Raw genomic sequence first — 115,343 nt, 5'->3', positions numbered from 1 at the left:
CGGCGCCGAACTGACGGTCGTCAGCGACCAGGGCCCGGCCGTCTCGAAGTCCATCTCGGGCCTGACCACGGAGGGCGCTCTCGGCCTCCTCTTCGCGGTCATCGTGATCCTGGTCTTCCTCGCGTCGATCCGCTCGACCCTCGTCACGGCGGTCTCGATCCCGCTGTCGGTGGTCCTCGCGCTGATCGTCCTGTGGACCCGCGACCTCTCCCTGAACATGCTCACCCTCGGCGCGCTGACCATCGCGATCGGCCGTGTCGTCGACGACTCCATCGTCGTCCTGGAGAACATCAAGCGGCACCTGGGCTACGGCGAGGAGCGTCAGGAGGCGATCCTCAAGGCGGTCCGCGAGGTCGCGGGCGCGGTCACCTCCTCGACCCTCACGACGGTCGCGGTCTTCCTGCCCATCGGCCTGGTCGGCGGCATGGTGGGCGAGCTGTTCGGCTCGTTCAGCCTCACGGTGACGGCGGCGCTCCTCGCGTCCCTGCTCGTCTCGCTCACGGTCGTACCGGTCCTGTCCTACTGGTTCCTGCGCCCGCCGAAGGCGGCCCGCGGCGTCGACCCGGAGGAGGCCCGCCGCGCGGCCGAGGAGAAGGAGGCCCGCTCCTGGCTGCAACGGATCTACGTCCCCGTGCTCCGCTTCGCGACCCGCCGCCGCCTCACCAGCGTGCTCATCGCGATCGTGGTCCTGGTCGGCACGTTCGGCATGGCGCCGATGCTGAAGACGAACTTCTTCGACCAGGGCGAGCAGGAAGTCCTGTCCATCAAGCAGGAGTTGAAGCCCGGCACCAGCCTGGCCGCGACCGACGCCTCCGCGCGGAAGATCGAGAAGGTGCTCCAGGGCATCGACGAGGTCAAGGACTACCAGGTCACCATCGGCAGCTCCGGCTTCATGGCGGCCTTCGGCGGCGGCACGGACACCAACCAGGCCTCGTACCAGGTGACGCTGAAGGACAAGGCGTCGTACGAGGACACGCAGAAGCGCATCGAGCGCGAGCTGGGCAAGCTCTCCGGACTCGGTACGACGACGATCGCGGCCGGTGACGGCTTCGGCAGCCAGGACCTGAGCGTGGTCGTGAAGGCCGCCGACGGCAGCGTCCTCGACCGGGCGGCCGAGCAGGTCCGCGACGCGGTGGCCGGGCTCGACGACGTCACGGACGTCACCAGCGACCTGTCGACGTCGGTCCCGCGGATCTCGGTGAAGGCCAACTCCAAGGCCGCGGCGGCCGGTTTCGACGACACGACGCTCGGCGCCGCCGTCGCGCAGGCGGTGCGCGGCACGACCAGCGGCAAGGCGATCCTCGACGACACCGAGCGCGACGTCGTCGTGAAGTCGGCGAAGCCCGCCACGACGATGGACGAGCTGAAGAAGCTGCCGATGGGGCCGCGCGGCCTCACGCTCGGCGACATCGCCACGGTGAAGCTGGCCGACGGGCCCGTCTCGATGACCCGGATCGACGGCGCCCGCGCGGCGACGATCACGGCGAAGCCGACCGGTGACAACACGGGCGCGGTCAGCGCCGACCTCCAGTCGAAGATCGACAAGCTGGATCTGCCGAAGGGCGCCACGGCGACCATCGGTGGTGTCACCTCCGACCAGGACGACGCCTTCAAGAACCTGGGCCTGGCGATGCTCGCGGCGATCGCGATCGTCTTCCTGCTCCTGGTCGCGACGTTCCGCTCGCTGGCCCAGCCGCTGATCCTGCTGGTGTCCATCCCGTTCGCGGCGACCGGCGCGATCGGCCTGCTGATCGCGACGGGCACCCCGATGGGCGTCCCGGCGATGATCGGCATGCTGATGCTCATCGGCATCGTGGTCACGAACGCGATCGTCCTGATCGACCTGATCAACCAGTACCGGTCCCAGGGCCTCGGCGTGGTCGAGGCGGTCGTCGAGGGCGGCCGCCACCGGCTGCGCCCGATCCTGATGACGGCGCTCGCGACGATCTTCGCCCTGCTCCCGATGGCGCTCGGCGTCACCGGCGAGGGCGGCTTCATCGCGCAGCCGCTCGCGGTGGTCGTGATCGGCGGCCTGATCACGTCGACGCTGCTGACCCTGCTCCTCGTCCCGACGCTCTACGCGATGCTGGAGCTCCGCAAGGAGAAGCGGGCGACGAAGCGGGCGGCCAAGCGGGAGAAGAAGGCGGGCGTGCCGTCGCCCGCCGACTCCCCGGAGTCGGAGCCCGCGAAGGTCTGACACCCGGCGCTGCACGAGGCGCCCGCCACGACGTGCGTCGGCCCGGCAGCGATCGCTGCCGGGCCGACGCACGTCGCGGGCCGCCGCCCGTCACCGGGCTACGGAAGCGCCAGCATCCGCTCGAGCGCCAGCTTCGCGAACTGCTCGGTCTCGCGGTCGACCTCGATCCGGTTCACGAGCTGCCCGTCCGCCAGGGACTCCAGGGTCCACACCAGGTGCGGCAGGTCGATCCGGTTCATGGTCGAGCAGAAGCAGACCGTCTTGTCGAGGAAGACGATCTCCTTGCCCTCGGGAGCGAAGCGGTTGGCCAGCCGGCGCACCAGGTTCAGCTCGGTCCCGATGGCCCACTTCGACCCGGCGGGCGCGGCCTCCAGGGCCTTGATGATGTACTCCGTCGACCCGACGTAGTCCGCCGCGGCGACGACCTCGTGCTTGCACTCGGGGTGGACGAGGACGTTGACGCCGGGGATGCGCGCCCGTACGTCCTCCACCGACTCCAGCGAGAAGCGCCCGTGCACGGAGCAGTGCCCGCGCCACAGGATCATCTTCGCGGCCCGCAGCTGCTCGACGGTCAGGCCGCCGTTCGGCTTGTGCGGGTTGTAGACGACGCAGTCGTCGAGCGACATGCCGAGATCACGCACCGCGGTGTTGCGCCCGAGGTGCTGGTCCGGCAGGAAGAGCACCTTGGTCGCACCGGGCTCGCCCTGCTCGAACGCCCAGTTCAGGGCCCGCTCGGCGTTCGACGACGTACAGATCGTGCCGCCGTGCTTGCCGGTGAAGGCCTTGATGTCGGCGGAGGAGTTCATGTACGAGACGGGCACGACGGACTCGGCGATGCCGGCCTCGGTCAGCACGTCCCAGCACTCTGCGACCTGCTCGGCGGTCGCCATGTCGGCCATCGAGCAGCCGGCGGCGAGGTCGGGCAGCACGACCTTCTGCTCGTCACCGGTGAGGATGTCCGCGGACTCCGCCATGAAGTGCACGCCGCAGAAGACGATGTACTCGGCCTCGGGCCTGGCGGCCGCGTCGCGCGCGAGCTTGAAGGAGTCGCCGGTGACGTCGGCGAACTGGATGACCTCGTCGCGCTGGTAGTGGTGCCCGAGCACGAACACCTTGTCGCCGAGCTTCTCCTTGGCCGCGCGGGCCCGCTCCACGAGGTCGGGGTCGGAGGGCGACGGCAGGTCGCCGGGGCAGTCCACGCCGCGCTCGCTCGTCGCGTCGGCCTCGCGGCCGAGCAGGAGCAGCGCCAGCGGCGTAGGCGAAACATCCAGGTCAACGGGGGCCTGGGGGGTCTGGGCCGTGGTCACGTCACGCACCCTTTCTGATCAACAGAACGACTTCTCGTCGAAATGACACTATCTATCATACGTGGTTCACGTCAGTTTGACGACACTCATGTCGTCGATGTGACGCAATCCGCCTCACCTTCTCCCTCCGGGCCCCGTGCCCCGTCCGCCGGGGGTGTGCGAGCATGAAAGGAAGAAGTGCGAAACCCTTGGCGGATCCGGAATGGATCCGGGCCTTTGCCGGTTGCAATGGTCGGCAAGCAGTCTCCGTACAACCCGGGAGAGATGTAGATGTCCGTATCGGACGAGACCACCACCGTCAGCGACGGCATCATCCTGAGCGACGCCGCCGCGGCCAAGGTCAAGGCTCTGCTCGACCAGGAAGGCCGTGACGACCTGGCCCTGCGTGTGGCTGTTCAGCCGGGTGGCTGCTCCGGCCTGCGCTACCAGCTCTTCTTCGACGAGCGCTCGCTCGACGGCGATGTCGTCAAGGACTTCGGCGGCGTCAAGGTCGTCACCGACCGTATGTCCGCCCCGTACCTGGGCGGCGCCTCCGTCGACTTCGTCGACACCATCGAGAAGCAGGGCTTCACGATCGACAACCCGAACGCGACGGGTTCCTGCGCCTGCGGCGACTCGTTCAGCTAGACACCACGGAAGCCCGTGCGGGCCGCCCCTCAGGGGCGGCCCGCACGGGCTTCCGCTTGTTCCGCGGCGGGGGCTCAGCCCCGCGGCGCCGTCTCCACCCCGCCCGGCCGGTTCTTCTGCGCCGCGGGCACCTCGTGCCCGTCCGCGTCCACGACCTTCCGCTCACCCAGCGGCGCGTCCAGGGTGACCGGCAGCGTGTAGAACTTCGCCAGCTCGATGCAGACGGTCCCCTTCTTCTCGGTCGACGTCACCGTCACCGTCACCCGGCCCCCGGACTCGTCCGCCCGCGCCGCGTACGTCGCGCACACGCCCCCGGTGAAGTGCAGGGTCAGCGTCCTGCCGCTGCCGCTGTACCCCTCCACCCGCACCTCGCGCGTCCGCGTCCCCGGGTCGCCGGCCGACGTGCTCGGCCGCGGGCTCGGCTGCGTCGGCGGCTCGTCACCCGGCGCCGCACTCGACGGCGCCACCAGGTACTTCGGGTCGACCGCCGGATGCGTCACCGTGAACACGGAGTCCGCCCCGGTCGGCTTCACCTCGAACAGCCACGCCGGTACGAGCGCCTGCCGCCCCTGCGTGTAGTACGCGGCGAGCCCGAACGTGGCCTTGTCCACGGTCACCGTGGAGGACGCCGGCGGCCGCGGTGACGACGGGGTGCAGCCGTTGCCCTGGGTCCGCTCCCCGTCCAGCGGCACCGCACTCGCGCAGTCGCCGGCGGAGACGCCGCGGTCACCGCTCGCCGCGCTGTTCAGCTGCCCGATCGTCTCCTTCGCCCCGACCACCGGATAGACGTCACTCTTGACCGGGGCCTTCAACTGCCCACTGCCACCGGTCACTTGACCGTCGGGGCCGACCTGGATGCCCGTGGACCAGCCGTACGTCGGCAGGCCGCCCACCTTCGGGTCGGCGTTCACCACCCGGGTGGCACCCATGAGCTGGTCCGTGTCGAGCTTCGCGTCGTCCTGCCCGAGAGCCTTGAGGATCGGCGCCGCCGCCTTCTTCGCGACGGCCGCGCTCACCGCGTCGTCCTCGCTCCCGCTGCCCACCGGCGCGTCCGGACACTTCGCCACACCGGTGCACTTGTCGCCGGACGACGGTGCGAGACGGGAGTACGTCCAGGTCCCCGGCGCCTTCCGGTTCACCTGCAACGAAGGGCCCGAGCCGTCCTGCGCCGGGTCCAACCGCCAGGCCCCGTCCCGCAGCCGGGGCGTGCCCTCGACCCCGAGCGCCTCGGCGAGCGCGCTGACCTCGGCCGCGCCGACCTGGCCCTCGGGCCGGTAGACGGGCGCCTCGTCCGGGCCGTCGGGCAGGTCGCCACCCGCCCTGTAGCGCGTGCCGTTGGGGTCGGGCTCGCCGGGCGCGATGCCGTTCGTCGTGCCGGGGCCGCCGCCCTCGCCGTACCCGTCCAGGGCCAGCGGTGGGGAGTGCCGCCGTCGCCGGGGCCGCTCGCCCGGCCCGCTCCTCCGCCGGACGCGGTCGTCGCCAGGTACGCGCCGCCGCCACCGGCGAGAAGGACAGCCGCGGCGACCAAAGCGATCGCCGGCGTGCGCCGTCGCCCGTGCCGATCCCGCGTCCGCTGTTCGGTGCTCACTGCATCGCTCCTTCGCCTGCCGCGTCGTATCCCGCATCCCCTTGATGAAGGACAACTGAAGGGGACAGCGATGGGACGTGGCAGGGGAGCGCACGGTTCCCTCCCGGGCGCCGGGAGTTCTCGCGGAGGGCGCCCACGCGGCGCGAACGCCCTCCGCGGTGGGCCGCTCAGTCGCCGAAGTCGGCCATCGCGTCGATGAGGCGGGCGGAGGAGGCCGGCACGACGACCCCGTGGATCCGCGCGGAGAGCGGCCCAGCGGGCACCGGAACCACCCGCTCCAGCTCCCAGGGCGCCCGGGGGGTCACCCAGTGCGGCACCATCCGTGCGCAGTCGCCGCGCAGTGCGGCCAGCCCGTCCTGGGTCATGAAGGACACGTCGTAGGTCATGACGGCACCGTAGGCACGAGATCCGGTACGAAAAAAGCCCTACTATCGGGTAGTTTCCGCACTTCAGGCCAGACGCCCTGACCGGGTAGCGTGAAGCGTCAATCCCTCCCGTCTCCACCCCGCCCTTGTCATGGGCGCTTCGCGCGCCCTTCCGTCTCTCGCAGGAAGCGTGCTCACGCCGTGCGAATCGCAGTCACCGGCTCCATCGCCACCGACCATCTGATGACCTTCCCCGGCCGTTTCGCCGACCAGCTCGTCGCCGACCAGCTGCACACGGTCTCCCTCTCCTTCCTCGTCGACAACCTCGACGTGCGCCGGGGAGGCGTCGGCGCCAACATCGCCTTCGGCATGGGCCAGCTCGGCACGGGCCCGATCCTCGTCGGCTCCGCCGGCTTCGACTTCGACGAGTACCGCGCCTGGCTGGACCGCCACGGCGTGGACACGGAGTCCGTCCGTATCTCCGAGACGCTGCACACCGCCCGCTTCGTGTGCACGACGGACGCCGACCACAACCAGATCGGCTCCTTCTACACGGGCGCGATGAGCGAGGCCCGGCTCATCGAGCTGAAGACCGTCGCCGACCGCGTGGGCGGTCTCGACCTGGTCCTCATCGGCGCGGACGACCCCGAGGGGATGCTCCGCCACACGGAGGAGTGCCGCAGCCGCTCCATCCCGTTCGCCGCCGACTTCTCGCAGCAGATCGCGCGCATGGACGGCGAAGAGATCCGCACGCTCCTCGACGGCGCCACGTACCTCTTCTCGAACGAGTACGAGAAGGGCCTCATCGAGTCGAAGACCGGCTGGTCCGACGCCGAGATCCTGGCCAAGGTCGGCCACCGCGTCACCACGCTCGGCTCGCGCGGCGTCCGCATCGAGCGCGTCGGCGACGACCCGGTCGAGGTCGGCTGCCCGGAGGAGAAGGCCAAGGTCGACCCGACCGGCGTCGGCGACGCGTTCCGCGCGGGCTTCCTGTCCGGCCTGTCCTGGGGTGTCTCCCTGGAGCGCGCGGCGCAGGTCGGCTGCATGCTCGCCACGCTGGTCATCGAGACCCTGGGCACCCAGGAGTACGAGCTGCGCCGCGCGTCGTTCATGGACCGCTTCCGCAAGGCGTACGGCGACGAGGCCTCGGTCGAGGTCGAGGCCCACCTCGCCGCGTAAGCGCCGCGCGAACCACTCGCGCAAGACCGCGGTCGCGGCCGCCCCTCGACCGGGCGGCCGCGACCGCGGTCTCTTCCGTACGACGCCTGCGAACGCCCCGGCCTTCCGTACGCGCTACACGAGCCGGCGCACCACATAGGAGGCGCCGCCCCGAGGGCGCGGCTCGGCGCCCACGTACTCCTGGCCCTGTGTGAAGCACCACGCCGGGATGTCCACGGCGGCGACCTCGTCATCGGCGACGACGCTGACCGTGCCGCCCACCCGCACCCGCCCGATCGCCTTGGCGAGCTCGATGACGGGCAGCGGGCAGCTCAGCCCCAGCGCGTCGACGGTCACCGACTCGGCCGCCCCCGCGGCGGACGTGACCGGCGCCCCCAGCTTCTCCCGCACCTCCCGCACGACCCCGGGCAGCACGTCCAGGAACCGCTCGACCTCCCCGGCCTCGGTCCCCGGCGGCAGCGAGACCCGTACGTTCCCCTCGCTCACGACCCCCATCGCGCGCAGCACATGGCTGGGCGTCAGTGTGCTGCTGGTGCATGACGATCCGGACGAAACGGAAAAACCAGAACGATCCAGTCCGTGCAGCACGCTCTCCCCGTCGACGTACAGGCACGAGAACGTCACCAGGTGCGGCAGCCGTCGCTCCGGATCTCCGACGACCTCCACGTCCGGCACGAGCTCCGGCACCCGGACCCGGATCCGCTCCGTCAACTCCCGCAGCCGCGCCGCCTCCCCGGCGGCCTCGGCGCGCACGGCCCGCAACGACGCGGCGGCGGCCACGATCCCCGGAATGTTCTCGAACCCGGCGGCCCGCCCCGACTCCCGCTCGTCGGCGGGCCCTTGAGCCGCGAAGCGCACACCCTTCCGTACGACGAGGATGCCGACCCCCGCGGGGCCGCCCCATTTATGGGCGCTCCCGGTGAGCAGCGACCAGTCGCCCTCGACCGGACCCCAGGCCAGCGACTGTGCCGCGTCAACCAGGAGCGGCACACCCGCCTCCCGGCACAGGTGAGCGACTTCGGCGACCGGCTGCACCGTGCCGACCTCGTGGTTGGCGGACTGCAGACAGGCCAGCGCGGTGTCGGACCGCAGCGCGTCGGCGTACGCGGCGACCGCCACGCGGCCCTCCCGCCCGACGCCCACCTCGGTCACCGAACCGCCGTCGCTCTCGTGGGCCGCCGCCGAATGGAGCACTGCCGAGTGCTCCACCGCGGACACCACCACGTGCCGTCCGACACGCCGACGTCCCGCGAGCGCGCCGGCCATGCCGTCGTGGAGCGCGCGCGTCCCCGAGGAGGTGAACACGAGCTCGTCCGCGCGGCACCCCACGGCCTCCGCGGCCGCCTCCCGGGCGGCGTCCAGGAGCAGCCGGGCCCGCCGCCCCTCGCGGTAGAGCCGGGAGGGATCGGCCCAGCCTTCATCAAGGGAGGCCTGGAGAGCCTGCCGGGCGACGGGATGGAGCGGAGCGGACGATGCCGCGTCGAAATAGGCCACGGCCCCACGCTAGAACCCCGGTCGCCGGGAGCCCCGCCAGGGTCGTGGCGAACGGCGCGAGCGGCCCCGAAAGGCCCGTACCCGCCCAACGGGACAAAGCGCCCGCCCCGAAGTGCTCCGACCCCCCGTCAGAAAGCCGCAAACGCAGGCCGATCCCACCCTTCGGAGTGACCCGCGGCGCGTTAGGCACCCTCCCCGCGCGACCCCAAATAGCGTCCAGTAGGGTTTGGTCCGCATAAACATCCAAACCCCTGCCCGTGTGCCAGGGCGGCGAGCGACCAGCGAGACGGCCGTAGCCAACCAGCGCGGGCGAGACTCTCGGGAAGGCGCTACGTGAGTCCCAACGGCTCCGACCGCTCGTCGCGGCGCCCGATGCGGCGGAAGCTGCCGCAGGTGCTGACTGCGGGCCTGATCCTGGTTACCGCTACCGGTTGCACATACAAGGACTTCCCTCGTCTTGGTATGCCCACCCCGGTGACGGAAGAGGCCCCACGGATCCTCTCCCTCTGGCAGGGCTCGTGGGCGGCAGCGCTCGCCACGGGCGTCCTTGTCTGGGGCCTGATCCTGTGGAGCGTCATCTTCCACCGGCGTAGCCGCACCAAGATCGAGGTTCCGACGCAGACGCGGTACAACATGCCGCTCGAGGCGCTGTACACGGTGGTGCCTCTCATCATCGTGTCGGTCCTCTTCTACTTCACCGCGCGCGACGAGTCGAAGCTTCTGAAGCTCGACGACAAGCCCGCGCACACCATCAACGTGGTCGGCTACCAGTGGAGCTGGGGCTTCAACTACGTCGAGAACGTGCCGGGTGTCGACGGTGACGCCAAGACCTCCAAGGAGCTCTCGGCGATTCCGAAGCGCTTCAAGGAAGACTTCCCGGCGAACGCCGGTGGTGTCTACGAGGTCGGTACCCCTGGCGAGCGGAACCCGCAGACCAACAACCCCGGCCCGACCCTCTGGCTCCCCAAGGGCGAGAAGGTCCGCTTCGTCCTCACTTCGCGTGACGTCATCCACTCCTTCTGGGTGGTGCCGTTCCTCATGAAGCAGGACGTCATTCCGGGCCACACCAACTCCTTCGAGGTGACCCCCAACAAGGAGGGGACCTTCCTGGGCAAGTGCGCCGAGCTCTGCGGCGTCGACCACTCCCGGATGCTGTTCAACGTGAAGGTCGTCTCTCCGGAGAAGTACGAGCAGCACCTCAAGGACCTCGCCAAGAAGGGGCAGACCGGTTACGTCCCGGCTGGCATCGCCCAGACGGACCACGAGAAGGACCGGGAGACGAAGAACCTGTGAGCATCCTCAACGAACCCCAGGGTGCCGCCGCGGCTGACGACTCGTACGAGAACGAGCTGCCGGTCCGGCCCAAGAGCCCCGGCGCGACGGTGATCAAGTGGCTGACCACCACTGACCACAAGACGATCGGCACGCTGTACCTGGTCACGTCGTTCGCGTTCTTCTGCATCGGCGGCGTCATGGCGCTCTTCATGCGCGCCGAACTGGCCCGTCCCGGCACGCAGATCATGTCGAACGAGCAGTTCAACCAGGCGTTCACGATGCACGGCACGATCATGCTGCTGATGTTCGCGACGCCGCTGTTCGCGGGCTTCGCGAACTGGATCATGCCGCTGCAGATCGGCGCCCCCGACGTCGCGTTCCCGCGACTGAACATGTTCGCCTACTGGCTGTACCTGTTCGGCTCGCTGATCGCGGTGGGTGGCTTCCTCACCCCGCAGGGCGCCGCCGACTTCGGTTGGTTCGCCTACAGCCCGCTGTCGGACGCCGTCCGCTCGCCGGGCATCGGCGCCGACATGTGGATCATGGGTCTGGCCTTCTCCGGCTTCGGCACGATCCTCGGCTCGGTCAACTTCATCACCACCATCATCTGCATGCGCGCTCCCGGCATGACGATGTTCCGCATGCCGATCTTCGTGTGGAACGTGCTGCTGACCGGTGTGCTGGTCCTGCTGGCCTTCCCGGTCCTCGCGGCCGCGCTGTTCGCCCTGGAGGCGGACCGCAAGTTCGGTGCCCACGTGTTCGACGCCGCCAACGGCGGCGCGTTGCTGTGGCAACACCTCTTCTGGTTCTTCGGACACCCAGAGGTGTACATCATCGCCCTGCCGTTCTTCGGAATCATTTCCGAAGTGATCCCGGTGTTCTCGAGAAAGCCGATGTTCGGCTACTCGGGCCTCATCGGGGCGACGATCGCCATCGCCGGTCTCTCCGTGACCGTGTGGGCGCACCACATGTACGTGACCGGTGGCGTGCTCCTGCCGTTCTTCTCCTTCATGACGTTCCTGATCGCCGTGCCAACAGGCGTGAAGTTCTTCAACTGGATCGGAACGATGTGGAAGGGCTCGTTGTCCTTCGAGACACCGATGCTCTGGGCGGTCGGCTTCCTGATCACCTTCACCTTCGGTGGTCTGACCGGCGTCATCCTGGCGGCCCCGCCGCTGGACTTCCACGTGTCGGACTCGTACTTCGTGGTGGCGCACTTCCACTACGTGATCTTCGGTACGGTCGTCTTCGCGATGTTCTCCGGATTCCACTTCTGGTGGCCGAAGTTCACCGGCAAGATGCTCGACGAGCGCCTCGGCAAGATCACGTTCTGGACGCTGTTCGTGGGCTTCCACGGCACGTTCCTGGTGCAGCACTGGCTGGGCGTCGAGGGCATGCCGCGTCGTTACGCGGACTACCTCGCGGCCGACGGCTTCACCGCGCTGAACACGATCTCGACGATCTCGTCCTTCCTGCTCGGTCTGTCGATCCTGCCGTTCTTCTACAACGTCTGGAAGACCGCCAAGTACGGCAAGAAGATCGAGGTCGACGACCCGTGGGGCTACGGCCGTTCGCTCGAGTGGGCGACGTCCTGCCCGCCGCCGCGGCACAACTTCCTCACCCTGCCGCGCATTCGCTCCGAATCGCCGGCGTTCGATCTGCATCACCCTGAGATCGCGGCCCTGGACCAGCTGGAGAACTCCGGCCACGGCTCCAAGGCGCTCGCTGGCGGCAAGGAGGCCGGCAAGTGAAGGTCCAAGGCAAGATGTTCATCTGGCTGAGCCTCTTCGTCCTGATCATGGCCGGTGTCTACGGCGTGTGGTCGAAGGAGCCGGCCGGTACGACGGCGCTCTTCCTGGCGTTCGGTCTCTGCATCATGATCGGCTACTACCTGGCCTTCACGGCCCGGCGTGTCGACACCGGTGCGCAGGACAACAAGGAGGCCGACGTCGCGGACGACGCCGGCGAGATCGGGTTCTTCAGCCCGCACTCCTGGCAGCCGCTCTCCCTGGCCGTCGGTGGCGCGCTCGCCTTCATGGGCGTCGTCTTCGGCTGGTGGCTGCTGTACTTCTCGGCCCCCGTGATCCTGTTCGGCCTGTGGGGCTGGGTCTTCGAGTACTACCGCGGCGAGAACCAGAACCAGTAGCACCACCTGGTTCCCGAACTCCCGTCCCCGAAGGGCCCGGACACTCCGTGAGGAGCGTCCGGGCCCTTCGGCGTGCCCCGCGACATGCCCCGTGCGGCTCACTCGCCGCGCTGGACGTGACGAACCTTCATACGGTGTGTTCATGAACCACTCACCGCGCATCCGTACGGTTCTCGGCTGCACGCTGCTGGTGGCCGCACTCGGTGCGGGCGTCACGGCCTGCGGCAGCTCGGGCCACCCGCTCTCCGCCAAGCCGTACGACGCGGCGAGCCAGATCACCTTCAGCGGGCCCGTGGGAGCCAAGAAGGCGGATCCGGACAAGCCCCTGGAAGTCACCGCGCAGGGCGACGAAGGGCGCATCACCGACGTCACCGCCACGGACGCCATGGGGCGCTACGTCGCGGGCGAACTCGCCGCCGACGGCCGGAGATGGCACAGCACCGCCCCGCTGGCCGCAGACGCCCACTACACGGTCCACGTCAGCACCGAGGACGAGGACGGCGCGCCCGGCCGCAAGGTCCTCACCTTCGACACCGGCAAGGCCGGCAAGGAGAAGGCGCTCAAGGTCACGTTCGGCCCCGAGGGCGGCAAGTACGGCGTCGGACAGCCCATCACGGCCCAGCTCAACAAGCCCGTCAAGGACAAGAAGGCCCGCGCCATCGTGGAGCGCGCCCTGAAGGTCGACTCGCAGCCCGCGGCGGACGGCGGCTCCTGGCACTGGGTCGACAGCAAGGAACTGCACTACCGCCCGAAGGAGTACTGGCCCGCCCACGCGACCATCACGGCCCGCAGCAACCTGGAGGGCATCAAGGTCGCCGACCGGCTCTGGGGCGGCCGCTCCAAGCCGCTGACCATCACCACGGGCGACAAGCTCGTGGCGGTCACCGACGCCGGATCGCACTGGATGACGGTCTACCGCAACGGCGAGGAGATCAACTCCATCCCGGTCACCACCGGCAAGCCGGGCTACGAGACCCGCAACGGCGTCAAGGTCGTGCTGGGCCAGGAGTACTCCGTACGCATGACCAGCGCGAGCATCGGTTCCTCGGACTTCTACGACAAGGAGGTGTACTACGCGACCCGCGTCACCTGGAGCGGCGAGTACGTGCACGCGGCCCCCTGGTCCGAGGGCTCACAGGGCTACGCGAACACCAGCCACGGCTGCACCGGCATGAGCACGAGCAACGCCGCCTGGTTCTTCGACACGTTCCGCCGCGGCGACCTCGTCAAGGTCGTCAACAGCTACGGCGAGGACATGGACCCGTTCGGCAACGGCTTCGGCGACTGGAACGTCGACTGGAAGGAGTGGCGCGAGGGCAGCGCCCTCACGGACTCCCACACGCCCGACCCGGTGCAGAAGGCCCGGCTCAGCCCCGAGGTCTGACCCGCCCGGATGTGAGACTTCCGACTCCCGTACGCCATCGGTGTACGGGAGTCGGCGCATTTCCAGCCGGTGCCGGCCCGGGGCGCCGGGTGGGCTCAGGCGCCCACGGCGAGCCGGGAGCGCAGCAGCGAGGCCAGCGCGTCTGCGAACTCGACCGGATCGACCGGAAGCGTCACCGCGGCCTCCGCGCGGCTCCACGTGGCCAGCCAGGCGTCCTGCGGGCGGCCGATCAGGAGCAGCACCGGCGGGCAGCGGAACACCTCGTCCTTGATCTGCCGGCACACGCCCATCCCGCCGGCGGGCACCGCCTCGCCGTCCAGGACGCAGACGTCGATCCCGCCCCGGTCCAGCTCCTTGAGGACCGCCGGGAGTGTCGCGCACTCGATGAACTGCACCTCGGGAACGTCGGACGCGGGCCTGCGGCCGGTGGCGAGGCGCACCTGCTCGCGCGTGTTGGCGTCGTCGCTGTAGACCAGAACCGTCGCGGTCGACTGCATCGTTCCTCCGAGGCGTCGTAAGTCTGGGGGCCGTGGGGCGTCGTTGGCGCGGAGCCTACTCCTCCCGACACCCCGTCAACACCGGTTCGCACAGGCCTCCGATGGGCCATATGGGCTGGACACACCCCCCAGACACTCCGAACGGCACCCCCCGGAGTGAGGGCGAGATAAGCGACCGACATAATGTCGGTCGTGGCGACAGCAACGACAGTAGAAACCGGGCACGCGCACCCGTCGGTCAATCGACCGAACCTCACCAGCGTCGGAACCATCATCTGGCTGAGTTCCGAGCTGATGTTCTTCGCGGCCCTCTTCGCGATGTACTTCACCCTGCGATCGGTGACCGGACCGGATCACTGGAAGGAAATGGCGTCCGCGCTGAACCTTCCGTTCTCCGCGACGAACACCACGATCCTGGTGCTCTCCTCACTCACGTGTCAGCTCGGCGTGTTCGCCGCTGAGCGCGGTGACGTGAAGAAGCTCAGGATGTGGTTCATCGTCACCTTCATCATGGGTGCGATCTTCATCGGCGGTCAGGTCTTCGAGTACACCGAGCTGGTCAAGAAGGACGGGCTTTCGCTCTCGTCCGACCCGTACGGCTCGGTGTTCTACCTGACCACCGGCTTCCACGGCATGCACGTGACAGGTGGCCTCATCGCCTTCCTGTTCGTCCTCGGCAGGACGTACGCCGCCCGGAGGTTCACCCACCATCAGGCGACCGCCGCAATCGTCGTGTCCTACTACTGGCACTTCGTCGACGTCGTCTGGATCGGTCTCTTCGCCACGATCTACCTGATCAAGTAGTTCGACGATCACAGCATCGGGCGTAGTACCCGACACATTCCCGCAGCACCGACGCAGAAGATCCTGACACCGGGGTAATCCGTGAAAAAGCTCTCCGCACGACGACGCCATCCGCTGGCGGCGGTCGTCGTCCTACTCCTCGCGCTGGCGGCCACCGGGGGGCTGTACGCCGCGTTCGCGCCCGCGGACAAGGCGCAGGCCGATGAAACCGCCCAGTCCCTCGCCATCGACGAGGGCAAGAAGCTCTACTCCGTCGGCTGCGCCAGCTGCCACGGAACCGGCGGTCAGGGCACCACCGACGGACCGAGTCTGGTGGGTGTCGGCTCCGCGGCCGTCGACTTCCAGGTCGGTACGGGCCGGATGCCGGCCCAGCAGCCGGGCGCTCAGGTCCCGAAGAAGAAGGTCATCTACTCGCAGGCCGAGATCGACCAGCTCGCGGCGTACATCGCCTCGCTGGGTGCCGGTCCGGTCGCGCCGACCTCCGAGGACTACAGCCCGGAAGGTGCGGACATCGCCAAGGGTGGCGAGCTGTTCCGTACCAACTGTGCCCAGTGCCACAACTTCACCGGTGAAGGTGGCGCTCTGACGCACGGCAAGTTCGCGCCGAGCCTCGAGGGTGTCGCTCCCAAGCACATCTACGAGGCCATGCAGACCGGCCCGCAGAACATGCCGTCCTTCCCGGACACGACGATGACCAAGCAGAACAAGAAGGACATCATCGCGTACCTCGACGCGGTCAACGGTGACAAGACGGAGAGCCCTGGTGGTCTCAAGCTGGGCGGGCTCGGCCCGGTCAGTGAGGGTCTGTTCGCCTGGATCTTCGGTCTCGGCGCCCTCGTCGCCGTCGCCATCTGGGTCGCCGCTCGGACCGCAAAGGCCAAGAAGTCATGAGTAGCCAAGACATTCCAGAAGAGAACCTGCCCGCTGGGCAGTCCACCGACGACGCAGCGGAGCACGGCTCGGTCGCGGTGAAGGACGAGCCCTTCGCCGACCCGGGTCTGCCGCCGCACGAGCACCGGATCCAGGACATCGACGAGCGGGCCGCGCGACGGTCCGAGCGCGTCGTGGCCATGCTGTTCACGGTGTCGATGCTGGCGACCATCGCCTTCATCGCCTCGTACGTCGCCATCGACGTCGACAAGAGCATCTACGTCTTCCCGATCGGGCACATCAACGCGCTGAACTTCGCGCTGGGCCTGACCCTGGGCGTGGCCCTGTTCTGCATCGGCGCGGGCGCGGTCCACTGGGCCCGCACTCTGATGTCCGACGTCGAGGTCGCCTCCGAGCGTCACCCGATCGAGGCCGAGCCCGAGGTCAAGGCGAAGGTCCTCGCGGACTTCGCCGACGGTGCGCGCGAGTCGCAGTTCGGCCGTCGCAAGCTGATCCGCAACACGCTGTTCGGCGCGCTGGCCCTGGTGCCGCTCTCCGGCGTCGTCCTTCTTCGTGACCTCGGGCCGCTGCCCGAGACGAAGCTGCGCCACACGGCGTGGAAGAAGGGCAAGAAGCTCGTCAACATGAACACGAACGAGCCGCTGCGTGCTTCGGACATCGCGGTCGGTTCGCTCACCTTCGCCAAGCCCGAGGGCGTGGAGGAGCACGACGAGGACTTCCAGCAGGTCATGGGCAAGGCCGCCCTGATGCTCGTGCGGATCCAGCCGCAGAACATCAAGGACAAGCAAGAGCTCGAGTGGTCCCACGAGGGCGTCGTCGCGTACTCGAAGATCTGCACCCACGTCGGTTGCCCGATCTCCCTGTACGAGCAGCAGACGCACCACGTGCTGTGCCCCTGTCACCAGTCCACCTTCGACCTCTCCGACGGTGCCCGGGTGATCTTCGGTCCCGCCGGTCACGCGCTGCCGCAGCTGCACATCGGCGTAGATGACGAGGGCTTCCTCGTCGCGCAGAGCGACTTCGCGGAGCCCGTCGGTCCTGCCTTCTGGGAGCGCGGATGAGTACTACGACCACCAACGACGCGCCTTCTCGTGAGAAGGCGCCGGCCGGCGAGCGCGTCGCCGACTGGGCCGACGGTCGGCTGGGGATCTACTCCCTGGCCAAGGCCAACATGCGCAAGATCTTCCCGGACCACTGGTCCTTCATGCTCGGTGAGATCTGCCTCTACAGCTTCATCATCATCATCCTCACGGGTGTGTACCTGACGTTGTTCTTCCACCCCTCGATGAACGAGGTGGAGTACCACGGCAGCTACATCCCGCTGCAGGGTCAGCTGATGTCCGAGGCGTTCAACTCGACCATGCACATCTCCTTCGATGTGCGCGGTGGCCTGCTGATCCGTCAGATCCACCACTGGGCCGCGCTGATCTTCCTCGCCGGCATGTTCGTGCACATGATGCGCGTGTTCTTCACGGGTGCGTTCCGCAAGCCGCGTGAGGTCAACTGGCTGTTCGGCTTCCTGCTGTTCGTCCTGGGCATGTTCACCGGCTTCACCGGTTACTCGCTCCCGGACGACCTGCTCTCCGGCACCGGTGTCCGCTTCATGGAGGGCGCGGTCCTGTCCGTGCCGATCGTGGGCACGTACCTGTCGTTCTTCCTCTTCGGCGGCGAGTTCCCGGGCGGCGACTTCGTCGCGCGGTTCTACTCGGTCCACATCCTGCTGCTGCCGGGCATCATGCTCGGGCTCGTGGTCGCTCACCTGATCCTGGTCTTCTACCACAAGCACACGCAGTTCGCGGGCCCCGGAAAGACGAACAAGAACGTCGTGGGCATGCCGCTCCTGCCGGTCTACATGGCCAAGGCGGGTGGCTTCTTCTTCCTGGTCTTCGGTGTCATCGCGGTCGTCGCCGCGATCGCGTCGATCAACCCGATCTGGGCCATCGGCCCGTACCGGATCGACCAGGTGTCCACGGGTGCGCAGCCCGACTGGTACATGGGCTTCTCCGAAGGCCTGATCCGTACGATGCCGGGCTGGGAGATCAACCTCTGGGGTCACACGCTCGTCCTGGGTGTGTTCGTCCCGCTGGTGATCTTCCCGCTGGTCCTGGTCGCGATCGCGGTCTACCCGTTCATCGAGTCCTGGGTCACCGGCGACAAGCGCGAGCACCACATCCTGGACCGCCCGCGCAACGTCCCGACGCGTACCGCCTTCGGCGCCGCGTGGATCTCCTGGTACTTCGTCCTGCTCGTCGGTGGTGGCAACGACCTCTGGGCCACGCACTTCCACCTGTCGATCAACGCGATCACCTGGTTCGTCCGCGTCGGATTCTTCGTCGTGCCGGTCCTCGTGTTCATCGCCACCAAGCGGATCTGCCTCGGCCTCCAGCGCCGCGACAAGGACAAGGTGCTGCACGGACGCGAGTCCGGCATCATCAAGCGCCTGCCGCACGGTGAGTTCGTCGAGGTGCACGAGCCGCTCGACCAGGAGGCCCTGCACACCCTCACGGCGCACGAGCAGTACAAGCCGCTCGAGATCGGCCCCGCGGTCGACGAGAACGGTGTGGAGCGCAAGCTCGGCCGTCTGCAGAAGCTGCGCGCCAAGCTCTCGAAGGGCTACTACGGGGAGCACAACCAGATCCCCAAGCCCACCGCCGAGGAGTACAAGGAGATCACCAGCGGCCACGGCCACCACTGATCTCTGATCTGTTCGCCACGGCAGGAGCCCTCGTCCAGTGCCTGGACGGGGGCTCTTTGCCGTCCCCGACCCTCGATAAGGTGGGGGACGCTTCATCCTTACGAACACCACACAGGAGCGGCCATGAGCGCTTTGACCCCCGCAGGAGGCAATACCGCGGCGGGCCGTTCCTGGCCCAGCGTGCTCAACGGCCTGCTCGACGGCCGCGACCAGAGCGCCGACGACACCGCGTGGGCGATGGACCGGATCATGCGGGGCGAGGCGACCGACGCGCAGATCGCCGCCTTCGTGGTCGCGCTGCGGGCCAAGGGCGAGACGGTGGAGGAGATCTCCGGCGTCGTGCGCGCGATGTACGAGCACGCCAACACCATCGAGGTGCCCGGCGAGGCCGTGGACATCGTCGGCACCGGTGGGGACGGCGCCAAGACCGTCAACATCTCCACCATGGCGGCGATCGTCATCGCCGGGGCCGGCACGAAGGTCGTCAAGCACGGCAACCGCGCCGCCTCCAGCGCCTCGGGCTCCTCGGACGTCCTGGAGAAGCTCGGCGTGAACCTCGACATCGCGCCGCGCCGCGTCGCCGAGGTGGCCGAGGAGGCGGGCATCACCTTCTGCTTCGCCATCAAGTTCCACCCGGCGCTGCGCTACGCGGGCGCCGCGCGCGGCCAGATCGGCATCCGGACGGTCTTCAACGCGCTCGGCCCGCTCACCAACCCGGCCCGCGTGAAGGCGCAGGCGGTCGGTGTCGCCGACCCGCGACTCGCGCCCATCATCGCCGGGGTCTTCGCCGAGCGCGGCAACTCCTCGCTGGTCTTCCGCGGCGACGACGGGCTCGACGAGCTGACCATCACCGGCACCTCCTGGGTGTGGGTCGTGCGGGACGGCGCGGTGCGCGAGGAGTCCTTCGACCCGCGCGACGTGGGGATCGAGACCGTGCCGATCGAGGCACTGCGCGGCGGCGACCCGTCCTTCAACGCGGAGGTCGCGCTGCGGCTCCTCGACGGGGAGCGGGGGCCCGTGCGCGACGCGGTCCTGCTCAACGCGGCGGCGGCGCTCGTCGCCGTACGGCCCGGCAGCGGGACGCTCGCCGAGCAGATCAGGGCCGGGATGGACCGGGCCGCCGAGTCGATCGACTCCGGTGCGGCGAAGGCCGTGCTGGAACGGTGGATCGCCGCCACCAACCGCTGAGTGTGACGCAGGGCGCAGTCCAGATCGTGGACTGCGCCCTTGCCGTATCCCGGACGTGTGGCAGGATTCTCTGCAAGGTCATGAGTGACAGCGATCGAGGCCCCAGCCCGCTGTCCGGCAACCCTCCGTCCGTGGCGGGGTGCCCTGGGTGAAGACCAGGCCGTACGCAGCAAGGCGTATGGCAAGCGCGGACCCCTCGTGAACCTCAGGGGTCCTGGGTCGTCCGAGGGAGCAGTCTCGTGAGCAAGCGAATGCGCTAGGGCCTAGCAGCCCCTTCTCCATCACACCCTCCGTGCGACGCGGTCATCCGTGTATCGCGCGTCGAGGCAACACCCGTACGCCGTAAGCCGGTTGAGTGCTTCCGTGCGGGCCTTCACAGCCACTTCGCCCTGTCCTGCCGGGAGATACCGTCATGTCTGCTCACGCCTCCGCTGCCACCGCCTCCGTCACCACCGACACCGCCGTCGAGTCCGCCGATCCCGCCTGTGGGGCCCCGCTGCCGGTGCTCGGCCGGGACGTCACCGTGCCGCTCGTCACCGGGGGCGAAGTGACGTACGCGGCCCTCGACTACGCGGCCAGCGCGCCGGCCCTCCAGCGGGTGTGGGACGACGTCGCCGCGTACGCGCCGTACTACGGCAGCGTCCACCGGGGCGCCGGGTACCTCTCGCAGCTGTCGACCGATCTCTTCGAGAACTCGCGCGTCACCGTCGCCGAGTTCCTCGACTGCCGCGACGACGACCAGGTCGTCTTCACCAGGTCGACCACCGACTCGCTCAACCTGCTGGCCGCCGCGCTCCCCGCCGACTGCCAGGTCTTCGTCTTCGAGACCGAGCACCACGCCTCGCTGCTGCCGTGGCGCGACGCCCGCGTGACGTACCTGAACGCGCCGCGCACCCCCGGCGAGGCTGTCGCGACCCTGGAGCGCGCGCTCGCCGACCGCGACCCCTACGGCCCGGCCCTCGTCTGCGTCACCGGTGCCTCGAACGTCACCGGTGAGCTCTGGCCGGTGCGCGAGCTGGCGGCGGCCGCTCACGCGCACGGTGCCCGCATCGTGCTCGACGCCGCACAGCTCGCGCCCCACCACCCCGTCTCCGTACAGGAGTTGGACGTCGACTGGGTCGCCTTCTCCGGGCACAAGCTGTACGCGCCGTTCGGCTCGGGCGTGCTCGCCGGGCGCTCCGACTGGCTGCGCGCGGCCGAGCCGTACCTCGCCGGTGGCGGTGCGTCCAGGAAGGTCGCCCGTCGCGCGGACGGGGGCGTCGACGTCGAGTGGCACGACAGCGCCGCCCGCCACGAGGCCGGTTCGCCGAACGTGATCGGCGTGTACTCCATCGCCTCCGCCTGCAAGGCGCTCACCGAGGCCGGTTTCGACAGCATCGTCGAGCGGGAGCAGTCCCTGATCCGTACGGTGCGCGCCGGGCTCGCCGAGGTGCCCGAGGTGAGGGTGCTCTCGCTGTTCGGCGACGACGCCCCGCGCGTCGGCGTCATCTCGTTCGTCGTCGAGGGCTGGAACTCCTCGCACTTCGCCGCCGCGCTCTCCGCCGAGTACGGCATCGGCGTCCGCGACGGCCTGTTCTGCGCCCACCCGCTCGTGCGCACGCTGCTCGGCTCCGACCCGCAGACGCAGGGCGAGTGCGGCGCGCCCGAGGCGGCGCCGGGCGAGAAGTCGCTGAACGCCATCCGGGTGAGCTTCGGCGCCGGCACGCCCGACGAGCACGTGGAGCGTTTCGTCGCCGCGGTGAAGGAGCTCGTACGGGACGGTGCGGCCTGGAAGTACCGCACCGAGGGCGGGCGTTGCGTCCCGGCCTCCTGAGGCAGCGCAGAAAGCCGCGGTCGCGGCCGCTCGGTGGACGAGCGGCCGCGACCGCGGCTTGTGCGTGTGCGGGGTGGGGTCAGCCGTCCAGGCCGATGGCGAACGCGGCTTCCAGGTCGTGCTGGGAGTACGTACGGAACGCGACGTGCGTGTCCGTCGCCTCGACACCGGCGATCTTGCTGATCCGGCCGGGGATGACGTCCGCCAGATCGTCGTGCCGCGCCACGCGGACCATGGCGATCAGGTCGTACGTGCCGGTGACGGAGAAGACCTCGCTGACGCTCTCCAGGGCCGCGATCGACTCGGCGATCTCGGGGATCCGGTCCACGCTGGTCTTGATGAGCACGATCGCGGTGATCACGGCTTGCTGTCTCCCTCGGTGGCCGTGGCTGGGGCGGTACTCACTCTAGCCCGCCCGTCTTTTGCCACCGCCCTCGCAAGGAAGCGCCTCGCGCCCCCCGATTCCCCTGTACCTCACCCACGCGTAGAGGAACCCCAGCGAGAAGCCGATCAGGTGCGCCAGATACGCCACTCCGGGCCCCTGGCTGTCCCGTCCCGCCGCCGCCCACTGGAGCGCCACCCAGAACGGCAGCACCACCCATGCCGGAAAGCGCAGCGGCAGGAAGAACAGGAACGGGAACAGGCTCGTCACGCGCGCTTCGGGGAACAGGTACAGGAAGGCGCCGAGGATCGCCGAGATGGCCCCCGAGGCGCCGACCAGGGTCTGGTCGGAGTCGGCGTGCGCGATCGCGTAGCCGAGGAGCGCCAGGTAGCCGCTGATCAGGTAGAAGAGCGCGTACGCGACGTGGCCCATGCGTTCTTCGACCATCGCCCCGAAGACGTAGAGGAAGAGCATGTTGCCCAGCAGGTGCAGCCAGCTGCCGTGCACGAACAGGGCTGTGGCCGGGGTGAGCGCGGCCCGCGGCGATCCGGTGAAGAGTTCGGTGGGGACCACGCCCCAGCGCTCGAAGTAGTCGGTCTGCGCGGTGAGCAGCCGGGCCCCGGTGCCGTACGACGGGTTCAGGCCGGACACCGGCGAGATGACGAAGACCACGCAGCAGACGGCGATGATTCCGTACGTGACCGGGGCGGGGTGCCCTCTGAGGAATGCGGTCACCTTCGCGATCGCGTCGCGTCCGTTGCCGATCATGCAACAGAGCATGACGCAAGGCGGGGAGCGGGCGGCGTACGGCAGGCCGTAGGGTTACGGGCAATACAGCGAGCGAAAGAAGAGGCGCAATTCGATGACGGTTCCCCTGCCGACCGCCACCACCCGCTGGCGCTGCACGCTCTGCGGCAATCTCACGCGGTTCGACGTGACACGGTCCTCGAAGGTCGTCGAGTACGTCCACCTCGACCTGGCCGGTGAGCCGAACGTCGAGGAACGCAACGTGGTCAGTGAGACCATCGAGTCGGTCCGCTGCCGCTGGTGCAACGCGGTGGATCAGGTGGAACTGGTGGACAGGCCGGGCGCCGACTCCTGAGGGAGCGGCCCCACAGCGACTTGGGGTGACGGATGGTGGAGAGCACGGGCGGGGAGGCCGGAAACGCCGAGCAGGCCGCCGCCGCCGAGGTGCTCGACCGGCCGTTGCCCGAAGGTGTGCGGCGGCGGGTCGTACAGATCGTCTCGGACGGCTTCGGCGGTCTGACGGTCGGCGAACTTCCGCCCCCTTTGCGCCAGTACGCCCGGTTCACCCCGACGCGACGGGTGAAGTTCGCCGGGAACGCCATGGCCGCGGCGGTGGAGAGCGACACGCTCTTCCGGCAGCGGATCGGGGAGCGCTTCCGTGAGGCGCAGCCCGAGTTGGCGGGTGCCCTGGAGGCCGGGTCGCCGCCGCCCGCCGCCGATCCGCTCGACGTGGCCGCGGCCGCGTACGTGCTGCGGCCCGTCGGCTGGGTGAAGCTGGTCGACGCCGCCGGCGAGGAGGCCCAGCGGGCGGACGCCGAGCGCGCCGACGAGGAGACCCGTGCCGAGCTCGACCGGCTGCGCGAGCAGTTGGCCGAGGCGCGGGCCCACACCAAGGCCGAGACCGAGCGGCTGCGCACGGAGCTGGACGCCGCCAGGCGCGAGGCCGACGCCGTGCACCGCAAGCTGCGGGCCGCCCTCAGTGACGTGAAGCGCAGCGAGGCCGCCGTGCGCAAGGCGCGGGCCGAGAGCGACGCCGTACGGGCCGAGGGGCAGGCTCAGGTGTCCGCCGCCGAGAGCGAGGCGCGGCGGCTGAAGGCGCGGCTCGGAGAGGTCGAGGCGACCCTGGAGGCGTCGCGCAGGGCGGCCCGCGAGGGGCGCAGCGTCGAGGACATGAGGGTGCGGCTGCTGCTCGACACCGTCCTGGAGGCCGCTCAGGGGCTGCGCAGGGAGCTGGCGTTGCCGCCGGTGTCCGCGCGGCCCGCGGACTCTGTGGACGCCGTCGAGCCGGGCCGGATGACCCCGAAGGACATCGCGGCGCGCGCCCTGCACGAGCACGACCCCGCGATCCTCGACCAGTTGCTCGCGCTGCCGCAGGCCCATCTGGTCGTCGACGGGTACAACGTGACGAAGACCGGCTATCCGACGATGCCGCTGGAGAAGCAGCGGCTGCGGCTGCTCGGCTCCCTCTCGCAGCTCGCGGCGCAGACCGGCGCCGAGGTCACCTGTGTCTTCGACGGGGCCGAGCTCGCCGCTCCGGTGCTGCTCGCGCCGCCGCGCGGGGTGCGGGTGCTGTTCTCCAAGGCGGGCGTCACGGCTGATGAATTGATTCGCCAACTGGTGCGCGCGGAGCCGCCGGGCCGGCCCGTGATCGTCGTCTCGACGGACCGGGAGGTCGCCGACGGGGTCGCCAAGGCGGGTGCGCGTCCGGTTGCGTCCGTCATGCTCCTGAAGCGCCTGTCGCGGGGCTGATGTCCCGATCGGTACGGTGGTGCAACATCCGTTCCGCTTGCCCGAATTGGCGAAACCTTCACGCAACGTAGCGTCAAACGGACATCACTGCACGTGAGTTGTGTGCAAAGAATGCAGTCGGTGGCCGAGATTTTTCTCGTCAGGATTTGAACTGATCACAAGAAGGTCACTAGGGTCGGGCCTCGAACCTCCGCTCGGGTGATCACTCACAAGAGGTGTGTGACGGTGGAGGGGCACCGCCGACCGGCGTTCGGTAGGCGGCTGGAGGAAGAAGGAGCTCGCCTTCGTGGCGTCCCACCGTCGACCCAAGCAGCCGAGCCGCACCCGTGTGACGGTGCTCACCGCGACCGCCGCCGCTGCCGTGGCCCTCACTTCGCAGGCGGCCAACGCCGCGCCGAAGCCCGACAAGAGCGAGGTCAAGGCCAAGGTCGACAAGCTCTACGAAGAGGCGGAGAAGGCCACCGACCTCTACAACGGGGCCAAGGAGAAGCAGAAGAAGCTCGAGAAGGAGATCGGCGAGCTCCAGGACAAGGTCGCCCGCGGCCAGGAGGACCTCAACGAGCTCCGTACGGGCCTCGGTTCGCTCGCCAGCCAGCAGTACCGCTCCGGTGGCATCGACCCCTCGGTCCAGCTCTTCCTCTCCGCCGACCCGGACGACTACCTCGACAAGGCGTCCACCCTCGACTCGCTCTCCGCGCAGCAGCTCGAGTCGCTCAAGAAGGTCCAGGAGAAGCAGCGCACGCTCGCCCAGGAGCGTTCCGAGGCCTCCGAGAAGCTCAAGGACCTCGCCGACACGCGCACCGAACTCGGCAAGAAGAAGAAGGAAGTCCAGAGCAAGCTCGGCTCCGCCCAGAAGCTGCTCAACACCCTGACCGCCGCCGAGCGCGAGAAGATGGCCGCCGCGGACGCGCGCGCCAGCCGCGACTCCGCGGGCCGCGTCGACCTCGGCAACGAGGCGGCCGCCTCCAAGTTCGGTGCCGCCGCCCTGAGCGCCGCCGCCACGCAGATAGGCAAGGCCTACGTCTCCGGCGGCACGGGTCCCAACTCGTACGACTGCTCGGGTCTGACGCAGTGGGCGTACAACCAGGCCGGTCTCTCCATCACCCGGACCACGTACACCCAGCAGAACGACGGCACCAAGATCGGCATGAGCCAACTCAAGCCCGGTGACCTGGTCTTCTTCAACAACCTCGCGCACGTGGGCCTGTACGCCGGCAACGGCCAGGTGCTGCACGCCCCGCACCCCGGTGCCGTCGTCCGCTACGAGTCGATGAGCACCGTCGGATCGTTCCAGTTCGGCGTCCGCGTCATCGGCTGATCGACCTTCGCGTCCGATCCTCGTACCAACGGACCGCAGACAGTCGGAAACGCGCCCGTTCGGGCGAATTCCGGCAGGGCCCGCTGACTTTGCGCCCCCGCATCGACCTGCGTCGATGCGGGGGCGTGCGGTTTCCGGGGAGAATCCGAACCGGTCGCGCTGCGTGATAGCTTCCGCGCTGTCCGTGGGCACCGGTCCGCGGACCTACCGCCGGACGGGCGGGACGTGACGCCTGTGGAGGCTCCGCGAGGCCGGAATTCCGGTTCCCGCGGCGGCCCGTGAAGCAGGAACCCGCCGGAAGCCGCCTCGCGCAGCGGAGCGGCAGGCCGGGGCCCGGCAGCTGTGCCGGGCGGGCGTCCAGAGTCGGCACGCATTCCGCAGCCCTGCCGCCCTCCGGGGGGTGGGGGCGCGTCGACACGGAAGGAGTTCCAATCGCCGTGGGGTCCCATCGCCGTATCGCGCAGTCCGGGCACGTGGGCGCTGATCGCAGCACGCGCGTCGCCGTCCTGACCGTGGCCGCCGCCTCGGCGGCCGCCGCCCTCGGTGCCGCTCCCGCGGGCGCCGCGCCGCAGGACAAGCCGGCCGACACCAAGGCCGAGGTGGACCGCCTCTACGAGCAGGCCGAGCAGGCCACCGAGGCGTACAACAAGGCCGACGAGCGGGCCGACAGGCTCCGCGAGGAACTGGCCACGACCCAGGACCAGGTGGCCCGCGGGCAGGAGCGCATCAACAAGATGCGCCAGGCGCTCGGCATGGTCGCGGGCGCCCAGTACCGCTCCGGCGGGATGGACCCCTCGCTCGCCCTGATGCTCTCCTCCGACCCGGACGGCTACCTCGACCGGGCCAGCACCCTGGACCGGCTCAGCGCCCGGCACGCCGGTGATCTCAGCGAACTGCAGGGCGCCCAGCGGGATCTGGCGCAGAAGCGGTCCGAGGCGCAGCGCAAGCTGGCCGACCTGGAGAAGAGCCGCAAGGCCGTGCAGCAGCACAAGCGCAGCGTCGAGACGAAGCTCGCCAAGGCGCGGCGGCTGCTCAACTCGATGCCGAGCGCCGAGCGCGACGCGTACGAGCGTGCCTCGCGCGGCACCGGACGGCCCGACCTGTCCGGCGCGGGCGCCGCGTCCTCGTCGCGCGCCGCCGCGGCCCTCGCCGCCGCCCAGTCGGCGCTCGGCAAGCCGTACGTGTGGGGTGCCACCGGGCCGTCGGGGTTCGACTGTTCGGGCCTGATGCAGTGGTCGTACGGTCAGGCCGGCGTCGGTCTGCCGCGCACCTCGCAGGCCCAGCGGTACGCGGGGCAGCAGGTCCCGCTGTCCGCGGCGCAGCCCGGCGACCTGGTCGCCTACGGGTCGGACGCCCACCACATCGGCATCTACGCGGGCAACGGCCAGGTGATCCACGCGCCCTATCCCGGCGCCCCGGTGCGCTACGACCCGGTGGGCATGATGCCCGTCTCATCCGTGACCAGGGTCTGAGGCCTTCCCTCGAAGACGCCGTACGATCGGAAAGATGGCTGGTCGACGGCGTGCGGTGAGCAGGGCGGGGTGCTTCGTGACACTCGGCGCCCTGCTCGTCGGGGGCGCCGGGTGCGCCCGGCAGGACGCGGCACCCGACAGCCGGTCGGCCGCCGTGCAGCGGGTTCTCGACCTTCGGGCGGACGCGGTCCTGCACGGGGACGACGCCGCGTACGAGGAGACCGGCGGCGCCGATCCGAACCTGCTGCACGACCTGGCCGCCGTGCCCCTCGACTCCTGGGCGTACCAGCTCACCCGCATCGACGGCACCGGCTCCCACGTCACCGCCGCGGTCGAGCTGCGCTACCGCGTCGAGGGCTACGACGCGGCGGCTGTCGTCGCCCGGCGGACGCTGGCGCTGCGGCGCACCGACGGACACTGGCAGGTGACGAGCGACGAGCCCGCCGAGAAGTCCGGCAAGCAACTGTGGGACCAGGGCCGGGTGATCGCGGTCAAGGGCGCGCGCAGTCTCGTCCTCGGCGTCGGGCAGCAGCGGACCGTGCTGCGCGCGTACGCCGGGATCGCCGACGACGCGGTGCCTTCCGTGGACGCCGCCTGGGGCAAGGACTGGGCCCGCCGGATCGTCGTCCTCGTGCCCGAGTCCCTCCAGGGCATGGGGGAGTTGCTGGCGGCGCCCGCGTCGAACTACCGGGGGATCGCGGCGGTCACGACCGGTGAGACGGGCGGCTCGGGCAGCGCGCCCGCGGACCGGGTGATCATCAACCCGGAGGCGTACGGCGTCCTCGGCTCGTTCGGCAAGCAGGTCGTCCTCACACACGAGACCACGCATGTGGCGACGCGCGCGGTGACCTCGGCCGCGACGCCGCTGTGGCTGTCGGAGGGGTACGCGGACTGGGTCGGGTACCGGGGCACGGGCCGCGGCGTCGGGCAGGCCGCGCCCGAGCTCCAGCGGGCCGTCCAGGAGGGCGCAGCGCCCGTCGGACTGCCGACCGACGAGGACTTCGGGTTCAGCGGTGACGCGGGGAAGCTCGCGCGGGCGTACGAGAGCGGCTGGATGGCCTGCCGGATGATCGCCGACCAGTGGGGCGAGGACAAGCTCAAGGCGTTCTACACGTCGGTCGGCGGGCACAAGCAGCGCGCCGGTGCCGTGGAGGGCGCGCTCCAGAACGTCCTGGGGATCGACGAGCGGGACTTCGTGGCGCGCTGGCGCGCGTACGTCCGGGCCGAACTGGACTGAGCGGGCCGCGCTCTCAGGAGGTGGCGCTCACCGACTGGTCGCGGGCCGGCTGCGTGGGCAGCGGGGTGCGCTCGGCGCGGCGCGGCTCGGTGACCGTCGCGCGCCACAGCCGGTGGCAGGCGCTGAGCGAGGCCGTGACGAGGAGCCCGTTGCGCACGAGAAGGAGGAAGAGGCCGAGCGAGTCGCTGGCGACCACGTGCGAGAACCAGATGGGGAACTCCAGGAACGTCACGAACGTCGCCGCGAGCACCAGCCACACCGGCAGCGTCATCCGGCTGCCCGGGAACAGCAGGCAGACCGCGGCGAGCCCGACCAGCCACAGCATGTACTGCGGGCTGATGACCCGGCTCGTCGTGGTGAACAGCAGGACCGCCGTCAGCGCGGCGTCCGCGAGCGTGCTCGACTCCCAGGCGCGGGCCTTGAACCGCCACAGCAGCAGCCAGCCGAACGCCAGCGCCGTGAGCAGCTGCGCGAGCATGCTCACCACGTCCACGTACGGGCCGAGGAACTCCACCGAGCCGTAGTTCAGCTGCACCGTGCCCGACCAGCCGAACTGCCGCGCCACGTGGAAGACGAGCGAGCCCAGCGACTCGACCTCCGTGCCCCGGTCCTTCTGGAACGTCAGGAAGGCCAGGGCGCCCGGCATCGCGATCGTGAAAGCGAGCAGCAGCCCGCCGGCCGTCAGCGCGGCAGCACCCCACGACTCGCGCGTCGCCCGGCCGCGCCGGGTCCCGAGGAGCAGCAGCGCGGGCCACACCTTGAGCAGCGCGCCGATCGCCGCCATGACGCCCGCGGCCCTCGGGTGCCGGGCCGCCGCGAGCAGCGCCGCGACGGCGACGGCGGTCACCATCACGTCGTAGCGCGCGTACACGGTCTGTCCCAGTAGCGGCAGGCCGGCGACCCAGACCCACACCCCGCGCCGCGACTTGCCGTGCCGGTCGGCCACGTACAGGAGCATCAGGAAGACGGCGGCGTCCGCGAGGAAGGCGAGGAGGAAGAAGGCGGACGCGTACGACAGGAAGGGCAGTACGGCGGGGGAGAGGATCGCGACCGCGGCGGCCGGCGGGTACTGCCACGTCACGTCGTCCAGCGGGAACGTTCCGGTGCGCAGGACGTCGAACCAGCCGTGGTAGATGACGGAGACGTCGCTGGTGACATCCGGGCCGGGGACCACCACGACTTTGAAGACGCACAGCAGGAGCAGGGTCCGGGTCAGGACCCACGTGATCAGGAGCGCTGCGGGATTTCGCGTCTTCATTCGACTCATCATGCCCGGCAGGCCAGTGTGGTGGCCATGGACCGGGCGGCGTGGCGCGCTCTCTCCGGGGGGTTCGGTACTGTCTGCGGCGATGCACCAGACACCGAAGACCCTGCTCGTGACCAACGACTTCCCGCCCCGCCCGGGGGGCATCCAGGCGTTTCTGCACAACATGGCGCTGCGGCTGGATCCCGAGCGGCTGGTCGTCTACGCGTCGACGTGGAAGCGGAGCCAGGAAGGCATCGAGGCGACCGCCGCCTTCGACGCCGAGCAGCCGTTCACCGTCGTACGCGACCGTACGACGATGCTGCTGCCGACCCCGCGCGTGACCCGGCGGGCCGTGGGCCTGTTGCGGGAGCACGGCTGTACGTCGGTGTGGTTCGGTGCGGCCGCGCCGCTCGGCCTGATGGGGTCGGCGCTGCGCGGGGCGGGGGCCACGAACCTCGTCGCGACGACGCACGGGCACGAGGCCGGGTGGGCCCAACTCCCCGCGTCCCGGCAGCTGTTGCGGCGTATCGGCGAGTCCACGGACACGATCACCTACCTCGGCGAGTACACGCGCTCGCGGATCGCGGCGGCGCTGACGCCCGCGGCGGCCGGGCGGATGGTCCAACTCCCGCCGGGGGTCGACGAGAAGACGTTCCATCCGGACTCGGGCGGCGCCGCGGTGCGGGCCCGCCTCGGGCTCTCCGAGCGCCCGGTCGTCGTCTGCGTCTCGCGCCTGGTCCCGCGCAAGGGGCAGGACACGCTGATCCTGGCCATGCCGCGGATCCTGGCGTCGGTGCCGGACGCGGTGCTGTTGATCGTCGGCGGCGGCCCGTACGAGAAGGAGCTCCGCAAGCTGGCGGCGGAGACCGGGGTCGCCGAGTCGGTGCGGTTCACGGGCGCGGTGCCGTGGGAGGAGCTTCCGGCGCACTACGGCGCGGGCGATGTCTTCGCGATGCCGTGCCGTACGCGGCGCGGCGGCCTGGACGTCGAGGGCCTCGGCATCGTCTACCTGGAGGCTTCCGCGACCGGCCTTCCGGTGGTCGCGGGGGACTCGGGCGGGGCGCCGGACGCGGTGCTCGACGGGGAGACCGGGTGGGTCGTCCGGGGCGGCTCTGCGGAGGAGTCGGCGGACCGGATCACCGTGCTGTTGCAGGACCCTGAGCTGCGGCGGCGCATGGGGGAGCGGGGCCGCGCGTGGGTGGAGGAGCGGTGGCGCTGGGACCTGCTCGCCGAGAGGTTGCGGGGGCTGTTGTAGACGCCGGTCCGGCTGCGGGTGCGTGGGGGCCGGCCGCGCGGTTCCCCGCGCCCCTGAAGACCCGCGGCTTCCTCGACGAGATGGAGCGCCCCTGAGAGGGCGCACGACGTGCGCGTCTCAGGGGCGTGGGGAACCGCGCGAGCGACCCCGGCGAAACCCGCCGCCGCGCACCAGAGGCGCCTCGCGGCGACGAGACGCGGTCAGGCCTGGTACAGCGCCTCGATCTCGTCCGCGTAGTCCTTCGCCACGACGTTGCGCTTCAGCTTCAGCGAGGGCGTCAGGTGACCCGAGTCCTCCGTGAACTGGGTCCCCAGGATGCGGAACTTGCGGACCGACTCCGCCTTGGACACCGCCGCGTTGCCGTCGTCCACCGCCGACTGGATGGCGGCCAGCAGGTCCGTGTCGTCCCGCAGGGAGGCCACCGTCGAGTCCGCCGGCTTGCCGTGGTCCGTGGCCCACCTGCCGAGGAACTCCTCGTCGACCGTGACGAGGGCGCCCACGAACGGGCGGCCGTCGCCGACGACCATGCACTCGGCGACCAGGGCGTGCGCGCGGATACGGTCCTCGATGACGGCCGGGGCGACGTTCTTGCCGCCCGCCGTCACGATGATCTCCTTCTTGCGGCCCGTGATGCGCAGGTAGCCGTCCTCGTCGAGGGTGCCGATGTCGCCCGTGTGGAACCAGCCGTCGGCCAGCGCCTCCTCGGTCGCGCCCTCGTTGTTCCAGTAGCCGGAGAACAGGTGCTCGCCGTGGAGCAGCACCTCACCGTCGTCGGCGATCCGGACCACCGAGCCCGGCAGCGGCTGGCCGACCGTGCCGATCTTCTGGCGGTCCCACGGGTTGAAGGCGGTCGCGGCGCAGGACTCGGTCAGGCCGTAGCCCTCCAGGACCGTGAAGCCGATGCCGCGGAAGAAGTGCCCGAGGCGCTCGCCGAGCGGGGCGCCACCGGAGATCGCGTACTCGCCGCGGCCGCCGAGGACGGCACGCAGCTTGCTGTAGACGAGCTTGTCGAACGTCTTGTACTTGAGCTTCAGGGTGAGCGAGGGGCCCTTGGGGGTGTCGAGCGCGCGGCTGTACTCGATCGCCGTGTCGGCGGCCTTGTCGAAGATCTTGCCCTTGCCGTCGGCCTGCGCCTTGGCCCGCGCCGAGTTGTAGACCTTCTCGAAGACGCGCGGGACACCGAGGATCAGCGTCGGCCTGAACGCGGCCAGTTCGTCCGTGAGGTGCTTGATGTCCGGGGCGTGGCCCAGCTTGATCGGGGCCATCAGCGACGCCACCTCGACCAGGCGGCCGAAGACGTGCGCGACGGGGAGGAAGAGGAGCACCGAGCACTCGCCCGTACGGAACAGCGGTTTCAGGCGCTCCACCACGTTGCCGCACTCCGCGAAGAAGCTGCGGTGGGTCAGGACACAGCCCTTGGGGCGGCCCGTGGTGCCCGAGGTGTAGACGATCGTCGCCGGGTCGTCGGCCTTCGCCGAGGCGCTGCGCTCGTCGACCGTCTCGTCGGAGACATCGGCGCCCGCGCGATTCAGCTCGTCGACACCGCCCGCGTCGATCTGCCAGACGTGCTTGAGCTGCGGCAGGGCTTCGCGCACGGAGGCGACGGTCGCGACGTGCGCGTCCGACTCGACGACGATCGCGACGGCACCCGAGTCGCCGAGGATCCACTGGATCTGCTCGGCCGAGCTCGTCTCGTAGACCGGGACGGTGACCGCGCCGGCGCTCCAGATCGCGAAGTCGAGCAGCGTCCACTCGTACCGCGTGCGGGACATGAGCCCGACCCGGTCGCCCGGCTGCACGCCGGAGGCGATCAGGCCCTTGGCGGCGGCGAGCACCTCGGCCAGGAACGTGGTCGACGTGACGTCCTGCCACGTGCCGGCGATCTTGCGGCCGATGACGGCGACGTCGGGATGCTGCGCGGCGTTTCTGCGGACGATATCGGTCAGATTGCCGTCCGCAGGGACCTCGTACAAAGCCGGAAGGCTGAACTCGCGCAAGACTGCTGCTCCTCGTAGGGCGCCGGCGCCACGACTTTGTGTGCTGCGTCGGTGCGGTCCAAGATCGGGCAGGTGCTCAGGGCTGGGATTAATTGAACTGAGCACGACTGGACTGCCCGGACGTTACCCACCAGTACTGCTCTTTCGGTAGGGGGTCCAGGCCAGATGTTCCCTGCGTCACACGTCACGGCGGTGCTCGGTGCAGAGTAGTCCACGCCGTTCCTGACTCGGAAGTAACCGCAGGTCCGGCGGCCTCTACCCACCTGGGACCCATGGTCCTAGGGTGACCGCATGCGCGTTCACGTGGTCAGCGATGTGCACGGAAACTCCACCGACCTCGCACGAGCCGGTGACGGTGCCGACGCTCTGCTCTGCCTCGGTGACCTGGTCCTCTTCCTGGACTATGCAGACCACTCGCGGGGCATTTTTCCGGACTTGTTCGGAGTCGAGAACGCGGACCGCATCGTCGCGCTGCGCACGGCCCGCCGTTTCGAGGAGGCGCGCGCCTTCGGAGCCCAGCTCTGGGCCGGCATCGACCGCGGACCCGCCATCGAAAAAGCGGTGCGCAAGCAGTACGCGGAGCTGTTCGCGGCGTTCCCCACTCCTACGTACGCCACCTACGGCAACGTCGACATGCCGCACCTGTGGCGTGAGTACGCCGGACCGGGCACGACCGTGCTCGACGGGGAGCGGGTCGAGATCGGCGGGCGGGTCTTCGGCTTCGTCGGGGGCGGACTGCGCACCCCGATGCGGACCCCGTACGAGATCGACGACGAGGAGTACGCCGCCAAGATCGAGGCCGTCGGAGAGGTGGATGTCCTGTGCACCCACATCCCGCCGGAGGTGCCGGAGCTGGTCTACGACACCGTGGCGCGGCGCTTCGAGCGGGGCAGCCGGGCGCTGCTCGACGCCATCCGCAGGACGCGGCCCCGCTACGCGCTGTTCGGCCACGTCCACCAGCCCCTCGCCCGGCGGATGCGGATCGGAGCCACCGAGTGCGTCAATGTCGGCCACTTCGCGAGCGCGGGCAGACCCTGGGCTTTGGAGTGGTGACGGCGGGGCCACCCATGCGCGATAGCCTGCACACGACACACACGTAGGCACGGCGCACCCCTGACCGGTATCTGGAGGAGCCACGGCGATGGCGGAACACACCAGCTCGAGCATCACGATCGAGGCAGCACCGGCGGAGGTCATGGGAGTGATCGCCGACTTCGCCCGTTATCCGGACTGGACCGGCGAGGTGAAGGAGGCCGAGGTCCTCGCGACCGACGACGCCGGCCGCGCCGAGCAGGTCCGCCTCGTCATGGACGCCGGCGCGATCAAGGACGACCAGACCCTCCGGTACACCTGGGCGGGCGAGAACGAGCTGTCCTGGACGCTCGTGAAGTCCCAGATGCTGCGCTCCCTCGACGGCTCCTACGTCCTGAAGCCCGCGGGCACCGGCACCGAGGTCACGTACTCGCTGACCGTGGACGTGAAGATCCCGATGCTCGGGATGATCAAGCGCAAGGCGGAGAAGGTCATCATCGACCGGGCACTGGCCGGTCTGAAGAAGCGGGTCGAGTCCAAGTAGCCTCAGGCTTCATGCGCACCCTTCTCGTCACCGGCCCCGGTGGCTCCGGTAAGACGTCCGTCGCCTCAGCCACCGCTCTCCAGGCCGCCCGGCAAGGGGTGCGCACCCTCCTCATCACCGGTGACGCCCTCGAAGCCCCCGACGGCGTCACCGTGCGGCGGCTCGCCCCGGCCGACGACTTCCGGGACGATCTGCTCGCCCTCCAGGACCGCGCGGCCTCCGCGCTCGACCTGATGGGCGCCGCCCGGCTCGACGCCGACGAGCTGACGCCGCTGCCCGGCAGCGACGAACTGGCCCTGCTGCGGGCCCTGCGGGACAGCGCCGAAGGACCGCACGACCTGGTCGTCGTCGATCTGCCCGCCGCCCCGCGCGCCGTCGCGATCCTCGCCCTGCCCGAACAGCTGCGCCGCTACCTGCGCCGCCTGCTCCCCGCGGAGCGCCAGGCTGCCCGCGCCCTGCGCCCCGTCCTCGGCCGGCTCGCCGGGGTGCCGATGCCCGCGCAGTGGCTGTACGAGACCGCGGCCCGCTGGGACACCGAACTCGCCGCCGCGCAGGCCGTGATCGACGCCGACAGCACCGCCGTACGCCTCGTCGCCGAACCGACGCAGGCCGCCGCCGAGACCCTGCGCGTCACCCGCGCCGGGCTCGCCCTGCACGGGCTGCCCGTCGAGTCGGTCGTCGCCAGCAAGGTGCTGCCCGACGGCTCCACCGACCCGTGGCTGGCCGACGCCGCGGCCCGGCAGCGCAAGGTCGTCGCCGAGTGGCCGGACGCGTACGAGGTCGCCCACCTGGGCCGGGACCCGCGCCCCGGCGACCTCGACGTCCCGGTGCCGGACGCCCGCGGACCCCGTACCCCTGGACCGTCGACGACCGGCTCGCGCAGGACGGCGTGCTGGTCTGGCGGATCCCGCTGCCCGGCGCCGTGCGCGAGGAGCTGACGCTGATCCGGCGCGGCGACGAACTGGTTGTCGGCGCCGGTGCGTTCCGCCGGATCGTCCCGCTGCCCTCCGCGCCCCGCCGCTGCACCGTCGCCGGCGCCGGGCTCGTCGACGGCGAACTGTGCGTACGGTTCGCGCCCGACCCCGATCTGTGGCCGCAGACCCCGTGAAGGGCACGCACCCGTTCGGGTAACGTCGAAGGTGCCCGTGCTTCCGCATCTTCTCAGCTCTCCGCAGGAGTCAGCCGCCATGAGCGACGCCACCGAGCAGCCCGCCCCCCAGGTCGACGCCGACGCCTGGGAGAAGGCGTGTGCCGAGGATCTCGCGGCGGAACAGGACCGCCGCCGGGCCGCCTACGGGCCGCCGCCCGGGTCCGCCGCCGAGGAGCTGAAGAAGCTCGTCGACGCGGTCGCCGACAAACTCTCCTCCGTGCAGGCGCCCTTCCTCGGCGCCGTCGCCCAGGGCACCGCCGAACAGGTCGCCCGGCAGGTCGTGCGGCAGGCCAGGTCCGTCGTCGAACCGGTGATCGAGCGCAACTCCGACGTGTTCGACCACCTGGCGGCCGCGGGCGGCGAGTTGCTCGCCGCCTACCGCTCCGCCGTCGAGGGCCAGGAGCGCCGCTGGACCCAGGGCCCCCAGGAGCCCCGCCCGCCCCAGTCCCCCCGCGACGAAGGCCCAGGCGGGGAGCGCATCGACCTGGACTGAAGCCCGCTCGGGTACGGTGGGCCATAGCGGGGCTCGACCGAACTGAGGGATTCATGGGACTCACCATCGGCGTCGATATCGGCGGCACGAAGATCGCGGCCGGCGTGGTCGACGAGGACGGCAACATCCTCTCCACGTTCAAGGTGCCGACGCCTTCCACGCCTGACGGGATCGTGGACGCGATCGCCTCGGCCGTGGAAGGTGCCAGGGCCGGGCACGAGATCGTGGGCGTGGGTATCGGTGCGGCCGGCTACGTCAACCGTCAGCGCTCCACCGTGTACTTCGCGCCGAACATCGACTGGCGCCAGGAGCCGCTGAAGGAGAAGGTCGAGGCGCGCGTCGGACTGCCGGTCGTCGTCGAGAACGACGCCAACGCGGCCGCCTGGGGCGAATACAAGTTCGGGGCCGGCAAGGGCCACCGCAACGTCATCTGCATCACGCTCGGCACCGGCCTCGGCGGCGGCATCATCATCGGCAACAAGCTGCGCCGCGGTCACTTCGGCGTCGCCGCCGAGTTCGGCCACATCCGCATGGTGCCGGACGGCCTGCTGTGCGGCTGCGGCTCGCAGGGCTGCTGGGAGCAGTACGCCTCCGGGCGTGCCCTCGTGCGCTACGCCAAGCAGCGCGCCAACGCCACCCCGGAGAACGCCGAGTACCTGCTCTCCCTGGGCGACGGCACCCCCGACGGCATCGAGGGCAAGCACATCTCCATGGCCGCCCGCCAGGGCGACCTGGTGGCCGTCGACTCCTACCGCGAGCTGGCCCGCTGGGCCGGCGCCGGTCTGGCCGACCTGGCCTCGCTCTTCGACCCCTCGGCGTTCATCGTCGGCGGCGGCCTCTCGGACGAGGGCGAGCTGGTCCTCGACCCGATCCGCAAGTCGTACAAGCGCTGGCTGGTCGGCGGGAACTGGCGGCCGGTGGCCGACGTCATCGCGGCCCAGCTGGGCAACAAGGCGGGCATGGTCGGCGCCGCCGACCTGGCGCGGGAGCCCGACCCCGTCATGTGACGAACCCGGACACGTGGTGCCCGTCGTTCCCCTCGGGGGCGGCGGGCATCGGCGTATCTTGATCGCCATGGACTCCGGCTCGCACCCCGAACTCCCCGATCTGCCCAACTCCCGTACGGAAGCCGACGGTTCGGCCGTCATCCGCGTCCTGAGCTACAACATCCGCTCGATGCGCGACGACCCCGTCGCCCTCGCCCGCGTGATGAAGGCCTGCGCTCCCGACCTCGTGCTCGTCCAGGAGGCGCCCCGGTTCTTCCGCTGGCGCAAGCAGCTCGCCCGGCTCGCGCGCGCCGCGAACCTGGTCATCCTGTCGGGCGGCGGCTCGGCCGCGGGACCGGCGCTGCTCTGCTCCCTGCGGGCCACCGTCGAGCGCACCGAGGACGTCCTGCTGCCGCTCACCCCGGGCCTGCACCGGCGCGGCTTCGCGACGGCCGTCGTGCGGTTCGGGGGCGTCCGGCTCGGCGTCGTCAGCTGCCATCTGAGCCTTCAGAAGGACGAGCGGTACGCGCAGGGCGGGATGCTGCTCGACCGGATCGCGGAGATGGGTGTCGAGCACGCCGTCGTGGGCGGTGACCTCAACGAGCGGCCCGACGGGCGGACGTTCCGCCGGCTCGCGGCCGCGCTGAACGACGCCTGGGCGACCCGGCCGTGGGGCCGCGAGTACACCTCGACGCCGGCCGACCCGCACCAGCGGATCGACGCGATCCTGGCCACCCGGGGCATCGAGGTGCTGGGCTGCGGCGTCCCGGACTTCCTCGACGAGGACGAACTGAGGGCGGCCACGGACCACCTGCCGGTCCTGGCCGCCCTCAGGGTGCCCGCCGCGTGACCGCGGCCGGGTGACTACGGACGCTGCTTCGCCTTGTCCGTGATCGCCCAGCCGTCCAGGCAGGAGAGCCGGCTGTACGTCTTCCTCGCCGCACCGTCACCGGAGGTGCGGACGTGCCAGAACCCGAGGAACCGGTAGGTCTTCGGGTCGAAGATGAACGCCTCCCTGTCGCGCGTCCGGTGCCCGTCGGGGCCCAGTGTGGGAATGATCGCCACGCCGGTGCGGCCCTTCGCGTCCTTCTGGTTCGGCACGGCCTTCACACCGGGCACCTTGCCGAGCGCCTCGTACGCCGCGGCGCGCAGACCCTCGGGCATCACGGCGACCATCGTGAGCAGGCTGGTGAGACTCGACTGGACCGTCCACCAGTCCTCGCCCGACAGCTCGTCGAGCGAGTCGGTCTGCCCCGGACCGAACCGGTCGAGGAGCGCGAAGACCAACTGATCCGGGTCGGTCGGCAGCTCCTTCAGGGTGTCCCAGCGCTGACTCGGCCAGCGGCTCTCGTTCTTGGCGAGGGGCGGCGACCACCGGCCCTTGCCGATCTCCATCACCCAGGACCGCTGCTTGTCGTCGACCGACCTCCAGTTCTCGTCGACGTACGACGTGGTCTCGCCCGTGGCCGCGTTCGTCTCCTTGACGATCTCCCTCGTGTAGACGAACTGGTCGTCTCGCGGTGGCGTCGTCACCGGCCGCGCGTGCTCGCGGTCGTAGGCGGCGGCCTGCACCAGCACCGTGCGGGCGTTCAGCGACTGCTGCTGGGCCGTCACCGTGCCGCCGTCCTCGCGCACCGCGACCAGCACCGTCGCGGCGATCACCGCGGTGGCCAGTCCCGACGCGGCGATGCGCAGTCCCGGACGCTGCCACAGCGGGCGACGGCCCGACATCGAGGCCAGCAGCCGGGCGCGGGCCCGGTGGCGGGCACCGGGGTCGAGGCGCGGAGCGTCCCCCTCCCAGTCGCTCAGTTCACGCAGTACGGGGTCGAGTTCGCGGTCAGTCATGGGCGTGTGCCTCCCGGAAAGTGGTCGCGGCGGTCGGGTCGGTACCACCCAGTGCTTCGCGCAACGCGCTGCGAGCCCGGCTCAGGCGGGATCTGATCGTGCCCACCGGGACCCCCAGGGCCTCGGCCGCCTCCTCGTAGCTGAGGTCGGTCCAGGCCACCAGCAGCACCACGTCCCGCTGCCGCGCCGGAAGCGCGGCGAGGGCGGCCGCCAGTTCCCGTCGCAGGCCGTGCGCCCCGGCCCGGGACACCGCGCGATCGGCCACCGGCTCCTCGTGCTCGACCGGACCCGGTATCCGGGACATCGCCCGGAAGCGGCGCGCCTCGGACCTGCGGTGCCCGCCGATGAGGTTGGTGGCGATCCCGAAGAGCCAGGGACGGGCGTCGGGCCGGGTCAGGTCGTAGCGGTGGCGCTGCTTGAAGGCGGTGGTGAAGGTCTCCGCCGTCAGATCCTCCGCCGCCTCGGGACCGAGCCGGCGCGCCGCGTAGTGGTGCACGGCGTCGGCGTACCGGTCGAAGAGGGCGGCGAACTGCTCGGGCTCGTCCCGCGACCGGCCGATCGCCCGGGCGTCGCTGTCGCCCGGAAGGTCCTGGCGGTGCTCCCGGGGGCCGACGGTCATCGGGGCTCCTTTCGTCCGTGTGAACGCCTCGAAGGCTCGGGTCGGTTCAACCTGTGTTCACCGGTACTTCGCCGCAGCCCGCGAACGGGTTCCCCCGGCATACGTGGAAGGGCCCGGCCGGAGGATCTCCGGCCGGGCCCTTCCGGGCGTACGGGTCTCAGACGACCGCGCCGCGCCCCGGGTCGTCGTCCTCGTCGTCGTCCGACTTCATCCGGGCGACCAGCGTGCCGAACCCGCCGAGGAAGCCGCCGATGCAGACCGTCGCCAGCCACCACGTCATGGACCAGCCGAGCAGGACCGAGACGAGCAGCAGCAGCGGGCCGCCGAGCACCGCGAGCCAGGCGAACTTGGCCGTGACGTCGGCCTCCGGGAGCGGCGGCGGCTCCGGCGGCACGAAGTGGCCCTCGTCGTCGCCGTCGAAGTCGTCCTCGGACGGCTCCGGTGCCGCGTAGTCACGCGGGCCGGGGGTCGCCGCCACGCCGGGCGCGAAGGAGACCGAGGAGCCCAGCGGGGCCTTCGGCTCCTGCTCCTGCCGCGGCGGGTCGTCCCGGTCCGGCGCCCCGTTCACCTCGGGGTCGAGCAGGGCCAGGTCCTCCACCGACTTGAACGGCTTGGCGCCCGGCGGGTCCGGCGGCTCCTCGCCGTACCCCGCGACGATCTGCGCCCAGGCCGCGGCCTCGTCGGTGGGCAGCAGCGGATCACGGTTCTCCGCGCCGTGCTGCTCGTCGGGCTCGGGGCTCTCGGGCTCCCGTCGCTCCTGCTCAGCCACCGCTGGCCGTCCCTTCCGCGCCCTCGCCGGGGCTCGTCGCGTCCGTACCGGAGATCTTTCCGGCACTGGGGGCGAGCCGCTCGACGAAGGCGTAGCTCTCCTCGAAGATCCGGTCCGCGTCATGGTCCAACGTCGCGACGTGGTAGCTCTGTTCCAGCACGATCTCGGTGACGTCCGTGGACGAGACACGGCTGAGCACGCGGGCCGAGTCGGCGGGCGGCACCACATGGTCGTTCACGCTGTGCAGGACCACCAACGGCTGCGTCACCTGCGGCAGTTCACGGTCCACGACCCGGAAGAACGTGCGCAACTGGTGCGCCGAATGCAGCGGCACCCGGTCGTAGCCGACCTCGACCGAGCCCTCCTTGGCGATGTCGCTCGCGATGCCCGCGACCGTCCGCACGAAGTGACGCGCGACCGGGAGGGCCTGGGCGGCCAGACCGTGCACCTTGTTCCCCGGATTCACCAGGACGAGGCCCGCGACGTCGTCCCCGTGCCGGGCGGCGAGGCGCAGCGCGAGGGCGCCGCCCATCGACAGACCGAAGACGAAGACCTGGGAGCAGCGCTCGGTGAGGTCGCGCAGCGCGCGGTCCACCTCCGCGTACCAGTCCTGCCAGGCGGTCACCGACAGGTCCTCCCAGCGGGTGCCGTGCCCGGGCAGCAGCGGGAGCGAGACGGTCAGACCGCGCCCGGCGAGGTACTCCGCCCAGGGGCGCAGCGACTGCGGGGATCCGGTGAAGCCATGACAGAGGAGGACTCCGACCTCGCCGCCTTCATGGCGGTACGGCTCGGCTCCAGGAAGGACCGGCACCTTCGGTCTCCTGTTCATGAAAGGTGAACGACGGGGGTATCGGGACGAGAACTTCACCGTACGCGACCGGACTGACACCGACCAGGGTCGTCGGGCCCCGGAGCGGCCCCGCGGGTTAAGGTCTGATCCTCGGACTGATACGGGTACGAGGGTCCGGGCACAAGGGAAGGCAGTGGGTTGATCTACGGCGCAATGAAGGTGGCCATCGGAGGGCCGCTGAAGCTCGGCTTCCGGCCGTGGGTGGAGGGGCTGGAGAACATTCCCGCCGAGGGGCCCGCGATCCTCGCCAGCAACCACCTCTCCTTCTCGGACTCGTTCTTCCTGCCGGCCGTCCTCGACCGCAAGGTCACGTTCATCGCGAAGGCCGAGTACTTCACGACGCCCGGGGTGAAGGGCAAGCTGACGGCCGCGTTCTTCAAGGGTGTCGGCCAGCTGCCCGTGGACCGTTCCGGGTCGCGCGGCGCCGGCGAGGCCGCCATCAAGAGCGGCATCGACGTCCTGGAGCGCGGCGATCTCTTCGGCATCTACCCCGAGGGCACCCGCTCGCCCGACGGCCGCCTCTACCGCGGCAAGCCGGGGGGCCTGGCCCGCGTGGCGCTGGCCACCGGCGCCCCCGTCATCCCCGTCGCCATGATCGACACGGAGAAGATCCAGCCTCCGGGCAAGGTGCTGCCGAAGCTCATGCGCCCCGGCATCCGCATCGGCAAGCCGCTCGACTTCACCCGGTACCAGGGCATGGAGAGCGACCGGTTCGTCCTCAGGGCCGTGACCGACGAGGTCATGTACGAGATCATGAAGCTCTCCGGCCAGGAGTACGTCGACATGTACGCGACCGCCGCCAAGCGGCAGATCGCGGACGCGGAGAAGGCCGAGAAGGAAGCCAGGAAGGCGCTGGAGAAGGCGCGGGAAACGGCGGCCGAGAAGGAACGCAGCGGCTCCTAGCCGCGTCGTCCTTCAAGACGCCAGGGGGGCGGGGGGCATGGGGCACACGGGGAACACAGAGCACACGGCGAGAACGGCGAGCACGACGCACACAGCGCGTACGGTCCGGCGCGAGCGCGTCGTGCGGATGTCGGTCGAACAGCCGCTGTGGCGCGCCCTCATGGCGTACCGCGTGCTGACCATGGGGTACGCGATCGTGGTCTTCGCCGCCGCGTACGAGCGGTACGAGCGGCCCTGGATCGGCATCGCCTACTACGTGGTCCTGGCCGGCTGGACGCTGGCCACGCTGCCGCAGGTCTCCGGCGCCCGCCGCTGCACCAAGCGGTTCCTCACCGCCGACCTGACCATCGCCGTCGTGGGCATCCTGCTCTCCCCGGTCGCCGGGCACGAGCGGGCCGTCACCGGCGGCTCCACGCTGCCGTCGATCTGGACGGCGGGCGCGGTCCTCGCCTGGGCGATCAAGGGCGGCTGGCGGTGGGCGGCCTCCGCGTCGCTCCTGATCGGCGTGGCCAACGTGGTGCAGCGCGGCAGCTTCAGCCGCAGCACCCTGCACAACGTGCTGCTGGTCTGCATCGCGTCCATAGCGATCGGCTACGTCGTCGAGGTGGCCCGCGCCTCCGAGCGCACCCTCGCGCGCGCCCTGGAGATCGAGGCCGCCACCCGCGAGCGCGAGCGGCTGGCCCGCGACATCCACGACAGCGTGCTCCAGGTCCTCGCGATGGTGCAGCGGCGCGGCACGGCCCTGGGCGGCGAGGCCGCCGAGCTCGGCCGGATGGCGGGCGAGCAGGAGATCGCCCTGCGCACCCTGGTCGCGGCGGGCCTGACCCCACGTCCCGGGCCTCCGAGGACGCGGCGCTCGGCGCGGTCGTCCGGGCCGTCGACGACCCCTCGACGAGGTCGGCGCCTCGGACGAGCCGCGCGACCTGCGCCCCTGCTCGCCGGACACGCGGGCTCCGACGTCACCTTCTCCGCCCCGGGCACCCCGGTGCCGCTGCCGCCCGCCGCCGCGCGCGAGCTGGCCGCGGCGGTCGGCGCGGCGCTCGACAACGTACGCCGCCACGCGGGTGACGGCGCGCACGCGTGGATCCTGGTGGAGGACGAGCCGGACGCGGTGATCGTGACCGTGCGGGACGACGGACCCGGCATCCCGGACGGCCGTCTCGTCCAGGCCGAGGGCGAGGGGCGGCTCGGCGTCGCCCAGTCCATCAGGGGCCGGCTGCGCGACATCGGCGGCACCGCCGAGCTGATCTCCGTACCCGGTCAGGGCACCGAGGTCGAGATGAACGTACCGAAGCGGACGAAGTGATCGTCACGGGGGAAGGCAGGACCCAGTCATGAGCGAGCAGCAGACCCGGCAGGCACCGGGCGAGACGGCCGCGATCAAGGTGATGGTCGTCGACGACCACCCGATGTGGCGCGACGCCGTCGCCCGCGACCTCGCGGCGGCCGGCTTCGACGTCGTCGCCACCGCCGGCGACGGCGAGCAGGCGGTGCGCCGCGCCCGCGCCGTCGACCCCGACGTGCTGGTCCTCGACCTGAACCTGCCGGCCAAGCCCGGCGTCCAGGTCTGCAAGGAAGTCGTCGGCGCCGACCCGGCGTTGCGCGTCCTCGTGCTCTCCGCGAGCGGCGAGCACGTCGACGTCCTGGAGGCGGTCAAGTCCGGTGCCACCGGCTATCTGCTCAAGTCCGCGTCCACCGACGAGCTGATCGACGCGGTGCGCCGCACGGCCGTCGGCGACCCCGTGTTCACGCCCGGACTCGCCGGTCTCGTCCTCGGCGAGTACCGGCGCCTGGCCTCCGAGCCGACGCCCACCAGCGACCCGGACGAGCCCAAGGTCCCGCAGCTCACCGACCGGGAGACCGAGGTGCTGCGGCTCGTCGCGAAGGGCCTGAGCTACAAGCAGATCGCCGAGCGTCTGGTCATCTCGCACCGCACGGTCCAGAACCATGTGCAGAACACCCTCGGCAAGCTCCAGTTGCACAACCGCGTCGAGCTCGTCAGGTACGCCATCGAACGGGGTCTGGACGACGAGTGACCCCGCGCGGGAAGGTGGCCTGAACCACCCACCGTGACAAGGGAGTTACGCGATGCGGGTAGGAGTTCTCACCGGAGGCGGCGATTGCCCGGGCCTCAACGCCGTCATCCGGGGCATCGTCCGCAAAGGCGTTCAGGAGTACGGCTACGACTTCGTCGGGTTCCGGGACGGCTGGCGAGGCCCCCTGGAGAACGACACCGTCCCTCTCGACATCCCGGCCGTCCGCGGCATCCTGCCCCGCGGCGGCACCATCCTCGGCTCGTCGCGCACCAACCCGCTCAACGCGGAGAACGGCATCCGTCGCGTCAAGGACAACCTCGCCAAGCAGGAGGTCGAGGCCCTCATCGTGATCGGCGGCGAGGACACCCTGGGCGTCGCCGCCAAGCTCACCGACGACTACGGCGTCAAGGCCATCGGCGTCCCGAAGACCATCGACAACGACCTCTCGGCCACCGACTACACCTTCGGCTTCGACACGGCCGTCGGCATCGCCACCGAGGCCATCGACCGGCTCCACACCACCGCCGAGTCCCACATGCGGGTCCTCGTCGTCGAGGTCATGGGCCGCCACTCCGGCTGGATCGCCCTGCACTCGGGCCTGGCCGGCGGCGCCAACGTCATCCTCATCCCCGAGCAGCGCTTCGACCTCGACCAGGTCTGCGCCTGGGTCACCTCCCGGTTCAAGGCGTCGTACGCGCCGATCGTGGTCGTCGCGGAGGGCGCGATGCCGCGCGACGGCGACCTGGTCCTCAAGGACGAGTCCCTCGACTCCTTCGGACACGTACGGCTGTCCGGTGTCGGCGAGTGGCTCGCCAAGCAGATCGAGAAGCGCACCGGCAAGGAGGCCCGCACGACGGTCCTCGGGCACGTCCAGCGCGGCGGCACGCCCTCGGCCTTCGACCGTTGGCTCGCCACGCGCTTCGGGCTGCACGCCATCGACGCGGTACGGGACGAGGCGTGGGGCACGATGGTCGCGCTGCGCGGGACGGACATCGTGCGGGTGCCCATCGCCGACGCGACGGCCCGGCTGAAGACCGTGGATCCCGCCCTGTACGAGGAGGTCGGAGTCTTCTTCGGCTGAGCCGCCGAAGGTGCCGGACCGGCGGGCCGTACATAAACTCACGCCATGGAGATCCTCGCTTTTGGCGTGCAGTCCGACGAGCAGCCCCTCATCGAGAAGGCCTTCGAGGGCCATCACGAGGTGCGCTGCCTGGACGTCTTCCTGAACGAGGACACCGCACCCATCGCGGCCGGCTACGAGGTCATCTCCACCAGCGTCAACGCGACCCTGAACAACCGCGTGCTCCAGACCCTCGCGGCCGGCGGCACGCAGATGATCGCCCAGCGCTCCACCGGCTTCAACAACATCGATCTGGACGTCGCCGAGCGCCTGGGCCTGACCGTGGCCCGGGTCTCGTACTACTCGCCGTACTCGGTGGCCGAGTTCGCCTGGACGCTCGCGATGGCCGTCAACCGCCGCATCGTCCGCGCCAGCATCCGCACCCGCGACTTCGACTTCCGCCTCGACGGCCTGATGGGCCGGGACATGCGCGGCCGCACCGTCGGCATCCTCGGCACCGGCAAGATCGGCGAGGCCTTCACCCGCATCGCGCACGGCTTCGGCATGAACCTGCTCGGCTGGGACGTCGCCGAGAACCCGAACTGCGTCGAACTCGGCATGAAGTACGTCGACAAGGAGCGGCTCTTCGCCGAGGCCGACCTGATCAGCCTGCACGTCCCGCTGCTGCCCTCCACCGAGCACATCGTCGACGCCGCCGCGCTGCGCGCCATGAAGGACGACGCGATCCTCATCAACTCCAGCCGCGGCGGCCTCATCGACACCAAGGCCCTGGTCGCGGAGCTCCGCGAGGGCCGCTTCACGGGCGTCGGCCTCGACGTGTACGAGGCCGAGGCGGGCCTGTTCTTCCTCGACAAGTCCCTGGACATCGTCGAGGACGACACCCTGGCCCGCCTCGTCACCTTCCCGAACGTCCTGGTCACCTCGCACCAGGCGTACTACACCGTGGACGCCGTCGGCCAGATCATCGACACCACGGTGCAGAACGTCCTCGACTGTCAGGCGGGCCGCCGCTCCGAGAACGTGCTGGTCCCGGCCGCCGCCAGCTGAGCGACGAGCTCCCGTACGATCCCGGCGCCGCGCAGCGAGAGCACCGACTCCGGGTGGAACTGCACCCCCGCGAAGCCGGGACCGCGTACCGCGTGCACCTCGCCGTTCGCCGGGTCCCTGCTGACCTCGACACCGTGCGCGGCCAGCTCCACGGCCGCCTCGTCGTCGCAGCGCGCCACGAAGCTGTTGTAGAACCCGACGGTCTCGGTCCGCCCGAACAGATCGACGTCGACCTGGGCGCCCTGGTACGGAACCTCCTTGCGCACGATCTCCAGGCCCAGCTCGGCCGCGATCAGCTCGTGCCCGAGGCAGACGCCCAGCACCCCGTGCTCGTGCGTGCGGATCACCTCGCCGGCCAGGGCCCGCAGGAAGCGCATCTTCGGGTCGGTGCGGTCGGACGGGTCCCCCGGACCGGGGCCGAGCACGACCGGCCCCTCGTGCGTGAGCACCGCCTCCCGCAGCCCTTCCTCGTCGTAGCGGCGGACCGTCACGTCCAGCCCGGACGAGCGCAGCACGTGCGCCAGCATCGCGGTGAAGGTGTCCTCGGCGTCGACCACGAGCGCGTGCCCGCTCAGCTCGCCGTCGCGCTGCTGCATCCGCAGCCAGAACGGCGCGAGCGCCGAGCGCCGGCCGTCGAGCGCCGCCCGCACCCGCGGGTCGTCGGCGAGCGCGGGTCGCGCGGCGTCCTCGCGCGGGCGCGCCGGACGGACGCCGAGGGCGGCCAGCACCCCGCCGCCTTGGCATGCGTCTCCGCGACCTCGCCGGCCGGGTCCGAACCCCGTACGAGCGTCGCGCCCACCGGCACCCGGAGCCGCCCGTCCGCTGCGATGTCGGCGGTCCGGATCAGGATGGGGGAGTCCAGGGTCTGCGCCCCGCCGGAGTCCCGGCCGACGAGCGCGAGCGCCCCCGCGTAGTAGCCGCGCCCGTCGGGCTCATGGCGTTCGATGACCCGGCAGGCGTTCTGCACGGGCGAGCCGGTGACGGTCGCCGCGAACATCGTCTCCTTCAGCACCTCGCGCACGTCGAGGGTCGACTTCCCCCGCAACTCGTACTCCGTGTGCGCGAGATGGGCCATCTCCTTGAGCCGCGGGCCGACGACGACGCCGCCCATGTCGCCGACGGTGCACATCATCTTGAGCTCCTCGTCGACCACCATCGACAGCTCCTCGATCTCCTTGCCGTCGGCGAGGAAGCGCAGCAGATCGTCGGAGGTCGGCCCGGCCGCCGGGTACCGGTACGTGCCGCTGATCGGGTTCATGACGACGGTGCCGCCGGACATCCGCACATGCACCTCGGGGCTCGCACCCACCAGGGTCCTGTCTCCGGTGTGCACGACGAACGTCCAGTACGCGCCCCGCTCGCCGTCGAGCAGCCGCCGGAAGAGCGCGAGCGCGTCGGCCCGTGAGAACCCGGCGATCTCCCCCTCGTACGTCCTGCGGATCACGAAGTTCGCGCCCTCGCCCCGCCCGATCTCGTCCCGCAGCACCCGGCCGACGATCTGCGCGTACGTGTCGTCGTCGACGTCGAAGCCGCCGTCGGTGACCTGGACGTCGTGCCGTGGCAGCTCGTCCAGCGCCCGGGCCAGCGGGATCTCGTACGACTCCTCGGGCGTGAGGACCATGAGCGGGGTGCCGTCGTCGCGGACGTCGAAGCCGCGCTCGCGGATCTGCCGGAAGGGGACGAGGGCGAGCCCGTCGGGGATGTCCGCCAGCCGTTCGTACGAAGCGACCGGGCCGATCAGCAGCTCCACGGTGTCGTGGTCGCGGCCCGGCGTGCGGCGGCGCAGGAGGGCGAAGGGGCGGTCGTCGGTGAGCAGGGTGTCCAGCATCGGGTTCCTTCCAGTGACGTGCGGAGCAGTCGTTCGGAGGAACAGCCGGTGTGTCCTGAAAACACTGAAGGCCGCCCCTCGGGCGGCCTTCGCGAGTTTTGGATACGCGCAGTCAGTGGGCCGCCGGATGTGCGGTCCACCACCAGGTGCGGGTCATAAGCTGCGCGAACATGAGCGTCACCGTACCCGACGCGCGGCTCATGTGTGGCCGGTGCCTCTCATCCGTCTCAAAAGATGAGCGGGGGAATGGACGCCCGACACGACCCCGTAATGTTGGGCGCGTGACCGTGAACGCTAAGACCAGCGCGAGCGCTGGCAACACCTGGCGAGACCTGCCCGCGGCGCAGCAGCCCGAGTACCCCGATGCCGAGGCTCTGCGCGATGTGATCGCGGACCTCGAGTCGTATCCGCCGCTCGTCTTCGCAGGCGAGTGCGACCAGCTGCGCGCCCGACTGGCGGCCGTCGCCAAGGGAGAGGCGTTCCTGCTCCAGGGCGGCGACTGCGCCGAGGCCTTCGATGCCGTGTCCGCCGACCACATCCGGAACAAGCTGAAGACCCTGCTCCAGATGGGTGCCGTTCTCACGTACGCCGCCTCGGTGCCGGTCGTGAAGGTCGGCCGTATCGCCGGCCAGTACTCGAAGCCGCGCTCCAAGCCGACCGAGACCCGCGACGGCGTCACCCTGCCGACCTACCGCGGCGACTCCGTCAACGGCTTCGACTTCACCGAGGCCGCCCGCATCCCGGACCCCGAGCGCCTGAAGCGGATGTACCACGCGTCCGCCTCGACGCTGAACCTCGTGCGCGCCTTCACCACGGGCGGCTACGCGGACCTGCGCCAGGTGCACGCCTGGAACCAGGACTTCGTGAAGTCGTCCCCGTCGGGCCAGCGGTACGAGCAGCTCGCGCGTGAGATCGACAACGCGCTGAACTTCATGCGGGCCTGCGGCACCGACCCGGCCGAGTTCCAGACGGTCGAGTTCTACGCCTCCCACGAGGCGCTGCTCCTCGACTACGAGTCGGCGCTCACCCGCGTCGACTCGCGTACGGGCAACCTGTACGACGTCTCGGGCCACATGGTCTGGATCGGCGAGCGCACCCGTCAGCTCGACGGCGCGCACATCGAGTTCGCCTCGAAGATCCGCAACCCGATCGGCATCAAGCTCGGCCCGACGACGACGGCCGAGGAGGCGCTCCAGTACATCGAGCGCCTCGACCCCGACCGTGAGCCGGGCCGGCTGACCTTCATCGTCCGCATGGGCGCCGACAAGGTCCGCGACAAGCTGCCCGAGCTGGTCGAGAAGGTCACCGCGTCGGGTGCCACGGTGGCCTGGATCACCGACCCGATGCACGGCAACACGTACGAGGCGGCCTCCGGCCACAAGACGCGTCGCTTCGACGACGTCCTGGACGAGGTCAAGGGCTTCTTCGAGGTCCACAAGGCGCTCGGCACGCACCCGGGCGGCATCCACGTGGAGCTCACCGGTGACGATGTCACCGAGTGCGTCGGCGGCGGCGACGAGATCTTCGTCGACGATCTGCACCAGCGCTACGAGACGGCCTGCGACCCGCGCCTGAACCGCAGCCAGTCCCTGGACCTGGCGTTCCTCGTGGCGGAGATGTACCGCGACCAGTGACGGTCCTTCGTCGCAGGTGATTGCGGAAGACAACGCCGTGGGGCGCGGATCACAGGGATCCGCGCCCCACGGCGCTTTTGTGCTTCCGGTCCGGCGGGTAAGGTTAGGTTAGCCTCACCGATCAATCGGGACGATCCATCGGGACGGCACTGCCCATGAGTCTCGACCTCGAACCGACCGGGAGGTGAACCGCGTGTACGTCTGCAACTGCTTCGGTGTCACTGAGGCGCAGGTCAAGAAGCACGCGGAGGACGGTGCCTGCACCCCTCGGCAGATAGCTTCGGCCTGCAAGGCCGGTACCGACTGCGGTTCGTGCGTACGCCGGATCCAGGCGCTGCTCGGCCGGGGCGCCTGCCCCCGCCGGGAACTGGTCGACCAGGGAGAGGCGTCCTCGGCGCTGGAGCCGCAGGTCGCCCAGGTGGCCCAGGCCGCCCGGGTCGAGCTTCCCGAAGCCGCCTGATCAGCTCTCCGGCTGCTCGATGAGCTGCGCGATGTAGAGCGCCTCGCCGAGCTTCTCGACCAGCTCCAGCTGCGTGTCCAGGTAGTCGATGTGGTGCTCCTCGTCCTCGAGGATCGACTCGAAGATGTTTGCGGACGTGATGTCGCCCTTGGCGCGCATCACCTCGATGCCCCGCTTCAGCCGGTCGATCGCCTCGACCTCGACCTGCCGGTCCGCCTGGAACATCTCCGTGACCGTCTGGCCGACCCGCACGTGGAACAGGCGCTGGTAGTTCGGCAGACCGTCCAGGAACAGGATCCGGTCGGTCAGCACCTCCGCGTGCTTCATCTCGTCGAACGACTCGGACCGCGTGTACTTCGCGAGCTTGGTCCAACCGAAGTTCTCCTGCATCTTGGCGTGCAGGAAGTACTGGTTGATCGCCGTCAGTTCGGCGGTCAGCTGCTCGTTGAGAAACTCGATGACCTCGGGGTCGCCCTGCATCGCAGAGGCTCCTTCCACGCGGGTGACTGGGCAGGTTTCGGCGCATCCTCGCACCGGTGCCGAAACGCGTCCAGTAAGTGCACGCTTAGTAGGAGTTGCCCGAATCGATGATCGACGGCGGCCCGTCGGCGCCCGCGTGGTCACGTCCACTGCCCGGGGTCTGTCAGGATGGAGGCATGGGTCATCCGGTGGGTCGAGAGTCTGGGGGAGCGGTGCAACCGGAGCTTCCACCGGGGCAGCGGCTCCAGCGCGGCTGGCCGGTCACGCACTACGGCCCGGTGCCCAAGTTCCGCCCCGAGCGCTGGGAGTTCAGGGTCTTCGGGGCCACCGCCGACGGCGAGAAGCACTGCTGGAACCACGAGGAGTTCTCGGCGCTGCCGTATACGAGCGTGGTCGGCGATCTGCACTGCGTCACGAAGTTCAGCATGCTCGGCGCCGAGTGGGGTGGCGTCCGCGCGTCCACGATCCTGGAGCTCGCGCCCCCGGACCCCGGGGTCACCCATGTGATGGTCTGGGCCGAGTACGGGTTCTCGTCGAACCTGCGGCTGGCCGACTTCGCCGACGACCGGACCATGTTCGCGACCCACAAGGACGGTGAGCAGCTCACCGCCGAGCACGGCTTCCCGCTGCGCCTCGTGGTCCCGCACCTGTACGCCTGGAAGGGCCCCAAGTGGGTCCGCGGAGTCGAGTACATGACCGCGGACCGGCGGGGCTTCTGGGAGGAGCGCGGCTACCACAACGTGGGAGACCCGTGGCGTGAGCAGCGCTACTCGTACCAGGAAGAGCCCGGGGAAGGCCCCGAGCTCTAGCCCTGGATGTGTGGTGCCCGGGGTCAGTGGTGGTACTGGTGCACCACCGCGTGGCCCTTGCCGCGGCCGATCATCCAGCGGTTGACCGGCGTCGTGACGACGAAGGCGATCGCCAGGGACGCGGCCAGCGCTCCCCAGAACAACAGGTCGTCCAGGTGCGCGTCCATGGCGTTCGGCCAGAGCGCGATGACGCCGTTGTCGATCAGCTCCATCACCGCGATGGACAGCGTGTCCGCGGCCAGCGCGACACGGAACGCCGTCCTGAAGTCGACACCCGCCTTCAGGACGCCGCGCAGCGTGAGCGAGTAGCCGAAGACGAACGCGAGCACGATCGCCAGGATCATCGTCGGCAGGTTGCCCCAGCCGAGCGCGGTGCCGATCACCATGCCGAGGATCTCGCCGATGGCGCAGCCGGTGAGGCAGTGCAGCGTGGCCTGGGCGGCCATGGACCACGAGACCTGGCCGTGGGTGTGGTGGTCTGCGTGCTGCTGGTGCTGCTGGTGCTGCTGGTCCTGGCTCCGGTGCTCGGGCTCGTGGTGGTGCTCGTGGCCGGTGTGCGTCTCGTGCCGCATGGGTCCCCCAACGTCAGTAGCGGTTCCTGTCGCTCGACAAGAACCGTATACCCCCCAGGGGTATTCCTCAACGGGGTGGGGATCTCTACGGGCGGAGCTCTCTACGGGCGGAGCTCCTTGAGGCGGGCCACGTCCGCCGCGTGTCCTTCCTTGCCGCCGGGCGTCTCGATGACCAGGGGGACGTTCTCCGTCGCCGGGTGGGACATGAGCGCGCGGAACGGGTCGGCGCCGATGTGGCCGGAGCCGATGTTCTCGTGACGGTCCTTGTGCGCGCCGACGACGTCCTTGGAGTCGTTGGCGTGGATCAGCTTGAGGCGGCCCTCGCCGACCGTCTCCACCAGCAGGTCCAGGGTCTGGCGCATCCCGGCGGGACCCGTGAGGTCGTGGCCCGCCGCGAAGATGTGGCAGGTGTCCAGGCAGACGCCCAGCTTCGGATGGTGGTCGAGGGCGTCGAAGTACGGGCCGAAGTCCCAGGTGCGCGAGCACAGCGACGAACCCTGACCCGCGGTCGACTCCAGGAGCAGGAACGGGTCGTCGTCGTGGGTCAGCTCGTCGAGCAGCGGAAGCATGTGCGTGCGGACCTGGGCGAGAGCCACGGCACGCTCGCGCCCGCCGGTCGCGGAGCCGGTGTGCACGACGACACCGAGGGCGCCTATGGCACGGGCGCGGCGCAGCGAGTGCCGCAGCGACTCGACGGACTTCTCGACCGTGGCCTCGGTGTGCGAGCCGAAGTTGATCAGGTACGGGGCATGCACGTAGGCCGGGATGTTCCCGGCGGCGCACCGCTCACGGAACTCCTCGTCCTGCCGCGGGTTGCCCGGGGGAGTGGCCCAGCCGCGCGGGTTGGCGACGAAGACCTGGACGGCCTCGGCCTTCAGCTCCTCGGCGTAGGACAGACCTACGGAGGCGAGCCCGCCGGCGACGGGCACGTGACCCCCGATCGGGTTGCGGGGGACGGCGCCGGCGGTGGCGGGGGTGCGGGTGCTGCTGTTCACCGGGTCAGGGTGTCACGGGCGCCGGGGTGCGCCGCGCGCCGGGCTCCGACGCTCGGGAGCCCGGCCGCTCAGCGGATCGTGATGGTGATCGTCGAACCCTTGGGAGCCTCGTCGCCGCCCTCGACGGACTGGCTCTTGACCGTGTCGCCGAACAGGCCGAGGAGACCCCGGTCGTCCTCGACCTCGAAGCCGGCGGCCTCCAGCGCGGAGTGGGCGTCGTCGACGCTCTGGCCCGTGACGTCCGGGACCTCGATCATCTCGGGGCCCTCGGAGATCGTCAGTGTCACGGTGTCGCCCTCGGCGAGCCGCTTGCCCTCGCCGGGGGACTGCCGGGCGACGTCGCCCTTGTCCTCGTCGGAGTGGATCCGCTCCGTGGCGATCTCCGCCTTGAGACCCGCGTCCCGGAGGTCGGCGATGGCGTCCTGCTCGGACTCGCCCGTGACGTCGGGGACGTCGATCGGCGCGCCCTTGGAGACGACGAGCGCGACCGCGGAACCCGAGCGCCGCGTGGTGCCGGCGTCCGGGTCCGTGCTGATCACGGAGCCCCGCGCGATCTCCTCGCTGAACGCCCGGGTGATCATGCCCGGTTCGAGACCGCGGTTCTTGAGGTCGCTCTTCGCCGTGGCGAGCGGGGTGCCCTTGAGGTCCGGGACCTTCACGGTGTCGGGGCCCTTGGAGACGGTCAGCTTCACCGTGCCGTCGTCCCGGATCCGGGAGCCCGCCGCGGGATCGGTGTCCATCACCGTGCCGCGCTTGTACGTGTCGCTGAACTCGTACGTCGACGAACCGGCCTGGAGACCCGCCTCGGTCAGCCGCTCCTTGGCCTGGGCCTCGGTCTTGGTGAGCAGCGGCGGGACCTTCGTGAACTGACCCGAGTTGATGTACCAGACGCCCGCGCCGAGACCGAGCACGAGCAGGATCGCGGCGATGATCGCGAACATGCCCCGGCGCGGGTTCCCGGTCCCGCGGCGCACCGGCGGTGCGGGCGGAGGGGTCTCCAGGAGGCTCGTGCGGTGGACGCCGTCGCCCCCAGCGCCGTGCGGAGCGTCGTGGAAGCGGTTCTCCTCCGCGGTGGGGAGGGGAAGCTGCACGGCGCTGGTGCGCACCGCGCGCGGGATCACGCTCGTACGGTCGTCCGCGCCCACGTGGTCCACCTCGCGCGCCTGCGGCGGCACGGCGTCCAGCTGGGCGTCGGTGAGCGTCGCCCGCGCGTTCCTGACGTGGGCGAGGAGCGCGACGGCGTCGTGCGGGCGGACCTCCGGGGTGCGGGCCGTGGCCGACGCGACCAACTCGTCCAGCTCGTACGGGAGCCCGGGGACCAGCGCGGAGGGCGGCGGGACGTCCTCGTTGAGGTGCTTGTAGAGGACCTGCGCCGGGGTGTCGCCGGAGTGCGGCTTGGAGCCGGTGAGCATCTCGTAGAGGACCACACCGCACGCGTACACGTCGACGCTCGCCGTCGCCGTGCCGTCCTCGATCTGCTCGGGCGCCAGGTAGGAGACCGTGCCGAGGACCGCGCCGGTGGTGTTCGTGACCGTGTCCACGGCGCGGACCAGACCGAAGTCCGCCACCTTCACCCGGCCGTCGTCCCCTATCAGGACGTTCTCCGGCTTCATGTCGCGGTGCACGAAACCCGCGCGGTGCGCCGCGCCGAGAGCGGCGAGGACCGGCTCCAGGATGTCGAGGGCCGCGCGCGGCTGGAGCGCCCCGCGCTCGCGCAGGACGTCACGGAGCGTGCAGCCGGCGATGTACTCCATCGCCAGATAGACGTACGCGCCGTCGGCGCCCTGGTCGTAGACACCGACCACATTGGGGTGCGAGAGGCGGGCGACCGACTTGGCCTCGCGGATGAAGCGGTCGACGAACGACACGTCGGCGGCCAGCGAGGGGTGCATCACCTTGAGCGCGAGCACGCGGTCGAGGCGAGTGTCCACGGCCCGGTAGACCGTGGCCATCCCGCCGACCGCGATGCGTGCGTCGACGCGGTACCGGCCGTCGAGCACGTGCCCGAGCAACGGGTCCTGAAGGGTCGTGTCCACGCAGGCGAGTGTACGAGGAGTGACCGACAGGCCGGTCCCGTGCGACAGGACCGGACCCGTACTGCAGCAGAGCTGTGACCGGCCGTTCGACCGTCAGAAGGCCGGGCGCTCCGGGTCGAGATGCGCCTGCCCCTCCGAGGGCGAGGACGCCTGGGCGAAGCGGCGCTTGGGGATGCGGCCCGCCCGGTACGCGAGGCGGCCCGCCTCCACCGCGTGCCGCATGCCCTCCGCCATGAGCACCGGCTCCTGCGCGCGGGTCACCGCCGAGGCGAGCATCACACCCGCGCACCCCAGTTCCATGGCGAACGCCACATCGGAAGCCGTCCCCGCGCCGGCGTCCAGGATCACCGGCACGCGCGCGTGGTCGACGATCAGTTCGAAGTTGTGCGGGTTGCGGATGCCGAGCCCGGAGCCGATCGGGGAGCCGAGCGGCATGATCGCGGCGCAGCCCACGTCCTCCAGCTTCCGGGCCGTGACCGGGTCGTCGTTCGTGTACGGAAGCACCGTGAAGCCGTCGTCGACCAGGGTCTCCGCGGCGTCGAGCAGCTCGATCGGATCGGGCAGCAGGGTCCGCTCGTCGGCGATCACCTCCAGCTTGATCAGGTCGGTGCCGAGCGCCTCGCGCGCGAGGCGGGCCGTGAGGACCGCCTCTCCCGCCGTGAAGCAGCCCGCCGTGTTGGGCAGCACCTGAATGTCGAGTTTCTCCAGGACGGACAGGACCGAGCCGTGCACGTTCGCGTTCACGCGGCGCATCGCCACGGTGGTGAGTTCGGTGCCGGAGGCCACCAGCGAGCGCTCCAGGACGTCGAGGCTCGGCGCCCCTCCCGTGCCCATGATCAGGCGCGAGGAGTACGAGGTGGCGCCCAGGACGAAAGCGTCGTCAGCCATGGACGAGTCAGCCTCCTTGTACGGCGGTGAGGACTTCGACGCGGTCTCCTTCGCGGAGCGCGGTGGCGGACCACTGGGTGCGCGGCACGACCGTCTCGTTGAGGGCCGCGGCCACACCGGAGTGCGCGGAGGTCAGCGTGGCCACGAGGGCGTCGAGCGTGGCCCCGGCGGCGACGGTGCGCGGCTCACCGTTGAGGGATACGTTCATGCGGGCTGCTCCAGGGACGCGTCGCAGAAGCGCTTCGGAGTGAACGGACGGGCTTCGTCCGGGAGTTCGCCGGTGGCCAGGACGTGCGCCATGGCGTCGCCCGTGACGGGGGTCAGCAGCACGCCGTTGCGGTAGTGGCCCGTGGCCAGCAGGAGGCCGGGCAGGGTGGTCGGGCCCAGCAGCGGGGCGTTGTCGGGGGAGCCGGGGCGCAGGCCCGCGCGGGTCTCGGTCAGCGGCAGTTCGGTGATGCCGGGGACGAGCTCGTGGGCGTCGCGCAGCAGCTCGTAGACCCCGCCGGCCGTGACCGTGGTGTCCCAGCCGAGCTCCTCGGTGGTGGCGCCGACGACCAGCTCGCCGTTGGTGCGCGGCACCAGGTAGACGTGGCTGCCGCGGACGACCGCCCGGATCGTGCGGCTGAGGAACGGCGCGTACCGGCGCGGCACGGTCAGGCGCAGGACCTGGCCCTTCACGGGCCGCACCGGGGGCAGCACGTCGTCCGGGACCCCGGCGAGCTGTCCGCTACGGCTGCCCGCGGCGAGGACGACCTGCCCCGCCGTGAGCTCCGTGCCGTCGGCGAGGGCGACTCCGCGCGCCCGGTCCCGTACGACGGAGAGCCGCTCGGCGAGGGCCCGGTGGAAGACCACTCCGGCACGCTCGCAGGCCGTCACGAGGGCGCCCGCGAGCCTTCTCGGGTCGATCTGATGGTCACCGTCGACCCGCAGGCCCCCGCGCACGCCCGGCGCGAGCATCGGCTCCAGGCGGCGGCAGTCGCGGCCCGAGAGCCACTCGGACTCCAGGCCCGACTTGCTTTGCAGGGCGTGCAGTTCCCGCAGATGCGCCCGGTCGTCCGCGTCGAGCGCGACGGCCAGCGTGCCGCACGCGCGGTAGCCGAGGTCCTGTCCGCTCGCCTCGGACAGCTCGGCCGCGAAGTCCGGATAGCGGCGCGCGGACGCGAGGTTGAGGGCGAGCAGCGTCTGCTCGCCGTAGTGGAGTTCGGTGACGGCGGCGAGCATCCCGGCCGCCACCTGGGCGGCACCGCCGCCGGGTTCGGGGTCCACGACCGCGACGGACAGACCGCGTTGCGCGGCCCTCCACGCGGTGACCAGACCGATGACGCCGCCCCCGACGATCAGTACGTCGGTACGGGGCGCATCTGTTTGTGCAGAAGACATGGCTGTCAAGGCCCTCCCTTCGCCGGCATGACCCGGATCAGGTTCGGACGGTCGGAGGCCGCTCCAGCCTCCCTCTCAGCCCGCTGCGTACGGGCTCCCGCGAGTGCTTTACGTTGGCCACCCTAGTCCTTCGCCCCAACCCCCAGTAAGGGAGCCTCAGCCCGTGGCCCGCTCGCTCGACGGTCTCTTCCTCGCCCCCGTGGCCGACCAGGCCCCAGGTCAGGTCGGTACGCGCACCCGCTTCGCCTACCAGGAGAGGGACGGCCGCGTCTGGGCCGCCTACGAAGGGGGCGACGTCGTCCAGGGACACCTGGTGGGCACGCGGTCCGGCGACCGGCTCGACTTCCGCTACGTGCAGCTGAAGACGGACGGATCGACGTCCTCGGGCCACTGCGTCTCGACCGTGTCCGAGCTGCCGGACGGACGCGTGCGGCTCGACGAGACCTGGGAGTGGGAGTCGCAGGAGGGCAGCGGCACCAGCGTGGTCGAGGAGATCGCCGTACCGGCCTGATCGTTCTTGATCGCTAAACCGGTGACACGTGTGCAGGACGTCACTGCGCGGGAGTGGCCCGCGCCGCTGACCGACTGAAGATCAGGTGCCTAAGGTGATCCCGTGAACGAGCAGCGGAACGGGACACCTTCAGGGCAGCGGCGCGTCGTCATCGTGGGCGCGGGAATGGCCGGCGTGCAGACCGCCGTGGCGCTGCGCGAACAGGGCTTCGCCGGTGCCGTCACGCTGATCGGCGCGGAACCCCATCAGCCCTACGACCGGCCGCCGTTGTCCAAGGCCGTGCTGCTCGGCAAGGCCGAGGGCTCCGCCTTCGACGTCGACTTCGAGGCCCTCGGCGTCACGCTCGACCTGGGCCGTGAGGTGACCGGCCTGCGCCCCGGCGACCACGAACTGGACACCGCGCGGGGCCCGGTCCCGTACGACGTCCTGGTCGTCGCGACGGGCGCCGAACCGATCCGTCTGCCGGGCGCGGAAGCCGTCCCCGGAGTGCATCTGCTGCGCACCCTGGACGACGCCGAGCGGCTGCGGCCCGTCCTCGCCGAGCAGCAGGACGTCGTGGTCGTGGGGGCCGGCTGGATCGGCGCCGAGTTCGCCACCGCCGCCCGTGAGGCCGGCTGCCGGGTCACCGTCGTGGAGGCGGCCGAGCGGCCGCTGGCCGGTGCGCTGCCCGCGGAGATCGCCGCCCCCATGGCGCGCTGGTACGCGGACGCCGGGGCCCGGCTGCGCACCGGCGCGCGCGTGGAGCGCGTCGAGACCGGCGAGGTGGTCCTGGACGACGGGACGCGGCTCCCGGCCGGCGCCGTCGTCGTCGGCATCGGCGCCCGCCCCGCCACCCGCTGGCTGGCCGGCTCCGGCATCACGCTGGGCGACCACCGCGAGGTCGTGGCCGACGAGCGGCTGCGCACGTCCGTGCCCGACGTGTACGCGGTGGGGGACTGCGCCTCGTTCCCCTCGGCGCGCTACGCGGAGCGCCTGCTCGTGCACCACTGGGACAACGCGCTCCAGGGGCCCCGCACGGTCGCGGCCAACATCATCGGTGAGACACCCGCCGTGTACGACCCGGTGCCCTACTTCTGGTCCGAGCAGTTCGGCCGCTTCGTCCAGTACGCGGGCCACCACGGCGCCGCGGACACCACGGTGTGGCGCGGCGACCCGGCCGGCGCCGCCTGGTCGGTGTGCTGGCTGCGGGACGGCGCCCTGGTCGCGGTCCTCGCCGTCGGCAAGCCCCGCGACCTCGCCCAGGGCCGCAAGCTCATCGAGGCGGGCACGGTCCTCGACCCGGAGCGACTGGCCGATCCGGCCCGCCCGCTCAAGGGCGCGGTGGCCTGACGAGGCCCGATCGCGTCAGGAAAACACCTGGTCAGACAGCCCCGACTTCCGACTGTCAGTCCGGGATGGCACGCTTGTCCTGTGACCGAGATTGACGCAAAGATCGATGCTCTCGTCCCCGACTGGCTCACCCTCCCCGACATCGCCGAGCAGTTGGGCATCGAGGTGACGCGTGTACGACAGCTGGTGAAGGAAGGCCAGCTGATCGCCGTACGCCGTGGTGAGAACAGGGCACTGCACGTGCCCGCCGACTTCATCGACGGCGACAAGATCGTCAAGGGGCTCGTCGGCCTCCTGACGGTCCTGAGGGACGACGGCTTCAGCGACGAAGAGATGCTGGAGTGGCTCTTCACCCCCGACGCGACCCTGCCGGGCACGCCCGCGCAGGCACTGAGCGAGAATCGCGGCACGGAGGTGAAGCGCCGCGCCCAGGCGCTCGCCGTCTGAACCTGACAACCGTCCGGCGTGCGCACCCCATGCCCTGGGGTGCGCACGCCACACCACTTACGGGGGGACCTCCATGGCGGACACCCAGCGTGCCCGGCTCGCCGATGCCCGGCTCTACCTGTGCACGGACGCGCGCAAGCGCCAGGGCGATCTGCCGGAGTTCCTCGACGCCGTCCTCGCGAGCGGCGTGGACATCGTGCAGCTGCGCGACAAGGGCATGGAGGCCGGCGAGGAGCTGGAGCACCTCGCCGTGTTCGCCGACGCGGCCCGCCGCCACGGCAAGCTCTTCGCGGTGAACGACCGGGCGGACGTCGCCCACGCCACCGGCGCGGACGTGCTGCACCTGGGCCAGGGCGACCTGCCCGTGCCTGCCGCCCGCGCGATCCTCGGCGAGGACGTCCTGATCGGCCGCTCCACGCACGCCGACGCGGAGGCCGCCGCGGCCGCCGTGCAGGACGGCGTGGACTACTTCTGCACCGGCCCCTGCTGGCCCACCCCCACCAAGCCCGGCCGGTACGCGCCCGGTCTCGACCTCGTGCGGTACACGGCGGGCCTCGGCACCGACCGCCCCTGGTTCGCCATCGGCGGCATCGACCTGGGCCATCTCGACGAGGTCCTGGAGGCCGGCGCCCGTCGCGTCGTCGTCGTACGGGCCATCACCGAGGCCGACGATCCGGGCGCCGCGGCGGCCGAGTTCGCGAAGCGCATGCGCACGGCGTGACGCCCGGCAGGCCCGCGCTCCGCCCGTCTGTCCGCAAGGTGGACGGGGATTAGGGGCAACCGGATTCCGTCAGTAACCTGCCCGTATGGCCCTAGGTACCGCTTCCACCAGGACTGATCGCGCCCGCACCGTGCGCGACATGCTCGCGTCCGGCAAGACGACGTACTCGTTCGAGTTCTCGGCGCCGAAGACCCCGAAGGGCGAGCGCAACCTGTGGAACGCGCTGCGCCGGGTGGAGGCCGTGGCGCCCGACTTCGTCTCCGTCACGTACGGGGCGGGCGGCTCCACGCGCGCCGGCACCGTGAAGGAGACGCAGCAGATCGTCGCCGACACGACGCTGACGCCGGTCGCCCACATCACGGCCGTCGAGCACTCCGTCGCCGAACTGCGCAACATCATCGGCCAGTACGCCGACGCCGGGATCCGGAACATGCTCGCGGTGCGCGGCGACCCGCCGGGCGACCCCATGGGCGACTGGATCTCGCACCCCGAGGGCCTCACGTACGCGGCCGAACTCGTCGAACTGATCAAGGAGTCGGGGGACTTCTGCGTCGGTGTCGCCGCGTTCCCCGCGATGCACCCGCGCTCCACGGACTGGGACTCCGACGTGCGGCGCTTCGTCGACAAGTGCCGGGCGGGCGCCGACTACGCGATCACGCAGATGTTCTTCTACCCGGAGGAGTATCTGCGGCTGCGCGACAAGGTCGCCGCCGCGGGCTGTGACACCCCGATCATCCCGGAATGCATGCCGGTGACGAGTGTGCGCATGCTCGAACGGCTGCCCAAGCTCAGCAACGCGGACTTCCCTCCGGCCCTGAAAGAGCGGATCCTCACAGCCAAAGACGATCCGGCCGCTGTACGCTCCATTGGCATCGAGTTCGCGACGGAGTTCTGCGCGAAGCTGCTTGACGAGGGTGTCCCGGGTCTGCACTTCATTACGCTCAACAACTCCACTGCGACACTGGAAATCTACGAAAACCTGGGCCTGCACGACCAGCGGGCCTGATGGGCCGTACCCACCTCGGGATACGGCCGTACGAGAGGGGCGTACATGGGCTGGGCGGTCCTCTACATCGCGTTCGGACTGGTGGCGCTGTGGCTTCTCGGTGAGGTGCTGCTCCAGTACAAGGCGCGGCTGCGCTGGCGACTGCTCGCCTTCGGCGGTTTCCTCGGAGTCGTCCTCGGTGTCCTGATGCCGTCGGTGATCGTCATCGGGCTCGGCGCGATCGCCTTCGCGATCGGCCAGACGTACGTCACGCTGTCGTTCCGCCGCGGCTTCGCCGCGGGCTGGGCGATCAAGCACGGACCCGCCGAGGAGGGCGGGGCCGAGACCCGTCCGAGCAAGCGCCGCAAGAAGGAACCCGTCCACCAGGACCCGACCCTTGAGGTCTCCGACCTGGAGTACGAGCAGAGCACGCCCGACTACGCGCACGCCCCGGAGTCCCCGGCCGAGAGCACCGCGGTGTACGCGACCACCGAGCCGATGCCCGACGACACCGGCCAGTACGGCGTCTACAGCGACTCGGCCTACGCCCAGACCGCCCAGGCGGGACAGAGCGCGCAGGGTTACGGCTACGACACGTCGTCCTTCGGCTACGACCAGCAGAACTACGGCTACGACGCCACCCAGCAGCCGTACGCGGCCCCCTACTCCGACCCGTACATCGGCGCGCAGACCTACCCCGCGCAGCCCCAGTACGGCGACCCGTACGCGACCGGGCAGCAGCAGTACGGCGACCCGTACGCGACGGCCACCGGCTACGGCTCGGACACTCCGCCCGGCGGCGTCTGGGTGCCGCAGCAGCGCAACGGCGACGAGCAGCAGCAGAGCTACGGCGGTGAACTCCCGCCGGAGCAGCCGTATCCCGCGTACCCGCAGCACGACCCGAACACCGGGTACGACACGGGGTACAACGAGCAGCAGTACCGCTACTGAGGCATCCCCCCGCGGCTCACTGGGAGCCGCGGAACTCGGGCCCCTCGACGATCAGTCCCGCCACGAGCGCCCCCGACATGCCCGCGTGCGGCAGCCCGCCGCCCGGATGGGACCACCCGCCGACCGTGAACAGGCCCGGCATCCCGGTGCTGTTCGCCGGGTGCAGCAGGCGCCCCTGAGCGGCGGCCAGGGCGGGCGCGGGAACCGCGCCGCCGGCCGCTCCGGTCGCCTCGGCGATGTCCCGCGGCGTACGGACCTCGTGCCAGAGCAGCCGCTCGCGCAGGTCGGGGACGGCCCGCTCGACCGCCGCCAGCACGCTCTCCACGTCGGCCTCGGCCACGCGCGCGTGCGCCGGCACGGCCACCGTGGCGGTCACCGCCTCGTGCCCGGCATCCGGCACCTGCGCCGCGTCACCGGGGCGCAGCACCGTGACCGTCGGTCTCACGGGCGGCGCTCCGCCGTCGAACAACCACGCCAGCTCGGCGTCCCGGTCCGCCCCGTGCACCACCGTCCGGTGCGCCGTCCCCTCGGGCCGGGCCCCGCGCAGCGCCAGATGGAGCGTCATCCGGGCGGGCACCGCCGACTCGGACTGCGCCGGTACCTCACCTCGTACGGAACGCCCGGACAGCAGCCCGTCCAGGACGCCCGGCGCGACGCCCGCCACCACGAACTCGGCGTCCTCCACCGAGCCGTCAGCCAGCTCGACACCCGCCGCGCGCCCGTCCTTCTCCACGATCCGGCTGACGGCGGCCCCGAATCTGAACTCGACCTTCCGCTTCAGGCAGCGGGCGTACACGGCATCCGCGAGCGCCCGCAGACCACCGGTCACCGCCCATGTCCCGAAGGTCTGCTCCATGTACGGCAGCACGGCCGCGCCGGCCGGAGCCGTACGGGGATCGAGGCCGTACGCCAGCGCGTACTGCTCCAGAAGTGCCACAAGGCGGGGATCTCCGCCCAGCTCGAACGCACCGATCTCGGCGAGGGTCGTCGCCGCGCTGTCCCTGCGCAGCAGGCGCCGCCGGACGACGGCGGGGTAGGGCTCGCGCTCGGCGAGCACCTGCCAGTTGGGCCACAGCGGCTCTTCCAGCAGGGGGCGGCGCGAGCGGTCCCAGGCCTCCCGGGCCCGGTTCATGAACGACGACCAGCGCGCGCCCGCGCCTTCGCCGACCGCCGCGTCCAGAGCCTCGGCCACGCCCGCGCGCCGCGCGTTCGGCAGGTCCGTCGTCGTGCCGTCCGCGAAGACATGGCGAACCGCGGGCTCCACCTGGGTCAGACCGATGAGGTCCTCCAGGGGCTCCTTGCCGGTCTTGATGAACAGGTCGCGGTAGACGGCGGGCAGGTGGAGCAGGCCGGGGCCCGTGTCGAACGCGAACCCGTCGCGCTCGATCGCGCCGACCGCTCCGCCGTACGTCGACGCGCGCTCCAGGACCACCGGTCGGTGGCCCGCGACGGCCAGCCGAGCGGCGGCCGCCATGGCGCCCATCCCCGCGCCGATCACCGCAATTCGTGCCATGCCAGGGACTTTATCCGGCGCCACCGACAACGCCGCTCCCAGGTCAGGGAGGCGGTGGCGACTCCCGGGCGAGCCGCTTCTCCTCGCGCCGCTGCGCCCGTCTGCGCAGGAACCTGCGGATGCGCCGGACCAGGAAGAACAACACCAGCAGACCCAGGACGAGCAGCACCGCCGCGATGATCGCGGCCGCCTCCGGATAGAACATCGCGAACGTCAGGATGCTGCCGACCCCGAGGTCCTCCGCGGTGCTCATCACGATGTTCGACACCGGCTCGGGCGACGTGTTGATCGCCATCCGGGTGCCGGCCTTCACGCTGTGGCTGGCCAGCGCCGTGGACCCGCCGATCGCCCCGGCCGCCAGATCGGACAGCGAACCGGTCTGCCCGGCGAGCAGAGCTCCGACGACCGCGCCGGACACCGGCCGGATCACGGTGTGCACCGTGTCCCACGCCGAGTCCACGTACGGGATCTTGTCGGCGACCGCCTCGCACAGGAAGAGCACTCCCGCGACGATCAGGACGTCCGGACGCTGCAACGACTCGGGAACCTCGTCGGTCAGCCCGGTCGCGCCGAAGATGCCGAGCAGCAGGACCACCGCGTACGCGTTGATGCCGCTCGCCCAGCCACTGGTGAACACCAGGGGGAGTACGGACACGGACAAGATCGTAACCAGTAGGGAACTCTTCGTGCCTGGGGATGAGCGCGCACGTCTGAGTATCCGTACCTAGGGAGGGAGATGAGTAGCAGCGCGGATGGGCTCCCACCTGCGCAGACGGAAGAGTGGTGGGCACGGAGAGGGGCACGGTTCCGGCACCGCCGACACGGGGCGGCGGAACGGACGCGGTGCCCTTGGCCGCTCCTCTCGCCCTCGGGGCGGGAGCGAGGCACGGGGGACCCGGGGGAGACCGCACGGGGTCCGACGGGGGAACAACGGGGGATGCGCCGGTCCGGTGAGGCCTGAGAAAGACCACAGGCCCTGCCGGACCGGCGCTTCACATGAAGGTCACGCTTTTCCGGTCAGCGACTGGCCTCCGCCCACGCGCCCCTGAAGGAGCAGCGACAGCGCGGCGTGCACATCGTCCAGGGACCGCTCCGACTGGAACGCCTGCCAGTCCAGGGCGGCCACGAGAACCATGCCCACGAGAGCGGCCGCGGTGAGCGGCACGTCGATCTCGTCGCTCAGCTCGCCGGCCTCCACGGCGCCGCGCAGCACCCCCTCGACGACGGCCACCGCCTCCTGGCGGACCACGGCGAGCGTGGACTGCCAGGCACGGTTGGTGCGCCACAGTTCGGCCACGTACAGCTGGGTGAAGGCCGGGTACTCGTCGATGAACACGAGACCCGCGCGGATCATCGCGTCCAGGGCGTCGACCTTGCTGCCGCCCTTCTCGTCCGTCTTCCGCGCCGCTTCCCTGAGGGAGGCGGTGAGGAGCCCGACGCCGTGCCGCAGCAGCTCCTCGAAGAGGACCGACTTGCTGGCGAAGTTGTAGTAGACCGTGCCCTTCGCGACCCCTGCGCGCTCCGCGATCTCGTCGACCGTCGTCGCGGAGAAACCCTGCTCCGCGATGAGCGTGACGGCTGCCTCGTAGAGCTTCTGCCGGGTGGCCTGGCGCCGTGTGCTGCTTTCCATGCCCCCGATTCTCACAGGCCGCCGTGTGGGCGCGCTCACAGGCTCAGCTCGGGGTGCAGCCGGTCCAGGGTCCACACCTGCTTGCGCCGGGCCGTCAGGGCGGTGAGCGCGAGCGCGCCCGCCGTGAACGCCGCCAGCACCGCGCACGCCTGCCACACGGGGCCGAGCCCGCCGCCGGAGATGAGGTGCCGCAGGGCCTCCACCACGTAGCTCATGGGCAGGAACGGGTGGATCGCGTTGAAGAAGCCGGGGCTCGTCTGCACGGGATACGTGCCGCCCGCCGACGTCAGCTGGAGCATCAGGAAGGCGAGGACCAGGATGCGGCCCGCGGCCCCGAAGCGGGCGTTCAGCCATTGCACGATGGCCGCGAAGCAGGCGGTGACCAGGCACAGGAACCCGACCGTGCCGGCCGCGTGCAGCATCTGCAGGCCGAGCGCCCAGTGGAGGACGGACATCAGGGCGGCCACCTGGAGGAGGCCGAGCGCGGCGACGGGCAGCCAGCCCGCGAGTGCCACCCGCCAGGACGAGGCGCCCACGGCGAGGGCCCGCCGGTTGAGCGGCTGGATCAGCATGTAGGCGACCATGGCGCCCACCCACAGGGACAGCGGAATGAAGTACGGGGCGAAACCCGTCCCGTAGTTGGGCGCGTCGTGCAGCGACTGGGAGGCCAGCCGCACCGGATCGGCCATCACTTCGGTGCGCTGATCGCGGTCCTTCTTGTCGTAGTCGGGGATCCGTCCGACCCCGTCGTGCAGCCCGCCCGCCAGCTTCCCGGAGCCGTCGGCCAGCTTGAACATGCCGCCGTTGAGGTCCTTCGCGCCGGTCTTCAGCCTGCCGACCCCGGAGTCGAGCGCACCGGAGCCGGTCTTCGCCGTACCGAGACCTGTATGCAGCGTCTTGGCGCCCGCGGCGACCTGCCCCGCGCCCTTGTTGAGCTTGTTGATCTGAGCGACCGCGTCCTCGACGTCCTTGTCGAGCGTCGGGGCCCGCTTCGCCAGCGCCTCGGACTGCTTCTGGAGGGTCGCCAGATGGCCGTCCATCAGGTCGAGGTCGCCGTTCTCGTCCTGGATCAGGGTGTTGAGGTCGTCCGAGACCGTGGCGACGTCCTCGGCGGCCGTCCTGGCCTTCTTGAGGTCCGGGCAGGCGGGGTCGTCGAGCAGCGCCTTCTCGCAGCGCTTCTCGTAGATCCCGGCCAGGATGTCGGACCCCGCGTGGGCGCCCGCGCGCGCGGTGGGCGCGATCTTCACCAGGTCGTCCAGGTTGTGCCGGATGCCCTTCGCGGAGTCGGCGACGAGCCGGGCGGTGTCGCCGATCTGCTTCTTGTTGCCCTTCAGGAAGGGCAGGACCTGGTCCGCGGCGCCGTTGACCTTGTCGGCGAGCACCTGTGTGCCGTCGGCGACCTGCCGGGAGCCCGTCTCCAGGTCACCGGATCCCTTGTCGAGCTTCTTCAGGCCGCGCGCCAGGTCACCGCTGCCCTTCTTGGCGTCCTTCAGGCCGTCGGCCAGATCCTTGGAGCCCTTCTTGGCCTTGCCGATGCCGCCCTTGAGGTCGTCCGCGCCCTTGGCCGCCTTCTTGGTCGCGTCATGGATGTCGGAGAACGAGATGAAGATCTTGTCGAGGAAGGAGCGCGAGGCGTTCGTGGACGCGGCGGAGCGCACCTCGGAGAAGACCGTGCGGGAGATCTGCCCGACGATGTAGTTGTTCGCGTCGTTCGTCCGCACCTGGAGCGCGCCGGTCTCGGGGGAGTCGCCCGAACTGGACGCGATGCGCTCGCTGAAGTCCTTCGGCATGGTCAGCGACAGGTAGTACGTGCCGTTCTCCACGCCCTTGTCGGCCTGCGCGGCGCTGACCTCGTGCCACTGGAAGGTGTCGCTGTCGTACAGGCCCCGGGTGATGTCGTCGCCCGCGGTGATCCTCTTGCCGGCCGCGCTCGCTCCCTTGTCGTCGTTGACGAGCGCCACGGGGATCTTGTCGAGCCGCCCGTACGGGTCCCAGAAGGACCACAGGTACAACGCCCCGTAGAGCAGCGGCAGCAGCAGAAGGGCGACGAGCGCGGCGCGCGGCAGTTTCCCCCTGCCGAAGCGCCTGAGCTCAAGCGCGGCCAGCTTCGGTGAGCGCATCGGCCGCCTCCTTGTCGGTGTCGGAGGTGTCGGAGGTGTCGGAGGGGTCCGTGGTGCCGGTGGTCCTTGTGGTGTCCGCGGACGCGGTCGAGACGACCGTCGCGCCCTCCGGGGCCTCGCTACACACGGCCAGGACCGTGGTCCCGGCGTCGGCGATCGCCCTCAACTGGTCCCAGACCGCGGCCCGTTCGGCGTCCGCGAGCTTGAGGTCGGTGTCGTCCACGCCGAGCAGGAGGGGGCGGCCGATCAGAGCGAGAGCGAGCGAGAGGCGCAGCGCCTCGGCGCGCTCCAGATCGCGCACGGAGGTCCGGCCCCCCTTGGGCAGCGCCTCGCGGTCGAGCCCCGCCGCCTTCAGCGCCGTGTCGATCCGCAGCTTCGCCTCGGTCACGCGCTCGCCGCGCGGCCGCAGCAGCGAGCGCAGCGAACCGTCGAACCGCCTTTGCAGCAGCGCCCGTTCCCGCAGGTGCTCGGCCACCGTGAGGGCGGGATCGAGGTCGGTCACCCCGGGCACGTGCGCGAGCGCGCTCACCCGGCGCACCGCGCCCAGCTGCTTCGGCAGCCGGAACCCGCCGACCGCGGCCGTCCCCTCGGAGGCGCGCATCCGCCCCGTCAGGGCGAGCAGCAGACAGGTGCGGCCGCTGCCCGAAGGCCCCTCGATCGCGATGAGTGATCCGGGCGCCGCGTCCACCTCGACGCCCCTGAAGGCCCACCCCCGCGGACCCTTCAGGCCGAACCCCTCGGCGGTGACGGCGGCGCCGCCCTCCCGGCCGACCGCGTCCACGACCGCCCCCCTCTTTTGAACTGACTGGTCAGTGCAAAAGCTAGCCCGAACCTTCGATCGAAGCAAAAGCCCAGGTCAGAGCCGATTGTCAGTGGCGTACTCCACGATGGGCACATACGGCCACTGCGCCGTCACACAGACGACAGGAGGTTCGTCATGGCCAGGAACACCGCAGCAGCCGCGCGCCGCCGCACCGCCACCGGCCCTGCCCCCTCACTGACCGGACCGCCGAGCGACGTCCACCCGGTCCTGCGCCGGGCCGGCGCCCCGCCCGCCGCCCTCGATCTGCTCGCCCAGGCCCGCGCCGGACTCGACGAGGCGACCGTCCTCGACGCGCCCAACGAGCGGTACGCGACAGCCCACCTGGCCGCCCTGCGCACCGCGGCCGCCGTGCTCGCCGCCCGTGGCAGGCCCGAGCCCACGCCCAAGCGCCGCGCCAGGATCCGGAGCGCCTGGGAAGTGCTCCCCGAGATAGCGCCCGAACTGATCGAGTGGAGCGCCCTGTTCGCCTCGGGGGCGACCAAGCGCGCCCGCGCGGAGGCGGGCATACGCGACGCGGCCACCGCCCGCGACGCCGACGACCTGCTGCGCGACGTGGCGATGTTCCTCCGTCTCGTCGAGCGCATGCTCGTCCTGCAACCGGTGCTGCCGCAGCCCCGCCGGGACGGCGCCGACCGGACCGTGATGGACGCCTTCGACTCCAGGAACGCCAGGATCGCCGAGGATGCCGAGGGCTCCGAGGGCAGGGAGGTGCCGGACGCGGGGTGAGCGGGCGCGGGCCGCGTGCGGTGCGGGCATGGGCGATGACCGGGGCCCATTAGGGTGGAGGCGCCCGAACCTGTTCATGCTCCGCCACCAGCCGGAGCCGCGCCGAGGAGTCACCTGCAGTGTCGGACCCCAGTCGCCCCCGCGCCGCCCTCCGTACCGCCGTGGTCTGGGACGTTCTCAAAGACTCGCTCGACCGACGCGCCAAGTCCGCGGGCGGCCAGGTCCTTGACGTCCTCGACACCGGAGGCGGCAGCGGCAACTTCGCGGTGCCGGTCGCCCGTCTGGGTCACCGCGTCACCGTCGTCGACCCCAGCCCGAACGCGCTGTTCGCGCTGGAGCGCCGCGCCGCCGAGGCCGGGGTCGCCGACCGGGTGCGCGGCGTCCAGGGCGACATCTCGGGCCTGTTCGACGTCGTCGAGCGGGACGGGTACGACGCGGTCCTGTGCCACGGAGTCCTCGAGTACGTCGACGACCCGGCGGAGGGCGTGCGCAACGCGGTGGGCGCGCTGCGCTCCGGCGGCGTGCTCAGCCTGCTCGCCGCGGGCCTCGGCGGCGCCGTGCTCGCGCGGGCCCTGGCCGGCCACTTCAAGGAGGCCAGGCAGGCGCTCGACGACCCGGCGGGCCGCTGGGGCGAGGGCGACCCCGTACCGCGGCGCTTCACCGCCGACCAGCTCTCCGCGCTCGTCGCCGACGAGGGCGTGGATGTCGGCGCCGTGCACGGTGTGCGGGTCTTCGCGGACCTCGTCCCCGGCGTCCTCGTGGACACCGAGCCGGGCGCCCTCCAGGAGCTCCTCAAGCTGGAGGCGGCCGCCGCGGAACTGCCCGCCTTCCACGCCGTGGCCACCCAACTGCACGTGCTCGGCGAGAAGCGGGCGGCCGAAGCGGCCTGAGCGGCTCCGGCGCTGCGCCGCTGATCAGCGGCGCAGCGGCAGATGGAGTACGCCACAGGCCCCCCGATCGGGCGCCCGGCGCCGTATGATCTGGGTAGACCGTCCGGCATGACGGGTCGGCCACCGGGGAATGACGCCTCAGTGAGCCGGAACGGCGTGACGCGGTCCGGAATGGTGAAGTTGGCGTAGAGGGGCGGGTTTCACGGGGGCGATTCCCTGCCTATCCTGAAGGGGACCCCCGGTCGCCCCGGCGACTGCACGATGAGGAGGACTCCGTGCCGCTCTCGGAGCACGAGCAGCGAATGCTCGAGCAGATGGAGCGAGCGCTGTACGCCGAAGATCCCAAGTTCGCGACAGCGCTTGAGGGAAGCGGGCTGCGTACGTACACCCGACGTCGGGTCTACCAGGCAGTCGCGGGCTTCCTGGTGGGTATCGCGCTCCTCATGGCAGGTATGGTCGCGCAGCAGATCTGGATCAGCGTGGTGGGATTCCTCGTCATGCTGGGCTGTGCCGTGCTCGCCGTCACCGGATGGCGCAAAGCGCCGAAGCCGGGCGAACAGCCCGCGGCCGGTGCCGTGCCAGGTGCCCCCGCAGGGCGACGGCAGGCGAAGGCGAAGCGCTCGATGATGGACCGGATCGAGCAGCGCTGGCAGCGCCGCAGGGACGAGCAGGGCGGCCGCTGAGCGGCTCCGCGCCGACCGTTGCAGACACACGTGAAGACATGCGTGAAGGGTGACCGCCTCGGGCGGTCACCCTTTGTGCGTAACGGGGCCTGACCTCTTGGCGGGACCGGAAGGCGCCGGTCACCCTTCGGGGAGTCCGGCGCCTTCCGCTCTGCTCGGTCAGCCTTCCTGGCTCGAAGGCCGGGACGGACCTGAAGGGCTCGAAGCCCCGGAGCGTCGCCGGTCGAGCGCCGCGGTCCAGCGGGCGCGCAGCCCCGCCGCGAAGGTCTCCCAGCGCCGTGCGACCGCCCACGCCACCCGTACGGCCGAGCGCGGCGCGAACGTCGCCCGCAGGCGCGTCGTCCGGCTCATGTTGGCGTGCAGTCCGTCGCAGACACGGTGCACGTCCTCGCCGAGCCCCGACGCGGGCTGCGGCCGTGGCGCGTACAGCACCTGCTCCACCGCGGCCGCCGCCCGGTGCACGGCCTCCGCGGCCGCCGTGTCGAGCCGGCCGACCCGCACGATACGGGCCGCCGCCTTCCGCGGGGTCTGCGAATCGTCCGGCAGGATGCCGTGGTCCCAGGCCGTGTCCGTCACCTCGCGCCAGGCCGCCAGGGTGCGCCCGGCGATGTCGGCGTCCGTGCGCCCCGAGGAGCCCAGGCGCAGCGCCCTGACGCGTTTGCGCCACAGCATCGGCAGCAGGGGCACCACGAGCACCAGGAGACCGGCCAGCGTCGCCAGCAGGATCGTGCCGAACGGCGGGCCGTCGTCCGTGGAGCCACCGATCGCCGCCGGCGCGGTGTTGCCGCAGCTGCCGTCCTTGCGCTGGGCCAGCGAGCAGCTCTCCGAGGAGGAGGGCTGGGAGGCCGACGGCGCGTCGGACGTGGAGGCGCTCGGCGCCGCCTGGTCGGTGGAAGAGCCCGACGGCGTGTTGTCCTGTGTGTACTCCGGGACCGTCCCGCGGTTCGGCGTCGGCTCGAAGCGGGTCCAGCCCACGCCCTCGAAGTACAGCTCCGGCCAGGCGTGCGCGTCGCGCAGCCCCACCGAGTAGTTCCCGTCACCCGCGGGCGAGCCCGGGGTGAAGCCCACCGCGACCCGGGCCGGAATGCCCAGCGTCCTGGCCATCGCCGCCATCGAGAAGGAGAAGTGGACGCAGAAGCCCTCCTTCTCCTTGAGGAAACGGGCGATGGCGGCGGAGCCGCTGCCGGCCGACACCTCGGTGTTGTACGTGAAGCCGCCGCTGACCGCGAAGTAGTCCTGGAGCTTCACCGCGCGCTCGTAGTTGTTCGCCGCGCCCTCGGTGACCCGCAGCGCGGTCTGTTCCACGACGTCCGGCAGCGAATCCGGCACCTTCGTGAACTCGCGGACCAGATCGCCCGGGGGCGGCCCCGATGCGGCCAGCTGCTCCGCCGTCGGCTGCACGATCAGGCTGTTGACCGTGTACGTCTTCCCGCGCGTCGTCTGCCCGTGGTCTCCCACCAGGGTCCGGCCGACCTGCTCGTACCGCCAGCGTCCGCCGATCTCCACGCGGGTCGCGGGGAACGGCATCGGCAGCCAGTCCTGCGCGTACTCGTCCGCCGCCGAGATCGTGGTCTTGATCTCGGTCCTGCGGACGTCCGCGTCCAGACCGCGCGGGCTGGGGAGCGGGGAGGGCACGGCGGTGATGCTGCGCACCGAGGGGCGCCAGTTCGTGCCGTCGAAATCGTCGAGCGCCACGATCCGCAGATACATGTCGGAGGTCTGCTCGGCGTTCGTCCGGTACGCCATCACCTCCCGGTCCTCCGGCTCGTTCAGGCTGTCCTTCAGCGAGACCAGCGGGTTGACCGCGGAGATCGTGCCGCCGCCGCCCGTCCCGCTGCCCACGCCGGTGCCGGACGTGCCGAGCAGGCCGCCGTCGAGGGCCGGCAGGGCGAGCGGCACCACCAGGGCGATGCCGAGGGCCAGTACGCCGATCCTGCGGCCGGTGCGGACCGGGGCGAGCACGCCGCTCCCGCCGTCCGCCTGCATGCCACCGCCCGGCGCGCGCGACGTACCGCCGAAGACCCGGCCCCACTGCGAGAGCCGGTCGCGGCCCTCGGCGAGCAGCAGCACGAGATAGCCGCCGGCCGCGAGCACGAACCACAGCCAGGCGGCGCCGCCCTGGGACAGCCCGGCGGCCACCGAGTACAGGGCGAGCAGCGGCAGTCCCGCCGGGGCCGCGCTGCGGAACGTCACCGCGAGCGCGTCCACCGCGAGCCCGATCACCAGCGCGCCGCCCACCAACATCAGCCGGATGCCGTCGGTCAGCGGCGCCGGGATCGCGTACCGGCTCACGTCGTCGCCGCCCGCTTGGAACAGCTCGCCGAAGTGCCGGAACGCGTCCGGGCCCGGGAGCACCGCGCCGAGCGCCTGGTCGTGGGCGAAGACGAGGGTGAGCAGCAGGAGCGACACCACGGCCTGCGCCAGGACCGTCAGCGGTCGCGCGAGCGGTACCCGGCGGGCCGCCGCGCCCACCGCGGCCTGGATCACCAGCAGCACCGCGGCCTGGATGATCCACGTGGACCGGTCGACGAGCGGGAGCAGCGAGCAGGTGGCCAGGAACGTGGCCAGCGTCGCGCAGATCGAAAGGCGGGCACCGCCGCTCATGACCAACCCCCCAAGGTGCTGGGGGCGCCGGACAGTCCCGTACGCTCCCGGTCCGCCTGCCGCCACACGTCCGCCATGGGCGCGCCCGGCGGCACCGCCACCGTGGTCCAGCCCGCCTCCCGCAGCATGCGCAGCCGCTCCGCGCAGCGCTGCGAGGGCGGCGAGCCCGGACCCTGGAGCCAGGACTCGCTGTCCAGGAGGAAGGCCACGGCGCCGCCGGAGCGCTGCCGCATCCGCACGGCGACGGCGGCCTGTTCCTCGTCCAGATCGCCGAAGAAGGCGATCAGAAGCCCTTCGTTCCCGCTGCGCAGCACGTCGTAGGCGGGCGAGAGCGTGTAGCCGTCGGAATGGTCGACCACGGCGAGCGTGTCCATCATCAGGCCCGCCGCGTCCGCCGACTCCTGGCTGGCGCCCGCGAACCCGTCGGTGCCCTCGCCCGGCACCGCGGTGCCCGTGTCCGTCAACAGGCGGACGGAGAAGCCCCGTTCCAGCATGTGCACCAGGGCCGAGGCCGAGCCGGACACCGCCCATTCGAAGGCCGAGTCCGGGCCCGCGCCCTGGAAGGCGGTGCCGCGCGTGTCGAGGAGCACGGTGCAGCGGGCCCGCTGCGGCTGCTCCTCGCGGCGCACCATCAGCTCGCCGTACCGCGCGGTCGACCGCCAGTGGACGCGGCGCAGGTCGTCGCCATGCCGGTAGCCGCGCGGGATCACGTCGTCCTCGCCGGCCAGGGCGAGCGAGCGCTGCCGCCCGTCCCCGTACCCCTTGGCCTCACCGGTGAGCCGCACCGGAGGCAGCGCCTCCACCCGCGGGATCACGGTCAGGGTGTCGTACGTCGAGAAGGACCTGGTCAGTTCGCACATGCCGAAGGGGTCGGTCAGGCGCAGCTGGAGCGGGCCCAGCGGATAGCGGCCGCGCAGATCCGAGCGGACCCGGTACGACACCTCGCGGCGGCCGCCCGCCTCGACCCGGTCGAGGACGAAGCGGGGCCGCGGACCGAGCACGTAGGGAACCCGGTCCTGGAGCATCAACAGGCCCGTCGGCAACCGGGAGATGTTGTCCATACGGAGATGGACGCGCGCCTCGGAACTCGCGGGCACGCGCGCGGGGGAGAGCCGGCGGCTGCCCGCGACCCGGTAGCGGGTGCGGTACAGGACGCCCGCGCACACCAGCGGCAGGGCGGCGAGCAGGAGTCCGACCCGGAGCAGATCGCTCTGCCCGAGGACGTAGGCGCAGATCGCCGCGGCGATGCCGGCGGCGAGGAACGAACGGCCGCGCGTGGTCAGTCCGGCGAGCGCCGTGCGCAGGCCGCTCTTGTCACCCTTGTCGTTCGTCGCGCCGTCGCCGTCCGTGAATCCGCCCCCCGGATCCGCCCCGTAGTACCCCCCGGACGCCATCACAGCCTCCGTGTGCCGGGCGGCTGCTGGCCGTACATCGGAGCGGCCGTGTTGGTGTAGCCGTGCGGCGGCGCCTGCGGGGCGCGGGTGTCGGCGGCGGGGACCGGGGTGCGCTGCAGGATGTCGAGCACGACCTGCTCGGCCGTGCGCCGGTTCAACTGGGCCTGCGCGGTGGGCAGCAGACGGTGCGCCAGGACGGCGACGGCCAGCGACTGCACATCGTCGGGCAGCGCGTACTCCCGGCCGCTGAGGGCCGCCGACGCCTTCGCGGCGCGCAGCAGGTGCAGCGTCGCGCGCGGGGACGCGCCGAGTCTCAGGTCCGGGTGGGTGCGCGTGGCCGCGACCAGCTCCACCGCGTAGCGCCGTACGGCGTCGGCGACATGGACGGAGCGGACGGCGTCGACCAGCTTCACGATCTCGTGCGCGTGGGCCACCGGCTGGAGGTCGTCCAGCGGGTTCACCCCGCCGTGGATGTCCAGCATCTGCAACTCGGCCTCCGCGCTGGGATAGCCGATGGAGACTCGGGCCATGAAACGGTCGCGCTGGGCCTCCGGCAGCGGGTAGGTGCCCTCCATCTCGACCGGGTTCTGCGTCGCCACCACCATGAAGGGGCTGGGCAGTTCGTAGGTCTTGCCGTCGATGGTGACCTGGCGCTCCTCCATGGACTCCAGGAGCGCGGACTGCGTCTTGGGCGACGCGCGGTTGATCTCGTCGCCGATCACGATCTGCGCGAAGATCGCGCCCGGCTTGAACTCGAAGTCCCGCCGCTGCTGGTCGAAGATGGACACACCGGTGATGTCCGACGGCAGCAGGTCGGGAGTGAACTGGATGCGGCGCACCGAGCAGTCGATGGACCGCGCCAGCGCCTTGGCGAGCATCGTCTTGCCGACGCCCGGTACATCCTCGATGAGCAGGTGCCCCTCGGCGAGGAGCACGGTCAGCGAAAGCCGTACGACCTCCGGCTTGCCCTCGATCACACCCTCCACCGACCTGCGTACGCGCTCCACAGTGGTGGTCAGATCAGTGAGGCTCGCTCGATCGTCATAGGTCGTCACCCGGCCCTCCTCGGCCCGTACTTTCCCGGGCCGACGCTCTGTGACGCGGACCGGCCCACCCCGAAACACGGACACCACGCGCGAAGAGTTCCGTCGCTCGCGCGGGGTGCCACACACGCATTCTTGTTGGCGTTACCGGTTCGTGTCACTCGCCTGTGGATAACTGGCCGCGATATGTCGGGTCTTACGACCTTTTGAGGTGAAGGTCGACCGGTCCGGAAGGTCAGGCCGGGTCGATCTCGCGCAGCAGGCCGGTCTTCACGTCGAAGACGAAGCCGCGCACGTCGTCGGTGTGCAGCAGGAAGGGAGAGGTGCGCACCTTCTGGATGGACTGCCGCACGTCCTGGTCGACGTCGCGGAATCCCTCCACCGCCCAGCTCGGCCGCTGTCCGACCTCCATCTCCAGCTCGTGCCGGAACTCCTCGGTGAGGGACTCCAGGCCGCAGCCGGTGTGGTGGATGAGGACCACGCTGCGGGTGCCGAGCGCCCGCTGACTGATGGTGAGCGAACGGATCACGTCGTCGGTGACGACACCGCCCGCGTTGCGCACGGTGTGGCAGTCGCCGAGCTCCAGGCCGAGGGCGTCGTGCAGGTCGAGGCGGGCGTCCATGCAGGCCACGACGGCGACCCGGAGCACCGGGCGGGCGTCCATGCCCGGATCGGTGAACGCGGAGGCGTAGCGGGCGTTCGCGTCGACCAGGCGGTCGGTGACGGTGCCGGTGGATATGGCGCCTTCGGACGGGACGGAAGCGGAAGTCGTCATGCCCCGACGTTACTGGTCACGGGCGGTGGCAGCCCGCTGTGAGAGAGGACAAAGAACATCAATGAGCCTTGTTGTGAGCTAACCCACAGGGGTGGCCCGGCCTCGGCCGCACGGGTGAATTCGACCGGTACGCGGCTTCATGCCGATGCGGTCCGCGACGCGCAGGCCGGTTGATTGACCGAGGGGCGCCGTGGACTAAAGTGACGCCGACCCCAGATAACCACGCAACGATGCAACACGGAGATCCCGGTACCGCCGGGCGCTCCCCGCGTGCGCGGCGCGTACGTACGGCTCGGCCTCCTCCCGCTCCGGTCGGCCGGCGTCACTTCCCCGGCGCCGGTGGACCACCATCCCCTTCACGAGCGGGCGGGGACCCGGCAGTGCGTACCGCCGCCGCGCCGGACCTGAGAGGGCCTCTTGAGTCAGCGACACGTCCCGGTCATGCTCCAGCGCTGCTTGGACCTGCTGGCCCCCGCCCTCGCCGAGCCGGGCGCGGTCGTCGTCGACTGCACGCTCGGGCTCGGCGGTCACAGCGAGGCCCTGCTCTCCACGTTCCCCTCGTGCCGCCTCGTCGCCCTCGACCGCGACAAGGAAGCGCTGCGCCTCTCCGGCGAGCGCCTCGCGCCCTTCGGCGACCGCGCCACCCTCGTGCACGCCGTCTACGACGAACTGCCCGACGTCCTCGACCGATTGGGCATCCCGCGCGTCCAGGGCGTCCTGTTCGACCTCGGCGTCTCCTCCATGCAGCTCGACGAGGCCGACCGCGGCTTCGCGTACGCGCAGGACGCGCCGCTCGACATGCGCATGGACCAGACGACCGGGATGAGCGCCGCCGAGGTCCTCAACACGTACGCGCCGGGCGAGTTGGTGCGGATCCTGCGCCAGTACGGCGAGGAGAAGCAGGCCAAGCGCATCGTCTCGGCCATCGTGCGCGAGCGCGAGAAGGAGCCGTTCAGCAACAGCGCGCGGCTCGTCGAGCTGATCCGCGACTCCCTGCCGCAGGCCGCCAAGCGCACCGGCGGAAACCCGGCCAAGCGCACCTTCCAGGCGCTGCGCATCGAGGTCAACGGCGAGCTGAGCGTCCTGGAGCGGGCCGTTCCCGGTGCCGTGAAGGCGCTCGCGGTCGGCGGCCGGATCGCCGTCCTGTCGTACCACTCGCTGGAGGACCGCCTGGTCAAGCAGGTGTTCGCGGCCGGTGCCGCCACCACGGCGCCGCCCGGTCTGCCGGTCGTCCCCGAGCGCTACCAGCCGCGCCTGAAGCTCCTCACGCGTGGCGCCGAGCTTCCCACCGAAGAAGAGGTCGCCGAGAACCGCCGGGCCGCTCCGGCACGGCTGCGGGGTGCGCAGCGCATCCGCGAGGATGTCGAGGGATGAGGGCCGAGTGAGGCACGCGCGCGTGGAGGGGTGTTCATGAGCGCCAGGAGTGGCTCGAAAGGTTCCAAGAGCGCGCGAGGCGCTCAAGGGTCCCGAGGCGAACTGCGGGCCAGGGCCGCGAGACTCGCGCGGCTCCTTCCGCTCTCCCCGTCCGGCGGAGCCCAGGCCGCGCGCACACCGTTCGTCCTCCTCGTCGTGCTGCTGCTCGGCGGGGGTCTCATCATGCTGCTGATGCTGAACTCCTCGCTCAATGAAGGATCGTTCAAGCTCAGCAAGCTCAAGAAGCAGACCACCGAGCTCACCGACGACGAGCAGGAACTCCAGCGCGAGGTGGACTCCTACTCGGCCCCGGACGCTCTCCAGCGCCGGGCCCGCGAGCTCGGCATGGTGTTCGGCGGCGACCCCGCCTTCCTCGATCCCGACGGCACCGTCCGCGGCATGCCGACCCCCGCCTCGCTGCCCTCGCCGCTGCGCACGCAGGCGCCGAGGCCGCCGGAAGCGGTACGTCCGGCGCCGACCGCGCCCTCCTCGTCGGCCCCCGCCGCCTCGGCCCCGGGAAAAGCGACGCCTTCCACCGAACCGTCCGGGCAGCCGAGCACGAACACCTCGGTGAAGCCCGCGGCCTCCGCCCCTTCGACCTCCGGCAGGTGACGCCATGACCGACAGGGAGCCTCCGCGCCGCCGCGTGCCAGGACCCACGCGCCCGGTCAGATCGGCCCGGCCCGGAGCCCAGCGGCGCCCGGGTCCCGGCGCACGCCCCGCCGCACGGCGCCCGCGCCCCGCACGTCCGAAGTCCTCCACCCCGCTGCGCCTGGGCAGTCCCCGGCCGCGCCTGCGCATGGTGAGCCTGGGCCTCACGCTCGTCCTCATGGTCTTTGTCGTACGGCTTCTCCAGGTCCAGGGCGTCGACGCGAGCGCGTACGCCGCGAAGGCCCAGCTCAACCGCTACGTCAGCCACACCATCGCCGCCGAGCGCGGCGGGATCACCGACCGCAGCGGCGTCTCGCTGGCGTCGAGCGTGGACGCGTACGACATCACCGCCGACCCCACGCTGTTCACGCGCAAGGCGACCGAGGTGAAGGACGCGCCCGAGCAGGCCGCGGCGCTCCTCTCGCCGATCATCGGGGTCGACGCCGCCGAGCTGACCAAGAAGCTGAAGACGAAGAACACCCGTTATGTGCGGCTCGCCGCGCGGCAGACGCCGCAGGTCTGGAAGCAGATCAAGGACCTGCGCTCCACGCTGAACGAGAAGGCGAACGCCGAGGGGCGCGAGGCGAGCGTCCTCTCCGGCGTCCTGTCCGACCCGAGCAGCAAGCGCGTGTACCCGAACGGGGACCTCGCCGCCGGGATACTGGGCTGGGTCAACGCCGACGGCAAGGGCGGCGGCGGTGTCGAGCAGCAGCTCGACAAGGAGCTCTCGGGCAAGGACGGCAAGATCCGCTACGCCCAGTCCGGCGGCCGGCAGGTGCCGACCGCCGGCAGCACCGAGCAGCCCGCGGTGTCCGGCTCGAACGTCGAGCTGACCATCGACCGCGACATCCAGTGGGCCGCGCAGAACGCGATCTCCGAGCAGGTGAAGAAGTCCGGGGCCGACCGCGGCTACGTGATAGTGCAGGACACGCGGACCGGCGAGGTCCTGGCCATGGCGAACGCGCCCGGCTTCGACCCGAACGACCTGTCGCAGGCGAACGCGGCCGCCCTCGGCAACGCGGCGCTCCAGGACGCGTACGAGCCGGGCTCCACCGCCAAGGTCATGTCGATGGCGGCCGTCCTCGAGGAGAACGTGGCGACCCCGTCGACCCACGTCACCGTGCCCAACCGGCTGCACCGCGGCGACCGCCTCTTCCAGGACGACATCGACCATCCGACCTGGCACCTCACGCTCAACGGCGTGCTCGCCAAGTCCAGCAACATCGGCACCATCCTGGCGACCGGCCAGCTCGGCGCCACGCAGCCCGAGGCCAACCGGAGCCTGTACTCGTACCTGCGCAAGTTCGGCATCGGCGAGCAGAGCGGTCTCGGCTTCCCCGGCGAGACGTCCGGCATCCTCGCCGCACCGGACAAGTGGTCCACCTCGCAGCAGTACACGATCCCCTTCGGCCAGGGCTTCTCCATCAACGCGATGCAGGCGGCCTCCGTGTACTCGACCATCGCCAACGGCGGCGTACGGATCGAGCCGACCCTCGTGCGCGGAACCAAGGGGCCCGACGGCCGGTTCACGCCCGCGGCCAAGCCCAAGCAGACCCGTGTCGTCAGCGAGAAGACGGCGAAGACGGTCGCGCGGATGCTGGAGTCCGTCGTCGACGACGAGGAGGGGACGGGGACCAAGGCCCGTATCCCGGGCTACCGCGTCGCGGGCAAGACGGGTACGGCCAACCGCGTCGATCCGGCCACCGGCCGCTACAAGGGCTACACCTCGTCGTTCGCCGGGTTCGCGCCGGCGGACAAGCCACGCGTCACCGTCTACTGCGCGATCCAGAACGCCACGAAGGGGAGTTACTTCGGCGGTCAGATCTGCGGGCCCATCTACAAGCAGGTCATGGAGTTCGCCCTGAAGACCCTGCAAGTGCCTCCCACGGGCGCCGAGCCCGCGCGGCTCCCCGTCGCTTTCCAGCCATGACGGGCCGTGACCATGATCACCCGTACCTCCTGAAGGGCTCGTGACAACCATCACCCCCGATCCAGGGAACCGGCCCGCGCCACGCCCCTCGCTTCGCCCAGGGCGGGGTGCGCCCGGTACGCTCACCGCCGTGCCACACGCTGATCAGTCCCAAACCACCCAGAAGGGCGCACCCGTGACATATCCCGGGCCGCCGCGACCGGTCGAGGTCTCCGCCACACCCCTCGCGGAACTGGCCGTTCAGCTGGGTGTTCCCGCGCCCCAGGCCGCCGTCGCGATCACCGGCATCACCCACGACTCCCGTGCGGTGCGCCCCGGTGACCTGTACGCGGCCCTGCCCGGAGCCCGCGCCCACGGCGCCGACTTCGCCGCGCAGGCCGCCTCTCTCGGCGCCGTCGCCGCGCTGACCGACCCGGCGGGCGCCGACCGCGTCACCGCCGCCGGTCTCGTGCCGCTCGTCGTGGAGAACCCGCGCGGACGCATGGGGGAACTGGCCGCCACCATCTACGGCCACCCCGGCAGGGACCTGCTGCAACTCGGCATCACCGGCACGTCGGGCAAGACGACGACCGCGTACCTCATGGAGGGCGGCCTGAGGGCCGTCCGCAGCACCGGGCTCATCGGCACGGTCGAGATGCGCATCGGTGACGAGCGCATCAAGTCCGAGCGGACCACCCCCGAAGCCACCGACCTCCAGGCGCTGTTCGCCGTCATGCGCGAGCGTGGCGTCGACGCCGTCGCCATGGAGGTGTCCAGCCACGCCCTCGTGCTCGGCCGGGTCGACGGTTGTGTCTTCGACGTCGCCGTCTTCAACAACCTCAGCCCGGAACACATGGAGTTCCACTCCGACATGGAGGACTACTTCCGGGCGAAGGCGCAGCTGTTCACACCAGCGCGCAGCAAACAGGGCGTCGTGAACTTCGACGACGAGTACGGACGCCGGCTCGTCGAGGAGTCCGCGGCGTCGGGGTACCCCGTCGTCACCTTCTCCGCCGAGGGCCACCCGGACGCCGACTGGCACGCCGAGGACGTCGAAGTGGGGCCGCTCGGCTCGACGTTGACCGTCGTCGGCCCCAAGGGCGAGCGGATCACGGCCTCGGCGCCGCTGCCGGGCCCCTTCAACGTCGCGAACACCGTGGCCGCGATCGTCACCCTCGCCGTCGCCGGGATCGACCCGCAGACCGCGGCCGACGGCGTCGCCGCCGTGCCGGGGGTCCCCGGCCGCCTGGAGCGGGTGGACGCGGGCCAGCCGTACCTCGCCGTCGTCGACTACGCCCACAAGACCGACGCCGTCGAGTCCGTGCTCAAGGCGCTGCGCAAGGTCACCGAGAACAAGCTGCACATCGTGCTCGGCTGCGGTGGCGACCGGGACAGGACGAAGCGGATGCCCATGGGCGCCGCCGCGGCCCGGTTCGCCGACACGGCCATCCTCACCTCCGACAACCCGCGCTCCGAGGACCCCCTCGCGATCCTCGCCACGATGCTGGCGGGCGCGGCCGACGTGCCGGCGCACGAGCGCGGCGACGTCGCCGTGTTCGAGGACCGGGCCGCCGCCATTGCCGCGGCCGTCGCCCGCGCCGAGCCGGGCGACACGGTCCTCGTCGCGGGCAAGGGGCACGAGCAGGGCCAGGACATCGCCGGGGTGGTGCGTCCCTTCGACGACCGCCTGGTGCTTCGCGAAGCCATCGAGCAAACCCAGGGATGAAGTTGTGATCGCCCTCTCCCTCGCCGAGATCGCCTCAGTCGTCGGCGGGCAGACGTACGACATACCGGATCCGCAGGTCCGGGTGACCGGTCCGGTCGTCATCGACTCGCGCAAGGTCGAGGCCGGCAGCCTGTTCGCCGCGTTCGTCGGCGAGCGCGTGGACGGCCACGACTACGCGCGCGACGTCGTGGACAGGGGCGCGGCCGCCGTGCTGGCGTCCCGCCCGGTCGGTGTGCCCGCCATCGTCGTCGACGACGTCCAGGCGGCGCTCGGCGCGCTCGCCCGGCACGTCGTCGAGCGGCTCGGCGCCACCCTCGTCGCGCTGACCGGCTCGGCCGGCAAGACCAGTACCAAGGACCTGATCGCCCAGGTGCTGCGGCGCAAGGCGCCGACGGTGTTCACGCCCGGCTCGTTCAACAACGAGATCGGCCTGCCGCTGACCGCCCTGTCCGCCACCGACGAGACGCGGTTCCTCGTCCTGGAGATGGGCGCCCGGGGCAAGGGCCACATCCGCTACCTGACGGGCCTCACCCCCCCGAAGGTCGGCGTCGTCCTGAACGTCGGCACCGCCCACATCGGCGAGTTCGGCGGCCGCGAGCAGATCGCGGAGGCGAAGGGCGAGCTGGTCGAGTCGCTGCCCGCCGAGGGCACCGCGATCCTCAATGCGGACGATCCGCTCGTACGGGCCATGTCGTCGCGTACGAAGGCGAGGGTGCTCCTCTTCGGAGAGGCCGCCGACGCCGACGTCCGTGCCGAGAATGTCCGGCTCACGGAGAACGGACAGCCCTCCTTCAGCCTTCACACACCCACCGGGTGCAGCGAAGTGACCTTGCGCCTGTACGGTGAGCACCACGTGTCGAACGCGCTCGCCGCGGCCGCCGTCGCCCATGACCTTGGCATGTCCGTGGAGGAGATCGCCCTCGCGCTCTCCGACGCGGGCACCCTGTCCCGCTGGCGCATGGAGGTCACCGAGCGCCCGGACGGCGTCACGATCGTCAATGACGCCTACAACGCGAACCCCGAGTCCATGCGAGCGGCCCTGCGCGCGCTCGTGGCCATGGGCAAGGGGCGTCGTACGTGGGCGGTGCTCGGGCACATGGCCGAGCTGGGCGACGAGTCGCTGGCCGAGCACGACGCGGTCGGACGGCTCGCCGTCCGGCTCAACGTCAGCAAGCTCGTGGCAATCGGGGGCAGGGAAGCGTCCTGGTTGCAACTGGGCGCCTATAACGAGGGTTCGTGGGGTGAGGAGTCGGTGCACGTGTCCGACACACAGGCGGCGATCGACCTGTTGCGCAGCGAGCTGCGCCCAGGTGACGTCGTGCTCGTGAAGGCATCCAGGTCGGTCGGCCTGGAGAGCCTGGCACAGGCGCTGCTCGAGGGCTTCGAGAACGGGGGCGATGCCCGATGATGAAGCAGATCCTCTTCGCCGGCGTCATCGGCCTCTTCCTGACCCTGGCCGGAACGCCGTTGCTCATCAAGCTCCTTGCGCGCAAGGGCTACGGCCAGTACATCCGCGACGACGGCCCGCGCGAGCACGCCAGCAAGCGCGGTACGCCGACCATGGGTGGTATCGCCTTCATCCTGGCGACCCTCATCGCGTACTTCGTGAGCAAGCTGATCACCGGCGCGGCCCCGACCCTGTCGGGTCTGCTCGTGCTCGGCCTGATGGCGGGCATGGGCCTCGTCGGCTTCCTCGACGACTACATCAAGATCGTCAAGCGGCGTTCGCTGGGCCTGCGGGCCAAGGCGAAGATGGCCGGACAGCTGATCGTCGGTATCGCCTTCGCGGTGCTGTCCCTCCAGTTCGCGGACGCGCGCGGTCAGACTCCGGCCTCGACCCGGCTGTCCTTCGTGGAGGACTTCGGCTGGACGATCGGCCCGGTCCTCTTCGTGGTCTGGGCGCTGTTCATGATCCTCGCGATGTCGAACGGGGTGAACCTCACCGACGGCCTCGACGGCCTCGCCACCGGCGCCTCTGTGATGGTCTTCGGCGCGTACACCTTCATCGGTGTCTGGCAGTTCCAGGAGTCCTGCGCCAACTCGCAGACCCTCACCAACCCGGGCGCGTGTTTCGAGGTCAGAGACCCACTCGACCTGGCGGTCGTCGCCTCGGCGCTCATGGGCTCCTGCTTCGGCTTCCTGTGGTGGAACACCTCGCCCGCCAAGATCTTCATGGGGGACACGGGCTCGCTGGCCCTCGGTGGCGCCCTCGCCGGTCTCGCGATCTGCTCGCGCACCGAGATGCTGCTCGCCCTGCTCGGCGGCCTGTTCGTGCTCATCACGATGTCCGTCGTCATCCAGGTCGGCTCGTTCAAGATGACCGGCAAGCGCGTCTTCCGGATGGCGCCACTGCAACACCACTTCGAACTCAAGGGGTGGTCCGAAGTCCTTGTCGTGGTCAGGTTCTGGATCATCCAGGGCATGTGCGTGATCGTCGGACTCGGCCTCTTCTACGCAGGATGGGCAGCCAAGAAGTGACATCTGGTCAGGGTTCCTGGCAGGGGATGAACATCACCGTCGCCGGTCTCGGCGTGAGCGGCCTCAGCGCCGCCCGCGCCCTGGCCGGCCTCGGCGCGTCGGTGACCGTCGTGGACGGCGGTGACAGCGCGGCCCACCGCGACAAGGCGGCCCTCCTCGAAGGAGAGGGGCTGTCCGTACGCCTCGGCGACGCCGAGACGCTGCCCGAGGGCACCGAGCTCGTCGTCACGTCGCCGGGCTGGAAGCCTTCGAGCCCCCTGTTCGCCGCGGCCGCGGCGGCCGGCGTCGACGTCGTCGGCGACGTCGAGATCGCCTGGCGCCTGCGCGGCCCCAACGCCGCGCCCTGGCTCGCGATCACCGGCACGAACGGCAAGACCACGACGACGCAGATGCTCGCGTCGATCCTGGAGGCGGCCGGTCTGCGCACCGCCGCCGTCGGCAACATCGGCACGCCGATCGTCGACGTCGTCCTCCAGGGCGACGACGCGTACGACGTGTTCGCCGTCGAGCTCTCCTCGTACCAGCTGCACTGGGCGCCCTCGCTGCGCGCCCACTCCGGCGCCGTCCTGAACCTGGCGCCCGACCACCTCGACTGGCACGGCTCCATGGAGGCGTACGCCGCCGACAAGGGCCGTATCTACGAAGGCAATCAGGTCGCCTGCGTCTACAACGTCGCGGACAAGGCCACCGAGGACCTGGTCGTCGAGGCCGACGTCGAGGAGGGCTGCCGCGCCATCGGCTTCACCCTCGGCACGCCCGGCCCCTCCGAACTCGGCGTCGTGGACGGCATTCTCGTCGACCGCGCCTTCGTCGAGAACCGGCAGAAGAGCGCGCAGGAACTCGCCGAGATCTCCGACGTGAACCCGCCGGCCCCGCACAACATCGCCAACGCCCTCGCGGCGGCTGCCCTCGCCCGCGCCTTCGGCGTCGAGCCCCAGGCCGTACGCGACGGACTGCGGAACTTCACGCCGGACGCGCACCGCATCGCGCACGTCGCCGACGTCGACGAGGTCGCGTACATCGACGACTCCAAGGCCACCAACACCCATGCCGCACAGGCGTCGTTGGCCTCGTACGAGTCCATCGTGTGGATCGCGGGCGGGCTGGCCAAAGGCGCCACCTTCGACGAACTGGTCGCGGGTGCCGCCAAGCGGCTGCGCGGGGTCGTCCTGATCGGTGCCGACCGTGGCCTGATCCGTGAAGCCCTGGAACGACACGCGCCGGAAGTACCCGTCGTCGACCTCGACCGGACCGACACTGGGGCGATGTCGGCGGCGGTCCAGGAGGCAGCACGGCTCGCCCGCCCGGGGGACACCGTGCTGATGGCTCCGGCCTGTGCGTCGATGGACATGTTCACCAACTACAACAAGCGTGGCGAAGCGTTCGCGGAAGCGGTCCGCGCACTCGGCGCCACCAGCGTCTGAGGGGACCCGCGAAGGTGCCCGGTGACGCCGGGCACCCAGGGAGGGGACGTGGCAGCGTTGACGTACGGCTCACCGTCGGGGAGCGGCAATGGCCGGTAGCAGCGCCCGCACCACCAAGCGCCCCGCCGCGCCGCCCAGGAGGACCAGCAAGGTCTACCGGGCGCGTGCCAACCCGGTCCGCCGCCTGTACGCACAGGCCAAGCGGGCCTGGGACCGGCCGCTCACCGCGTACTACCTGATCCTCGGGTCCGCGCTGCTGCTCACCGCGCTCGGCCTGGTGATGGTCTACTCGGCGTCGATGATCACGGCCCTCCAGATGGGCCTGTCCAGCTCGTACTTCTTCCGCAAGCAGTTCGTCGCGGCCGTCCTCGGCACGATCCTGCTCCTGGTCGCCATGCGCATGCCGGTGAAGCTGCACCGCGCGCTCGCGTACCCGATCCTCGCCGTCAGCGTCTTCCTGATGGTCCTGGTGCAGGTGCCGGGGATAGGGGTGTCGATCAACGGCAACCAGAACTGGATCTCGCTCGGCGGGCCCTTCATGCTCCAGCCCAGCGAGTTCGGGAAGCTGGCGCTGATCCTGTGGGGCGCCGACCTCCTCGCGCGCAAACACGACAAGCGCCTGCTGACCCAGTGGAAACACATGCTGGTGCCGCTGGTCCCGGTCGCCTTCCTGCTGCTCGGCCTGATCATGCTCGGCGGCGACATGGGCACGGCGATCCTGCTCACCGCCATCCTGTTCGGCCTGCTGTGGCTGGCGGGGGCGCCCACCCGGCTCTTCGTCGGCGTGCTCTCCGTGGCCGGCGCGATCGGCGTCATGCTGATCAAGACCAGCCCGAACCGTATGGCCCGCCTCGCGTGCCTGGGCCGCGCCGACGCGGGACCGGACGACATGTGCTGGCAGGGCCTGCACGGGATCTACGCTCTCGCCTCCGGCGGATTCTTCGGTTCCGGGCTGGGGGCGAGTGTGGAAAAATGGGGTCAACTTCCCGAAGCGCACACCGACTTCATCTTCGCCATCACTGGTGAGGAACTGGGCCTGGCGGGGACGCTGTCGGTGCTCGCCCTGTTCGCGGCTCTAGGCTATGCGGGTATCCGCGTGGCCGGACGCACGGAGGACCCCTTCGTTCGATACGCCGCGGGTGGCGTGACGACCTGGATCACGGCGCAGGCCGTGGTCAACATCGGTGCGGTGCTCGGCCTGCTGCCGATCGCCGGCGTCCCGCTCCCGCTGTTCTCGTACGGGGGGTCGGCCCTGCTGCCGACCATGTTCGCCGTGGGACTTCTGATCGCGTTCGCGCGGGACGAACCGGCGGCGCGAGCGGCCCTCGCCATGCGGCGAACCACGGGGGAGCGCGGGATGAGATGGAACACGATGCGACGGCGCGTTTCGGCGCGTACGTCCGGAGAGCGGTGAATTTCGGTGCATGTCGTACTCGCCGGTGGGGGGACCGCCGGCCACATCGAGCCGGCGCTCGCCCTCGCGGACGCCCTGCGCAGGCAGGACCCGACCGTGGGGATCACGGCCCTCGGCACGGAGCGCGGCCTGGAGACCCGTCTCGTACCGGAGCGCGGCTACGACCTGGCGCTGATCCCTGCCGTACCCCTGCCCCGCAAGCCCACCCCTGAGCTGATCACCGTCCCCGGACGGCTGCGCGGCACGATCAAGGCGGCGGAGCAGATCCTGGAGCGCACGAAGGCGGACTGCGTCGTCGGCTTCGGCGGCTATGTCGCGCTGCCCGGTTACCTCGCCGCCAAGCGCGCCGGCGTCCCGATCGTCGTCCACGAGGCCAACGCCCGGCCGGGCCTCGCCAACAAGATCGGCTCGCGGTACGCCGCGGGGGTCGCCGTCTCCACCCCGGACAGCAAGCTGCGCGGGGCCCGCTACATCGGCATCCCGCTGCGCCGCACCATCGCCATGCTGGACCGGGCCGCCGTGCGGCCCGAGGCGCGCGCCGCGTTCGGTCTCGACCCGAACCTGCCGACGCTGCTGGTCTCCGGCGGCTCGCAGGGCGCCCGGCACCTGAACGAGGTCGTACAGCGCGTCGCGCCGCTCCTCCAGCAGTCCGGCATCCAGATCCTGCACGTGGTCGGTCCGAAGAACGAACTGCCGCAGGTCCAGCAGATGCCGGGGATGCCCCCGTACATCCCGGTACCGTACGTGGACCGGATGGACCTCGCGTACGCCGCGGCAGACATGATGCTCTGCCGCGCGGGCGCAATGACCGTCGCCGAACTCTCCGCCGTCGGGCTCCCGGCCGCCTACGTCCCGCTGCCCATCGGCAACGGCGAACAGCGGCTCAACGCCCAGCCGGTGGTCAAGGCCGGCGGCGGCCTGCTGGTCGACGACGCGGAGCTGAGCCCCGAGTGGGTCCAGGGCAACGTCCTGCCCGTGCTCGCCGAGCCGCACCGGCTGTACGAGATGTCCCGCGCAGCCTCCGAGTTCGGCCGCAGGGACGCCGACGACCTGCTCGTCGGGATGGTCTACGAGGCGATCAACTCGCGTCACTAGCGACATACGGATGTAAAGGCAGGGGAGCGTGGCCGGAGCGACCACCGCGGACCGCGGCGAACGAGACAAGGCCGAACCGTCCGATTCGGGCCCGCCCCCCGCCCCTCGTGGGGTGCGCATGCCGAGCGTGCGCACCCTCGTCGTGACCGGAGTGCTGCTCGTCCTGATCGGGGCGGGCGGCATCTGGCTCCTGTACGGATCGCAGTGGCTGCGCGTCGAGCGTGTCACGACCTCGGGGACGGACGTGCTGACGCCCGCCGAGGTGCGCGAGGCGGCGGCCGTACCGGTCGGGTCCCCGTTGATTTCCGTCGACACGGGCGCCATTGAGGACCGGTTGCGCCGGAAATTGCCCCGAATCGACTCGGTTGATGTGGTGCGTTCCTGGCCGCACGGAATCGGGCTGAAAGTGACGGAACGTAAGCCCGTCCTGATTGCCGAAGACGACAGAAATTCGGGCAAGTTTGTCGAAGTCGACCGCGAAGGCGTACGTTTTGCGACGGTCGACACGGTGCCGAAAGGCGTTCCCCGGCTGGAATTGACGCCGGATCAGGCGGGCGCGGCGGCAAGTCTGCGACGCTTCGGCCCGGACCGGCTCGTCCGTGAAGCGGTGCGGGTCGCGGGGCGGTTGCCGAAGGTGGCGGCGGGCGACACCCGTGTCGTCAAGGTCCGTTCGTACGACGACATCTCACTGAAGCTCACCGGCGGACGCACCGTCGTCTGGGGAAGTTCCGAGAACGGCGCCACGAAGGCACGCGCTCTCGCCGCCCTCATGAAAGCGGCCCCGAAGGCCCGGCACTTCGACGTGAGTGTTCCCACCGCCCCTGCGTCAGCGGGGAGTTGACGCACATCAGCGCAGGCCAGCACCCTGGTTGGGCAGCGCTACGGCTGATCACATAGGGTGAAAAGAAAAACGGGAGGTTCGGCGTGTTCGTTGAACGGGCGCCACTTGTCGACTTAGTGTCAGGTTCGGAAGAGTCCAGGAAACAGACACACTGGTAACCCTAAACTTCAGCGTTAGGGTTCGGGTCGGCAGTCGACTAGTAGTCAACTAGTAGTCCGGACCGCCCCAATTCGGCATCAGTCGTCGCACCGTAGAACGCGAGGCGGCGACACGTAACTCGAGGCGAGAGGCCTTCGACGTGGCAGCACCGCAGAACTACCTCGCAGTCATCAAAGTCATCGGTGTCGGCGGCGGTGGTGTCAATGCCATCAACCGGATGATCGAGGTCGGTCTCAAGGGCGTCGAGTTCATCGCCATCAACACCGACGCGCAAGCCCTGTTGATGAGCGACGCGGACGTCAAGCTCGACGTCGGCCGTGAACTCACCCGCGGACTCGGCGCCGGAGCCAATCCGGCCGTCGGACGCAAGGCGGCCGAAGATCACCGCGAGGAGATCGAGGAGGTCCTCAAGGGGGCCGACATGGTCTTCGTCACCGCCGGTGAAGGCGGCGGCACCGGCACGGGCGGCGCACCTGTCGTCGCCAACATCGCTCGCTCGCTGGGCGCCCTGACGATCGGTGTGGTCACGCGACCGTTCACCTTCGAGGGCCGCCGTCGTGCGAACCAGGCGGAGGACGGCATCGCCGAGCTCCGCGAAGAGGTCGACACCCTCATCGTCATCCCGAACGACCGGCTCCTGTCCATCTCGGACCGCCAGGTCTCCGTCCTCGACGCGTTCAAGTCGGCGGACCAGGTCCTGCTCTCCGGTGTCCAGGGCATCACCGATCTCATCACCACCCCGGGTCTGATCAACCTCGACTTCGCGGACGTCAAGTCCGTGATGTCCGAGGCGGGTTCGGCGCTCATGGGGATCGGCTCGGCCCGCGGCGACGACCGCGCGGTGGCCGCGGCCGAGATGGCGATCTCCTCGCCACTCCTCGAAGCGTCGATCGACGGCGCCCGTGGCGTGCTGCTCTCCATCTCCGGCGGCTCGGACCTCGGTCTCTTCGAGATCAACGAGGCCGCGCAGCTGGTGAGCGAGGCCGCGCACCCGGAGGCCAACATCATCTTCGGTGCCGTCATCGACGACGCGCTCGGCGACGAGGTGCGGGTCACCGTCATCGCCGCCGGGTTCGACGGCGGGCAGCCGCCGGCCAAGCGGGACAACGTCCTCGGCTCGTCCACGGCCAAGCGCGAGGAACCGGCACCGGCCCGTCCGGCGTCGACCCCCGAGCCCTCGCGTCCGACCTTCGGCAGCCTCGGCAGCGTCACGCCGCGCGAGGAGAAGGTGCCGGAGCCGGAGCCCGCGCCGGTGAACGAGGCGCCCGCGGCCCCGGTCGCCCCGCCCCAGGTGCCCCGGCCGTCCTACCCGGACAGCCAGGCCGAGGAGCTGGACGTCCCGGACTTCCTGAAGTGACCGAGCAGGCCTACGGATCACTGAAGTGATAGGGCAGCTCGACGCTGTGACCTCCGCGAGTGGCGCGCACTTCGCCTTCACCGACCGGTGGGGCGGAGTGAGCGCCGCTCCGTACGAGGAGCTCAATCTCGGCGGCGCGGTCGGCGACGACCCCGCGGCCGTGCTCCGCAATCGGGAGCTGGCGGCCGGGGCGCTCGGCCTCGAACCGTCCCGGGTCGTCTGGATGAACCAGGTGCACGGCCCCGACGTGGCGGTGGTGGATGGGCCCTGGGCCACGGACGCCGACATTCCGTCCGTCGACGCGCTCGTCACCGCACGGCGGGGGCTCGCCCTCGCCGTGCTCACGGCGGACTGCACACCGGTCCTGCTGGCGGACCCGGTCGCCGGGGTCGTTGCCGCCGCACATGCCGGACGCCCCGGCATGATCGCCGGAGTGGTGCCCGCCGCTGTCGAGGAGATGGTGCGGCTCGGCGCGGACCCGGCCCGGATCGTGGCCCGCACCGGGCCCGCGGTCTGTGGCCGTTGCTACGAAGTCCCCGCCGACATGCGCGCGGAGGTCGCCGCGGTGGAACCCGCGGCGTACGCCGAGACCAGTTGGGGCACTCCGGCCGTCGATGTGACCGCCGGTGTGCACGCGCAACTGGAGCGGCTCGGGGTGCGCGACCGGCAGCAGTCGCCGGTGTGCACGCTGGAGTCGCACGACCACTTCTCCTACCGCCGCGACAAGGCCACGGGCCGGCTCGCCGGCTATGTCTGGCTGGACTGATACGACATGACGGACCTTCAGGGACGTAACGAAGAACTCGCCGCGAACCTGGCAGCGGTGGAGGAACGTATCTCCGCCGCGTGCGACGCCGCCGGCCGCAAGCGCGAGGACGTGACCCTGATTGTGGTCACCAAGACCTACCCCGCGAGCGATGTGCGGATCCTGTCCGAACTGGGCGTGCGGCACGTGGCGGAGAACCGGGACCAGGACGCCGCCCCCAAGGCGGCGGAGTGCGCGGACCTGCCTCTCACCTGGCACTTCGTCGGTCAGCTCCAGACCAACAAGGTGCGTTCCGTGGTGAGTTATGCCGATCTGGTGCAGTCCGTGGACCGGGCGAAGCTCGTCACGTCGCTGTCCAAGGAGGCCGTGCGGGCCGAGCGGGAGCTGGGGTGCCTGATCCAGGTCGCGCTCGACGCGGACGAGGACGGCCGGGGCGAGCGCGGTGGCGTAGGAGTGGGCGGAGTGCAGGAGTTGGCGGCGCGCGTGGCCGAGGCCCCGGGGTTGCGACTCGACGGACTGATGACCGTCGCGCCGCTCACCGGCGACTACGCGGGACGGCAACAGGCGGCGTTCGAGCGCCTCATGGATTTGTCGACTGCCCTGCGCGCGGCCCATCCGGCTGCGAACATGGTCTCGGCAGGGATGAGTTCGGACCTCGAGCAGGCAGTGGCGGCCGGAGCGACACATGTGCGCGTCGGTACGGCGGTCCTCGGCGTCCGACCCAGGCTCGGGTAACGTCGCCAAGAAGTCGGACCACAGCAGAAAATATGGTCATTCTCGCTGATGGGCGGGGAGATCACGTGGATCGCGGGCACATTGGTTGACGTCAGCCGATCCACCACAGAGCGGAGGACTCAGAGCATGGCCGGCGCGATGCGCAAGATGGCGGTCTACCTCGGCCTCGTGGAGGACGATGGGTACGACGGCCGGGGTTTCGACCCCGACGACGACTTCGAACCCGAGCTCGACCCGGAGCCCGAGCGTGACCGCCGACGGCATGAACCGTCGCATCAGTCACATAACTCCCGCGCGGTGGCGGACGTGGAGGAATCGGTACGAGTGGTGCAACCGCCGGCGCAGCGGGAGCCGGTACGGCAGCCCGCTTCGCTCCCCGCTGAATCCGGACGTCCGGCGCGAATCGCCCCCGTGGCATCCATCACACCTGAACGTCAGAGCCTGGAGAAGAACGCACCGGTGATCATGCCCAAGGTCGTGTCCGAGCGGGAGCCCTACCGCATCACCACGTTGCACCCCCGGACCTACAACGAGGCCCGTACCATCGGGGAACACTTCCGTGAGGGCACCCCGGTGATCATGAATCTGACGGAGATGGACGACACCGACGCGAAGCGACTTGTCGACTTTGCCGCCGGTCTTGTCTTCGGCCTGCACGGGAGCATCGAGCGGGTGACGCAGAAGGTGTTCCTGTTGTCGCCTGCTAACGTCGATGTCACGGCGGAGGACAAGGCCCGCATCGCAGAGGGCGGGTTCTTCAACCAGAGCTGAGACGCAGCACTAGTTCGACGACTAGCTAGGTACTAGTCACGAGGCACGAGACACAGGGGAGAGGGAACCACCGACATGGGCGTGGTTTTGGATGTGGTCTACATCGCGCTGATGTGTTTCCTCATCGTGCTGATCTTTCGGCTGGTCATGGACTACGTCTTCCAGTTCGCCCGCTCGTGGCAACCCGGCAAGGCGATGGTGGTCGTTCTGGAGGCCACCTACACTGTCACTGATCCACCGCTCAAGCTTCTGCGGCGGTTCATTCCGCCGCTGCGTCTCGGGGGCGTGGCGCTCGACCTGTCCTTCTTCGTACTGATGATCATCGTCTACATCCTGATCTCCGTCGTGAGCCGGCTGTGAACGATACGGTCTTGCCGAATGCCGACGACAACGTTGAGGTGAAGAGATGCCGTTGACCCCCGAGGACGTGCGGAACAAGCAGTTCACGACCGTCCGCCTCCGAGAAGGCTATGACGAGGACGAGGTCGATGCCTTCCTCGATGAGGTCGAAGCCGAACTGACCCGTCTCCTTCGTGAGAACGAGGACCTGCGCGCGAAGCTCGCCGCCGCCACCCGTGCCGCCGCACAGAACCAGCAGCAGGGCGGCATGCGCAAGGGCCCCGAGGGCCCGGGCGGCCCGCAGGACCAGCAGCAGGGTCCCCCGCAGGGCATGCGCGGTCCCGGCGCCCCCGTGCCCGCCGGGATATCGGGCCCGCCGCAGCAGCAGATGGGCGGCCCCATGGGCGGTCCGCCGCAGCTGCCGAGCGGTGCTCCGCAGCTTCCGGCCGGTCCCGGTGGACACGGTCCGCAGGGCGGCCCGCAGGGTCCCGGTCAGATGGGTCAGGGTCCGATGGGCCAGGGCCCCATGGGCCAGGGTCCGATGCAGGGCTCCATGGGCGGCCAGCCGCAGCTCGGTGGCCCCATGGGCGGTCCGATGGGCGGCCACGGCGGCCCGCCGCAGATGCAGCAGCCCGGTCAGGGCCCCGGTGGCGACAGCGCCGCCCGTGTCCTCTCGCTGGCCCAGCAGACCGCCGACCAGGCGATCGCCGAGGCCCGCTCCGAGGCCAACAAGATCGTCGGCGAGGCCCGCAGCCGCGCCGAGGGTCTCGAGCGTGACGCCCGTGCCAAGGCCGACGCCCTGGAGCGGGACGCGCAGGAGAAGCACCGCGTCGCGATGGGCTCCCTGGAGTCCGCTCGCGCCACGCTGGAGCGCAAGGTCGAGGACCTGCGCGGCTTCGAGCGCGAGTACCGGACGCGTCTGAAGTCGTACCTGGAGTCGCAGCTGCGTCAGCTGGAGACCCAGGCCGACGACTCGCTCGCTCCGCCGCGTACTCCGGCCACCGCCTCGCTGCCGCCGTCGCCGGCGCCGTCGATGGCTCCGGCCGGTGCGGGTGCCCCGTCCTACGGTGGCAACCAGGGCATGGGCGGCAACCAGCAGCAGGGTCCGTCCTACGGAGGCCAGCAGCAGATGTCGCCCGCGATGACGCAGCCGATGGCGCCGGTGCGGCCGCAGGCGCCGCAGCCGATGCAGCAGGCCCCGTCGCCGATGCGCGGGTTCCTCATCGACGAGGACGACAACTAAGGGCGCCCCGCGCGCCTGAGAAGGCGTCGGCGTTCATTCAGGCCCTGGCCCGGATCGTTTCTGCGATCCGGGCCAGGGTCTTTCGCGTGCCGTGAACCGCTGGTGGCGACGGGCGGGCGGGCGTTAGGGTGCGGGCAGCGCCGGGGTGCGTAGCGCAGTGGTCGTCGCGCCTTCACCGCATGTGGGAGGACGCCGGTTCGAATCCGGTCCGCCCCGGTGCGTCAGCCGTGCGACGGGACGAAACGCCGAAGGCCGGGCCCACCGGAGAAGTCTCCGACCGGCCCGGCCTTCGGGCGTGCGGTGCTACGCCTTGCGCAGGCGGAACTCCAGGCTCAGGCCCTCGTCCGTGAACGGGGTGCCGTACGTGTCGTCCGCCTCGCCCTGGGCGAAGTCCGTGGCGAGGACCTCGTCCGCGATGAGCTCGGCGTGCTCGGACAGGGCCGCGATCACGGCCGGGTCCGTGGACGTCCAGCGCAGGGCGATCCGGTCCGCGACGTCCAGGCCGCTGTTCTTGCGGGCCTCCTGGATCAGGCGGATCGCGTCACGGGCCAGGCCCGCCTGCCGCAGCTCCTCCGTGAGCTCCAGGTCGAGGGCGACCGTGGCGCCGGAGTCGGACGCCACCGACCAGCCCTCGCGCGGGGTCTCCGTGATGATGACCTCGTCGGGGGCGAGCGTGACCGTCTCGCCGTCGACCTCCACCGAGGCGTTCCCCTCGCGCAGGGCCAGGGAGAGCGCCGCCGCGTCCGCGTTCGCCACGGCCTTCGCGACGTCCTGGACGCGCTTGCCGAAGCGCTTGCCGAGCGCCCGGAAGTTCGCCTTGGCCGTCGTGTCGACCAGGGAGCCGCCGACCTCGGAGAGCGAGGCCAGCGAGGAGACGTTCAGCTCCTCCGTGATCTGCGAGTGCAGCTCGGGGGAGAGCGTGTCGAAGCCCGACGCCGCGACGAGCGCGCGGGACAGCGGCTGGCGGGTCTTGACGCCCGACTCCGCGCGCGTGGCACGGCCGAGCTCCACCAGACGGCGGACCAGCGCCATCTGCGTCGACAGGCTCGGGTCGATCGCCGACGTGTCGGCCTCCGGCCACGACGACAGGTGCACCGACTCGGGCGCGTCCGGCGTGACCGGGACGACCAGGTCCTGCCAGACCCGCTCCGCGATGAACGGCGTGAGCGGCGCCATCAGCTGCGTGACGGTCACCACCACGTCGTGCAGGGTGCGCAGCGCGGCCTTGTCGCCCTGCCAGAAGCGGCGGCGCGAGCGGCGCACGTACCAGTTGGACAGGTCGTCGACGAACGCCGAGAGGAGCTTGCCGGCGCGCTGGGTGTCGTACGCCTCCAGGGCCGCGGTGACCTGGTCCGTGAGCTGGTGCAGCTCGGACAGGAGCCAGCGGTCCAGGACGGTGCGGTCGGCCGGGGCCGGGTCCGCCTCGCTGGGCGCCCACTCGGACGTACGGGCGTACAGGGCCTGGAAGGCGACGGTGTTCCAGTACGTGAGGAGCGTCTTGCGGACGACCTCCTGGATCGTGCCGTGGCCGACGCGGCGCGCCGCCCACGGGGAGCCGCCGGCCGCCATGAACCAGCGCACCGCGTCCGCGCCGTGCCGGTCCATCAGCGGGATCGGGTCCAGGGTGTTGCCCAGGTGCTTGGACATCTTGCGTCCGTCCTCGGCGAGGATGTGGCCGAGGCAGACCACGTTCTCGTACGAGGACTTGTCGAAGACCAGCGTGCCGATGGCCATCAGCGTGTAGAACCAGCCACGCGTCTGGTCGATGGCCTCGCTGATGAACTGCGCCGGGTAGCGGGACTCGAAGAGTTCCTTGTTCTTGTACGGGTAGCCCCACTGCGCGAACGGCATCGAACCCGAGTCGTACCAGGCGTCGATGACCTCGGGCACGCGCGTGGCCGTCCGCGCGCAGCCCTCGTGGGTGCAGGGGAACGTGACGTCGTCGATGTACGGGCGGTGCGGTTCGAGCTGCGACTGGTCGGTGCCCGTCAGCCGCGACAGCTCCTCGCGGGAGCCGACGCACGTGAGGTGGCCCTCCTCGCAGCGCCAGATCGGCAGCGGGGTGCCCCAGTAGCGGTTGCGGGACAGGGCCCAGTCGATGTTGTTCTGGAGCCAGTCGCCGAAGCGGCCGTTCTTGACGGTCTCCGGGAACCAGTTCGTCTTCTCGTTCTCCTGGAGGAGACGGTCCTTGACGGCCGTGGTGCGGATGTACCAGGAGGGCTGCGCGTAGTACAGCAGCGCCGTGTGGCAGCGCCAGCAGTGCGGGTAGCTGTGCTCGTACGGGACGTGCTTGTAGAGCAGGCCGCGGGCGCCGAGGTCCTCGGTCAGCTTCTCGTCGGCCTTCTTGAAGAAGACGCCACCGACCAGCGGGACCTCGGCGGAGAAGGTGCCGTCGGGCAGGACCGGGTTGACGACCGGCAGGCCGTACGCGCGGCAGACCTTGAGGTCGTCCTCACCGAACGCGGGGGACTGGTGGACCAGACCCGTACCGTCCTCGGTCGTCACGTACTCGGCGTTGACCACGTAGTGGGCCTCGGCCGGGAACTCCACGAGCTCGAACGGGCGTTGGTACTTCCAGCGCTCCATCTCGGCGCCGGTGAAGGACTCGCCGGTCGTCTCCCAGCCCTCGCCGAGCGACTTCTCGACGAGCGGCTCGGCGACGACGAGCTTCTCCTCGCCGTTCGTCGCGACGACGTAGCGGACGTCGGGGTGGGCGGCGACCGCCGTGTTGGACACCAGGGTCCAGGGGGTCGTCGTCCAGATCAGGAGCGAGGCCTGGCCCGCCAGCGGACCGGAGGTGAGGGGGAAACGGACATAGACCGAAGGGTCGACGACCGTCTCGTAGCCCTGCGCCAGCTCGTGGTCCGAGAGGCCGGTGCCGCAGCGCGGGCACCAGGGGGCGACGCGGTGGTCCTGGACCAGGAGGCCCTTGTCGAAGATCTCCTTCAGCGACCACCACACGGACTCGACGTACTCGGGGTCCATCGTCCGGTACGCGTCGTCGAGGTCGACCCAGTAGCCCATGCGGGTCGTCAGGTCGGAGAAGGCGTCGGTGTGGCGGGTCACGGACTCGCGGCACTTGGCGTTGAACTCGGCGATGCCGTACGCCTCGATGTCCTTCTTGCCGTTGAAGCCGAGCTCCTTCTCGACCGCGAGCTCTACCGGGAGGCCGTGGCAGTCCCAGCCCGCCTTACGGGCCACGTGGTAGCCGCGCATCGTGCGGAAGCGGGGGAAGACGTCCTTGAAGACGCGGGCCTCGATGTGGTGGGCGCCCGGCATGCCGTTGGCCGTGGGCGGGCCCTCGTAGAACACCCACTCGGGGCGTCCTTCGGACTGTTCCAGGCTCTTGGCGAAGATCTTCTGCTCGCGCCAGAAGTCGAGCACCGCGTGCTCGAGGGCGGGCAGGTCGACCTGGGCGGGCACCTGGCGGTACTGCGTCATCAGTCTTCCTCCGGCGGACGTGCTTCTCTCCGTCGGAGGGACGAGAGCTCATGTGCTGTACGCCGTGTGCGGCGCGCTCCCGCGGTACCACCCTCCTTGGCTCCCCTTCGCGCCGGTGAGCGCTTCGGTGAGCCCCCTCATTGGGGTCGCGATGCCGGGTCTACTGGCCGCGGCTGCTTCGCTGCGGTGTTCTTCCGGCGGCTCCGGGGTGATCTTCGCGGCGCGCTCGCCTCCGGGCTTCCACCGTCCCCGGATCGCTCTTGGCTGCGTACGTCGCTACTCGGCCCCATCCACGCTTTTCGCTGCGCCCAGTGTACGGCGCCGGGCCGGGGGCGGCCGACCGGTTTTCCCGGGGGGTGCGGCGGGGGCCGGCGAGCGGGCCCGCTGACCCGAATGGCGACACGCGCGGTGGCGGATCCCGGCCGGCCGTCCGGCCCCGCGGGGGTGGGCGGGCGAGGGGCGGATTACCGGGCGGGGAGCTGGGCACAACGCTTGCAGGTTCGTCGCGGGGTGCCCGCGCGGCCTCGCGAGCGGGGCCTGATCGGGGTGTGCGCCCCGTTGCCGCGGGCTCTGAGTCGATTTATCGTCCCAGAACGATTCGCGTGCAAGATCACAAAATGTGAAGGGGCCGCGGCCATGGTGGCGAAGAAGACCGCCGTTCAGCAGCCGACGTCCGGCAGATCCGCGGGCGCCGACGCCTCCGGCGGGGCGGCCCGTGACACTGCCTCCGGCGGTGCGGGCAAGGACGTGGGCGCCGGGAAGGGCGCGGGCGCGTCCGCGAGCACGGCGCACGGGGCGAAGGCGAGCAAGGCGAGCAAGGCGGTCAAGTCGACGTCCAAGGCGACCGCCGCCCCCGGGGAGACGCCGACCGGGAAGAAGTCCGCCGCCGCGAAGAGCGCGGCCGAGAAGGCTGAGGCGACGAAGGCCGTGACGACGAAGACGATGACGAGGGCGGCCGAGGGCGCGGCGACGAAGCCCCGAGCGACGAAGCGCGGGGCGACCGCGACCAAGCGTGGGGCGGCGCAGGCTGGTACGGACGGGGCGGCGTCCACGGAGGCGGCGCCTACGAAGGCGGCGTCCACGGAGGCAGCGTCTACGAAGGCGGCGTCTACGAAGGCGGCGTCTACGAAGGCGGCGTCTGTGAAAGCGGTGGCTACGAAGGCGGTGGCTAGGAAAGCTGCTGCTTCCAAGCGTGCCGCGGCCAAGGCCGACGGGGACGAGGGCGCTGCGTCGAAGGATGTGGTGGCGAAGGCCGGCGGGGACGACGGTGCTGCGTCGAAGCGTGCCGTGACCAAGGCCGGCGGGGACGGCGGCGCCGGTACGGCGGCGGGGGCGAAGGGTGCTGCTTCGAGCGAGGGCGCCGCTTCACCGAGTGAGGTTTCGGAGGGTGCGGCCACGGACGGCGCGGTCTCCGGGAATGCGGCCGGGAAGGCTGCGGCTGGGAAGGGTGCGGCCTCCAAGAGCGGTGGCGGGGCCGCCGCGAAGCGGGTGGCCGGGACAGAGGCTGCGGGCAGTGGTGACGCCTCCGTCGGGGGCGAGGGTGCAGCGAAGGCGGTCGCGGGGAAGCGTACGAGCAAGAAGGCGACCGGTGCCGCGCCGAGCGGTGCCACGGAGACCGGCGGCGTCGGCAAGAAGCCCGCAGGTCGCAAGCGTGCGGTGAAGAAGGCGGTCGCCTCCGCGGCCGAGGACGCGGCCGAGGCCGCGAAGACGACGGGAGCCACGACAGTGGTTGCGAAGAAGACTCAGGGCACGGCCACAGCGGCGAAGAAGCCCGGCGCGGTTCCCAAGGCGCGGGTGGCCGCCGCGGAACCTGATGAGCTGCCCGTCCGGCCGGGTGAGGACCCCTGGACGCCGGACGAGGTCGAGGAGGCGCGCGCCGAGTTGCAGAGCGAGGTGCTGCGCCTCGGCAGCGAGATCGCCACGGCGGAGGAGGGGCTCGCCGGGCTGATGCGGGACTCCGGCGACGGCGCCGGGGACGACGACGCCGACACCGGCACGAAGAACATCACCCGCGAGCACGAGATGGCGCTCGCCGCGAACGCGCGGGAGATGCTCCAGCAGACCGAGCGGGCCCTGGAGCGCCTGGACGCGGGCACGTACGGGCTCTGCGAGAACTGCGGCAACCCGATCGGCAAGGCGCGGATGCAGGCCTTCCCGCGCGCGACCCTGTGCGTGGAGTGCAAGCAGAAGGAGGAGCGCCGCTACTGAGCGGGTGCCGGGCAGGGCGTCCGGGACCGTACCGGCAGCACCGTCCATGTGCTGCCGCGCGCGCGTGTCGTACTCTCGTCCTCAGTCAGGTACCTAGCTTGAGGGACTCACGTGGCAGAGGCGGAGCGCATCATCGGTACGCCGGATTCTCCTGAGGCGGGGGCAGCCGAGCCGGAGAAGGACGGCGAGGCCGTCACTCCGGCCGAGGAGAGTGCCGAGCGGCCCAGGGGCAGGCGGCGGATCGCCGTCCTGTTCGCCGTGGCCGCTCTGGCGTACGCCTTCGATCTGGTGAGCAAGCTGCTCGTGGTCGCGAAGCTGGAGCACCAGGACTCCATCGAGATCCTCGGCGACTGGCTCAAGCTCGAGGTGATCAGGAACCCCGGCGCGGCCTGGGGCATCGGCGAGGCGTTCACGATCGTCTTCACGTTGATCGCGGCGGCGGTGATCGTCGTGATCGCGCGGCTCGCGAAGAAGCTCTACAGCACGCCCTGGGCGATCGCGCTCGGCCTGCTGCTGGGCGGCGCCCTCGGCAACCTCACGGACCGGATCTTCCGGGCGCCGGGCGTCTTCGAGGGCGCGGTCGTCGACTTCATCGCGCCGAAGAACTACCCGGTGTTCAACCTGGCCGACTCCGCCATCGTGTGCGGCGGCATCCTGATCGTGATCCTCTCCTTCCGCGGAATCGACCCCGACGGGACCGTGCACAAGGACTGAGCCGCAGGTCACGGGGCTGGCGTACGGGAGTGTCGGTACGCTCCTGCATACTCGACGGGTGAGCACCATTCCCGAGATCCGCACCCTGCCCGTGCCCGACGGCCTGGAGGGCGAGCGTGTCGACGCCGCCATCTCCCGCATGTTCGGCTTCTCCCGTACCAAGGCCGCCGAGCTTGCCGCCGCCGGGAAGGTCATGGTCGACGGCTCGGTCGTGGGCAAGTCCGAGCGGGTGCACGGCGGCGCCTGGCTGGAAGTGGAGATGCCGCAGGCACCCGCTCCGGTGCAGATCGTCGCCGAGCCCGTCGAGGGCATGGAGATCGTCCACGACGACGACGACATCGTCGTGATCGTGAAGCCGGTGGGCGTCGCCGCCCACCCGAGCCCCGGCTGGACCGGGACCACCGTCATCGGCGGCCTGGCCGCCGCCGGCTACCGGATCTCCACGTCCGGCGCCGCCGAGCGCCAGGGCATCGTGCACCGGCTCGACGTCGGCACCTCCGGGCTGATGGTCGTCGCCAAGTCGGAGCGCGCGTACACGTCGCTGAAGCGCCAGTTCAAGGAGCGCGTTCCGGACAAGCGCTACCACGCGCTCGTCCAGGGGCACCCCGACCCGATGAGCGGCACCATCGACGCCCCCATCGGCCGGCACCCGAACCACGACTACAAGTGGGCCGTCACGGCCGAGGGCAAGCCCTCCGTGACGCACTACGACCTCATCGAGGCGTTCCGCTCCGCCTCCTTGCTGGACATCAAGCTGGAGACCGGCCGGACCCACCAGATCCGCGTGCACATGTCGGCGCACCGGCACCCCTGTGTCGGTGACCTGACGTACGGCGCCGACCCGACGCTCGGCAAGCGCCTCGGCCTCACGCGGCAGTGGCTGCACGCGGTGCGGCTCGGCTTCGAGCACCCGTCGGACGGGCAGTGGGTCCAGTTCGAGAGCGACTACCCCGAGGACCTTCAGGTCGCGCTCGACCGGGTGCGCGCGGAGAGCTCGTGAGCGCCGCCTACGTGGTCCGTGTCGCCGAGGCGGACGCGGACCGGGAAGCCTGCTTCGCCGTCCGCAGAGAGGTCTTCGTCGGTGAGCAGGGGGTGCCGGAGGACCTTGAGTACGACGCGTACGACGCCGGGGCCGTGCATCTCGTCGCGGTCCGGGAGGACGGGGTCGCGCTCGGCACGGGCCGGCTCCTGACCGGTGACGCCGCCGCGGCGAAGAACGGCGGGGCGGCGGACGTGGGCGCGCTCGGACGGCTGGCCGTGGCGAAGGCCGCCCGTGGTCTCGGCGTCGGCGCCGCGCTGGTGCGGGCGATCGAGGAGGCCGCGCGGGAGCGCGGGCTCGTCGCGGTGGACCTGCACGCGCAGACCCACGCGCTGGGCTTCTACGAGCGGCTGGGATACGTCGTGTACGGGCCCGAGTTCCCCGACGCGGGGATTCCGCACCGGGCGATGCGCAAGCCCCTCGGCTGAGCGGCCGGTCGCCCGAGGCAGGTGGGGCACCCGTCCCGTTTTTTCAGTGATGACGGTAATGCCGGTTATGACGGTAATGCCGATTCGGCGTGGCACCCTTGGTCTCCGAACGTCTTGATCATCGAGTCCGGTCGGAGCCCCCGTGGATCAATTGGCCCTGCTGTTCGTGCTGTTGCTCGGGGCCGTGCTGAGCGTCCCGCTCGGTGACCGGCTCGGGCTCCCCGCGCCGGTCCTGATGACCCTGCTCGGCATCGTGCTGGCCCTGATCCAGGTCGTGCCGAACGTCGACATCAATCCCGACCTGATCCTGCCGCTCGTGCTGCCACCGCTCCTCTACGCGGCCGTGCACCGCACGTCGTGGCGGCAGTTCGCGTCCAACAGACGCCCGATCTTCCTGCTCGCCGTCGCCCTCGTCTTCGTCACCACGGCGGCCGTCGCCGTCACCGCCGACGCCATCGTGCCCGGCCTGCCGCTCGCCGCCGCCGTCGCGCTCGGCGCGCTCGTGGCGCCGCCCGACCCGGTCGCCGCGACCGCCGTCGCCGGTCAACTCGGTCTGCCCCGGCGGCTGGTGTCGATCCTGGAGGGCGAGGGGCTCTTCAACGACGTGACCGCGATCGTGCTCTACCACGTCGCGATCGCCGCCGCCGTCAGCGGCTCCTTCTCCCTGCCGCAGGCCGTCCTGGAGCTCGTCCTGTCCGCGGTCGTGGCCGTCGCCGTCGGCTGGGCGTTCGGCTGGGCCGCCAACAAGCTCATCGGCTACCTCGGCGACGCCACCCTCCAGATCGGCCTCACGCTCCTCGTCCCGTACGCCTCGTACGTCCTCGCCGAGGGGCTGCACGGCTCCGGTGTGCTCGCCGTCCTGACCACGGCCATGTTCCTCGCCGAGCGCGCCTTCGACGCCGACGACGTGCTCACGCGGCTGACCGGGCGGGCCTTCTGGGACGTCGTCGACACCCTCGTCACCGGCGTCGCCTTCGGCCTCATCGGCCTCGAAGTGCACAACGTCATCAGGACGGCACAGGGGCGCTGGGGCGAGATGCTGGGCTGGGCGGGCGCGATCGTCGCCGTGGTCATCGTCGTACGCCTGCTGTGGCTGTTGCCGATGACCTGGGTGACGCGGCGGCTGCACGCGCGGCGCGACATCGACGAGGAGATCCCCGTCAGCTGGCGCGAGACCGTCGTCATGTGGTGGTCGGGGATGCGCGGCGTGGCGTCCGTCGCGCTGGCCCTCGCCATTCCGCTGACCATGGACGACGGTTCGCCGTTCCCCGAGCGGGACGAGATCGTGTTCATCGCCTTCGGGGTCATCATGGCGACGCTGGTGCTCCAGGGGCTGAGCCTGCCGTGGCTCGTGAAGAAGCTGAAGGTACGGGCCGACACCGAGATCGAGCAGAAGTACGAGAAGGAGCTCGCCCTGCGCGCCGCGAAGGCCGCGAAGCGGCGGCTCAAGGAGATCGAGGAGGTCGAGGACCTGCCGGAGGAGGTGCAGGAGCAGATGCTGCGCCGGGCGTACGACATCGGGCTGCGCATCAACCCCGAGATGGGGGCGGAGGAGCGGCGCGAGTCGCAGGCCAAGCGGTACGCGAGGATCAAGCGGATCCGGCGCATCCAGGGCGAGATGATGTCGGCGGCGCGGCACGAGGTGCTGTCCGCGCGGAGCGAGCCGGGGGCCGACCCCGAGGTGGTCGACCGGGTGCTGCGGCAACTGGATGTGCGCAGCCTGCGTTAGAGCCGTGCAGCCGTGCAGCCGTAGTGGCTTGGGGCTTTGGGTACGCGGAGTGCGCTCGGCATCCTAGGCTCGTGTGCATGACACGTAACGTGATAGTCACCGGTGGTGGTACGGGAATCGGGCTCGCGGCGGCGCACGCCTTCGCGGCCGAAGGGGATCGGGTGCTGCTGCTCGGGCGGCGGGCCGAGGTGCTGGAGAAGGCCGGGGTGCCGGGCGCGCTGACGTTCGCCGCCGACCTGAGCACGGTCCAAGGGGCGCGCGCCGCCGCCGACTTCGCCCTCGACGCGTTCGGCGGGACGGTCGACGTCCTGGTGCACAGCGCCGGAGGGATCGGCGGTCGGATGGTCGAGGCGCCGGAAGGGGACGATCCGCTCGACGCCGTCGCGCACGACTGGAACGCCAACTTCCGTATGAATACGCTCACGTCGATCCTGCTCACCGAGGCGCTTCGCGAAAACATCGCCGCACCCGGCGGCCGGATCCTCTTCCTGTCGTCCATCGCCGCCCTGCGCGGCTCGGGCGGGGGCGGCGCGTACGGCGGTTCCAAGGCGGCCCTGCACCCGTACACCTTCGACCTCGCCAAGGCGCTCGGGCCGCGCGGCATCACGGTGAACGCCGTCGCGCCGGGCTACATCGAGGACACCGAGTTCTTCGGGCCCGCGATGCCCGAGGAGGACTACCGCCGACGCGTCGGGGCCATCCCGACCGGCCGGGCCGGGACGCCCGGCGACATCGCGGCCACCCTCCTGTGGCTCGCGTCGCCGGGCGGGGCCCATGTGACCGGGCAGATCGTCCAGGTCAACGGCGGGGAGGTCCTGGGGCGGTGAGAGGGCAGGGCCTCAGCCCCGGCCCGTGCGCGGGGCGTGCCCGTCACGGTAGAGCATGTGGTCGGGCAGGGACTCCACCGCGTCGTTCCGGGAGATCAAGGCCGTCGCCGTGTTGATCCGCGGCAGCGCGTACGGATGCTGCTCGGTCAGCCAGCGGACCAGCTGCTCGCGGACCGTGACCCGTACCGTCCAGATGTCATCCGCGTCCTTGGCCGTGACCAGGGCGCGGACCTGGACGGTGCTCGGCGTGGTGTCGGTGACGGCCAGGCCCCAGTCGCGGCCGTCCCAGGCGGCGCACTCGCGCAGGATGTCGTGCAGCTTCTCGCGCATCTCGGGGACGGGCGCGCTGTGGTCGAGGTGGAAGAAGACGGTGCCGGTCATCTGGGCGCCTCCTCGCGACCAGTTCTCGAACGGCTTCGACGTGAAGTAGGACACGGGCATCGTGATCCGGCGCTCGTCCCAGGTGCGGACGGCGAGGAAGGTGAGCGTGATCTCCTCGACCGTGCCCCACTCGCCGTCCACGACCACGGTGTCCCCTATGCGGACCATGTCACCGAAGGCGATCTGAAGGCCGGCGAAGAGGTTGCCGAGCGTGGACTGGGCGGCGACACCGGCGACGATGCCGAGGATGCCGGCCGAGGCGAGCAGCGAGGCCCCGGCCGCCCGGAACGCCGGGAAGGTCAGCAGCATCGCGGCCACCGCCACCACCCCGACGACCGCGGACACGACCCGTTGGATGAGCGTGACCTGGGTGCGCACCCGGCGGACCCGGGCGGGATCGCGGTGGGCGTTGGCGTAGCGGGCGTACGAGGACTCGACGACGGCGGCGGCGATCCGGATCAGCAGCCAGGCGGTCGCGGCGATCAGCACCAGACTGAGCGTCCGGCCGATCCCGGCGGAGTGCTCGGGGCTGATCTGGGCCTGGTCGTACGACCCGCGCAGCAGGGCCGTGCAGAGCACGAATTGGAGGGGTAGTCGGCAGCGGCGCAGCAGGCCCCACAACGGGGTCTCGTGGTGACGCCGGTCGGCGCGCTGCAGCAGACGGTCGACGGCCCACCCCACCAACAGGGTGAGCACGACCGAGCCACCGACAACGATCAGTGGGCGCAGTACGTTCTCCATGCCTCGACCGTAACCGGGATCGCGGATCTCACACGTGTCCGGGTCCTGGCACCATGGGGCTCATGAACATCATGCTTTTCCACTCGACGTACGGACTGCGGCCCGCGGTGCAGGCCGCGGCCGACCGGCTGCGCGCCGCCGGGCACGAGGTGTGGACCCCTGATCTCTTCGAGGGCCGGACCTTCGACACCGTCGAGGAGGGCATGGCCTTCAAGGACGAGATCGGCAAGGACGAGCTGCTCAAGCGCGCCGTCCTGGCCGCCGCGCCCTACTCCGACCGCGGGCTCGTGTACGCGGGCTTCTCGTTCGGCGCCGCGACCGCCCAGACGCTCGCCCTGGGCGACGAGAAGGTGAAGGGGCTGCTGCTCCTGCACGGCACGTCCGACATCGCCGAGAACGTGACCGTGGACGAGCTCCCGGTCCAGCTGCACGTCGCCGAGCCGGACCCCTTCGAGACGGACGACTGGCTGACCGCCTGGTACCTCCAGATGGGTCGCACGGGCGCCGACGTCGAGGTCTACCGGTACGCCGGGGCCGGCCACCTCTACACCGACCCCGACCTGCCGGACTACGACGAGGAGGCCGCCGAGGCCACCTGGCGGGTGGCGCTCGGCTTCCTGGAGACCCTCTAGCCGGCCCGGTAGGCGGTCCAGCTGTCCTTCATGCGCTGCACCTGACCGGCGGTGAACTGGTACATGCAGGAGTCGTACGTGTAGTCCATGAAGTTGTGGATCGGGTCGACGCCCGTCTTGTTGGTGCAGGTGTCGCGCCCGGTCGGGCACTGGTAGGCGGCGCTCTTCTCGGCCGGGGTGTCGGCCACGTAGTCGCCGTTGCCGTTACAGCCGCCCTGGAACGTGTGGTAGAGCCCCATCCAGTGGCCTATCTCATGGGTGCCGGTGTCGCCCTCGTTGTAGTTCGTCGCCGAGCCGCCGGGCAGCGAGGTGTCGAGCACGACCACGCCGTCGTCGGACGGGTTCGACTTGTACGAGGACGGGAACGTGGCCCAGCCGAGCAGGTCCTGGCCGAGGTCCGCGGTGTAGAAGTTCAGCGCGTTCGCGCCGCCCTTGCGCAGGCTCGACTTCATCGCCTTCTCGGCCGTGGAGCCCGGCGTGATGCCGTTGTACCAGGACGCGTTGTCCGTGTAGTCGGTACCGGCCAGCGTGAAGGTGAAGCCGGAGTCCACGTTGCCGGTGCCCTGGCCGCTGTAGGCGGCGTTCAGGACGCTGATCTGGTTGGCGATCGAGGTCGCCGACAGCTTGCCGGTGGTGCCGCTGTGGATGACGTGGAAGTACACCGGGATCGACGTCGAGGCGGCGGCGAGGCCCTGGCGCAGGGACCCGTCGGCGCGCATCTTGTCGAGTCTCTTCTGGAGCGCCGCGTCCATGGACTTGGCCTGGGCCGCGGTCAGCTCGTTCGGCTCGTTCGCGTGCTCGGCGCCCGTGGGCTTCTTCTCGCGGGCGACCGCGTTCGTGTCGGTGGCGCACTTCTCCGCGGCCGTGGTCTTCGTGGCGGCGCTGCCGGTGGGGGCGGAGAGCGGGACCAGGGTCAGGGTTCCGGCCAGCACCGCGGTGCCGAGCAGACGGCGGCGCAGGGTCGGGGCGGTGCGGGCTGTTCGGGCGGGAGTACTCATCAGGGGCTCCTCGCGGACACGAGCGGGGAGGACCGTCCTCGCCGCCGCCGGGAGATTACGTGGCCATGTCACTTCTGGAAGAGCGGGTAACTGGTCGCATCGGTACGGGAGTTGTGCCGGGCAAACCGGGGCAAGCGGGAGAAGAAATTCGGCCCCCGTCCGGAGTTTGAGATACGGACGTAACGGCGGGGGTTACCGGGGTGGGTGGTGTGTCCGCATTCGGGTCCGCGCCGGACCGCGTCCGCACCACCCACCGTGAGCGCTCGGGGAGCGGTGTCATCCGCCCTTAACGCGCCTGCCGGTGGCCGGAATTCACCGTACGGGCGCGTCTGCGCGCTCGACCTTCTGGGTGCCGCTGCGCGTGCGGTACGAACGTTTCCAGGAGGTCGTGGCGTTCTTGTCCGTACGGTCGGAGATCACGTAGTAGTCCATCTGCGCCCGCTCGGCCGTGACGTCCAGGACTCCGTAGCCGTGAGAGTCCATGTCCAGCCACTTCACATGCCGGTTGGCCGCCTTGATCGCGCCCTCGGCGACCGTGGAGACGGTGTCGGGGGCGACGTGCAGGATGTCGTCGAGGTTGTCGGAGGTCACCGACGTGACGACGAACTCCGTGGCCGCGGACGGCGAGAGCGGGTACGTCGCGGCCTGCGCGGGCACGTCGTTGGCCCACGCCATGTGGATGTCACCGGTCAGGAAGACGGTGTCGCGGATGCCGCGCTCGCGCAGATGGGAGATGAGCTCCTTGCGGTCGTGCGTGTAGCCGTCCCACTGGTCGACGTTGATCGCGAGCCCGCCCTCCGGCAGTCCGAGCAGCTCCCCGAGCGGGCCCAGGAGGTGGGCGGGCAGCGAGCCGAACGCGACCGGCGAGATCATCACCGACGTGCCGACCAGCTTCCAGCGCGCGTCGGAGGCGGCGAGCCCGGACTTCAGCCAGTCGAGCTGGGCGCGGCCGGTGATCGTACGGTCCGCGTCGTCCACGTCGCCGCTGCCGACGCCCGACTGCTGGGACCGGAAGGAGCGCAGGTCGAGCAGGTGCAGATCGGCCAGGTTGCCGAAGCGCAGCCGGCGGTAGACCGTGCCCGCCGTGGACGCGCGCACCGGCATCCACTCGAAGTAGGCCTGCTTGGCGGCCTGCCGGCGCGCGGCCCAGTCGCCTTCGCCGCCCGGTGTGTGGTTCTCGGCGCCGCCCGACCAGGCGTCGTTGGCGAACTCGTGGTCGTCCCAGATCGCGATCAGCGGGTGCGCGGCGTGCAGGGCCCGTACGTCGTCGTCCGTCTTGTGCGCGCCGTGCCGGGTCCGGTAGTCGGCGAGCGTGACGATCTCGTGGGCCGGCCGGTGCGGACGGACGGTGTACGCCGCCGCCGGGTACTCGCCGGTCTTGTACTCGTACAGGTAGTCGCCGAGATGGAAGACCGCGTCCAGGTCGCTGCGGGCGGCCAGGTGTCTGTACGCGGAGAAGTAGCCGGCCTCCCAGTTGGCACAGGAGACGACGCCGAAGCGCAGGCCCGCGGCGGAGGCGTCGGCCGCGGGGGCCGTACGGGTGCGGGCCGTGGGGGACCGGACGTCCCCTATGGAGAAGCGGAAGTAATAGGCGGTCGCCGGGCGCAGGCCCCGCACATCGGCCTTCACCGTGTGGTCGGAGGTGGCGCTCGCGGTCGTGGTGCCCCGGCCCACGACCGTACGGAACGCCGAGTCCTCGGCGATCTCCCAGTCCACCTGGACATCGGGGCCCTGGCCCGAGCCGGGGACGGCCTCGGGCGTCGGGGTCACGCGGGTCCACAGGAGGACGCCGTCGGGCAGCGGGTCGCCGGACGCGACGCCGTGCAGGAAGGCGGGCGCCTCGGCGGCGTGGGCGGTGGCCGCGGCGGCGAGCGGCACGGCGAGCACCGCGCTGGCGGCCGCGGCCTTCACGACCGTACGGCGGCGCGGAGTTGAGGGTTCTGGCAGGAGTCGACTGGTCACGGACGATCACATTACTGATCAGTAGACGCAGGGAGCGGGCGAACCCGAAAGGTTCGCCCGCTCTTCATCGTCAGTGCCTCATCGCCCGCTCGGGCCGGGCGTGCGGCGTCAGCCCTTGAGGGCCTTGTCCACGGCGGTGTTCCACTCGGCGACCGTCATCGGGGCGTTCTCGCCGTCCGAGCCGGTGATCTTCTTGCCGTCCAGGACGAAGGACGGCGTGCCCTGGACGCCGTACTTGTTGTCGTCGAACTTCTTCGACATCGTCAGCGCCCACTTGTCGAAGGTGCCGTCCTTGAGGTCCTTCTGGAAGCCCTTGTCGTTCTTCAGCTCAGGAATGGTGTTCGCGACCTTGATGAGGTACGCGTCGTCCTTGAACTTGTCGTCCGTCTCCTCCGGGTGCCACTTCTTGGAGTACAGGGCCTCCTTGAAGTCCCAGAAGGCGTCCTTGGAGACGTTCAGGGCCGAACCGAGCGCGCTGAGCGCGTTCTTGGAACCCTCGCCCTGGAGGCTGTTGTCGAGGAACGTGGCACCGACGTACTGGAGCTTGTACTTGCCGTCGTCGAGGTCCTTCTTCACCGTCGTGCCGACGGTCTGCTCGAAGGAGGCGCAGACGGGGCAGCGCGAGTCCTCGTACGCGATGATCGTCTTCTTGGCGGAGTCCTTGCCCAGGGTGACCGTGGTGTTGTTCTCGCCGGTCGTGTTCTTCGGCGCGACCAGGGCGTCGTTCTTGGCGGCGTCCCAGTACGACGGCTCGTTGGCCTGCTTGATGAAGTAGGCGCCGGCGCCGACTATCGCGAGGACACCGACGATGGAACCGGCCACGATGGCCTGGCGCTTCGTCTTGTCCTTCCTGGCCTGGCGCTCGCGCTCGATGCGCAGCCGCTCGCGGGCCGCCGTCTTCGCCTGCTGGCTGTTGCGCTTGCTCATGATCCGTACTCCGTAGGTCTGTGGTGGTGACAAAGGGGGTGGGGCCGGGGTGCTCTGGCTCAGGCGGCCAGGCACGGCGGTCCACGCCGTCCCACGGAGTGCACCCAGATCCGGGTGTGCGCGGCCCGTACGCGGGCGGCGGGGCGCGCGGGGCGGGCCACCGGCTCGCGGCTCACGCGGACCGCGGCGCAGGCGATCAGCAGCGGCCGGAACGTGAACGCGGCCACCGCGCGGAGCAGTTGCGCGAGGGCCTGCTCGCCGCGGCGCAGCCAGGCCGCCGCGAGCAGCCCGACCGTGACGTGCGCGCCGAGCAGCAGCCAGGACGCGCCCGGGTCGGAGTGGGCGAGCAGCACGGCGGCCTTGTCGGTACCGGTGCCGGTCATCCGGGCCAGCGGCGTCCCCACGTTCCCCGCGCACAGCAGGTCGAGGCCGAACGCGCGCAGCGGGCCCGCCACCGGGCCGCCCGCCGCGCCGTAACAGACGTGCTGTCCGGTGGTGAAGACGGTGTCCGCGGCCAGCTCCAGCGGGACGAGCAGCGCCGCGATCCGGCCGAAGCCGCGCTCGCGCCCGGCGAGCGCGTAGGCGACCGCGAAGACGGCCACGGCGATCGCCGCGACCGTCGTGAGCGGCAGCGGGACCCGGGACAGCAGGACGTGCGACGCGGCGGACAGCGTCACGACGAGCGCCGTGAAGAGTGCCGCGCGCACGGCTCTGAGCTGGGCCCCGGACATGGCCCCGGATATGTCGTCCATCGCGGAGGAGTGTGCCATGGCTTCCTGTAAGCGATGCCTAAAGGGTGCCTCTCCGTGGTCTCGGACTACAGGCCCGGGATGCGGCCGTTGCGGAACAGGTCGACGAAGACCTGGTGGTCCGCACGCGCGCGTGCCCCGTAGGAGTGCGCGAAGTCGACCAGGACGCCCGCGAAGCCGTCCTCGTCCGCCGCGATCGCCGCGTCGATGGCGCGTTCCGTGGAGAACGGCACGAGCGACTGCCCGGACAGGTCGTCCGCCGCCGCGTGCATCGCCGCCGTGGCCCGGCCGAGGTCGGCGACGACGGCCGCGATCTCCTCCGGGTCGTCGATGTCGCCCCAGTCCAGGTCCACCGCGTACGGGGAGACCTCGGCGACCAGCTGCCCCGAGCCGTCCAGCTCGGTCCAGCCCAGCCACGGGTCCGCGTGCGCCTGGAGGGCGCGCTGCGAGATCACCGTGCGGTGGCCCTCGTGCTGGAAGTACTCGGCGATCGCCCGGTCGGCGATGTGCCGCGAGACGGCCGGCGTCTGGCCCTGCTTCATGTAGATCACGACATCGTTCTCCAGGGCGTCGCTGTTGCCCTCCAGAAGGATGTTGTACGAGGGCAGGCCCGCCGATCCGATGCCGATGCCGCGGCGGCCCACCACGTCCTTCACGCGGTAGGAGTCCGGGCGCGTCAGGGACGACTCCGGCAGCGTCTCCAGATAGCCGTCGAACGCCGCGAGCACCTTGTAGCGCGTCGCCGCGTCCAGCTCGATGGAGCCGCCGCCCGCCGCGAAGCGGCGCTCGAAGTCGCGGATCTCCGTCATGGAGTCGAGCAGCCCGAAACGGGTCAGCGAGCGGGCGTCGCGCAGGGCGTCCAGGAGCGCGCCGTCCGCCGTGTCCAGCGTGAAGGGCGGCACCTCGTCGCTCTTGGCGCCCGTGGCGAGCGCGTGGATGCGCTCGCGGTAGGCCGCCGCGTACGTGCGCACCAGGTCGGTGATCTGCTCGTCGCTGAGCGCCTTCGCGTAGCCGATCAGGGCCACGGAGGCGGCGAAGCGCTTGAGGTCCCAGGTGAACGGGCCGACGTAGGCCTCGTCGAAGTCGTTCACATTGAAGATCAGCCGGCCCGTGGCGTCCATGTAGGTGCCGAAGTTCTCCGCGTGCAGGTCACCGTGGATCCAGACCCGGCTGGTGCGGTCGTCCAGGTACGGTCCGCCGTGCTGCTCGCGCTGCACGTCGTGGTAGAAGAGGCACGCCGTCCCGCGGTAGAAGGCGAACGCCGAGGCGGCCATCTTGCGGAACTTGACCCGGAACGCGGCGGGGTCCGCGGCGAGCAGCTCGCCGAACGCGGTGCCGAAGACGGCGAGGATCTCCTCGCCACGCTGCTCAGCGGTGGGCTGCGGGTCGGACATCGCGGGGTGCCTCCTGGTGCAAGTGATGCGTGAGATGTGGGACACGCGGAGCAGGCGTGCTGACCTGTCCAACGCATGACCGTACTCCGGAGTGCCGCCCTCCCGTCACCCGACCGCCGCCCCTCATCGAGACGCTGCGCGTCACCGTATTCATCTCGGATGTCAGTGCCCGGTCGTAGACTTCCAAGCTGTCCCCCACCCGTCGCCACGCGTTTCCCCTCGGAGGCCCCAACCGTGTCAAAGCCGCCCTTCACGCACCTGCACGTCCACACCCAGTACTCGCTGCTGGACGGTGCCGCGCGGCTGAAGGACATGTTCAACGCGTGCAATGAGATGGGCATGACCCATATCGCGATGTCCGACCACGGCAACCTCCACGGGGCGTACGACTTCTTCCACTCCGCGCAGAAGGCCGGTGTGACGCCGATCATCGGCATCGAGGCGTACGTCGCCCCGGAGTCCCGGCGCAACAAGCGGAAGATCCAGTGGGGCCAGCCGCACCAGAAGCGCGACGACGTGTCCGGTTCGGGTGGTTACACGCACAAGACGATCTGGGCGGCGAACAAGACGGGCCTGCACAACCTCTTCAAGCTGTCCTCGGACGCGTACGCCGAGGGCTGGCTCCAGAAGTGGCCGCGCATGGACAAGGAGACGATCTCGCAGTGGAGCGAGGGCCTGATCGCCTCCACCGGCTGCCCCTCCGGCGAGCTCCAGACGCGGCTGCGCCTCGGCCAGTTCGACGAGGCCCTGAAGGCAGCCTCCGAGTACCAGGACATCTTCGGCAAGGACCGGTACTTCCTGGAGCTGATGGACCACGGCATCGAGATCGAGCGCCGGGTCCGTGACGGGCTCCTGGAGATCGGCAAGAAGCTCGGCATCCCGCCGCTGGTGACCAACGACTCGCACTACACGTACGCCCACGAGGCGACCGCGCACGACGCCCTGCTGTGCATCCAGACCGGCAAGAACCTCTCCGACCCGGACCGCTTCCGGTTCGACGGGACGGGCTACTACCTGAAGTCGACCGACGAGATGTACGCCGTCGACTCCTCGGACGCCTGGCAGGAGGGCTGCCGCAACACCCTCCTGGTCGCCGAGCAGATCGACACGACCGGCATGTTCGAGAAGCGCGACCTCATGCCGAAGTTCGACATCCCGGAGGAGGGCTACACCAACACCACCTGGTTCAAGGAGGAGGTGCGGCGCGGCATGGAGCGCCGCTACCCCGGCGGTGTCCCCGAGGACCGGCAGAAGCAGGCCGAGTACGAGATGGACATCATCATCCAGATGGGGTTCCCGGGGTACTTCCTCGTCGTCGCCGACTTCATCATGTGGGCCAAGAACAACGGCATCGCGGTGGGCCCCGGGCGTGGTTCCGCCGCCGGTTCGATCGTCGCGTACGCCATGGGCATCACCGACCTCGACCCGATCGAGCACGGACTGATCTTCGAGCGGTTCCTCAACCCCGAGCGCGTCTCCATGCCCGATGTCGACATCGACTTCGACGAGCGCAGGCGCGTCGAGGTGATCAGGTACGTGACCGAGAAGTACGGCGCCGACAAGGTCGCCATGATCGGCACCTACGGCAAGATCAAGGCCAAGAACGCGATCAAGGACTCCGCGCGCGTGCTGGGCTACCCGTACGCGATGGGCGACCGCCTCACCAAGGCGATGCCCGCCGACGTCCTCGGCAAGGGCATCGACCTCAACGGCATCACCGACCCCAAGCACCCGCGCTACAGCGAGGCGGGCGAGATCCGGGCGATGTACGAGAACGAGCCGGACGTGAAGAAGGTCATCGACACCGCCAAGGGCGTCGAGGGCCTGGTCCGGCAGATGGGCGTGCACGCCGCCGGCGTCATCATGTCCAGCGAGCCGATCATCGACCACGCCCCGATCTGGGTGCGGCACACCGACGGCGTCACCATCACGCAGTGGGACTACCCGCAGTGCGAGTCGCTCGGCCTGATCAAGATGGACTTCCTGGGCCTCAGGAACCTGACGATCATGGACGACGCCGTGAAGATGGTGAAGTCCAACAAGGGCATCGACCTGGAGATGCTCTCGCTGCCGCTGGACGACCCCAAGACCTTCGAACTGCTCTGCCGCGGTGACACGCTCGGCGTCTTCCAGTTCGACGGCGGCCCGATGCGTTCGCTGCTGCGTCAGATGCAGCCCGACAACTTCGAGGACATTTCCGCCGTCTCGGCCCTGTACCGGCCGGGCCCGATGGGCATGAACTCGCACACGAACTACGCCGAGCGCAAGAACGGCCGCCAGGAGATCACGCCGATCCACCCGGAGCTCGAAGAGCCCCTGAAGGAGACGCTGGGCCTCACCTACGGCCTCATCGTGTACCAGGAGCAGGTGCAGAAGGCCGCGCAGATCGTCGCCGGCTACTCGCTCGGCGAGGCCGA

The 115,343-nt window shown here is 70.7% G+C and carries 102 protein-coding genes, 1 tRNA gene, 2 pseudogenes and 2 riboswitches (2 of these 107 cut by a window edge); of the genes and pseudogenes, 67 read left to right on the top strand and 38 right to left on the bottom strand.

Annotated features, from left to right (window positions below):
* Positions 1-2,197 carry the 3' portion of an efflux RND transporter permease subunit gene (locus tag V2W30_RS11125; protein WP_338695797.1) on the top strand. The gene continues 935 nt to the left of window position 1, outside the view, so only the last 2,197 of its 3,132 coding nucleotides appear in the window; its start codon lies off the left edge, out of view; its stop codon occupies positions 2,195-2,197.
* Positions 2,198-2,295: 98 nt separating this feature from the next.
* Here the strand turns inward: V2W30_RS11125 and nadA are convergent, their stop codons facing one another.
* Entirely contained in the window at positions 2,296-3,504 is a 1,209-nt protein-coding gene (gene nadA / locus V2W30_RS11120; RefSeq protein ID WP_338695795.1) for a quinolinate synthase NadA, read from the bottom strand.
* A 270-nt stretch (positions 3,505-3,774) separates the two neighbouring features.
* Here nadA and V2W30_RS11115 point away from each other — a divergent pair, with 270 nt between their 5' ends.
* Positions 3,775-4,131 (top strand): iron-sulfur cluster assembly accessory protein, encoded by a 357-nt coding sequence (locus V2W30_RS11115; protein WP_338695794.1) that lies wholly within the window; start codon positions 3,775-3,777, stop codon positions 4,129-4,131.
* A 74-nt stretch (positions 4,132-4,205) separates the two neighbouring features.
* On the opposite strand, the gene V2W30_RS11110 is transcribed toward V2W30_RS11115, so the two are convergent.
* Positions 4,206-5,756, bottom strand: a complete 1,551-nt coding sequence (locus V2W30_RS11110; protein WP_338695792.1) for a hypothetical protein — start codon at positions 5,754-5,756, stop codon at positions 4,206-4,208.
* Positions 5,757-5,886: 130 nt separating this feature from the next.
* Complete coding sequence (locus V2W30_RS11105; RefSeq protein WP_338695790.1) at positions 5,887-6,105, bottom strand: hypothetical protein; 219 nt, start codon at positions 6,103-6,105, stop codon at positions 5,887-5,889.
* Positions 6,106-6,285: 180 nt separating this feature from the next.
* On the opposite strand from V2W30_RS11105, the gene V2W30_RS11100 reads away from it, so the two are divergent.
* Positions 6,286-7,263 (top strand): carbohydrate kinase family protein, encoded by a 978-nt coding sequence (locus V2W30_RS11100; RefSeq protein WP_338695788.1) that lies wholly within the window; start codon positions 6,286-6,288, stop codon positions 7,261-7,263.
* Positions 7,264-7,377: 114 nt separating this feature from the next.
* Here V2W30_RS11100 and V2W30_RS11095 read toward each other — a convergent pair whose 3' ends face one another.
* Complete coding sequence (locus V2W30_RS11095) at positions 7,378-8,757, bottom strand: cysteine desulfurase/sulfurtransferase TusA family protein (protein ID WP_338695786.1); 1,380 nt, start codon at positions 8,755-8,757, stop codon at positions 7,378-7,380.
* Between the two features lie 333 nt (positions 8,758-9,090).
* On the opposite strand from V2W30_RS11095, the gene coxB reads away from it, so the two are divergent.
* The 4 genes from coxB (at position 9,091) to V2W30_RS11075 (ending at position 13,562) form a co-directional block, all read left to right on the top strand.
* Entirely contained in the window at positions 9,091-10,050 is a 960-nt protein-coding gene (gene coxB / locus V2W30_RS11090) for a cytochrome c oxidase subunit II (RefSeq protein ID WP_338695784.1), read from the top strand.
* Positions 10,047-11,783 carry a cytochrome c oxidase subunit I gene (ctaD, locus tag V2W30_RS11085; protein WP_338695782.1) on the top strand — a complete coding sequence of 579 codons (1,737 nt, stop codon included), beginning with the start codon at positions 10,047-10,049 and terminating at the stop codon, positions 11,781-11,783. Before coxB ends, ctaD begins: the two co-directional genes overlap by 4 nt.
* Positions 11,780-12,178 carry a cytochrome c oxidase subunit 4 gene (locus tag V2W30_RS11080; RefSeq protein WP_338695780.1) on the top strand — a complete coding sequence of 133 codons (399 nt, stop codon included), beginning with the start codon at positions 11,780-11,782 and terminating at the stop codon, positions 12,176-12,178. Before ctaD ends, V2W30_RS11080 begins: the two co-directional genes overlap by 4 nt.
* Positions 12,179-12,320: 142 nt before the next feature.
* A complete protein-coding gene (locus tag V2W30_RS11075; RefSeq protein ID WP_338695777.1) occupies positions 12,321-13,562 on the top strand; it encodes a L,D-transpeptidase in 1,242 nt (413 codons plus the stop codon).
* 95 nt (positions 13,563-13,657) lie between these two features.
* On the opposite strand, the gene V2W30_RS11070 is transcribed toward V2W30_RS11075, so the two are convergent.
* Positions 13,658-14,059, bottom strand: coding sequence for a hypothetical protein (locus V2W30_RS11070; protein WP_338695775.1), 402 nt, complete (start codon positions 14,057-14,059; stop codon positions 13,658-13,660).
* Between the two features lie 183 nt (positions 14,060-14,242).
* Here V2W30_RS11070 and V2W30_RS11065 point away from each other — a divergent pair, with 183 nt between their 5' ends.
* From V2W30_RS11065 to V2W30_RS11040, 6 genes are all read left to right on the top strand, one after another.
* Positions 14,243-14,863, top strand: a complete 621-nt coding sequence (locus V2W30_RS11065; protein ID WP_338695773.1) for a cytochrome c oxidase subunit 3 — start codon at positions 14,243-14,245, stop codon at positions 14,861-14,863.
* An 81-nt stretch (positions 14,864-14,944) separates the two neighbouring features.
* Positions 14,945-15,754 carry a c-type cytochrome gene (locus V2W30_RS11060; protein ID WP_338695771.1) on the top strand — a complete coding sequence of 270 codons (810 nt, stop codon included), beginning with the start codon at positions 14,945-14,947 and terminating at the stop codon, positions 15,752-15,754.
* Positions 15,751-16,815 (top strand): ubiquinol-cytochrome c reductase iron-sulfur subunit, encoded by a 1,065-nt coding sequence (locus V2W30_RS11055; RefSeq protein ID WP_338695769.1) that lies wholly within the window; start codon positions 15,751-15,753, stop codon positions 16,813-16,815. The genes V2W30_RS11060 and V2W30_RS11055 overlap by 4 nt, the downstream gene beginning before the upstream one ends.
* Positions 16,812-18,449 carry a cytochrome bc complex cytochrome b subunit gene (locus V2W30_RS11050; RefSeq protein ID WP_338695767.1) on the top strand — a complete coding sequence of 546 codons (1,638 nt, stop codon included), beginning with the start codon at positions 16,812-16,814 and terminating at the stop codon, positions 18,447-18,449. Before V2W30_RS11055 ends, V2W30_RS11050 begins: the two co-directional genes overlap by 4 nt.
* Before the next feature lie 123 nt (positions 18,450-18,572).
* Positions 18,573-19,637 (top strand): anthranilate phosphoribosyltransferase, encoded by a 1,065-nt coding sequence (gene trpD, locus V2W30_RS11045; protein WP_338695765.1) that lies wholly within the window; start codon positions 18,573-18,575, stop codon positions 19,635-19,637.
* 76 nt (positions 19,638-19,713) lie between these two features.
* Positions 19,714-19,831: riboswitch (SAM riboswitch) on the top strand.
* Between the two features lie 218 nt (positions 19,832-20,049).
* Complete coding sequence (locus V2W30_RS11040) at positions 20,050-21,450, top strand: aminotransferase class V-fold PLP-dependent enzyme (RefSeq protein ID WP_338695763.1); 1,401 nt, start codon at positions 20,050-20,052, stop codon at positions 21,448-21,450.
* 79 nt (positions 21,451-21,529) lie between these two features.
* Here V2W30_RS11040 and V2W30_RS11035 read toward each other — a convergent pair whose 3' ends face one another.
* On the bottom strand, positions 21,530-21,811 hold the full coding sequence (locus V2W30_RS11035; RefSeq protein WP_338695761.1) for an Lrp/AsnC ligand binding domain-containing protein: 282 nt from the start codon (positions 21,809-21,811) through the stop codon (positions 21,530-21,532).
* Positions 21,812-21,856: 45 nt separating this feature from the next.
* Positions 21,857-22,600, bottom strand: coding sequence for a rhomboid family intramembrane serine protease (locus V2W30_RS11030; protein WP_338695759.1), 744 nt, complete (start codon positions 22,598-22,600; stop codon positions 21,857-21,859).
* A gap of 94 nt (positions 22,601-22,694) precedes the next feature.
* Between V2W30_RS11030 and V2W30_RS11025 the strand changes: the two genes are divergently transcribed.
* The 5 genes from V2W30_RS11025 (at position 22,695) to V2W30_RS11005 (ending at position 28,355) form a co-directional block, all read left to right on the top strand.
* Complete coding sequence (locus tag V2W30_RS11025; protein WP_338695757.1) at positions 22,695-22,934, top strand: hypothetical protein; 240 nt, start codon at positions 22,695-22,697, stop codon at positions 22,932-22,934.
* Between the two features lie 32 nt (positions 22,935-22,966).
* Positions 22,967-24,328, top strand: a complete 1,362-nt coding sequence (locus V2W30_RS11020) for an NYN domain-containing protein (RefSeq protein WP_338695755.1) — start codon at positions 22,967-22,969, stop codon at positions 24,326-24,328.
* 286 nt (positions 24,329-24,614) lie between these two features.
* The gene (locus tag V2W30_RS11015; RefSeq protein WP_338695753.1) at positions 24,615-25,646 is read left to right on the top strand and encodes an NlpC/P60 family protein; all 1,032 of its coding nucleotides are present in this window, start codon (positions 24,615-24,617) and stop codon (positions 25,644-25,646) included.
* Between the two features lie 437 nt (positions 25,647-26,083).
* Positions 26,084-27,118: an NlpC/P60 family protein gene (locus V2W30_RS11010; protein ID WP_338695751.1), complete on the top strand. Its 1,035-nt coding sequence runs from the start codon at positions 26,084-26,086 to the stop codon at positions 27,116-27,118.
* Between the two features lie 34 nt (positions 27,119-27,152).
* Positions 27,153-28,355: a hypothetical protein gene (locus V2W30_RS11005; RefSeq protein ID WP_338695749.1), complete on the top strand. Its 1,203-nt coding sequence runs from the start codon at positions 27,153-27,155 to the stop codon at positions 28,353-28,355.
* 13 nt (positions 28,356-28,368) lie between these two features.
* Here the strand turns inward: V2W30_RS11005 and V2W30_RS11000 are convergent, their stop codons facing one another.
* Entirely contained in the window at positions 28,369-29,613 is a 1,245-nt protein-coding gene (locus tag V2W30_RS11000) for a glycosyltransferase family 87 protein (protein WP_338695747.1), read from the bottom strand.
* Between the two features lie 91 nt (positions 29,614-29,704).
* Here V2W30_RS11000 and V2W30_RS10995 point away from each other — a divergent pair, with 91 nt between their 5' ends.
* Entirely contained in the window at positions 29,705-30,856 is a 1,152-nt protein-coding gene (locus tag V2W30_RS10995; RefSeq protein WP_338695746.1) for a glycosyltransferase family 4 protein, read from the top strand.
* A gap of 200 nt (positions 30,857-31,056) precedes the next feature.
* On the opposite strand, the gene V2W30_RS10990 is transcribed toward V2W30_RS10995, so the two are convergent.
* A complete protein-coding gene (locus tag V2W30_RS10990) occupies positions 31,057-32,853 on the bottom strand; it encodes an AMP-dependent synthetase/ligase (protein ID WP_338695745.1) in 1,797 nt (598 codons plus the stop codon).
* Between the two features lie 291 nt (positions 32,854-33,144).
* Between V2W30_RS10990 and V2W30_RS10985 the strand changes: the two genes are divergently transcribed.
* The 6 genes and pseudogenes from V2W30_RS10985 to V2W30_RS10960 all read left to right on the top strand — a co-directional run bounded on the left by V2W30_RS10985 (position 33,145) and on the right by V2W30_RS10960 (position 37,908).
* Positions 33,145-33,906 (top strand): metallophosphoesterase family protein, encoded by a 762-nt coding sequence (locus tag V2W30_RS10985; protein WP_338695744.1) that lies wholly within the window; start codon positions 33,145-33,147, stop codon positions 33,904-33,906.
* Between the two features lie 88 nt (positions 33,907-33,994).
* Positions 33,995-34,429, top strand: coding sequence for an SRPBCC family protein (locus V2W30_RS10980; protein ID WP_338695743.1), 435 nt, complete (start codon positions 33,995-33,997; stop codon positions 34,427-34,429).
* Between the two features lie 11 nt (positions 34,430-34,440).
* Positions 34,441-35,537 (top strand): annotated as a pseudogene (locus tag V2W30_RS10975) (ArsA family ATPase).
* A gap of 79 nt (positions 35,538-35,616) precedes the next feature.
* Positions 35,617-36,072 (top strand): DUF5304 domain-containing protein, encoded by a 456-nt coding sequence (locus tag V2W30_RS10970; RefSeq protein WP_338695742.1) that lies wholly within the window; start codon positions 35,617-35,619, stop codon positions 36,070-36,072.
* Between the two features lie 53 nt (positions 36,073-36,125).
* On the top strand, positions 36,126-37,079 hold the full coding sequence (locus tag V2W30_RS10965) for an ROK family glucokinase (RefSeq protein ID WP_338695740.1): 954 nt from the start codon (positions 36,126-36,128) through the stop codon (positions 37,077-37,079).
* A gap of 67 nt (positions 37,080-37,146) precedes the next feature.
* Positions 37,147-37,908 carry an endonuclease/exonuclease/phosphatase family protein gene (locus V2W30_RS10960; protein ID WP_338695738.1) on the top strand — a complete coding sequence of 254 codons (762 nt, stop codon included), beginning with the start codon at positions 37,147-37,149 and terminating at the stop codon, positions 37,906-37,908.
* 14 nt (positions 37,909-37,922) lie between these two features.
* On the opposite strand, the gene V2W30_RS10955 is transcribed toward V2W30_RS10960, so the two are convergent.
* The 4 genes from V2W30_RS10955 to V2W30_RS10940 all read right to left on the bottom strand — a co-directional run bounded on the left by V2W30_RS10955 (position 37,923) and on the right by V2W30_RS10940 (position 41,102).
* A complete protein-coding gene (locus V2W30_RS10955) occupies positions 37,923-38,903 on the bottom strand; it encodes a CU044_5270 family protein (RefSeq protein WP_338695736.1) in 981 nt (326 codons plus the stop codon).
* On the bottom strand, positions 38,896-39,522 hold the full coding sequence (locus V2W30_RS10950) for an RNA polymerase sigma factor (protein WP_338695734.1): 627 nt from the start codon (positions 39,520-39,522) through the stop codon (positions 38,896-38,898). Before V2W30_RS10950 ends, V2W30_RS10955 begins: the two co-directional genes overlap by 8 nt.
* A 157-nt stretch (positions 39,523-39,679) precedes the next feature.
* Entirely contained in the window at positions 39,680-40,291 is a 612-nt protein-coding gene (locus tag V2W30_RS10945; RefSeq protein WP_338695732.1) for a hypothetical protein, read from the bottom strand.
* Positions 40,284-41,102 (bottom strand): alpha/beta hydrolase, encoded by an 819-nt coding sequence (locus V2W30_RS10940; RefSeq protein ID WP_338695730.1) that lies wholly within the window; start codon positions 41,100-41,102, stop codon positions 40,284-40,286. The genes V2W30_RS10945 and V2W30_RS10940 overlap by 8 nt, the downstream gene beginning before the upstream one ends.
* A 180-nt stretch (positions 41,103-41,282) precedes the next feature.
* Between V2W30_RS10940 and V2W30_RS10935 the strand changes: the two genes are divergently transcribed.
* From V2W30_RS10935 to V2W30_RS10915, 5 genes are all read left to right on the top strand, one after another.
* Positions 41,283-42,044 (top strand): lysophospholipid acyltransferase family protein, encoded by a 762-nt coding sequence (locus V2W30_RS10935; protein ID WP_338703558.1) that lies wholly within the window; start codon positions 41,283-41,285, stop codon positions 42,042-42,044.
* A gap of 127 nt (positions 42,045-42,171) precedes the next feature.
* A complete protein-coding gene (macS, locus tag V2W30_RS10930) occupies positions 42,172-43,350 on the top strand; it encodes a MacS family sensor histidine kinase (protein ID WP_338695729.1) in 1,179 nt (392 codons plus the stop codon).
* 28 nt (positions 43,351-43,378) lie between these two features.
* Positions 43,379-44,080, top strand: a complete 702-nt coding sequence (locus V2W30_RS10925) for a response regulator transcription factor (protein ID WP_338695728.1) — start codon at positions 43,379-43,381, stop codon at positions 44,078-44,080.
* Positions 44,081-44,132: 52 nt separating this feature from the next.
* On the top strand, positions 44,133-45,161 hold the full coding sequence (locus V2W30_RS10920; RefSeq protein ID WP_338695726.1) for a 6-phosphofructokinase: 1,029 nt from the start codon (positions 44,133-44,135) through the stop codon (positions 45,159-45,161).
* Positions 45,162-45,206: 45 nt separating this feature from the next.
* Entirely contained in the window at positions 45,207-46,208 is a 1,002-nt protein-coding gene (locus V2W30_RS10915) for a 2-hydroxyacid dehydrogenase (RefSeq protein ID WP_338695725.1), read from the top strand.
* On the opposite strand, the pseudogene V2W30_RS10910 reads toward V2W30_RS10915, so the two are convergent.
* Positions 46,157-48,036 (bottom strand): annotated as a pseudogene (locus V2W30_RS10910) (anthranilate synthase family protein). The gene V2W30_RS10915 and the pseudogene V2W30_RS10910 overlap by 52 nt on opposite strands.
* A gap of 112 nt (positions 48,037-48,148) precedes the next feature.
* The gene (locus tag V2W30_RS41550) at positions 48,149-48,208 is read right to left on the bottom strand and encodes a trp operon leader peptide (protein WP_425244675.1); all 60 of its coding nucleotides are present in this window, start codon (positions 48,206-48,208) and stop codon (positions 48,149-48,151) included.
* A 109-nt stretch (positions 48,209-48,317) separates the two neighbouring features.
* Between V2W30_RS41550 and V2W30_RS10905 the strand changes: the two genes are divergently transcribed.
* Both V2W30_RS10905 and V2W30_RS10900 read left to right on the top strand, forming a co-directional pair.
* Positions 48,318-49,670: a class II 3-deoxy-7-phosphoheptulonate synthase gene (locus V2W30_RS10905; protein WP_338695724.1), complete on the top strand. Its 1,353-nt coding sequence runs from the start codon at positions 48,318-48,320 to the stop codon at positions 49,668-49,670.
* A 184-nt stretch (positions 49,671-49,854) separates the two neighbouring features.
* Complete coding sequence (locus V2W30_RS10900; protein ID WP_338695723.1) at positions 49,855-50,130, top strand: (2Fe-2S)-binding protein; 276 nt, start codon at positions 49,855-49,857, stop codon at positions 50,128-50,130.
* Here the strand turns inward: V2W30_RS10900 and bfr are convergent, their stop codons facing one another.
* Positions 50,131-50,610: a bacterioferritin gene (bfr, locus tag V2W30_RS10895; protein WP_338695721.1), complete on the bottom strand. Its 480-nt coding sequence runs from the start codon at positions 50,608-50,610 to the stop codon at positions 50,131-50,133.
* Positions 50,611-50,786: 176 nt separating this feature from the next.
* On the opposite strand from bfr, the gene V2W30_RS10890 reads away from it, so the two are divergent.
* Positions 50,787-51,419, top strand: coding sequence for a sulfite oxidase-like oxidoreductase (locus tag V2W30_RS10890; protein ID WP_338695719.1), 633 nt, complete (start codon positions 50,787-50,789; stop codon positions 51,417-51,419).
* A gap of 23 nt (positions 51,420-51,442) precedes the next feature.
* Here the strand turns inward: V2W30_RS10890 and V2W30_RS10885 are convergent, their stop codons facing one another.
* The 6 genes from V2W30_RS10885 to thiO all read right to left on the bottom strand — a co-directional run bounded on the left by V2W30_RS10885 (position 51,443) and on the right by thiO (position 57,290).
* Complete coding sequence (locus V2W30_RS10885; RefSeq protein ID WP_338695717.1) at positions 51,443-51,991, bottom strand: DUF4396 domain-containing protein; 549 nt, start codon at positions 51,989-51,991, stop codon at positions 51,443-51,445.
* Positions 51,992-52,092: 101 nt separating this feature from the next.
* Positions 52,093-52,986, bottom strand: a complete 894-nt coding sequence (locus V2W30_RS10880) for a deoxyribonuclease IV (protein WP_338695715.1) — start codon at positions 52,984-52,986, stop codon at positions 52,093-52,095.
* 68 nt (positions 52,987-53,054) lie between these two features.
* A complete protein-coding gene (pknB, locus tag V2W30_RS10875) occupies positions 53,055-55,022 on the bottom strand; it encodes a Stk1 family PASTA domain-containing Ser/Thr kinase (RefSeq protein WP_338695713.1) in 1,968 nt (655 codons plus the stop codon).
* 93 nt (positions 55,023-55,115) lie between these two features.
* Positions 55,116-55,910 carry a thiazole synthase gene (locus V2W30_RS10870; protein WP_338695711.1) on the bottom strand — a complete coding sequence of 265 codons (795 nt, stop codon included), beginning with the start codon at positions 55,908-55,910 and terminating at the stop codon, positions 55,116-55,118.
* Positions 55,911-55,917: 7 nt separating this feature from the next.
* Complete coding sequence (thiS, locus tag V2W30_RS10865) at positions 55,918-56,118, bottom strand: sulfur carrier protein ThiS (protein ID WP_338695709.1); 201 nt, start codon at positions 56,116-56,118, stop codon at positions 55,918-55,920.
* The gene (gene thiO / locus V2W30_RS10860; RefSeq protein ID WP_338695707.1) at positions 56,115-57,290 is read right to left on the bottom strand and encodes a glycine oxidase ThiO; all 1,176 of its coding nucleotides are present in this window, start codon (positions 57,288-57,290) and stop codon (positions 56,115-56,117) included. The genes thiS and thiO overlap by 4 nt, the downstream gene beginning before the upstream one ends.
* Positions 57,288-57,401, bottom strand: a riboswitch (TPP riboswitch). Its footprint overlaps the gene before it by 3 nt.
* A gap of 52 nt (positions 57,402-57,453) precedes the next feature.
* Between thiO and V2W30_RS10855 the strand changes: the two genes are divergently transcribed.
* The 6 genes from V2W30_RS10855 to V2W30_RS10830 all read left to right on the top strand — a co-directional run bounded on the left by V2W30_RS10855 (position 57,454) and on the right by V2W30_RS10830 (position 62,234).
* Positions 57,454-57,801: a hypothetical protein gene (locus V2W30_RS10855; protein ID WP_338695706.1), complete on the top strand. Its 348-nt coding sequence runs from the start codon at positions 57,454-57,456 to the stop codon at positions 57,799-57,801.
* Between the two features lie 165 nt (positions 57,802-57,966).
* Positions 57,967-59,130 (top strand): NAD(P)/FAD-dependent oxidoreductase, encoded by a 1,164-nt coding sequence (locus V2W30_RS10850; RefSeq protein ID WP_425244674.1) that lies wholly within the window; start codon positions 57,967-57,969, stop codon positions 59,128-59,130.
* Between the two features lie 81 nt (positions 59,131-59,211).
* Positions 59,212-59,577 carry an Rv2175c family DNA-binding protein gene (locus V2W30_RS10845; protein ID WP_338695703.1) on the top strand — a complete coding sequence of 122 codons (366 nt, stop codon included), beginning with the start codon at positions 59,212-59,214 and terminating at the stop codon, positions 59,575-59,577.
* Between the two features lie 73 nt (positions 59,578-59,650).
* Positions 59,651-60,298, top strand: a complete 648-nt coding sequence (gene thiE, locus V2W30_RS10840) for a thiamine phosphate synthase (protein WP_338695701.1) — start codon at positions 59,651-59,653, stop codon at positions 60,296-60,298.
* An 85-nt stretch (positions 60,299-60,383) separates the two neighbouring features.
* Complete coding sequence (metF, locus tag V2W30_RS10835) at positions 60,384-61,304, top strand: methylenetetrahydrofolate reductase [NAD(P)H] (RefSeq protein WP_338695700.1); 921 nt, start codon at positions 60,384-60,386, stop codon at positions 61,302-61,304.
* A gap of 45 nt (positions 61,305-61,349) precedes the next feature.
* Positions 61,350-62,234 (top strand): hypothetical protein, encoded by an 885-nt coding sequence (locus tag V2W30_RS10830; protein WP_338695699.1) that lies wholly within the window; start codon positions 61,350-61,352, stop codon positions 62,232-62,234.
* A 16-nt stretch (positions 62,235-62,250) separates the two neighbouring features.
* Here V2W30_RS10830 and V2W30_RS10825 read toward each other — a convergent pair whose 3' ends face one another.
* From V2W30_RS10825 to V2W30_RS10805, 5 genes are all read right to left on the bottom strand, one after another.
* The gene (locus tag V2W30_RS10825) at positions 62,251-63,747 is read right to left on the bottom strand and encodes an NAD(P)/FAD-dependent oxidoreductase (protein WP_338695697.1); all 1,497 of its coding nucleotides are present in this window, start codon (positions 63,745-63,747) and stop codon (positions 62,251-62,253) included.
* Positions 63,748-63,790: 43 nt separating this feature from the next.
* A complete protein-coding gene (locus V2W30_RS10820) occupies positions 63,791-64,402 on the bottom strand; it encodes a DUF4126 domain-containing protein (protein ID WP_338695695.1) in 612 nt (203 codons plus the stop codon).
* A 348-nt stretch (positions 64,403-64,750) separates the two neighbouring features.
* A complete protein-coding gene (locus V2W30_RS10815; protein ID WP_338695693.1) occupies positions 64,751-65,377 on the bottom strand; it encodes a TetR/AcrR family transcriptional regulator in 627 nt (208 codons plus the stop codon).
* Positions 65,378-65,412: 35 nt separating this feature from the next.
* Positions 65,413-67,497, bottom strand: coding sequence for a YhgE/Pip domain-containing protein (locus tag V2W30_RS10810; protein ID WP_338695691.1), 2,085 nt, complete (start codon positions 67,495-67,497; stop codon positions 65,413-65,415).
* Positions 67,469-68,278, bottom strand: coding sequence for an ATP-binding cassette domain-containing protein (locus V2W30_RS10805; RefSeq protein ID WP_338695689.1), 810 nt, complete (start codon positions 68,276-68,278; stop codon positions 67,469-67,471). Before V2W30_RS10805 ends, V2W30_RS10810 begins: the two co-directional genes overlap by 29 nt.
* A gap of 156 nt (positions 68,279-68,434) precedes the next feature.
* Between V2W30_RS10805 and V2W30_RS10800 the strand changes: the two genes are divergently transcribed.
* The 3 genes from V2W30_RS10800 (at position 68,435) to V2W30_RS10790 (ending at position 70,619) form a co-directional block, all read left to right on the top strand.
* A complete protein-coding gene (locus V2W30_RS10800) occupies positions 68,435-69,046 on the top strand; it encodes an SAV_6107 family HEPN domain-containing protein (protein ID WP_338695687.1) in 612 nt (203 codons plus the stop codon).
* Positions 69,047-69,165: 119 nt separating this feature from the next.
* Positions 69,166-69,936 (top strand): class I SAM-dependent methyltransferase, encoded by a 771-nt coding sequence (locus V2W30_RS10795; protein WP_338695685.1) that lies wholly within the window; start codon positions 69,166-69,168, stop codon positions 69,934-69,936.
* 275 nt (positions 69,937-70,211) lie between these two features.
* Positions 70,212-70,619 (top strand): DUF3040 domain-containing protein, encoded by a 408-nt coding sequence (locus tag V2W30_RS10790; RefSeq protein WP_338695683.1) that lies wholly within the window; start codon positions 70,212-70,214, stop codon positions 70,617-70,619.
* Between the two features lie 159 nt (positions 70,620-70,778).
* Here the strand turns inward: V2W30_RS10790 and V2W30_RS10785 are convergent, their stop codons facing one another.
* The 4 genes from V2W30_RS10785 to V2W30_RS10770 form a co-directional block, all read right to left on the bottom strand.
* On the bottom strand, positions 70,779-73,223 hold the full coding sequence (locus tag V2W30_RS10785) for a DUF3488 and transglutaminase-like domain-containing protein (protein WP_338695681.1): 2,445 nt from the start codon (positions 73,221-73,223) through the stop codon (positions 70,779-70,781).
* Positions 73,220-74,617 (bottom strand): DUF58 domain-containing protein, encoded by a 1,398-nt coding sequence (locus V2W30_RS10780; RefSeq protein ID WP_338695679.1) that lies wholly within the window; start codon positions 74,615-74,617, stop codon positions 73,220-73,222. Before V2W30_RS10780 ends, V2W30_RS10785 begins: the two co-directional genes overlap by 4 nt.
* Positions 74,617-75,672 (bottom strand): MoxR family ATPase, encoded by a 1,056-nt coding sequence (locus tag V2W30_RS10775; protein WP_338695677.1) that lies wholly within the window; start codon positions 75,670-75,672, stop codon positions 74,617-74,619. The genes V2W30_RS10780 and V2W30_RS10775 overlap by 1 nt, the downstream gene beginning before the upstream one ends.
* 223 nt (positions 75,673-75,895) lie before the next feature.
* Positions 75,896-76,435 carry a carbonic anhydrase gene (locus V2W30_RS10770; protein ID WP_338695674.1) on the bottom strand — a complete coding sequence of 180 codons (540 nt, stop codon included), beginning with the start codon at positions 76,433-76,435 and terminating at the stop codon, positions 75,896-75,898.
* 417 nt (positions 76,436-76,852) lie between these two features.
* On the opposite strand from V2W30_RS10770, the gene rsmH reads away from it, so the two are divergent.
* From rsmH to V2W30_RS10685, 17 genes are all read left to right on the top strand, one after another.
* Positions 76,853-77,809 (top strand): 16S rRNA (cytosine(1402)-N(4))-methyltransferase RsmH, encoded by a 957-nt coding sequence (gene rsmH, locus V2W30_RS10765; RefSeq protein ID WP_338695672.1) that lies wholly within the window; start codon positions 76,853-76,855, stop codon positions 77,807-77,809.
* Positions 77,810-77,845: 36 nt separating this feature from the next.
* Entirely contained in the window at positions 77,846-78,460 is a 615-nt protein-coding gene (locus tag V2W30_RS10760; RefSeq protein WP_338695670.1) for a septum formation initiator family protein, read from the top strand.
* A gap of 4 nt (positions 78,461-78,464) precedes the next feature.
* Complete coding sequence (locus V2W30_RS10755; RefSeq protein WP_338695668.1) at positions 78,465-80,429, top strand: penicillin-binding protein 2; 1,965 nt, start codon at positions 78,465-78,467, stop codon at positions 80,427-80,429.
* A 40-nt stretch (positions 80,430-80,469) separates the two neighbouring features.
* The gene (locus V2W30_RS10750) at positions 80,470-82,134 is read left to right on the top strand and encodes a UDP-N-acetylmuramoyl-L-alanyl-D-glutamate--2,6-diaminopimelate ligase (protein ID WP_338695667.1); all 1,665 of its coding nucleotides are present in this window, start codon (positions 80,470-80,472) and stop codon (positions 82,132-82,134) included.
* Between the two features lie 4 nt (positions 82,135-82,138).
* Positions 82,139-83,542, top strand: a complete 1,404-nt coding sequence (locus V2W30_RS10745) for a UDP-N-acetylmuramoyl-tripeptide--D-alanyl-D-alanine ligase (protein ID WP_338695666.1) — start codon at positions 82,139-82,141, stop codon at positions 83,540-83,542.
* On the top strand, positions 83,539-84,612 hold the full coding sequence (gene mraY, locus V2W30_RS10740) for a phospho-N-acetylmuramoyl-pentapeptide-transferase (RefSeq protein WP_338695664.1): 1,074 nt from the start codon (positions 83,539-83,541) through the stop codon (positions 84,610-84,612). The genes V2W30_RS10745 and mraY overlap by 4 nt, the downstream gene beginning before the upstream one ends.
* On the top strand, positions 84,594-86,036 hold the full coding sequence (gene murD / locus V2W30_RS10735) for a UDP-N-acetylmuramoyl-L-alanine--D-glutamate ligase (RefSeq protein ID WP_338695662.1): 1,443 nt from the start codon (positions 84,594-84,596) through the stop codon (positions 86,034-86,036). The genes mraY and murD overlap by 19 nt, the downstream gene beginning before the upstream one ends.
* A gap of 88 nt (positions 86,037-86,124) precedes the next feature.
* Positions 86,125-87,450, top strand: a complete 1,326-nt coding sequence (ftsW, locus tag V2W30_RS10730) for a putative lipid II flippase FtsW (RefSeq protein ID WP_338695660.1) — start codon at positions 86,125-86,127, stop codon at positions 87,448-87,450.
* A gap of 6 nt (positions 87,451-87,456) precedes the next feature.
* Entirely contained in the window at positions 87,457-88,545 is a 1,089-nt protein-coding gene (gene murG / locus V2W30_RS10725; RefSeq protein WP_338695659.1) for an undecaprenyldiphospho-muramoylpentapeptide beta-N-acetylglucosaminyltransferase, read from the top strand.
* A 28-nt stretch (positions 88,546-88,573) separates the two neighbouring features.
* Positions 88,574-89,386 carry a cell division protein FtsQ/DivIB gene (locus V2W30_RS10720; protein WP_338695657.1) on the top strand — a complete coding sequence of 271 codons (813 nt, stop codon included), beginning with the start codon at positions 88,574-88,576 and terminating at the stop codon, positions 89,384-89,386.
* A gap of 298 nt (positions 89,387-89,684) precedes the next feature.
* Entirely contained in the window at positions 89,685-90,902 is a 1,218-nt protein-coding gene (gene ftsZ / locus V2W30_RS10715; protein WP_338695655.1) for a cell division protein FtsZ, read from the top strand.
* Positions 90,903-90,927: 25 nt separating this feature from the next.
* Positions 90,928-91,668, top strand: coding sequence for a peptidoglycan editing factor PgeF (gene pgeF, locus V2W30_RS10710; RefSeq protein WP_338695654.1), 741 nt, complete (start codon positions 90,928-90,930; stop codon positions 91,666-91,668).
* 6 nt (positions 91,669-91,674) lie between these two features.
* Positions 91,675-92,403: a YggS family pyridoxal phosphate-dependent enzyme gene (locus V2W30_RS10705; RefSeq protein WP_338695653.1), complete on the top strand. Its 729-nt coding sequence runs from the start codon at positions 91,675-91,677 to the stop codon at positions 92,401-92,403.
* A gap of 126 nt (positions 92,404-92,529) precedes the next feature.
* Entirely contained in the window at positions 92,530-93,174 is a 645-nt protein-coding gene (locus V2W30_RS10700; protein WP_338695651.1) for a cell division protein SepF, read from the top strand.
* A gap of 75 nt (positions 93,175-93,249) precedes the next feature.
* Positions 93,250-93,534 carry a YggT family protein gene (locus tag V2W30_RS10695; RefSeq protein WP_188339419.1) on the top strand — a complete coding sequence of 95 codons (285 nt, stop codon included), beginning with the start codon at positions 93,250-93,252 and terminating at the stop codon, positions 93,532-93,534.
* 46 nt (positions 93,535-93,580) lie between these two features.
* Positions 93,581-94,756 carry a DivIVA domain-containing protein gene (locus V2W30_RS10690; RefSeq protein WP_338695647.1) on the top strand — a complete coding sequence of 392 codons (1,176 nt, stop codon included), beginning with the start codon at positions 93,581-93,583 and terminating at the stop codon, positions 94,754-94,756.
* Positions 94,757-94,898: 142 nt separating this feature from the next.
* Positions 94,899-94,972 (top strand) — tRNA-Ala (locus V2W30_RS10685).
* Positions 94,973-95,059: 87 nt separating this feature from the next.
* Here the strand turns inward: V2W30_RS10685 and ileS are convergent.
* Positions 95,060-98,197 (bottom strand): isoleucine--tRNA ligase, encoded by a 3,138-nt coding sequence (ileS, locus tag V2W30_RS10680; RefSeq protein ID WP_338695645.1) that lies wholly within the window; start codon positions 98,195-98,197, stop codon positions 95,060-95,062.
* Between the two features lie 636 nt (positions 98,198-98,833).
* Between ileS and V2W30_RS10675 the strand changes: the two genes are divergently transcribed.
* From V2W30_RS10675 to V2W30_RS10650, 6 genes are all read left to right on the top strand, one after another.
* Positions 98,834-100,405, top strand: coding sequence for a TraR/DksA family transcriptional regulator (locus tag V2W30_RS10675; protein ID WP_338695643.1), 1,572 nt, complete (start codon positions 98,834-98,836; stop codon positions 100,403-100,405).
* Positions 100,406-100,516: 111 nt separating this feature from the next.
* Positions 100,517-101,119, top strand: coding sequence for a signal peptidase II (lspA, locus tag V2W30_RS10670; RefSeq protein WP_338695641.1), 603 nt, complete (start codon positions 100,517-100,519; stop codon positions 101,117-101,119).
* Positions 101,120-101,177: 58 nt separating this feature from the next.
* A complete protein-coding gene (locus tag V2W30_RS10665; RefSeq protein ID WP_338695639.1) occupies positions 101,178-102,119 on the top strand; it encodes an RluA family pseudouridine synthase in 942 nt (313 codons plus the stop codon).
* On the top strand, positions 102,116-102,586 hold the full coding sequence (locus V2W30_RS10660; protein WP_338695637.1) for a GNAT family N-acetyltransferase: 471 nt from the start codon (positions 102,116-102,118) through the stop codon (positions 102,584-102,586). Before V2W30_RS10665 ends, V2W30_RS10660 begins: the two co-directional genes overlap by 4 nt.
* Before the next feature lie 142 nt (positions 102,587-102,728).
* Positions 102,729-104,315 (top strand): Na+/H+ antiporter, encoded by a 1,587-nt coding sequence (locus V2W30_RS10655; protein ID WP_338695635.1) that lies wholly within the window; start codon positions 102,729-102,731, stop codon positions 104,313-104,315.
* 77 nt (positions 104,316-104,392) lie between these two features.
* Positions 104,393-105,142, top strand: coding sequence for an SDR family oxidoreductase (locus tag V2W30_RS10650; protein ID WP_338695633.1), 750 nt, complete (start codon positions 104,393-104,395; stop codon positions 105,140-105,142).
* Positions 105,143-105,154: 12 nt separating this feature from the next.
* Here the strand turns inward: V2W30_RS10650 and V2W30_RS10645 are convergent, their stop codons facing one another.
* The gene (locus V2W30_RS10645) at positions 105,155-106,264 is read right to left on the bottom strand and encodes a mechanosensitive ion channel family protein (protein ID WP_338695631.1); all 1,110 of its coding nucleotides are present in this window, start codon (positions 106,262-106,264) and stop codon (positions 105,155-105,157) included.
* Between the two features lie 62 nt (positions 106,265-106,326).
* Here V2W30_RS10645 and V2W30_RS10640 point away from each other — a divergent pair, with 62 nt between their 5' ends.
* A complete protein-coding gene (locus V2W30_RS10640; RefSeq protein ID WP_338695630.1) occupies positions 106,327-106,896 on the top strand; it encodes a dienelactone hydrolase family protein in 570 nt (189 codons plus the stop codon).
* Here V2W30_RS10640 and V2W30_RS10635 read toward each other — a convergent pair.
* The 5 genes from V2W30_RS10635 to V2W30_RS10615 form a co-directional block, all read right to left on the bottom strand.
* Entirely contained in the window at positions 106,893-107,894 is a 1,002-nt protein-coding gene (locus V2W30_RS10635) for a zinc metalloprotease (protein ID WP_338695626.1), read from the bottom strand. The two genes, V2W30_RS10640 and V2W30_RS10635, sit on opposite strands and share 4 nt — an antisense overlap.
* Positions 107,895-108,206: 312 nt before the next feature.
* Positions 108,207-109,856 carry an alkaline phosphatase D family protein gene (locus V2W30_RS10630; RefSeq protein ID WP_338695624.1) on the bottom strand — a complete coding sequence of 550 codons (1,650 nt, stop codon included), beginning with the start codon at positions 109,854-109,856 and terminating at the stop codon, positions 108,207-108,209.
* A gap of 108 nt (positions 109,857-109,964) precedes the next feature.
* Positions 109,965-110,783, bottom strand: coding sequence for a thioredoxin domain-containing protein (locus V2W30_RS10625; RefSeq protein ID WP_338695622.1), 819 nt, complete (start codon positions 110,781-110,783; stop codon positions 109,965-109,967).
* A gap of 59 nt (positions 110,784-110,842) precedes the next feature.
* Positions 110,843-111,535, bottom strand: a complete 693-nt coding sequence (locus tag V2W30_RS10620; RefSeq protein ID WP_338695620.1) for a hypothetical protein — start codon at positions 111,533-111,535, stop codon at positions 110,843-110,845.
* A 65-nt stretch (positions 111,536-111,600) separates the two neighbouring features.
* The gene (locus V2W30_RS10615; RefSeq protein WP_338695618.1) at positions 111,601-112,926 is read right to left on the bottom strand and encodes a DUF2252 domain-containing protein; all 1,326 of its coding nucleotides are present in this window, start codon (positions 112,924-112,926) and stop codon (positions 111,601-111,603) included.
* Positions 112,927-113,160: 234 nt separating this feature from the next.
* Here V2W30_RS10615 and dnaE point away from each other — a divergent pair, with 234 nt between their 5' ends.
* Positions 113,161-115,343 carry the 5' portion of a DNA polymerase III subunit alpha gene (gene dnaE, locus V2W30_RS10610; RefSeq protein WP_338695616.1) on the top strand. 1,357 nt of this gene lie beyond the right edge of the window, so the window shows 2,183 of its 3,540 coding nt (coding positions 1-2,183); the start codon lies at positions 113,161-113,163; the stop codon falls past the right edge of the window.

The sequence above is a fragment of the Streptomyces sp. Q6 genome, assembly GCF_036967205.1.
Lineage (GTDB): Bacteria > Actinomycetota > Actinomycetes > Streptomycetales > Streptomycetaceae > Streptomyces > Streptomyces citrinus.
The sequence above is the reverse complement of the archived record's forward strand: the minus strand, read 5'-3'. Positions and strand labels throughout refer to the sequence as shown.

Bases quoted from the DNA above. Each gene is read 5' to 3' on its own strand.
- V2W30_RS10980 (WP_338695743.1), top strand. From the start codon at position 33,995: ATGGCGGAACACACCAGCTCGAGCATCACGATCGAGGCAGCACCGGCG.
- V2W30_RS11055 (WP_338695769.1), top strand. From the start codon at position 15,751: ATGAGTAGCCAAGACATTCCAGAAGAGAACCTGCCCGCTGGGCAGTCC.
- V2W30_RS10965 (WP_338695740.1), top strand. From the start codon at position 36,126: ATGGGACTCACCATCGGCGTCGATATCGGCGGCACGAAGATCGCGGCC.
- V2W30_RS10650 (WP_338695633.1), top strand. From the start codon at position 104,393: ATGACACGTAACGTGATAGTCACCGGTGGTGGTACGGGAATCGGGCTC.
- V2W30_RS10770 (WP_338695674.1), bottom strand. From the start codon at position 76,435: ATGACGACTTCCGCTTCCGTCCCGTCCGAAGGCGCCATATCCACCGGC.
- metF (WP_338695700.1), top strand. From the start codon at position 60,384: ATGGCCCTAGGTACCGCTTCCACCAGGACTGATCGCGCCCGCACCGTG.
- V2W30_RS10815 (WP_338695693.1), bottom strand. From the start codon at position 65,377: ATGGAAAGCAGCACACGGCGCCAGGCCACCCGGCAGAAGCTCTACGAG.
- V2W30_RS10635 (WP_338695626.1), bottom strand. From the start codon at position 107,894: ATGAGTACTCCCGCCCGAACAGCCCGCACCGCCCCGACCCTGCGCCGC.
- macS (WP_338695729.1), top strand. From the start codon at position 42,172: ATGTCGGTCGAACAGCCGCTGTGGCGCGCCCTCATGGCGTACCGCGTG.
- V2W30_RS11030 (WP_338695759.1), bottom strand. From the start codon at position 22,600: ATGATCGGCAACGGACGCGACGCGATCGCGAAGGTGACCGCATTCCTC.
- V2W30_RS10955 (WP_338695736.1), bottom strand. From the start codon at position 38,903: ATGACTGACCGCGAACTCGACCCCGTACTGCGTGAACTGAGCGACTGG.
- V2W30_RS10850 (WP_425244674.1), top strand. From the start codon at position 57,967: ATGGCCGGCGTGCAGACCGCCGTGGCGCTGCGCGAACAGGGCTTCGCC.
- V2W30_RS10960 (WP_338695738.1), top strand. From the start codon at position 37,147: ATGGACTCCGGCTCGCACCCCGAACTCCCCGATCTGCCCAACTCCCGT.
- V2W30_RS10810 (WP_338695691.1), bottom strand. From the start codon at position 67,497: ATGCGCTCACCGAAGCTGGCCGCGCTTGAGCTCAGGCGCTTCGGCAGG.
- V2W30_RS10825 (WP_338695697.1), bottom strand. From the start codon at position 63,747: ATGGCACGAATTGCGGTGATCGGCGCGGGGATGGGCGCCATGGCGGCC.
- ileS (WP_338695645.1), bottom strand. From the start codon at position 98,197: ATGACGCAGTACCGCCAGGTGCCCGCCCAGGTCGACCTGCCCGCCCTC.
- V2W30_RS11050 (WP_338695767.1), top strand. From the start codon at position 16,812: ATGAGTACTACGACCACCAACGACGCGCCTTCTCGTGAGAAGGCGCCG.
- V2W30_RS11005 (WP_338695749.1), top strand. From the start codon at position 27,153: ATGGCTGGTCGACGGCGTGCGGTGAGCAGGGCGGGGTGCTTCGTGACA.
- V2W30_RS10870 (WP_338695711.1), bottom strand. From the start codon at position 55,910: ATGGCTGACGACGCTTTCGTCCTGGGCGCCACCTCGTACTCCTCGCGC.
- V2W30_RS10995 (WP_338695746.1), top strand. From the start codon at position 29,705: ATGCACCAGACACCGAAGACCCTGCTCGTGACCAACGACTTCCCGCCC.
- V2W30_RS11065 (WP_338695773.1), top strand. From the start codon at position 14,243: ATGTCGGTCGTGGCGACAGCAACGACAGTAGAAACCGGGCACGCGCAC.
- V2W30_RS10925 (WP_338695728.1), top strand. From the start codon at position 43,379: ATGAGCGAGCAGCAGACCCGGCAGGCACCGGGCGAGACGGCCGCGATC.
- V2W30_RS10640 (WP_338695630.1), top strand. From the start codon at position 106,327: ATGAACATCATGCTTTTCCACTCGACGTACGGACTGCGGCCCGCGGTG.
- V2W30_RS10785 (WP_338695681.1), bottom strand. From the start codon at position 73,223: ATGAGCGGCGGTGCCCGCCTTTCGATCTGCGCGACGCTGGCCACGTTC.
- V2W30_RS10885 (WP_338695717.1), bottom strand. From the start codon at position 51,991: ATGCGGCACGAGACGCACACCGGCCACGAGCACCACCACGAGCCCGAG.
- trpD (WP_338695765.1), top strand. From the start codon at position 18,573: ATGAGCGCTTTGACCCCCGCAGGAGGCAATACCGCGGCGGGCCGTTCC.
- V2W30_RS10625 (WP_338695622.1), bottom strand. From the start codon at position 110,783: ATGAGCAAGCGCAACAGCCAGCAGGCGAAGACGGCGGCCCGCGAGCGG.
- murD (WP_338695662.1), top strand. From the start codon at position 84,594: ATGGGCAGCCAAGAAGTGACATCTGGTCAGGGTTCCTGGCAGGGGATG.
- V2W30_RS10705 (WP_338695653.1), top strand. From the start codon at position 91,675: ATGACGGACCTTCAGGGACGTAACGAAGAACTCGCCGCGAACCTGGCA.
- V2W30_RS10695 (WP_188339419.1), top strand. From the start codon at position 93,250: ATGGGCGTGGTTTTGGATGTGGTCTACATCGCGCTGATGTGTTTCCTC.
- thiO (WP_338695707.1), bottom strand. From the start codon at position 57,290: ATGTCTTCTGCACAAACAGATGCGCCCCGTACCGACGTACTGATCGTC.
- V2W30_RS10615 (WP_338695618.1), bottom strand. From the start codon at position 112,926: ATGTCCGACCCGCAGCCCACCGCTGAGCAGCGTGGCGAGGAGATCCTC.
- V2W30_RS10890 (WP_338695719.1), top strand. From the start codon at position 50,787: ATGGGTCATCCGGTGGGTCGAGAGTCTGGGGGAGCGGTGCAACCGGAG.
- V2W30_RS10690 (WP_338695647.1), top strand. From the start codon at position 93,581: ATGCCGTTGACCCCCGAGGACGTGCGGAACAAGCAGTTCACGACCGTC.
- V2W30_RS10830 (WP_338695699.1), top strand. From the start codon at position 61,350: ATGGGCTGGGCGGTCCTCTACATCGCGTTCGGACTGGTGGCGCTGTGG.
- V2W30_RS11000 (WP_338695747.1), bottom strand. From the start codon at position 29,613: ATGAAGACGCGAAATCCCGCAGCGCTCCTGATCACGTGGGTCCTGACC.
- V2W30_RS10915 (WP_338695725.1), top strand. From the start codon at position 45,207: ATGGAGATCCTCGCTTTTGGCGTGCAGTCCGACGAGCAGCCCCTCATC.
- V2W30_RS10985 (WP_338695744.1), top strand. From the start codon at position 33,145: ATGCGCGTTCACGTGGTCAGCGATGTGCACGGAAACTCCACCGACCTC.
- V2W30_RS10970 (WP_338695742.1), top strand. From the start codon at position 35,617: ATGAGCGACGCCACCGAGCAGCCCGCCCCCCAGGTCGACGCCGACGCC.
- bfr (WP_338695721.1), bottom strand. From the start codon at position 50,610: ATGCAGGGCGACCCCGAGGTCATCGAGTTTCTCAACGAGCAGCTGACC.
- V2W30_RS11110 (WP_338695792.1), bottom strand. From the start codon at position 5,756: ATGCGGGATACGACGCGGCAGGCGAAGGAGCGATGCAGTGAGCACCGA.
- thiE (WP_338695701.1), top strand. From the start codon at position 59,651: ATGGCGGACACCCAGCGTGCCCGGCTCGCCGATGCCCGGCTCTACCTG.
- V2W30_RS10645 (WP_338695631.1), bottom strand. From the start codon at position 106,264: ATGGAGAACGTACTGCGCCCACTGATCGTTGTCGGTGGCTCGGTCGTG.
- V2W30_RS10755 (WP_338695668.1), top strand. From the start codon at position 78,465: ATGACCGACAGGGAGCCTCCGCGCCGCCGCGTGCCAGGACCCACGCGC.
- V2W30_RS10700 (WP_338695651.1), top strand. From the start codon at position 92,530: ATGGCCGGCGCGATGCGCAAGATGGCGGTCTACCTCGGCCTCGTGGAG.
- V2W30_RS10760 (WP_338695670.1), top strand. From the start codon at position 77,846: ATGAGCGCCAGGAGTGGCTCGAAAGGTTCCAAGAGCGCGCGAGGCGCT.
- ftsW (WP_338695660.1), top strand. From the start codon at position 86,125: ATGGCCGGTAGCAGCGCCCGCACCACCAAGCGCCCCGCCGCGCCGCCC.
- V2W30_RS11070 (WP_338695775.1), bottom strand. From the start codon at position 14,059: ATGCAGTCGACCGCGACGGTTCTGGTCTACAGCGACGACGCCAACACG.
- V2W30_RS11105 (WP_338695790.1), bottom strand. From the start codon at position 6,105: ATGACCTACGACGTGTCCTTCATGACCCAGGACGGGCTGGCCGCACTG.
- V2W30_RS10620 (WP_338695620.1), bottom strand. From the start codon at position 111,535: ATGGACGACATATCCGGGGCCATGTCCGGGGCCCAGCTCAGAGCCGTG.
- V2W30_RS11115 (WP_338695794.1), top strand. From the start codon at position 3,775: ATGTCCGTATCGGACGAGACCACCACCGTCAGCGACGGCATCATCCTG.
- V2W30_RS10950 (WP_338695734.1), bottom strand. From the start codon at position 39,522: ATGACCGTCGGCCCCCGGGAGCACCGCCAGGACCTTCCGGGCGACAGC.
- V2W30_RS10675 (WP_338695643.1), top strand. From the start codon at position 98,834: ATGGTGGCGAAGAAGACCGCCGTTCAGCAGCCGACGTCCGGCAGATCC.
- V2W30_RS10800 (WP_338695687.1), top strand. From the start codon at position 68,435: ATGGCCAGGAACACCGCAGCAGCCGCGCGCCGCCGCACCGCCACCGGC.
- thiS (WP_338695709.1), bottom strand. From the start codon at position 56,118: ATGAACGTATCCCTCAACGGTGAGCCGCGCACCGTCGCCGCCGGGGCC.
- mraY (WP_338695664.1), top strand. From the start codon at position 83,539: ATGATGAAGCAGATCCTCTTCGCCGGCGTCATCGGCCTCTTCCTGACC.
- V2W30_RS11075 (WP_338695777.1), top strand. From the start codon at position 12,321: ATGAACCACTCACCGCGCATCCGTACGGTTCTCGGCTGCACGCTGCTG.
- V2W30_RS11020 (WP_338695755.1), top strand. From the start codon at position 22,967: ATGGTGGAGAGCACGGGCGGGGAGGCCGGAAACGCCGAGCAGGCCGCC.
- V2W30_RS11025 (WP_338695757.1), top strand. From the start codon at position 22,695: ATGACGGTTCCCCTGCCGACCGCCACCACCCGCTGGCGCTGCACGCTC.
- V2W30_RS10780 (WP_338695679.1), bottom strand. From the start codon at position 74,617: ATGGCGTCCGGGGGGTACTACGGGGCGGATCCGGGGGGCGGATTCACG.
- V2W30_RS11040 (WP_338695763.1), top strand. From the start codon at position 20,050: ATGTCTGCTCACGCCTCCGCTGCCACCGCCTCCGTCACCACCGACACC.
- V2W30_RS10920 (WP_338695726.1), top strand. From the start codon at position 44,133: ATGCGGGTAGGAGTTCTCACCGGAGGCGGCGATTGCCCGGGCCTCAAC.